Annotated in this window: 108 protein-coding genes (1 of these 108 cut by a window edge); 53 read left to right on the plus strand and 55 right to left on the minus strand. The window is 57.0% G+C overall.

Annotated features, from left to right (window positions below; translation table 11 throughout):
* Positions 1-138 precede the first annotated feature (138 nt).
* The gene (locus GFB49_RS17755) at positions 139-645 is read left to right on the plus strand and encodes an Lrp/AsnC family transcriptional regulator (protein WP_153217286.1); all 507 of its coding nucleotides are present in this window, start codon (positions 139-141) and stop codon (positions 643-645) included.
* Here the strand turns inward: GFB49_RS17755 and GFB49_RS17760 are convergent.
* The 8 genes from GFB49_RS17760 to argE all read right to left on the minus strand — a co-directional run bounded on the left by GFB49_RS17760 (position 642) and on the right by argE (position 10,468).
* Positions 642-2,303, minus strand: a complete 1,662-nt coding sequence (locus GFB49_RS17760; protein WP_153217287.1) for an ABC transporter ATP-binding protein — start codon at positions 2,301-2,303, stop codon at positions 642-644. The genes GFB49_RS17755 and GFB49_RS17760 overlap by 4 nt on opposite strands.
* On the minus strand, positions 2,303-3,163 hold the full coding sequence (locus GFB49_RS17765) for an ABC transporter permease (RefSeq protein ID WP_153217288.1): 861 nt from the start codon (positions 3,161-3,163) through the stop codon (positions 2,303-2,305). The genes GFB49_RS17760 and GFB49_RS17765 overlap by 1 nt, the downstream gene beginning before the upstream one ends.
* A complete protein-coding gene (locus tag GFB49_RS17770; RefSeq protein WP_153217289.1) occupies positions 3,160-4,119 on the minus strand; it encodes an ABC transporter permease in 960 nt (319 codons plus the stop codon). Before GFB49_RS17770 ends, GFB49_RS17765 begins: the two co-directional genes overlap by 4 nt.
* A gap of 84 nt (positions 4,120-4,203) precedes the next feature.
* Positions 4,204-5,814, minus strand: coding sequence for an ABC transporter substrate-binding protein (locus tag GFB49_RS17775; RefSeq protein ID WP_153217290.1), 1,611 nt, complete (start codon positions 5,812-5,814; stop codon positions 4,204-4,206).
* Between the two features lie 291 nt (positions 5,815-6,105).
* Positions 6,106-7,017 carry a 2-hydroxyacid dehydrogenase gene (locus GFB49_RS17780; RefSeq protein WP_153217291.1) on the minus strand — a complete coding sequence of 304 codons (912 nt, stop codon included), beginning with the start codon at positions 7,015-7,017 and terminating at the stop codon, positions 6,106-6,108.
* Positions 7,014-8,402, minus strand: a complete 1,389-nt coding sequence (locus GFB49_RS17785) for an aspartate aminotransferase family protein (RefSeq protein WP_153217292.1) — start codon at positions 8,400-8,402, stop codon at positions 7,014-7,016. Before GFB49_RS17785 ends, GFB49_RS17780 begins: the two co-directional genes overlap by 4 nt.
* A 3-nt stretch (positions 8,403-8,405) precedes the next feature.
* Positions 8,406-9,224 (minus strand): GNAT family N-acetyltransferase, encoded by an 819-nt coding sequence (locus tag GFB49_RS17790; protein ID WP_153217293.1) that lies wholly within the window; start codon positions 9,222-9,224, stop codon positions 8,406-8,408.
* A 128-nt stretch (positions 9,225-9,352) separates the two neighbouring features.
* Entirely contained in the window at positions 9,353-10,468 is a 1,116-nt protein-coding gene (gene argE, locus GFB49_RS17795) for an acetylornithine deacetylase (protein ID WP_246149782.1), read from the minus strand.
* 207 nt (positions 10,469-10,675) lie between these two features.
* Between argE and GFB49_RS17800 the strand changes: the two genes are divergently transcribed.
* Together GFB49_RS17800 and GFB49_RS17805 are read left to right on the plus strand one after the other, a co-directional pair.
* The gene (locus GFB49_RS17800) at positions 10,676-11,341 is read left to right on the plus strand and encodes a haloacid dehalogenase type II (protein WP_153217294.1); all 666 of its coding nucleotides are present in this window, start codon (positions 10,676-10,678) and stop codon (positions 11,339-11,341) included.
* On the plus strand, positions 11,341-12,630 hold the full coding sequence (locus GFB49_RS17805; protein ID WP_153217295.1) for an NAD(P)/FAD-dependent oxidoreductase: 1,290 nt from the start codon (positions 11,341-11,343) through the stop codon (positions 12,628-12,630). The genes GFB49_RS17800 and GFB49_RS17805 overlap by 1 nt, the downstream gene beginning before the upstream one ends.
* Positions 12,631-12,642: 12 nt before the next feature.
* Here the strand turns inward: GFB49_RS17805 and GFB49_RS17810 are convergent, their stop codons facing one another.
* Entirely contained in the window at positions 12,643-13,590 is a 948-nt protein-coding gene (locus GFB49_RS17810) for a GNAT family N-acetyltransferase (protein WP_153217296.1), read from the minus strand.
* A 377-nt stretch (positions 13,591-13,967) separates the two neighbouring features.
* Positions 13,968-15,824, minus strand: coding sequence for a sigma-54-dependent Fis family transcriptional regulator (locus tag GFB49_RS17815; RefSeq protein ID WP_153217297.1), 1,857 nt, complete (start codon positions 15,822-15,824; stop codon positions 13,968-13,970).
* A gap of 285 nt (positions 15,825-16,109) precedes the next feature.
* On the opposite strand from GFB49_RS17815, the gene GFB49_RS17820 reads away from it, so the two are divergent.
* The 5 genes from GFB49_RS17820 to fabI all read left to right on the plus strand — a co-directional run bounded on the left by GFB49_RS17820 (position 16,110) and on the right by fabI (position 21,150).
* Complete coding sequence (locus GFB49_RS17820; protein WP_153217298.1) at positions 16,110-17,534, plus strand: ABC transporter substrate-binding protein; 1,425 nt, start codon at positions 16,110-16,112, stop codon at positions 17,532-17,534.
* A 76-nt stretch (positions 17,535-17,610) separates the two neighbouring features.
* Positions 17,611-18,612 (plus strand): nitrate ABC transporter permease, encoded by a 1,002-nt coding sequence (gene ntrB / locus GFB49_RS17825; RefSeq protein WP_246149783.1) that lies wholly within the window; start codon positions 17,611-17,613, stop codon positions 18,610-18,612.
* A gap of 11 nt (positions 18,613-18,623) precedes the next feature.
* On the plus strand, positions 18,624-19,532 hold the full coding sequence (locus GFB49_RS17830) for an ABC transporter ATP-binding protein (protein WP_153217299.1): 909 nt from the start codon (positions 18,624-18,626) through the stop codon (positions 19,530-19,532).
* 75 nt (positions 19,533-19,607) lie between these two features.
* Positions 19,608-20,078 carry a cyanase gene (cynS, locus tag GFB49_RS17835; RefSeq protein WP_246149784.1) on the plus strand — a complete coding sequence of 157 codons (471 nt, stop codon included), beginning with the start codon at positions 19,608-19,610 and terminating at the stop codon, positions 20,076-20,078.
* 316 nt (positions 20,079-20,394) lie between these two features.
* Complete coding sequence (fabI, locus tag GFB49_RS17840) at positions 20,395-21,150, plus strand: enoyl-ACP reductase FabI (RefSeq protein WP_153217300.1); 756 nt, start codon at positions 20,395-20,397, stop codon at positions 21,148-21,150.
* Between the two features lie 4 nt (positions 21,151-21,154).
* Here the strand turns inward: fabI and GFB49_RS17845 are convergent, their stop codons facing one another.
* The gene (locus GFB49_RS17845) at positions 21,155-21,898 is read right to left on the minus strand and encodes a class I SAM-dependent methyltransferase (RefSeq protein ID WP_153217301.1); all 744 of its coding nucleotides are present in this window, start codon (positions 21,896-21,898) and stop codon (positions 21,155-21,157) included.
* Between the two features lie 201 nt (positions 21,899-22,099).
* Between GFB49_RS17845 and GFB49_RS17850 the strand changes: the two genes are divergently transcribed.
* Positions 22,100-23,017 carry a LysR substrate-binding domain-containing protein gene (locus tag GFB49_RS17850; RefSeq protein WP_194269391.1) on the plus strand — a complete coding sequence of 306 codons (918 nt, stop codon included), beginning with the start codon at positions 22,100-22,102 and terminating at the stop codon, positions 23,015-23,017.
* 45 nt (positions 23,018-23,062) lie between these two features.
* Here GFB49_RS17850 and GFB49_RS17855 read toward each other — a convergent pair whose 3' ends face one another.
* Positions 23,063-24,325 carry an MFS transporter gene (locus GFB49_RS17855; protein ID WP_153217303.1) on the minus strand — a complete coding sequence of 421 codons (1,263 nt, stop codon included), beginning with the start codon at positions 24,323-24,325 and terminating at the stop codon, positions 23,063-23,065.
* Positions 24,326-24,518: 193 nt separating this feature from the next.
* Between GFB49_RS17855 and cyoA the strand changes: the two genes are divergently transcribed.
* The 6 genes from cyoA to GFB49_RS17885 all read left to right on the plus strand — a co-directional run bounded on the left by cyoA (position 24,519) and on the right by GFB49_RS17885 (position 30,206).
* Positions 24,519-25,580 (plus strand): ubiquinol oxidase subunit II, encoded by a 1,062-nt coding sequence (gene cyoA, locus GFB49_RS17860; protein WP_153217304.1) that lies wholly within the window; start codon positions 24,519-24,521, stop codon positions 25,578-25,580.
* 23 nt (positions 25,581-25,603) lie between these two features.
* Positions 25,604-27,634 carry a cytochrome o ubiquinol oxidase subunit I gene (gene cyoB / locus GFB49_RS17865; protein WP_153217305.1) on the plus strand — a complete coding sequence of 677 codons (2,031 nt, stop codon included), beginning with the start codon at positions 25,604-25,606 and terminating at the stop codon, positions 27,632-27,634.
* The gene (gene cyoC / locus GFB49_RS17870) at positions 27,634-28,278 is read left to right on the plus strand and encodes a cytochrome o ubiquinol oxidase subunit III (protein ID WP_153217306.1); all 645 of its coding nucleotides are present in this window, start codon (positions 27,634-27,636) and stop codon (positions 28,276-28,278) included. The genes cyoB and cyoC overlap by 1 nt, the downstream gene beginning before the upstream one ends.
* Entirely contained in the window at positions 28,275-28,631 is a 357-nt protein-coding gene (gene cyoD, locus GFB49_RS17875; RefSeq protein ID WP_343032626.1) for a cytochrome o ubiquinol oxidase subunit IV, read from the plus strand. Before cyoC ends, cyoD begins: the two co-directional genes overlap by 4 nt.
* Positions 28,628-29,338 carry an SURF1 family protein gene (locus GFB49_RS17880; protein ID WP_153217307.1) on the plus strand — a complete coding sequence of 237 codons (711 nt, stop codon included), beginning with the start codon at positions 28,628-28,630 and terminating at the stop codon, positions 29,336-29,338. Before cyoD ends, GFB49_RS17880 begins: the two co-directional genes overlap by 4 nt.
* A 178-nt stretch (positions 29,339-29,516) precedes the next feature.
* Complete coding sequence (locus tag GFB49_RS17885; RefSeq protein WP_153217308.1) at positions 29,517-30,206, plus strand: MOSC domain-containing protein; 690 nt, start codon at positions 29,517-29,519, stop codon at positions 30,204-30,206.
* An 18-nt stretch (positions 30,207-30,224) separates the two neighbouring features.
* On the opposite strand, the gene GFB49_RS17890 is transcribed toward GFB49_RS17885, so the two are convergent.
* Positions 30,225-30,827 (minus strand): TetR/AcrR family transcriptional regulator, encoded by a 603-nt coding sequence (locus tag GFB49_RS17890; protein WP_153217309.1) that lies wholly within the window; start codon positions 30,825-30,827, stop codon positions 30,225-30,227.
* A 143-nt stretch (positions 30,828-30,970) separates the two neighbouring features.
* Here GFB49_RS17890 and GFB49_RS17895 point away from each other — a divergent pair, with 143 nt between their 5' ends.
* A complete protein-coding gene (locus GFB49_RS17895; RefSeq protein ID WP_153217310.1) occupies positions 30,971-31,435 on the plus strand; it encodes a (2Fe-2S)-binding protein in 465 nt (154 codons plus the stop codon).
* Positions 31,436-31,438: 3 nt separating this feature from the next.
* On the plus strand, positions 31,439-33,619 hold the full coding sequence (locus GFB49_RS17900) for a xanthine dehydrogenase family protein molybdopterin-binding subunit (protein WP_153217311.1): 2,181 nt from the start codon (positions 31,439-31,441) through the stop codon (positions 33,617-33,619).
* Positions 33,620-33,697: 78 nt separating this feature from the next.
* Here GFB49_RS17900 and purU read toward each other — a convergent pair whose 3' ends face one another.
* Entirely contained in the window at positions 33,698-34,582 is an 885-nt protein-coding gene (purU, locus tag GFB49_RS17905; protein WP_153217312.1) for a formyltetrahydrofolate deformylase, read from the minus strand.
* Between the two features lie 459 nt (positions 34,583-35,041).
* Here purU and GFB49_RS17910 point away from each other — a divergent pair, with 459 nt between their 5' ends.
* The 3 genes from GFB49_RS17910 to GFB49_RS21440 all read left to right on the plus strand — a co-directional run bounded on the left by GFB49_RS17910 (position 35,042) and on the right by GFB49_RS21440 (position 37,231).
* A complete protein-coding gene (locus GFB49_RS17910; protein ID WP_153217313.1) occupies positions 35,042-36,439 on the plus strand; it encodes an aminotransferase family protein in 1,398 nt (465 codons plus the stop codon).
* A gap of 96 nt (positions 36,440-36,535) precedes the next feature.
* Positions 36,536-36,832 (plus strand): GNAT family N-acetyltransferase, encoded by a 297-nt coding sequence (locus GFB49_RS21435; RefSeq protein ID WP_343032627.1) that lies wholly within the window; start codon positions 36,536-36,538, stop codon positions 36,830-36,832.
* A 111-nt stretch (positions 36,833-36,943) separates the two neighbouring features.
* Positions 36,944-37,231, plus strand: a complete 288-nt coding sequence (locus tag GFB49_RS21440) for a hypothetical protein (protein ID WP_343032628.1) — start codon at positions 36,944-36,946, stop codon at positions 37,229-37,231.
* Between the two features lie 54 nt (positions 37,232-37,285).
* Here the strand turns inward: GFB49_RS21440 and GFB49_RS17920 are convergent, their stop codons facing one another.
* The 5 genes from GFB49_RS17920 to GFB49_RS17940 all read right to left on the minus strand — a co-directional run bounded on the left by GFB49_RS17920 (position 37,286) and on the right by GFB49_RS17940 (position 42,127).
* Positions 37,286-38,317, minus strand: coding sequence for a permease (locus GFB49_RS17920; protein ID WP_153217314.1), 1,032 nt, complete (start codon positions 38,315-38,317; stop codon positions 37,286-37,288).
* The gene (locus GFB49_RS17925) at positions 38,314-38,637 is read right to left on the minus strand and encodes an ArsR/SmtB family transcription factor (protein WP_153217315.1); all 324 of its coding nucleotides are present in this window, start codon (positions 38,635-38,637) and stop codon (positions 38,314-38,316) included. Before GFB49_RS17925 ends, GFB49_RS17920 begins: the two co-directional genes overlap by 4 nt.
* Positions 38,638-38,815: 178 nt before the next feature.
* Entirely contained in the window at positions 38,816-39,658 is an 843-nt protein-coding gene (locus GFB49_RS17930) for a fumarylacetoacetate hydrolase family protein (protein WP_153217316.1), read from the minus strand.
* A gap of 1 nt (position 39,659) precedes the next feature.
* Positions 39,660-41,306 (minus strand): acyl-CoA synthetase, encoded by a 1,647-nt coding sequence (locus GFB49_RS17935; protein WP_153217317.1) that lies wholly within the window; start codon positions 41,304-41,306, stop codon positions 39,660-39,662.
* A gap of 5 nt (positions 41,307-41,311) precedes the next feature.
* Positions 41,312-42,127, minus strand: a complete 816-nt coding sequence (locus tag GFB49_RS17940) for an enoyl-CoA hydratase (RefSeq protein ID WP_153217318.1) — start codon at positions 42,125-42,127, stop codon at positions 41,312-41,314.
* Positions 42,128-42,351: 224 nt separating this feature from the next.
* Between GFB49_RS17940 and pdxR the strand changes: the two genes are divergently transcribed.
* The 6 genes from pdxR to GFB49_RS17970 all read left to right on the plus strand — a co-directional run bounded on the left by pdxR (position 42,352) and on the right by GFB49_RS17970 (position 49,996).
* A complete protein-coding gene (gene pdxR, locus GFB49_RS17945) occupies positions 42,352-43,821 on the plus strand; it encodes a MocR-like pyridoxine biosynthesis transcription factor PdxR (RefSeq protein WP_153217319.1) in 1,470 nt (489 codons plus the stop codon).
* 153 nt (positions 43,822-43,974) lie between these two features.
* On the plus strand, positions 43,975-46,779 hold the full coding sequence (locus GFB49_RS17950; protein ID WP_153217320.1) for a molybdopterin oxidoreductase family protein: 2,805 nt from the start codon (positions 43,975-43,977) through the stop codon (positions 46,777-46,779).
* Positions 46,780-46,909: 130 nt separating this feature from the next.
* On the plus strand, positions 46,910-47,665 hold the full coding sequence (locus tag GFB49_RS17955; protein WP_153217321.1) for a 4Fe-4S dicluster domain-containing protein: 756 nt from the start codon (positions 46,910-46,912) through the stop codon (positions 47,663-47,665).
* Positions 47,665-48,552: a dimethyl sulfoxide reductase anchor subunit family protein gene (locus GFB49_RS17960; protein ID WP_153217322.1), complete on the plus strand. Its 888-nt coding sequence runs from the start codon at positions 47,665-47,667 to the stop codon at positions 48,550-48,552. The genes GFB49_RS17955 and GFB49_RS17960 overlap by 1 nt, the downstream gene beginning before the upstream one ends.
* A gap of 83 nt (positions 48,553-48,635) precedes the next feature.
* A complete protein-coding gene (locus GFB49_RS17965) occupies positions 48,636-49,088 on the plus strand; it encodes a carboxymuconolactone decarboxylase family protein (RefSeq protein ID WP_153217323.1) in 453 nt (150 codons plus the stop codon).
* Positions 49,089-49,099: 11 nt separating this feature from the next.
* The gene (locus GFB49_RS17970; RefSeq protein WP_153217324.1) at positions 49,100-49,996 is read left to right on the plus strand and encodes a sigma-70 family RNA polymerase sigma factor; all 897 of its coding nucleotides are present in this window, start codon (positions 49,100-49,102) and stop codon (positions 49,994-49,996) included.
* 102 nt (positions 49,997-50,098) lie between these two features.
* Here GFB49_RS17970 and dapA read toward each other — a convergent pair whose 3' ends face one another.
* Positions 50,099-50,971, minus strand: coding sequence for a 4-hydroxy-tetrahydrodipicolinate synthase (gene dapA / locus GFB49_RS17975; protein ID WP_153217325.1), 873 nt, complete (start codon positions 50,969-50,971; stop codon positions 50,099-50,101).
* Between the two features lie 152 nt (positions 50,972-51,123).
* Here dapA and GFB49_RS17980 point away from each other — a divergent pair, with 152 nt between their 5' ends.
* A complete protein-coding gene (locus tag GFB49_RS17980; RefSeq protein ID WP_153217326.1) occupies positions 51,124-53,103 on the plus strand; it encodes a lytic transglycosylase domain-containing protein in 1,980 nt (659 codons plus the stop codon).
* On the opposite strand, the gene GFB49_RS17985 is transcribed toward GFB49_RS17980, so the two are convergent.
* Complete coding sequence (locus GFB49_RS17985; RefSeq protein WP_153217327.1) at positions 53,077-53,943, minus strand: DMT family transporter; 867 nt, start codon at positions 53,941-53,943, stop codon at positions 53,077-53,079. The genes GFB49_RS17980 and GFB49_RS17985 overlap by 27 nt on opposite strands.
* A 17-nt stretch (positions 53,944-53,960) precedes the next feature.
* Positions 53,961-54,653 carry a tRNA (5-methylaminomethyl-2-thiouridine)(34)-methyltransferase MnmC2 gene (gene mnmC2 / locus GFB49_RS17990; RefSeq protein WP_153217328.1) on the minus strand — a complete coding sequence of 231 codons (693 nt, stop codon included), beginning with the start codon at positions 54,651-54,653 and terminating at the stop codon, positions 53,961-53,963.
* A 60-nt stretch (positions 54,654-54,713) separates the two neighbouring features.
* Between mnmC2 and GFB49_RS17995 the strand changes: the two genes are divergently transcribed.
* A complete protein-coding gene (locus GFB49_RS17995) occupies positions 54,714-55,754 on the plus strand; it encodes an NAD(P)/FAD-dependent oxidoreductase (protein ID WP_153217329.1) in 1,041 nt (346 codons plus the stop codon).
* 100 nt (positions 55,755-55,854) lie between these two features.
* Here GFB49_RS17995 and GFB49_RS18000 read toward each other — a convergent pair whose 3' ends face one another.
* From GFB49_RS18000 to GFB49_RS18010, 3 genes are all read right to left on the minus strand, one after another.
* Complete coding sequence (locus tag GFB49_RS18000) at positions 55,855-56,397, minus strand: NADPH-dependent FMN reductase (protein WP_153217330.1); 543 nt, start codon at positions 56,395-56,397, stop codon at positions 55,855-55,857.
* Between the two features lie 171 nt (positions 56,398-56,568).
* Positions 56,569-57,234, minus strand: coding sequence for a YiaD family glycine zipper/OmpA-like lipoprotein (locus tag GFB49_RS18005; RefSeq protein WP_153217331.1), 666 nt, complete (start codon positions 57,232-57,234; stop codon positions 56,569-56,571).
* 150 nt (positions 57,235-57,384) lie between these two features.
* Positions 57,385-58,233, minus strand: coding sequence for a methylated-DNA--[protein]-cysteine S-methyltransferase (locus GFB49_RS18010; RefSeq protein WP_153217332.1), 849 nt, complete (start codon positions 58,231-58,233; stop codon positions 57,385-57,387).
* Between the two features lie 161 nt (positions 58,234-58,394).
* Here GFB49_RS18010 and nth point away from each other — a divergent pair, with 161 nt between their 5' ends.
* Together nth and GFB49_RS18020 are read left to right on the plus strand one after the other, a co-directional pair.
* Positions 58,395-59,039: an endonuclease III gene (gene nth / locus GFB49_RS18015; protein WP_153217333.1), complete on the plus strand. Its 645-nt coding sequence runs from the start codon at positions 58,395-58,397 to the stop codon at positions 59,037-59,039.
* On the plus strand, positions 59,036-60,025 hold the full coding sequence (locus GFB49_RS18020) for an adenosine kinase (protein WP_153217334.1): 990 nt from the start codon (positions 59,036-59,038) through the stop codon (positions 60,023-60,025). Before nth ends, GFB49_RS18020 begins: the two co-directional genes overlap by 4 nt.
* Positions 60,026-60,081: 56 nt before the next feature.
* Here the strand turns inward: GFB49_RS18020 and GFB49_RS18025 are convergent, their stop codons facing one another.
* The gene (locus tag GFB49_RS18025; protein ID WP_153217335.1) at positions 60,082-60,564 is read right to left on the minus strand and encodes an RNA pyrophosphohydrolase; all 483 of its coding nucleotides are present in this window, start codon (positions 60,562-60,564) and stop codon (positions 60,082-60,084) included.
* A gap of 138 nt (positions 60,565-60,702) precedes the next feature.
* Here GFB49_RS18025 and GFB49_RS18030 point away from each other — a divergent pair, with 138 nt between their 5' ends.
* Together GFB49_RS18030 and GFB49_RS18035 are read left to right on the plus strand one after the other, a co-directional pair.
* Positions 60,703-62,736 (plus strand): NADPH-dependent 2,4-dienoyl-CoA reductase, encoded by a 2,034-nt coding sequence (locus GFB49_RS18030; RefSeq protein WP_153217336.1) that lies wholly within the window; start codon positions 60,703-60,705, stop codon positions 62,734-62,736.
* 343 nt (positions 62,737-63,079) lie between these two features.
* Entirely contained in the window at positions 63,080-63,985 is a 906-nt protein-coding gene (locus tag GFB49_RS18035) for a LysR family transcriptional regulator (protein ID WP_153217337.1), read from the plus strand.
* Positions 63,986-63,996: 11 nt separating this feature from the next.
* Here the strand turns inward: GFB49_RS18035 and GFB49_RS18040 are convergent, their stop codons facing one another.
* Genes GFB49_RS18040 through GFB49_RS18050 form a run of 3 tightly spaced genes read right to left on the minus strand, consistent with a single transcriptional unit; the run spans position 63,997 to position 66,430 of the window.
* Positions 63,997-64,962 carry an OmpA family protein gene (locus GFB49_RS18040; RefSeq protein ID WP_343032630.1) on the minus strand — a complete coding sequence of 322 codons (966 nt, stop codon included), beginning with the start codon at positions 64,960-64,962 and terminating at the stop codon, positions 63,997-63,999.
* 8 nt (positions 64,963-64,970) lie between these two features.
* Positions 64,971-65,711 carry a GNAT family N-acetyltransferase gene (locus GFB49_RS18045; protein WP_153217339.1) on the minus strand — a complete coding sequence of 247 codons (741 nt, stop codon included), beginning with the start codon at positions 65,709-65,711 and terminating at the stop codon, positions 64,971-64,973.
* Positions 65,708-66,430 (minus strand): competence/damage-inducible protein A, encoded by a 723-nt coding sequence (locus GFB49_RS18050; RefSeq protein WP_153217340.1) that lies wholly within the window; start codon positions 66,428-66,430, stop codon positions 65,708-65,710. Before GFB49_RS18050 ends, GFB49_RS18045 begins: the two co-directional genes overlap by 4 nt.
* 163 nt (positions 66,431-66,593) lie before the next feature.
* Here GFB49_RS18050 and sfsA point away from each other — a divergent pair, with 163 nt between their 5' ends.
* Positions 66,594-67,295 carry a DNA/RNA nuclease SfsA gene (gene sfsA, locus GFB49_RS18055; protein ID WP_153217341.1) on the plus strand — a complete coding sequence of 234 codons (702 nt, stop codon included), beginning with the start codon at positions 66,594-66,596 and terminating at the stop codon, positions 67,293-67,295.
* 81 nt (positions 67,296-67,376) lie between these two features.
* Positions 67,377-68,186, plus strand: coding sequence for a type I methionyl aminopeptidase (gene map, locus GFB49_RS18060; RefSeq protein WP_153217342.1), 810 nt, complete (start codon positions 67,377-67,379; stop codon positions 68,184-68,186).
* An 86-nt stretch (positions 68,187-68,272) separates the two neighbouring features.
* Here map and GFB49_RS18065 read toward each other — a convergent pair whose 3' ends face one another.
* The 3 genes from GFB49_RS18065 to GFB49_RS18075 all read right to left on the minus strand — a co-directional run bounded on the left by GFB49_RS18065 (position 68,273) and on the right by GFB49_RS18075 (position 70,765).
* Complete coding sequence (locus GFB49_RS18065; protein ID WP_153217343.1) at positions 68,273-68,941, minus strand: HAD family hydrolase; 669 nt, start codon at positions 68,939-68,941, stop codon at positions 68,273-68,275.
* Positions 68,942-69,002: 61 nt separating this feature from the next.
* A complete protein-coding gene (gene rsmD, locus GFB49_RS18070) occupies positions 69,003-69,557 on the minus strand; it encodes a 16S rRNA (guanine(966)-N(2))-methyltransferase RsmD (protein ID WP_153217344.1) in 555 nt (184 codons plus the stop codon).
* Positions 69,554-70,765, minus strand: coding sequence for an NAD(P)/FAD-dependent oxidoreductase (locus tag GFB49_RS18075; protein WP_153217345.1), 1,212 nt, complete (start codon positions 70,763-70,765; stop codon positions 69,554-69,556). Before GFB49_RS18075 ends, rsmD begins: the two co-directional genes overlap by 4 nt.
* Positions 70,766-70,860: 95 nt before the next feature.
* On the opposite strand from GFB49_RS18075, the gene GFB49_RS18080 reads away from it, so the two are divergent.
* Positions 70,861-71,349 (plus strand): peroxiredoxin, encoded by a 489-nt coding sequence (locus GFB49_RS18080; protein ID WP_153217346.1) that lies wholly within the window; start codon positions 70,861-70,863, stop codon positions 71,347-71,349.
* A 45-nt stretch (positions 71,350-71,394) separates the two neighbouring features.
* On the opposite strand, the gene GFB49_RS18085 is transcribed toward GFB49_RS18080, so the two are convergent.
* The 5 genes from GFB49_RS18085 to GFB49_RS18105 form a co-directional block, all read right to left on the minus strand.
* Positions 71,395-71,688, minus strand: a complete 294-nt coding sequence (locus GFB49_RS18085) for a 4a-hydroxytetrahydrobiopterin dehydratase (RefSeq protein ID WP_153217347.1) — start codon at positions 71,686-71,688, stop codon at positions 71,395-71,397.
* Entirely contained in the window at positions 71,685-72,872 is a 1,188-nt protein-coding gene (locus GFB49_RS18090) for a GNAT family N-acetyltransferase (protein WP_153217348.1), read from the minus strand. Before GFB49_RS18090 ends, GFB49_RS18085 begins: the two co-directional genes overlap by 4 nt.
* Positions 72,873-73,034: 162 nt before the next feature.
* Positions 73,035-73,493 carry a RidA family protein gene (locus GFB49_RS18095; protein ID WP_153217349.1) on the minus strand — a complete coding sequence of 153 codons (459 nt, stop codon included), beginning with the start codon at positions 73,491-73,493 and terminating at the stop codon, positions 73,035-73,037.
* Positions 73,494-73,609: 116 nt separating this feature from the next.
* Positions 73,610-74,914: an HlyD family type I secretion periplasmic adaptor subunit gene (locus tag GFB49_RS18100; protein ID WP_153217350.1), complete on the minus strand. Its 1,305-nt coding sequence runs from the start codon at positions 74,912-74,914 to the stop codon at positions 73,610-73,612.
* Entirely contained in the window at positions 74,911-76,671 is a 1,761-nt protein-coding gene (locus tag GFB49_RS18105) for a type I secretion system permease/ATPase (RefSeq protein WP_153217351.1), read from the minus strand. The genes GFB49_RS18100 and GFB49_RS18105 overlap by 4 nt, the downstream gene beginning before the upstream one ends.
* 203 nt (positions 76,672-76,874) lie before the next feature.
* Between GFB49_RS18105 and GFB49_RS18110 the strand changes: the two genes are divergently transcribed.
* Together GFB49_RS18110 and GFB49_RS18115 are read left to right on the plus strand one after the other, a co-directional pair.
* Positions 76,875-77,636 carry an MlaA family lipoprotein gene (locus GFB49_RS18110; RefSeq protein WP_153217352.1) on the plus strand — a complete coding sequence of 254 codons (762 nt, stop codon included), beginning with the start codon at positions 76,875-76,877 and terminating at the stop codon, positions 77,634-77,636.
* 3 nt (positions 77,637-77,639) lie between these two features.
* A complete protein-coding gene (locus GFB49_RS18115; RefSeq protein ID WP_153217353.1) occupies positions 77,640-78,227 on the plus strand; it encodes an MlaC/ttg2D family ABC transporter substrate-binding protein in 588 nt (195 codons plus the stop codon).
* A gap of 53 nt (positions 78,228-78,280) precedes the next feature.
* Here the strand turns inward: GFB49_RS18115 and GFB49_RS18120 are convergent, their stop codons facing one another.
* Positions 78,281-78,697, minus strand: a complete 417-nt coding sequence (locus GFB49_RS18120) for a VOC family protein (RefSeq protein WP_153217354.1) — start codon at positions 78,695-78,697, stop codon at positions 78,281-78,283.
* Between the two features lie 54 nt (positions 78,698-78,751).
* On the minus strand, positions 78,752-80,950 hold the full coding sequence (locus GFB49_RS18125) for a transglycosylase domain-containing protein (RefSeq protein ID WP_153217355.1): 2,199 nt from the start codon (positions 80,948-80,950) through the stop codon (positions 78,752-78,754).
* Positions 80,951-81,204: 254 nt separating this feature from the next.
* Here GFB49_RS18125 and GFB49_RS18130 point away from each other — a divergent pair, with 254 nt between their 5' ends.
* Entirely contained in the window at positions 81,205-81,543 is a 339-nt protein-coding gene (locus GFB49_RS18130; RefSeq protein WP_153217356.1) for a P-II family nitrogen regulator, read from the plus strand.
* Positions 81,544-81,571: 28 nt separating this feature from the next.
* Positions 81,572-82,903, plus strand: coding sequence for an ammonium transporter (locus tag GFB49_RS18135; protein ID WP_153217357.1), 1,332 nt, complete (start codon positions 81,572-81,574; stop codon positions 82,901-82,903).
* A gap of 130 nt (positions 82,904-83,033) precedes the next feature.
* On the opposite strand, the gene GFB49_RS18140 is transcribed toward GFB49_RS18135, so the two are convergent.
* The 4 genes from GFB49_RS18140 to GFB49_RS18155 form a co-directional block, all read right to left on the minus strand.
* Positions 83,034-84,218 carry an amino acid aminotransferase gene (locus tag GFB49_RS18140; protein WP_153217358.1) on the minus strand — a complete coding sequence of 395 codons (1,185 nt, stop codon included), beginning with the start codon at positions 84,216-84,218 and terminating at the stop codon, positions 83,034-83,036.
* Positions 84,218-85,084, minus strand: coding sequence for a 3-mercaptopyruvate sulfurtransferase (gene sseA / locus GFB49_RS18145; RefSeq protein ID WP_153217359.1), 867 nt, complete (start codon positions 85,082-85,084; stop codon positions 84,218-84,220). Before sseA ends, GFB49_RS18140 begins: the two co-directional genes overlap by 1 nt.
* A gap of 102 nt (positions 85,085-85,186) precedes the next feature.
* A complete protein-coding gene (smpB, locus tag GFB49_RS18150) occupies positions 85,187-85,669 on the minus strand; it encodes an SsrA-binding protein SmpB (RefSeq protein ID WP_153217360.1) in 483 nt (160 codons plus the stop codon).
* 148 nt (positions 85,670-85,817) lie between these two features.
* Positions 85,818-86,351 (minus strand): helix-turn-helix domain-containing protein, encoded by a 534-nt coding sequence (locus GFB49_RS18155; RefSeq protein WP_153217361.1) that lies wholly within the window; start codon positions 86,349-86,351, stop codon positions 85,818-85,820.
* 76 nt (positions 86,352-86,427) lie between these two features.
* Between GFB49_RS18155 and GFB49_RS18160 the strand changes: the two genes are divergently transcribed.
* Positions 86,428-87,660 (plus strand): benzoate/H(+) symporter BenE family transporter, encoded by a 1,233-nt coding sequence (locus GFB49_RS18160; protein ID WP_153217362.1) that lies wholly within the window; start codon positions 86,428-86,430, stop codon positions 87,658-87,660.
* A gap of 76 nt (positions 87,661-87,736) precedes the next feature.
* The gene (gene ilvD / locus GFB49_RS18165) at positions 87,737-89,569 is read left to right on the plus strand and encodes a dihydroxy-acid dehydratase (RefSeq protein WP_153217363.1); all 1,833 of its coding nucleotides are present in this window, start codon (positions 87,737-87,739) and stop codon (positions 89,567-89,569) included.
* A gap of 273 nt (positions 89,570-89,842) precedes the next feature.
* On the opposite strand, the gene GFB49_RS18170 is transcribed toward ilvD, so the two are convergent.
* A complete protein-coding gene (locus GFB49_RS18170; protein ID WP_153217364.1) occupies positions 89,843-90,661 on the minus strand; it encodes a sulfotransferase family protein in 819 nt (272 codons plus the stop codon).
* Positions 90,662-90,814: 153 nt separating this feature from the next.
* On the opposite strand from GFB49_RS18170, the gene GFB49_RS18175 reads away from it, so the two are divergent.
* A complete protein-coding gene (locus tag GFB49_RS18175) occupies positions 90,815-92,392 on the plus strand; it encodes a DUF5928 domain-containing protein (RefSeq protein WP_153217365.1) in 1,578 nt (525 codons plus the stop codon).
* Positions 92,393-92,400: 8 nt separating this feature from the next.
* On the opposite strand, the gene GFB49_RS18180 is transcribed toward GFB49_RS18175, so the two are convergent.
* The 3 genes from GFB49_RS18180 to GFB49_RS18190 form a co-directional block, all read right to left on the minus strand.
* Entirely contained in the window at positions 92,401-92,676 is a 276-nt protein-coding gene (locus tag GFB49_RS18180) for a DUF1330 domain-containing protein (RefSeq protein ID WP_194269393.1), read from the minus strand.
* Between the two features lie 140 nt (positions 92,677-92,816).
* Complete coding sequence (locus GFB49_RS18185) at positions 92,817-93,452, minus strand: DUF1523 family protein (RefSeq protein WP_153217367.1); 636 nt, start codon at positions 93,450-93,452, stop codon at positions 92,817-92,819.
* A 147-nt stretch (positions 93,453-93,599) separates the two neighbouring features.
* Entirely contained in the window at positions 93,600-94,808 is a 1,209-nt protein-coding gene (locus GFB49_RS18190) for an aminopeptidase P family protein (RefSeq protein WP_153217368.1), read from the minus strand.
* A gap of 62 nt (positions 94,809-94,870) precedes the next feature.
* Here GFB49_RS18190 and GFB49_RS18195 point away from each other — a divergent pair, with 62 nt between their 5' ends.
* The 3 genes from GFB49_RS18195 to GFB49_RS18205 all read left to right on the plus strand — a co-directional run bounded on the left by GFB49_RS18195 (position 94,871) and on the right by GFB49_RS18205 (position 98,934).
* Positions 94,871-95,020, plus strand: coding sequence for a hypothetical protein (locus GFB49_RS18195; RefSeq protein ID WP_153217369.1), 150 nt, complete (start codon positions 94,871-94,873; stop codon positions 95,018-95,020).
* Positions 95,021-95,133: 113 nt separating this feature from the next.
* Complete coding sequence (locus tag GFB49_RS18200; RefSeq protein WP_153217370.1) at positions 95,134-96,609, plus strand: NAD-dependent succinate-semialdehyde dehydrogenase; 1,476 nt, start codon at positions 95,134-95,136, stop codon at positions 96,607-96,609.
* A 147-nt stretch (positions 96,610-96,756) separates the two neighbouring features.
* Positions 96,757-98,934: an esterase-like activity of phytase family protein gene (locus tag GFB49_RS18205; protein WP_153217371.1), complete on the plus strand. Its 2,178-nt coding sequence runs from the start codon at positions 96,757-96,759 to the stop codon at positions 98,932-98,934.
* A gap of 99 nt (positions 98,935-99,033) precedes the next feature.
* Here GFB49_RS18205 and GFB49_RS18210 read toward each other — a convergent pair whose 3' ends face one another.
* The 6 genes from GFB49_RS18210 to GFB49_RS18235 all read right to left on the minus strand — a co-directional run bounded on the left by GFB49_RS18210 (position 99,034) and on the right by GFB49_RS18235 (position 105,335).
* On the minus strand, positions 99,034-99,498 hold the full coding sequence (locus tag GFB49_RS18210; protein WP_153217372.1) for an Hsp20 family protein: 465 nt from the start codon (positions 99,496-99,498) through the stop codon (positions 99,034-99,036).
* A gap of 125 nt (positions 99,499-99,623) precedes the next feature.
* Positions 99,624-100,379, minus strand: a complete 756-nt coding sequence (locus GFB49_RS18215) for a trypsin-like serine peptidase (RefSeq protein WP_246149786.1) — start codon at positions 100,377-100,379, stop codon at positions 99,624-99,626.
* Between the two features lie 56 nt (positions 100,380-100,435).
* Positions 100,436-101,257, minus strand: a complete 822-nt coding sequence (locus GFB49_RS18220) for a trypsin-like serine peptidase (RefSeq protein ID WP_343032631.1) — start codon at positions 101,255-101,257, stop codon at positions 100,436-100,438.
* 127 nt (positions 101,258-101,384) lie between these two features.
* A complete protein-coding gene (glcF, locus tag GFB49_RS18225) occupies positions 101,385-102,704 on the minus strand; it encodes a glycolate oxidase subunit GlcF (protein ID WP_153217375.1) in 1,320 nt (439 codons plus the stop codon).
* 3 nt (positions 102,705-102,707) lie between these two features.
* Positions 102,708-103,823 carry an FAD-binding protein gene (locus tag GFB49_RS18230; protein WP_153217376.1) on the minus strand — a complete coding sequence of 372 codons (1,116 nt, stop codon included), beginning with the start codon at positions 103,821-103,823 and terminating at the stop codon, positions 102,708-102,710.
* A 75-nt stretch (positions 103,824-103,898) separates the two neighbouring features.
* A complete protein-coding gene (locus GFB49_RS18235) occupies positions 103,899-105,335 on the minus strand; it encodes an FAD-linked oxidase C-terminal domain-containing protein (protein ID WP_153217377.1) in 1,437 nt (478 codons plus the stop codon).
* A 98-nt stretch (positions 105,336-105,433) separates the two neighbouring features.
* On the opposite strand from GFB49_RS18235, the gene GFB49_RS18240 reads away from it, so the two are divergent.
* Positions 105,434-106,195, plus strand: a complete 762-nt coding sequence (locus tag GFB49_RS18240; RefSeq protein WP_153217378.1) for a DUF599 domain-containing protein — start codon at positions 105,434-105,436, stop codon at positions 106,193-106,195.
* Entirely contained in the window at positions 106,192-106,551 is a 360-nt protein-coding gene (locus tag GFB49_RS18245) for a hypothetical protein (RefSeq protein ID WP_153217379.1), read from the plus strand. The genes GFB49_RS18240 and GFB49_RS18245 overlap by 4 nt, the downstream gene beginning before the upstream one ends.
* Positions 106,552-106,557: 6 nt before the next feature.
* Here the strand turns inward: GFB49_RS18245 and rlmH are convergent, their stop codons facing one another.
* Together rlmH and rsfS are read right to left on the minus strand one after the other, a co-directional pair.
* Positions 106,558-107,028 (minus strand): 23S rRNA (pseudouridine(1915)-N(3))-methyltransferase RlmH, encoded by a 471-nt coding sequence (rlmH, locus tag GFB49_RS18250; RefSeq protein WP_153217380.1) that lies wholly within the window; start codon positions 107,026-107,028, stop codon positions 106,558-106,560.
* Positions 107,029-107,099: 71 nt separating this feature from the next.
* Positions 107,100-107,483: a ribosome silencing factor gene (gene rsfS, locus GFB49_RS18255; RefSeq protein WP_153217392.1), complete on the minus strand. Its 384-nt coding sequence runs from the start codon at positions 107,481-107,483 to the stop codon at positions 107,100-107,102.
* A 530-nt stretch (positions 107,484-108,013) separates the two neighbouring features.
* Between rsfS and leuC the strand changes: the two genes are divergently transcribed.
* The 6 genes from leuC to leuB all read left to right on the plus strand — a co-directional run.
* Positions 108,014-109,423, plus strand: a complete 1,410-nt coding sequence (leuC, locus tag GFB49_RS18265; RefSeq protein ID WP_153217381.1) for a 3-isopropylmalate dehydratase large subunit — start codon at positions 108,014-108,016, stop codon at positions 109,421-109,423.
* 16 nt (positions 109,424-109,439) lie between these two features.
* Positions 109,440-110,267 carry a glycosyltransferase family 32 protein gene (locus GFB49_RS18270; RefSeq protein WP_153217382.1) on the plus strand — a complete coding sequence of 276 codons (828 nt, stop codon included), beginning with the start codon at positions 109,440-109,442 and terminating at the stop codon, positions 110,265-110,267.
* Entirely contained in the window at positions 110,267-110,872 is a 606-nt protein-coding gene (gene leuD / locus GFB49_RS18275) for a 3-isopropylmalate dehydratase small subunit (RefSeq protein ID WP_153217383.1), read from the plus strand. The genes GFB49_RS18270 and leuD overlap by 1 nt, the downstream gene beginning before the upstream one ends.
* Before the next feature lie 370 nt (positions 110,873-111,242).
* Complete coding sequence (locus GFB49_RS18280) at positions 111,243-112,076, plus strand: hypothetical protein (protein ID WP_343032632.1); 834 nt, start codon at positions 111,243-111,245, stop codon at positions 112,074-112,076.
* Positions 112,073-113,110 carry an endonuclease/exonuclease/phosphatase family protein gene (locus GFB49_RS18285; protein WP_153217384.1) on the plus strand — a complete coding sequence of 346 codons (1,038 nt, stop codon included), beginning with the start codon at positions 112,073-112,075 and terminating at the stop codon, positions 113,108-113,110. Before GFB49_RS18280 ends, GFB49_RS18285 begins: the two co-directional genes overlap by 4 nt.
* Before the next feature lie 91 nt (positions 113,111-113,201).
* Positions 113,202-114,049, plus strand: the 5' portion of a protein-coding gene (leuB, locus tag GFB49_RS18290; RefSeq protein WP_153217385.1) for a 3-isopropylmalate dehydrogenase. Its footprint extends 256 nt past the window's final position; 848 of the gene's 1,104 nt are visible here — the first part of the coding sequence; the start codon lies at positions 113,202-113,204; its stop codon lies beyond the right edge, outside the window.

Genomic DNA, 114,049 nt, shown 5'->3' on the forward strand with positions numbered 1-114,049 from the left:
CTCTCATAAGCAGATTTTGACACCTGCACTATGGCGCATTGCGACGCCGGTTGAAGCAGGAGCCATCCACCCCATCAATTTTGTCGTTGGACAATATGATCTTATGAAGAGCGCCCAGCCATTCTCATGGAAACTTGCATGACCAATACCTACAAACTCGACCGCATAGACGTGAACATCTTGGCTGCGTTGCAACAAAATGGCCGCATCACCAATGTTGAGCTTTCGGATATTGTGAATTTGTCGCCTTCACCTTGCCTGATGCGCGTAAAGAAGCTGCAGAAAGCCGGTTACATTTCCGGCTACACGGCCTTGATCGACGTCACCAAACTGGGCGAGACCTTAACCGTGTTCACAGAGTTCACCCTCAAGAACCACCGGCAAATCGACTTTGCCCGTTTTCAGGAAACGCTTGAGAAGATCGATAGCTGCGTTGAATGCCACTTGGTGTCCGGAGGGTATGATTACCTCGCCAAATTTGTGACGGCAGGTATTTCCGACTATCAAAATATCGTCGAAGCCCTGATCGACAAGGACATCGGTATAGACAAGTACTTTAGCTTTGTCGTGATGAAGACGCCCTTTGTGAAAAATCATCTTCCACTAGGGCGCTTGTTTGGAGATCGTTTACAGGAACAGGACTAACGACCCATCATCGCTTTTGCGAGCTCCGGGTCGTGTTCAAGATTTGCCAACCAGTCCGGATCAAGTTTGGGCACCGAGGAAATCAACAGACGCGAGTAGGGATGCTGAGCGCTTTGGCTCATATGGGCTGCCGGCAAGGCCTCAACCAAGTTTCCTTTCAGCATGACCAGAACATCGTCGCAAATAGCTTCCACCGTTGACAGATCATGGCTGATGAACATGTAGCTAAGGCCCAGGTCCTTTTGCAGATCCTTCAACAAATCCAGCATTGCAGCCGCCACAACCGTGTCCAAGGCAGACGTAATTTCATCACAAAGGATCAAGTCCGGTTCCGCAGCCAGCGCCCGTGCAAAGTTCACGCGTTGTTTTTGCCCGCCTGACAATTCGCCCGGCAGCCTGTGCCGCATGGCAGCAGGCAGTTGCACCATGTCCAACAGTTCAATCACACGCTTTTCCCGCGCCGCGCCTGTCATACCATGGTAAAATTTCAATGGTCTCGAGAGGATAGATTCAATCGGTTGGGAGGGATTTAATGCGGTGTCTGCCAATTGAAACACGATCTGAGTCCGTCTCAATTGATCCTTGGACCGATCTTTCAGGTCAGGTGAAAGCGCCTCTCCTTGTGAGAAAACATCGCCCCTGTAACGCGGCAAAATACCAGCTACTGCGCGGGCCAGTGTGGACTTGCCAGATCCGCTTTCCCCGATCACACCAAGGTTCGTGCCCTTTTCCATTTTGAAGCTGATGTTATCCAGAACTTTGAATTCTGCTTCGCCGGACCGCACCGGCCCATAGCCCGCAGACAAGCCTGTCACTTCCAGAATGGGTGGCACCGCTTTTGCCTCGGCCGTTTTCACCGACGCAAACGGAACCGGGTCAAAGGCCGACAACAGGTCTTTGGTATAGCTGTGTTGCGGTTTTTCCAGAATCTCCCGCGTCGGCCCAACCTCTTGTATCTGGCCGGCCTTCAACACAATAATACGATCCGCAATTTGCGCCACAACGGCGAGATCATGGCTGACATAAACACCAGCCATACCGCTGGCTTTCATCACCGACCGGAAGGCTCGTAGCACTTCAATCTGTGTGGTCACATCAAGCGCAGTAGTAGGCTCATCAAAGATCACCAGTTGCGGATCACCGATAAGGGCCATGGCCGCCGACAGCCGCTGCAACTGCCCGCCTGACACCTGGTGCGGGTACCGTCGCCCAATAGTTTCAGGCTCTGGCAAAGCCAGCGCCCGAAAAAGCTCCACCGCCTTAACCTCGGCCTCAGCACGTGGCATTAAGTTGTGGATATGCGTAACTTCAATCACCTGGTCCATGATGCGTTGGGACGGATTAAACGCGGCAGCTGCGGATTGTGGGATGTATGCAACCTCGGTGCCGCGCAAACTGGCCCGTTTTGCCTCATTCATTTTGGTGACATCATGATCGGCCAAGCGAATGGACCCGCCGTTGATCGAACACCCTGGCCGACAATGCCCCATCAGCGACAGGGCAATTGTGGTTTTACCGGAGCCGCTTTCACCAATCAGCGCAACAATCTCACCTGGCTGAATGTCGAAATCAACCTTTCGAATGATATCAACCTTTCGGCCAGAATCCGTCACCGCTCCGATCACAAGATCCCTTACAGACACTAGGGGCTGGGTCATCAATGGCTCCTGTCGCGGATTTTTTGAGGGAGGTTATCGATGAACATGTTCACCGAAATTGTCAGGGAAGCGATGGCGATGCAGGGAAAGATAACTGCGGGCGCGCCGAGGCTGAGGCCTTCGATGTTTTCACGAACCAGCCCGCCCCAATCCGCATGCGGAGGCTGTACGCCAATGCCGAGGAAGGACAGACCAGACAAAACGAGCACAATGAAGACAAATCGAAGCCCAAGGTCAGCAAGCACCGGACCCAGAATATTCGGCAGGATTTCTGTGCGAATAAGATAGGTGGTTTTCTCACCGCGGGCCCGCGCGACAGTCACAAAATCCATAGTATTCACATTGACCGCCAGCGCGCGGGCAAACCGATAGCTGCCAGGCAGGTAAATGGCAGCCAGCGTCAGGATCAACACAGGAATAGAAGAACCAACCGCCGCAACAACCACCAAACCAAACAACAGCGACGGAATACCATTAAACGCATCTAGCAAGCGCGATAGGATAGTATCAAACCAGCCCCCGATTACCGCTGCGATCATGCCAAGAACGACGCCGCCCATACAGGCCAAGGTCACGCCAGCCAGCGAAATGCCAACAGTATATCGTGCACCCATCAAAACGCGGCTCAAAATGTCGCGCCCCAGATAGTCTGTACCCATCCAGTAGCTTTCGCTGATCGGACCAAAATAGTCCCAATCAACGATCTTTCCTGGGGGGTAAGGTGTGATGAAAGGCGCAATCACTGCGATTACGGCCCAAAACAGGATCACGGCCAGACCGATTTTCCCTGTTGTATTAAATGCATATCCAAGACGTTCAGTGGAAAACTTGCGCGGGGTGGATTGGGTGTTCTGCATCATTTGCGCAATCTCGGGTTGGAAAGGGTCGCGACCACATCGGCTAGGGTGATCAAAGAAAGGTAGCTTACGCAAAACACCATTGCACAGGACTGGATGAGCGGGAGATCACGCGTCGCCACAGCATCAACCATCAGCTTGGCCACACCTGGGTAATTAAAAACGGTTTCAACGATGATCACACCGCCGACAAGGTATGACAGTGACAGCGCAACCGCATTTGCAATAGGTCCCAAAGCATTGGGCAAAGCGTGGCGCAAAACCATCCGCCGCCGACTGGCCCCTTTCAAAAGCGCCATTTCGACATACGGCGTGTTTATCGTTTCGATCACCGCAGCGCGCGTCATGCGGATCATTTGCGCAGAGACCACACAGGTTAGAGTGATGACTGGCATGGCATAGGCTTTTAACAACGCACCAAAGTTGCTGGCATCCGCTCCGTAGCTCAAAGCTGGCAACCAAGAGAGCCACACCGCAAAGACCAAAACGGCCAAAGTGGCGACCATAAACTCAGGAATGGAAATCACCGAAATGGTCAGGATCGATACAAGCCGGTCCAAAATGGATCCCTTCCACATAGCAGCAGCGATCCCACAGGTGAGCGCAAAAGGCACGCAAATCACGGTAACAACCACTGCAAGGCGCAAAGAGTTGGACAACCGGCGGCCGAGGAGATCAGCGACTTCGATGTCATTGACATAAGACCGCCCCATATCTCCGGTGGCCAGACCGCTGAGCCAAGACAAAAACCTGGAAATCGCCGGTTCATTCAGGCCCATAGCCTCACGCAATCCTGCCACGGCCTCGGGCGTGGCGGCTTGACCCAACAAAATCTCGGCAACATCACCTGGCAAAAGTTCAGTGGCAAAAAAGACCGCGAAAGACACGATAACCAATGTAATTAAAGCAACTCCAAGTCGCTGCGCGACAAGGAGCCAGGTTTGTAACGATCTATGCAACGCGGGCTCTCCGGGTAGGGCTCTGTAAATTATTTACGCCCTGCGCAGGGAAAACCTGCACAGGGAGAGTTTGATCAGGCTGAATTACGCGTCAAGCCACACATATTCGGCAAAAGCGTAGCCCATCTGGCCACCCAAGGGGTTAGGCCGCAAGCCTTTCACAGACTTGGACAGCGCGTCGACATTCGACAGATAGGCAGGAATGACCGTACCCGCATTGTTTGCGATCATTTCTTGCATGTCCCAGTAGATTTCCTTGCGAAGATCTTCATTCAATGCGCCACGTGCTTCGATCAGCATCTTGTCGAACTTCTCAGACTTGAACTGGCTCTCATTCCACTTTGCATCTGAAGAGTAGAGCAGCGAGAAGAGAATATCAGGTGTCGGGCGTGGGTTGATGTTACCGAAATGCACAGGCGCCTTCAGCCAGTATTTGGACCAATAGCCATCAGACGGCACGCGCTGGACATCAAAGTTCATGCCAATTTCTGAACCCGCTTGCTGTACCACGGTCGCCATGTCAACTGAGGCCGTCGCCGCATCCGACGCCACAATTGGAACCGTTTCACCCAGCAGACCAGACTTGGCAAACATCGCTTTTGCCTTCTCTGGATCAAAGGCCTTCGGGGCCAATTCCGAATTGTGATAACGGTTAGCAGCCGAAACCGGTTGGTCGTTGCCGACGGTTGCCATGCCGCGCAGAACCGACTTTTCAATCGCTTCACGATTGATCAGGTGCTTCATACCCTCAATAAAGCCTTCTTTGGCGCCGGGCTCCATGTCCAGTCGAATATTCAGGTTCGTATAGTTGCCCGAGCTTGTGACCGAAGACCATACGTGGTCTTGACCCTCCAGCATCCGACGCGACCGGCCCTTGATCGATGCGCCCATGTGAATATCACCAGACAGAACCGCATTGACACGCGCATTGTTGTCGGTGATCGCAAAATACTCAAAACTGTCCAGATAAGGACCATCTTTGAAGTAGTTCGGGTTCTTCACAGCGATCGATTTTACGCCCGGCTCAAAGGTCTCCATCATAAAGGCACCCGTACCGTTGCCTTTGGAGAAATCCGTGGTGCCGTCTGCGACAATCATAAAGTGGTGCAGTGACAGAATGGTCGGAAGATCCGCATTGGATTCTTCCAACACGATTTCAACCGTCAGATCATCCACCGCCTTAATTTCGGTCATCTGCTTGGCAATGGAATTCACCTTGGACCCAACAGCAGGGTCAAGATGACGGTTCATGGAGAACACAACATCCGCCGAGGTAAATGGTTTGCCGTCATGGAAAGACACACCTGATTTCAGCTTCACGGTCCATGTCTTTGCATCCGCAGATTCAATGCTGTCCGCCAGCTCCATTTGCACTTGGCCGAACTCGTCCAAGAACGTCAGACGGTTGTAGATGGCGCAGCAGCGGACATAATCGGTGGACAACGATGCCTTGGCCGGATCAAGCGTATCTGCGGTGGAGGATGACCACCCCGCCGCTTTTAGATGTCCGCCAAATACTGGCGTCTCTGCCACAGCACGTGTGGCGCTCATCATCAGGGACGAGCCCGCGCCGACAGCAACACCAGACGCTGCCAGAAGTTTCAACAAGTCCCGTCGCGTCGCACCGCGCCGGATTGCATTTTCGACCATCGCATCGTCACGACCGGTCCAATTTGTTGGCTTTTTATTGGTCATATTCAACCCCTGTTGGTAGTTGGGCGCACGCATGTGCACTGGCAAGAAGCTCTTTTGACTGACGGCACCGTTTGCTCATTCAACAACATTGCATGTCGCAAAATGGAGATAGCTTTGCCCTTCGTTATTTTTAGACAAGGTGTCAAAGCCCGCTGCCACAGCACTTCCTAAACTCATCATCCGCTAGAAAACGCCCGCATATTGTTTGATATCCGGGTGTCCTGCGGCAGAATCTTTCAAGTTGCCGAGATGCGCAGAACATCTGGTTGTGCGCATGCTCAAATGTTTCATTTAATAACCGTTGGCTTGGTTCACCAAACCCGGCGGAATTTCCCCCAGCTTTAACGCGCGAACCACATTCAAAGCATGCTGCGCGCCTTCATGTGCATCGGTTTGCGCGGCAACATGTGGCGTGACGATCAACTTTGGATGCGACCAGCCCCAATGGTGTTTCGGGAGCGGCTCAGGATTGGTGACATCCAAAATGGCCGAACTCAGGTGCTCCGTGTCCAAGGCGGCTTTTAGATCATCCATGTTTAAGTGCGGACCACGCCCGGCATGAACCAAATGCGCTCCTTTTGGCAGCGCGGCAAAGGTCCGCGCGTGCAAAATTCCCTTTGTTTCCGGTGTTAAAGGCAACAGGCAGACCAAGATGTCTGACTGTGCCAACACCGTTGGCAGCCCTTCGGCGCCGTAGGTTTTAACACCATCCACGGGGCGACCAGACCGCGACCACCCCACAACAGGGAAGCCCAAAGCGGTCAAGTTTTGCGCCACAAGCGTACCGATGCGCCCCATGCCAAGCACCCCAATCCGGCGGTCAGCATTTGCCGTGATCTTGAGACTGTTCCAAGTGTCCGACTTTGCCTGGTGCAAATAGGATGGGATGTCGCGATGCGCCATCAAACACGCCATGATCACCCAGTCGCGGACCTGGGTTTCTATGCCCGGCGCCAAAGATCGGCACAGCATAAGATGCTGCGGAAGTTCTCGCATGTGGTCGACGCCTGCCCCAACCGACAATACCAGCTTGAGGTTTGGATAAACCGTCAGATCTTCCGGTAGATCCCAACAGGCCAAAGCGGTGACCGCTTTGGTATCTGTCACCAATGACGGGTCAGCAAAAAACGGCTCTTCGGCATCTGCAAAGACCTCAGACCAGATCTTTGCGCGGGCGGGAAAGCTTTTGAGAAGCAACGTCATCCGCGCAAAACAGCTCTGATCTCTGGATCTTCCAGCGTCAGGTCCAGAACTTGCTTGGTTCGATCCACAATGGCGTCGATTTCATCAGCAGTGCAGCAAAGCGGCGGTGCAAACCCCAAAACACCATGTGGGAAGGATCGGATGATCAGACCTTTTTCCCAAGCACGATCAAACAGCCGTGTCGCAGCTTGAAGCTCAGCGGGGACAGGTGTCTTCTTTTCCTTGTCCGTGACCATTTCAATCGCGGCCAGCATCCCCCGGCCCCGCACGTCCCCAACCAAGGGGTGATCAGACAAGCCAGCAAGACCTGCTTGCAAACGCTCACCCATCTTGCGACCGTTTTCAAACAAACCGCCTTCGTACAGCTTTAGGACCTCCAGCGCGACGGCGGCGCTCACAGGGTGTGCCGAGTAGGTAAACCCATGCCCAACCGCCTTGGGCCCAGCCCCTTCTGCGATGGTCTCATAGACATGATCAGACAGGAAAACAGCGCCCATCGGTGCATAGCCGGATGTCAGGCCTTTCGCCGTGGTCATCATGTCAGGCACAATGCCCTCTTCTTCGCAGGCAAACATCGGTCCTGTGCGGCCAAAACCTGTGATGACCTCATCTGCGACAAACAGTATATCCAATTCCCGGCAGGTGTCCCGCATCGCTTTGATCCACCCTTTGGGCGGCACCAAAACACCGGATGACCCTTGAATAGGCTCAACATAAAATGCGGCAACACGATCCTGTCCGATCGCCTCGACCTTGGCCTTCAATGCGGCGACGGATGCAGCAATCACTGTTGCGGCATCTTGCCCAACCGGATTGCGATACAGGTAATGCGACGGAATTTTATGCTGCCAGTTGAACGGCACGCCGAACCCGTCATGAAACGCTGGCAAGGCGGTCAGCCCAGCCCCTGCAGAAGTGGACCCATGGTAGCCTTGTTCAACCGAGATATACTGGTCCTTGTTCGGTTGCCCCTTTGAATGCCAATAATAGCGCACAAACCGAATAGTGCTGTCGACCGCATCTGAGCCGCCCAATGTAAAGAAAACATGGTTCAGATCGCCTGGTGACCGCTCCGCCAGTTCTGCCGCCAATCGGATTGGCGCTTCGGAGCCAAGGTCAAAGTAACCGGTGGCATAGGGCAGTCGGCGCATTTGCTCGGCCGCGGCTTCGACGACGTTTTCATGCCCGTAGCCTGCGTTGACACACCAAAGCCCAGCAAAACCGTCCAATAGCTCACGCCCGTCACTGTCGGTAACCGTCGCCCCTTTGGCGCTCTTCAGGATACGAACACCACGGGCCTCATGCCCTTGCCACGAGGACACTGGATGGACAAAATGCTGGCGGTCCAGCTCATGTAGCGCGTTTGAAATTATTTGATCGTTCATCGTTTACCCCAAAGCCTGAGACACCAGACCGAAGGTCTGAAAAGTTGTGTCGCGTTCTACATCACGCGGGTTGAGCTCCATGCAGGTACCGCCGCCAGCAGGCTCTAGCCCAAGGCTCTGCGCAAATGCGCCGAGTTCTGGCACTGGCGTATCTATGCGTAGAAAGGATCCATCCTGGGCCTGCGCTGCCGTTGCCAACAGGGCGCGAGCCGTCTCCAGATTTTCTGCAACAATCGGACCCAAAACAGTGCCGCGCCCAAACTCGCGCAGAATGGCAAAGCCGTGGTCTGCGGTCAGAACCTGCCCGTGCTCAGCAATCCGTGCCAACAAATCGCCGCGTTCCAGGCCAGAGGCCGCCGCATCCATCGCAACCATCCGTTCCAAATCATAGCAACCCATTTTGACCGTCTGATCAGAGCGCGAGGACCGTGCGATACCTTGGAACTGTTCAACCTTGCCAGTTCGCACAAACCCCAATTTTTCATACAATGGCAATCCGTCTTGGGTGGCGATCAGGCGCATCTCACGCGTGCCTGCTTGTTCGATCACCGCATCCATCAAGCGCCGCCCAAGCCGACGACCACGCAGGCGCTCATCCACGATGATCATATTCAGCGTAGCCACATCACCGAACTTTGAAGCAAGCGCAGTTCCCACGACCTCACCTTCATGGCTCGCCGCAACCCCGGTGGATTGCGTAAGCGTCAGCGCCCAGTCTTCTTTGCGATGTGGCCAGGCAGCTTGTTGGCTAAGGCGCACAGCACCGGGCAAATGCTCTGTGGTGAAGTCCACCAATTGGATTGTGTCCAAAGTTGTCGTCATTCATTCAAATCCATGATTTCTTGAGACCAAGCCTAATGGCTTTGCTCCAAGCGTTTCACTGCGTTCGACATAAGTGGTGCATCAAAGCAGCTGCAATCGTTGGGTTCACGGCATAAAATGCTTCGGCCTCAGCTTGCGAGGCTCTGACCAAGGTTTAGAATCATATTCCGCGCTGCGCTCAGTTCCGCACGTGTCAAATATTCCTCTGGCTTATGCGCCCGCGAAATGTCACCGGGGCCGCAGATAATCGACGGAATGCCTGCTTGCTGAAACAAACCCGCTTCGGTGCCAAAACTCACAGCGCCAATGGCCGCAACTCCTGTGAGCGTGGTCATCAATTGCGCCAGACCTGAATCAGCAGGCAAGGCAAGGGCCGGGTAAGTTGAAATCAACTCAGCCTTAACATTCGGACCCCCACTTTCCACAAGCGGCTCCAGCAACACCTGCGGGTCAACGCCAGGAATACCCCGCACTTCGATCAGGGCTTGCGCGTGGTCTGGAATGATATTGACCGCTTGCCCTCCCTGAACCACGCCAATTTGCAAGGTCGAATAAGGCGGGGCAAATCGATCATCTTGGCCGTCAGATTTCAGCGTGTCCGCTTGATGCGCCGCCGCATTCAGTACGGGAAGGAGCGCGTGTATGGCATTTTCGCCCTGGTCCGGCCGTGAACTATGACCAGAAACACCGCGCGCCCACAATTTCATTGCCGCCTTGCCCTTATGAGCCAGAACGGGCCGCAGTCCGGTTGGTTCTCCAACAATGCACCCCAGCGGAGCCGCACATAGTTTTGGAAGCGCCGCGATCATATGCGGCACGCCCTTGCACCCGATTTCTTCATCATATGACAGCGCAATATGAATGGGTGCCGACAGCGCCATCGTTGCAAGGTCTGGAACTGCAGACAGGACCGCCGCGTCAAAACCTTTCATGTCACAGGTGCCACGCCCAATCAGCCGATCCTCATCGTGGCGCATTTCAAACGGATCGTCTTTCCATTCCGGCTCTCCCGCCGGCACCACATCCACATGCCCCGACAAAATGAATCCAGGCACCGAAGGATCACCAATGGTGGCAAATAGATTGGCACGGTCCCCTTCTGGCCCAGTCATGAGATGCACCTGCGCCCCGAATTGTTCGAGGTAGTCAGCAATGAACTGCATCAAGGCGAGGTTGGACGTACCTGCAACTGTCGGGTAACTCACCAACCTTGCTAACAATTCTTCCGCATTCAATCGTTGCATATACTGACCCACCTTTTGACGTTCCTGTTCATTCGCAAGTGTGCACTGGTTTAGGAAGACTCATTGTTCATGCCCGTCGTTCACATGGCAGGCTCTGCTGTAGTTCAAATCGATTTCAGAATTTCCTGCCTTGGTTTTGGCAAACCCGGCACGCAACGATGAAGGGAAAGGGACAAACTGGTCGTAACAACGAACTGGAGATCCCGGATGACCTTTCGCCCCAAGTACATCACCTTTGACTGCCACGGCACTATGATCAATTTTGACATGGCTGGTGCAGCGACGGACCACTACAGCCAAACTCTGTCCCCTGAGGCATTGAAGAAATTTATCAAAGACTTCTCAGCCTATCGCTTGGATGAAGTTCTCTGGGATTGGAAACCTTATGCTGAGGTCGTACACAACGCCCTTGAACGCACGTGCAAACGCAACGGGATTGCCTTTGACACTGCGATCGCACAGGACATTTATAATCGTGTCCCAACCTGGGGTCCGCATGCGGATGTGACTGCAGGTCTGGCCAAAGTGGCTTCAGACATCCCATTGGTTGCACTGACAAACTCGATGAATTCGCAAATTCCACACAATATCGAAAAATTGGGAGTCCCAATTGCACATGTCTTCACCGCCGAAGATGCGCAGGCCTATAAGCCCAGAATGCGTGCGTTCGAATATATGTTTGACCAACTCGGTTGCGGGCCAGAGGATGTGCTGCATGTTTCCTCCTCTTTCCGCTACGACCTGATGACGGCCTATGACATGGGGATCACAAACAAAGTCTGGGTGAACCGTGGTCATGAACCGGCCAACCCATTTTATGGCTACTCCGAAATTTCCGATATGTCCGGCTTGGCGAAAGTGGTTGGTTTGTAATGGAATTCGCCTCTTATTGGCACAAAACGGCCCCCTCATTTGCACTGGGATGCCCTGACCCAGTGCATGGCCATTTTGACGTCGCCATTATCGGGGCAGGATTTACGGGCCTAAGCGCGGCCCGCAGCCTCGCCAAGGCCGGTGTATCTGTCGCAGTTCTAGAGGCAGATCACGTCGGCGCTGGTGCATCTGGTCGCAATGGCGGGCATTTGAACAACGGCCTGGCCCATGGCTATGCCTCTGCCAAAGCTCAGTTGGGTGAGACACGTGCACATGCGTTATATAAGGCCTACGATCATTCCATTGATGTGATCGAAGACATTGTAAAGACAGAGGGAATCCAGTGTGACTTTCGGCGCGCCGGGAAGTTGAAGCTTGCATCCAAAGCATCACATGTTGAGGGTATGAAAGCAAACTTCGAACTGTTGCACAAAGAGGTCGACCCAGAGACCCGCTGGCTCAACCGGTCTGACTTAACAAGCCAGGTGGGAAGCGATGGTTTTCATGGTGCCATCCTTTTTGAAAAGTCAGCTATGATTCACATGGGGCGGTATGTCACTGGGTTGGCCACTGCCGCGCAACGGCATGGGGCAAAAATCTGGGAGCGAGCCCCGGTAACCGCGCGGGTCAAAACACAGACCGGCTGGCGCCTTGCGACCTCGCGCGGTGATTTGACCGCAGATCGCATTATTGCGGCCACGGGTGCCTATTCTGGCCAGGTTAAAACAGCGCCTTTGGGGTACTTCCGCAAACGCATCATTCCGGTTGGCTCATTCATCATCGCCACACGGCCCCTTTCTGACGCCGAAACCGAAATGGCCATGCCAGGAAACCGCACCTGTGTCACATCGCTGAACATCGGGAATTATTTCCGACTGTCTCCGGACAACCGTCTGATCTTTGGCGGGCGCGCCCGTTTTTCCGCCGACAGCAATCAACAGTCTGACGCAAAATCAGGTGCCATTCTGCGGCAGTCCTTGGCTCAGATTTTTCCGCAGCTCTCTAAAATCGACATTGATTATTGCTGGGGAGGGCTTGTCGGCATGTCCAAAGACCGTTTCCCACGCGCTGGCGAGGCCGACGGCATGCTCTATGGCATGGGGTATTCTGGACATGGCGCGCAGTTTGCAACGCTACTTGGACAGATGTTGGCCAACAAAGCATTGGGCATACAAGAAGAGACACCATTGGATGGGCTAACTTGGCCGACAGTTCCGGCCCTTTCGGGGCGGCCATGGTTCCTGCCCCTTGTGGGTCTTTGGTTTGGACTTAAGGATCGGCTTTCATAACTGGCAGTAACATCACCCCAAAGAGTGCGCGGCCAGCCCATACATCACAGCTCCCGAGGTCGCGCGCCTTTGTTTGCCTTTGTACATTTCCGTGACGGTATCAAACAAACCTAGTCCTGCCGCCGACAGAAAAGCTGTCAATTGGCCGTCTTCCACCGGGGTGTCAATACGAAGGAATTTGCCCGTTCTCGTTTGAATGAGCGGCGCAATCAACTGCATCGCGAGTTCATCGCAATCGGCCACAACAGGCCCAATCACCTGACCACGCCCAAAATTGCGGATCATCGCGTAACCTACTATTTTCCCCGCTTTTTCCGCAACAATGCATTCTGATTTAACCTTCAGAGCTTGAATAACGGTCTCACGGCCAACACCATAGGCGCCGGTATCAAGTTCAATCAATGTCGCCCAATCCGCCTCTTCAAGCGCACGAACCTCAGTATCAGGCACGGGTTCCGGCAAATAAATTTCGCGCGCGATCCCCTGTTGTTGGCGGATCGTTGCAACGGGCTGAAACCCTGCGGTCTCGTACAAACGATACCCGGCCCGCGTAGCGCTCAGCCGCAGATCCCGATTTCCGCAGGCACCCATAATCTGCTGCAACAACCAACGCCCGGTACCCAACGTTTGCAAACGCGGCGCCGTGATCATCATCCCCAACATTGCAAAGTCAGGTCCCATTTGAAACTTCATTGCTGAGCTCAAGGGACGACCGATTTCATCCAGTGCCAAATATCCTTGACCTAACTGTATAAGGAGTTCGAGATCCCGGTCGCGATGAGGCCAAAAAACACCAACCGTCAACTCCTGCAACAAAGGCAGATCCGTGAGAGAGATTTCATGCGTCGCGGCCTCAAACACATCCACTTTCAGATGAAGGTCTGTTTTTTTTCGTTGTGGCATCGCCCCCTCCACCTCTGGAAGCGTTTCGTTCTTATCGCCAAGATCCTTGGACGTCATACTTACCTCTTTTACCCTCAGAGCATGGGCCAACGCATGGGTTCATCCTTGACTTTACCAAGATTGCAAAGCGGAATCTGTTGAAGTCACGGGGTTCACGACATAAAATTTCACTACTTCTGAGCACTAGCCGAACGGTGTTTCAAAATGAGCTTGCGACAATTTCCGCTTCCGGCATTGGTGGCAAAGGACGTAATGCAAGCATTCTTTGCGAAATCAGATCGCCAATCCGCCTTGGGGTCTGCCATAAAACCCGGCAGCGACACGTGGTGTGGCGTTCCCTAAACCGTTAAAGTCTTTCTCTTTTCACGCGTGACCCGTTTCCGAGGCTTGCCCCGCATGGTAAGTTTCAGTGCTTGGTTCGTTCAGTAATCTGTTCATTCCCAATCCGCACTGGTGATCCCAAAGGATTTAATGCGGGAATAGACCGTGGTTGGACGCATGTCCAAAAGGGCCGCTGCGCCTGTTGCGCCTGACACCTTGCCCTTGGTCGCCCGCAACGCCGAAATCAGATTGGCCCGCACAATCGCCTGCAGCTCGGCTTCGGTTTTAATATTGTCCAAGCTTGGGCCACTGTCTGACACGCTGCCTGACAGTTCGATCTGCAACTTGCTGCCCGTCGACAAGATTGCCGCGCGTTCGATGACATTGCGCAGCTCCCGCACGTTACCGGGCCAGGAATAGTTCTGCAGTTGATACATGACCCGCTCTGTAATCTTGGGGACCGGGCGGTTCAGCTGCTGGCAGGCCAGTTTAAGCAAATGCAGCGCCAATTGCGGGATATCATCAGGCCGATCACGCAACGGCAGGCAGGTGATCGGAAAGACGTTGAGATGCATAAAAAGGGACTCGCGCAGTTTGTCTGCAGCGGACGCGCGCCCCTGTGACAGGGTCGTCGCCGAGATCACACGGATGTCCAGCGGTCGCTCACGCGTGTCCCCCAGACGTGTCACCGTATTGGTCTGCAGCGCATACAGGAGCTTGCCCTGAATATCATGTGGCAGCTCTTCGACTTCGTCCAGAAACAGGGTACCACCATGGGCCAGTTCCAGCTTGCCGGGCTTGTCTTCTTTGGCGGCCTGTGGCCCCCCGCGCAGCTGCCCGAACAATTCCGCCTCGACCGCTTCGGGGACAACAGAGCTGCAGTTGAACTGGATCAGGGGGCGGCGACGACGCGGACTGCCTTGGTGGATCTCTTTCGCGACCAAGGATTTGCCGGTGCCCGGCTCGCCTGAGATCATGACAGTCACATCGGTTTCCGCAACCAGATCCACACGTGCCAGAACCTGTTTGGTAGCGGTCGAGCTTCCAATAATCGCGTGGTGAGCTCGTTCCGAATTGATCTCTTCCTGCAGATACGCGTTTTCCTGTTCCAACCGATCCCTAAGATCGGCCACCTGTTGCAGCGCGTTTTTCAGCTTCTTTTCGTTTTCTTTGCGGTCCGTGATGTCGCGAAAGATCACCACAGCCCCAGCCAGGATCTGGTGGTCATAAATCGGCGTCGAGATGTATTCGACCCGGATCGGCTTGCCGTCTTTGCGCCAGAACACCTCATCCTCGATGCGGTGGACCTGTTCGAACCGAAAGGACTTATAGATCGGGCAATCCTGATGGAAATAGGGCTCGCCGGACAAATGATGGTGGTGGATGATCGAGTGAATGTCCTTGCCCAACAAATCTTCGGTGGTCCAACCCAGCATTTCTTGGGCGGCGCGGTTAACGAATGTTGTTTTACCTTCGGCGTTTAATCCATAGATCCCTTCGCCGGCGGCATTGAGGATCAATTGGTTGCGCCGCTCCAGCTCGGAAAAAAAGCTTTCGGCCCGCTTCCATTCATCAAGGCCCGCACGCTGAAGCTCGGCCACTTCGGCCACATGCGCGCGGCGATCCATGGCGTCCAGATCAATAATCAACAACAGAACTTCGCCCGGCCGGTCGGCGACCTTGCGGCCGCGCAATTCACAGCGCACCCAAGCGCCGTTTGGACGTTGCAGATCTACGCGGCGTGTCCAGGCCTCTCCGCGGGTGTCGACCTCATCCATAAACACCATAAACGCGCCGATCTGGCGCCCCAGGAAACGCACGAACGGCGGCAATCGTTCGCGGACCAGGTCCAACAAGCGACAGGCGTGATCGTTGATCTCTAGGATCTGGTCCGTCTGGGTACACAAAACCAGCGCGGCTTCGGGTAAGGCCGCGGCAATTGAGTCGGAAGGAAATGCAGTATCAGGCATGGCGAAACGGTACGCCCTGCCCTGAGCGACACGTAGCGAAATTTCGTAATTTGCGAAATTTCGTAATTCTAAAAACCCCGTAAACACCCATTAACAATTGATTTCAAATAACTTTTTCAAAGTGAGCGAATTTTAGGCGGGCGCTTTTTTTACCTCCTGCTGTCCCGCATGCTTTTGCCAGTGCGGTTCGACCATTGTGTTTTGGGTGTTTGAGCCGCTGCAACAACCAGCCTGGGGCACAACGCCTTGGGGGACACTCATAAAACACAGAGACAGGGGTATTTTATGACGCACTTTAAAGACCCGTTTAACCCAAACATCGACGTTTGGAACGAATGTGGCGAGGCTTCTGGTGAGCCTGCGGATCCGTATGCGGGCCTGACGGCCGAAGATGCAGAGCTTCTGACACGCCGCGCAAAGCAATCCTTGAATCCTGAGGTTGGCATGACCCGCACGCTGGAAAGCGCGGTGATGCAGGGCCTCTTTAAAACCGACGTTTCGCGCCGTGCCTTCCTGAAGAGCGCAGGCGTCACCGGCGCGTTGGCGGCGGTGGCCACGGTCTTCCCGCTGTCCTCGCTACAGCTGATGGCCGAAGAAGCGATCAAGAATCTGGAAAAAACCAAACTGACGCTTGGCTTTGTTCCGATCACATGCGCCACTCCAATCATTGGCGGCCACGCTTTGGGCTTTTATGAGCGCTATGGTCTGGACGTGGACATTGTAAAGACCGCCGGTTGGGCGGTATCGCGCGACAAATGCCTGAACGGCGAATATGACGGCTCCCACCTGCTGTTCCCGATGCCGATGGCAATGTCTCTGGGATTGGGCTCCACTGCACAGCCGTGGAAAGTGGTGTCCAACGTGAACACCAACGGTCAGGCGATCGTTCTGGCCAACCAGCATATCGATAACCAGGATCCCAAAAACTGGAAAGGTTTCAAATTCGGCGTGCCGTTCGAGTACTCGATGCACAACCTGCTGCTGCGGAACTATGTGGCGGATGCGGGACTGGACCCGGATCGCGATATCCAGATCCGCGTGGTTCCACCGCCAGAAATGGTTGCAAACCTGCGTGCAGGCAACGTCGACGGCTATCTTGCACCGGACCCATTCTGTCAGCGTGCGGTCTATGATCAAGTTGGCTTCATTCACAAATTGACCCTGGATCTGTGGAAACAGCACCCTTGCTGCGTCTTTGGCCTGTCCGAGAAATTCATCTCGGAAAACCCGAACACCACCATTGCGCTGACCACCTCTATCCTTGAGGCGACAGCGGCTGCGGAAACCTCTTCGGGGCGTGTGGCCTTTGCGGAATCCATGGCACCGGCCAATTATCTGAACCAGCCTGTTGAGATCCTGAAACAGATCCTGACCGGCGTATTCCCCGATGGCCAAGGCAACATCAAGAACGTTCCTGACCGGATCTCGTTCATGCCACTGCCGACCCAGACCATGGGCACCTGGGTTCTGGCGCAGCTGCGTCGCTGGAACTACATCGACGATGACACCAACTATGCAACTCTGGCCGAAGATCTGGTTCTGACAACCACCACCCGTGAGCACATGCGCACGATGATGATTGCCGATCAGAACCTGAGTTTCGCTGACGCTGAACAGGACGTTTATGCACCGGTGGATATTCAGGGCCAGACTTTCGACCCTGCAGCGGCGCAAGACTTCATCGACAGCCAGCCGTTCACCCACAGTTAAGGCACGGATGAACACACCATTGTGCGGGGCAATCCGTTGCCCCGCTCCCCCTTTTTGATGCCCCAGGAGTGACGGAATGATCCGAAACCTCGATATGCGTAGCTCTTTGTTATCTTTGGTTATTCTAATTGCTGGCCTGTTCATCTGGCAGGTCACGACCTATGTGCCGGATACAGGTCCAATTGGCGTGGAGCTGTCACAGGCCGAAGAAGACGCATTGCTGGCCAACAACATGTTGCCCGAAGATATTGAGTTTTATGCAAGCCAGGGCGTTGAGTTTGCCCAGCTGGAACAGATCGCCTCATTGAACCTCTCGCGCGATATGATCGAGGCGGCGGGCGGCATACGTGCGCTTGGCATCAGCGTACCGGACCAGGATTCAGCGCCTGCGCCCGGATCGCTGTTCCCCTCGCCTACCTTGGTGGGCAAAGAGCTGTGGGCCACCGTCACCGACCCGTTTTATGTCAACGGGACCAATGACATGGGATACGGCATCCAGATGGGGTATTCGCTGTTACGTGTTGTGATCGGCTATGCGCTGGCGGCATTGGTTGCGATCCCCTTGGGTTTCTTGATCGGCATGTCGCCGATGGTCTACAAGGCGTTGGACCCCTTTATCCAAGTTCTGAAACCAATTTCACCGCTGGCATGGATGCCAATTGCGCTGTTCACCATTGGCGACAGCGAGCTGTCGTCGCTGTTTGTGATTTTCATCTGCTCGTTGTGGCCGATGCTAACCAATACGGCCTTTGGCGTGGCAAACGTGCGCGCCGATTGGGTAAATGTTGCCCGCACCCATGAGCTGAGCGCGCTGCGCACTGCGGTCACCGTGATCCTGCCAGCTGCGGCCCCCACCATTATCACCGGCATGCGGATTTCCATTGGCATCGCCTGGCTGGTCATTGTGGCGGCTGAAATGCTCGTTGGCGGCACTGGCATTGGCTACGTCGTCTGGAACGAATGGAACGGCTTGCGGCTGGACCGAATGATCGTTGCCATCCTGTTGATCGGCGTTGTGGGCATGTTGCTGGACGCAGCCTTTGCCCGTCTGCAACGCGCCGTCGAATACGCGGAATAAGGAGCGCTGTCATGGCAAAACCATTTCTTTCCATTGAACGTCTGACCCAACAATTCCCCGACGGCGCGGGCGGCACGTTGACCGTGTTTGAAAACAGCACCTTTGGCGTGGAAAAGGGCGAATTCGTCTGCATCCTGGGCCATTCGGGCTGTGGCAAATCCACCATTATGAACATTCTTGCCGGTCTTGCTGAACCCACGTCTGGCGTGGTCAAGATGGACGGCAAACATGTCTCGGGCCCGTCATTGGACCGGGGTGTGGTGTTTCAGAACTATTCCCTGTTGCCCTGGCTGTCGGCGTTGAAGAACGTGACCTTTGGCGTCAAAGCGCGCTATCCGGGTTGGAGCAAGGACAAGGTCGAGGCCCATGCCAAAGAGTATCTGGCGATGGTGGGGCTGGACGGCGAGGTGATCAACCGCAAGCCAAGCCAACTGTCAGGCGGCATGCGCCAACGGGTGTCGATTGCGCGGGCCTTTGCCAATCAGCCCAAACTGCTTTTGCTGGATGAACCCTTTGGCGCGTTGGATGCGTTGACCCGAGGCACCATTCAGGATGAGCTGATCAAAGTCTGGAGCCAGACCGAGCAGACCGTGTTCATGATCACCCATGACATTGATGAGGCGATCTTGCTGGCGGACCGGATCTTATTGATGACCAACGGCCCCTTTGCCCGTGTGGCAGAGTCGGTAGAGATCACCATCCCGCGCCCGCGCAATCGGACCGAGATTGTGGAACATCCCAATTACTATGCGATCCGCAACCATCTGGTTCAGTTCCTCGGCCAGCGTTCAAAAGAGCTGGCAGGACAGCAGTCCCATGGCGACGATCAATCGCCGGAATCCGTAGTGATCGACAAAACGGCAACCCCGCCCGAGGCTCAATCTGAACCCGCGACGCTGCGTGCGGTTAGCAACGAATAAACCCACGCCGTTTTCATCCATTTTCACAGGGCCAGACAAGGATTTGCGCCCAACCATCCAAGAGGAGGATACCCCATGAAAGACGCATTTGAGGTGCCGACCATGATGACAAAAGAAGACGTAACCATGATGATCCTGTCTGCCAAAAAGCAGGCCGGTCTGACCTGGGAAGGCATCGCCGAGCAGATCGACATGTCTCCTGTGTGGACCCATTCGGCCTGTATGGGCATGAACGGCTTCCCCGAAGAGAAGGCCGAGGCTCTGGTGGCTGCACTGGCCCTGCCACAGGAAGCCGCAAGCGTTCTGGCCGAGCCGCCCACCAAGGTTTGGGAACAGGCGGTTCCAACGGATCCGTGCATTTATCGCTTTTATGAGATCGTTGGCGTTTATGGCCCGACCCTGAAAGCGCTGATCGAAGAGAAATTCGGAACCGGCATCATGTCCGCGATTGATTTTGACATGTCCGTGACCAAGGTTCCCCACGAGAAGGGCGACCGGGTCAAGGTGGAAATGTCTGGCAAATTCCTGTCCTACAATTCCTGGTAAGACACACCCAATCACCGGCCGTCGCATGTCTCACATGAAACACTGCGGCGGCCGTTTTCTTAGACACCCTGCGGACCTGCACCTCTGCCTTCTTCATGATGGGAAAGACCACTGCAGGCGATGAACCAGCGGACGCCACGACGTGCCAAAGTTTAGCATTTGGTTGGAAACCGCTAGCGATTATTTGAATGATCAGGGGCTGGGTTACTTCACAAATGTAACTGCGATCTTCGCGCGCTTGCCGAGGGCATCACAGCCATGTCACAGCGGCCTCATATGCTGCAGTGCAGAAATTCAATGTGATAGGTGAGGTCGAATGTCCCAAAAGCGTGCATTGATTGTTGGCGTGGCCAACGCGGAGTCCATCGCCTATGGCTGTGCAAAAGCCTTAAAAGACAGCGGGCATGCGCTGGCGATCACCTATTTGAACGCCAAGGCGGAACGGTTTGTACGTCCGCTTGCCGAAGACTTGGGTGCGGAGATTATTGCGCCGCTTGATGTCTCGGTCCCTGGCGAATTGGACACGGTCTTTGGTCAGATCCACGCGCAATGGGGCGGGTTGGACACGCTCTTGCATTCGATTGCCTTCTGCCCCAAAGAGGACCTGCACGGTCGGGTCATCGACTGCTCCGCCCAAGGGTTCACACAAGCGATGGATGTGTCCGTGCACTCCTTTTTGCGGATGATCCAGCAGGCTGAACCTTTGATGGCACAAGGTGGCACCTGTATGAGCGTGTCTTTTTATGGCTCGGAAAAAGTGGTGGAGCATTACAACGTCATGGGCCCTGTCAAAGCGGCGCTGGAAAGCGCCACCCGTTATGCTGCGGCTGAGCTGGGCGGCCAAGGCATCCGGGTCCACTGTCTGTCACCGGGTCCATTGCAAACGCGTGCGGCCTCAGGAATTGCGCATTTTGATGACATGCTGGCGGAGGCGGCCGAACGCGCGCCGACCCACCACCTTGCAACCATTGACGATGTTGGCGCCTATGCCGCTTTTTTGGCCAGCGACGGTGCGCGCAATGTCACGGGCGGCGTCCATATGATCGACGGCGGATTTTCAATTGTCGGGTGATGGATCAGGCCTCTGGCGCTGACATCCATTCCCGTCGGCGGGGCGATTGACGTTTGACCACGGCAACGGATTTGCGGGTGACAAATATGGCGTCGATCCAGGACGCTATACGGTTTTCCTCGATGCTCAACGTGGGGCCGTGGCGTTGTGCACAGACCACGGCGGATTGTAGCCTGTTGAAGTAAGACCAGAAGCTCTCTGAATAATCAGCGTATTGCGAGCCTTCTGTCTGGGCCAGAAAACTGGTGTGGACATCTTCAACGATATAGACGCCGCCGGGCGGCAACATCGGGAACAATGTCTGGAACCCGATGATCTGATGCGACCAGAAATGCGATGCGTCGTCCAAGATGATCGAGGGCTGATAGCTGCGAAACACCCGTTTCAAAAACCGCGGGCGTGCGGCATTGCCGATCTCGATATGGATGCGGTCTTCTTCAAAGTCGCGCGCGCCCGGTCGGATATCGACGCCGATGATCCGCGCTTTGGGAAAGTAAGCTTTCCAGGTGCGCAAGGACGGGGCACGACGGCTTGGCAAGCCGACACCCAGTTCCAGGAATGAGAATTCTTGATTGCGATACGGGGCCAGCAGATGCTCGTAAAACCGCATGTAATCGTGCCGTTTCGAGCTCTTGTCGGTTTCTGTGTCCTGCGCCAGCTGGTCCAGCTCTCCTGCGGGCAGCAGGTTCACGACCGCTCCGACCTCATTTGGGGTCTCATCCGTGTCTTTGGGCGACAAATCTTGCATTTCGACCTCTCCTTCAAACGAGATTGGAGCCGTGGCATAGCAGCTTTGAAGTATTTTAGAAAACGAATATTGTGCTGACCATCCATAGTGTTAACGGATGGCAGACCGCGACAATTGTGCCGCAGTCCCTGGACACAACAGGTACGTGACCCCAGCGGCATACCCCTGCTAGAGTGTTCAAAATCAGCATGTGGGGGTTTTGTGCAGCTGGATTGGGATGACATCCGGGTCTTTTTAGAGATCGAACGAACCGGTCGGCTGAGCCAGGCCGGAAAACGCTTGGGCGTCAGCCACACAACTGTTGCGCGGCGTTTGCGTCAGCTTGAAGATGAAGCCGGATGCACCCTGTTCGAACCTTCACAAGACGGTTTGGTGCTGACAGAGGCCGGGGCGCTGATCCTGGAAAAGGCTCAGGACATGGAAAACGCCGCCAGTGCTGTGGCAGATATGCTGGGACGTTACAACAACAGTCATACTGGCCGCGTCCGTGTGGGTGCGCCCGATGGGTTTGGCAATGCAGTCTTGTCCCATGTTCTGCCAGAGCTGATCCGCAGCGCACCGGGATATGAGGTCGAGCTGGTGCCGGTCCCCGCGCATCACAAGCTGTGGCGCCGGGATGTGGACATTGCCGTCAGCCTGGACCGCCCGCAAACCGGGCGCGTGGTGATGCGCAAACTCATCGATTATGATCTGCGCCTTTATGCCCACCCCGATCTGTTGCCAGATCAACCGCTTGGGCGCGGGGATCTGATTGATTTCCCCTTTGTAGGCTACATCGATGCGCTGCTTTACACTGCCGAACTGGATTTCAACCGCCACATCTCGGACGAGCTGCGGGTGGTCTACAAAGGGGCGACGGTCAAGGCGCAACTGGATGCAGTGCGGGCGGGCATCGGCATGGGGGTCTTGCCCTGCTTTATCGCCCGCAACCATGGGTTGGTTCCAGTGCTGCCGGATGAGATCACCTTTTGCCGCAGCTACTGGCTGCTCTACCCCGAGGATTACAAACACTTGGAGCGGATCCGCACGGTCAGTGGTTTTATCTATGACCAGACGCAGAAGATAGCGGATCTGTTTCGGTTCTCACCAGATGGCGAAGCAACGGCTGCCAAAAAATAAGGCGCGGACACCGCCCGCGCCTTCCACTGCTTGATGACCCTAAAGTCAGGTTGCTGCTTCGCTGTTGGAGAGAATGCGCAGCGCGACAAAGGTCACCACAGCCCCAGACAGCAAATAGATCGCCGCAGCCCAGAGGCCGAAGCCCGCAACCAGTGCCAAACCAACCAGCGGCGCAAAGGCTGCGCCCAGGATCCAGCTGAGATTGGTTGCCAAGGCCGTGCCGGAATAGCGGTACTTGCGCTCAAACCGGCGTGGCACAATGGCGCTGGCCTGCCCATAGGTCAGACCCAGAACGACAAAGCCAAAGACAATGAACACCGCAGGATTGGTGACCAAAGTGCCGATCAGCAGGCACAGCACCAGGATCAATACCGTTGACACTCCCAGCACATAGCGACGTCCAAAACGATCTGCCAAAACACCGGTTGCAATAACTGCGAACACCGCCAGTGTGCCACCGATCAGCTGCAGAAACAGAATGTCCGACACGTCCCGGCCCGTGAACAAATTGGTAATGCCCAAGGGGAACACCGTCACCATGTGGAACAACGCATAGCTGGCCAGCGGCAAAAAGGCCGACAGCAGAATCGGACGCCATTGGTTGGTGATCAGCTCGCGCATCGGGGCCGAGGTCACCAGCTCTTCCTCTACGCCCCAATCCGCGTTTAACAGGCGCAGGCGGGCAAACAGCGACACCACATTCACGGCCAGCACGGCAAAGAAGGTGAAGCGCCAGCCAAAGGTGAAAAACTCTTCTTCGGTCAGGAACCCTGTCAGCACATAAAACAGCGAAGCCGCGACAACGAATCCAATCGGGCCACCCAGTTGGGGCACCATTGCATAAAATCCTTGGCGATTTTCTGGCGCACTGTGTTGCAGCTGCAACGTCAGACCATCCCAGGCGCCTCCTAGCCCAAGACCCTGACAAATGCGCAGAACCGCCAGCAGGACCGGTGCCCACCAGCCGATGCTGTCATAGCCCGGCAACATGCCGATCGCCATTGTCGCAGTGCCTAAAATCACCAGCGCCAACGTCACCTTGCCCGCGCGGCCGATCTTGCGCTGGATCACACGTCCCGACATCGAGGCCACAGGGCGGGCCAAAAACGCCAGGGAAAAGATCGCAAACGACAAAAGCGTGCCGGTTACGGGGTCAAATGTTGGAAAAAACAATCTGGGAAAGACCAGAGCCGATGCAATTGCGTAGACAAAAAATCCGAAGAAATCTGTGACGCGGGCCATGACGACGGTGATCACGATCTCGTCGATCGTAGCCTCATGCATGTGCGTATGGTTCACGCTGTTCATTTAATACTCCTCTTCTCCATAAGAGGATCATGCATGCCCACCTGCTAGGCATCAAGCAAAAGCCCATCCACGAGACATCATTTGTCGCATTGCAACTGGCAAAAAGTTGGCGCAAAAGGGCGCCGCTGGCCGCCTGAGACTGACGTGCAAGCTTCCTCCTCCTCCCTCAGTCTCACTTCGTGAGAAAGACTAAATGAAACGCGCACTTATTGCATCGACACTTTTGTCGACCTTCCTCCTATCTGGGTGCAATCTGGTTGTTATGAATCCTTCGGGCGACGTTGCTGTCCAACAGGCGAACCTGATTGTCTACTCCACCATATTGATGTTGATTGTCATCGTTCCTGTTCTGGCGCTGACCGTCTTCTTTGCTTATCGCTACCGCGCCTCCAACAAAAACGCGGCTTACGAGCCCGATTGGCACCATTCCACCACGCTTGAGATCATTATCTGGTCCGTACCGCTGGCGATCATCATCTGCCTTGCCGGTCTCACCTATGTGGCGACTCACCGTTTGGATCCCTATAAACCGCTGTCGCGCATCTCGGCGGACCAGGCCATCGACGAATCTGTCGAGCCCATGGTCATCCAGGTTGCCGCGATGGACTGGAAATGGCTGTTTATCTATCCGGAACTGGGCATTGCCTCGGTGAACGAAGTGGCGGCCATTGTTGATCGCCCGATCGAGTTCCAACTGACCTCGACCACGGTGATGAACTCTTTCTATGTTCCGGCGCTGGCGGGTCAGATCTATGCCATGTCCGGCATGCAGACCGAACTGAATGCGGTGATCAACGAACCTGGCATCTACAAAGGGTTCTCGGCCAACTATTCGGGCGAGGGTTTCTCGCAGATGCGGTTCAAGTTCCACGGTCTGAATGAGGCTGACTTTGATGCTTGGGTCGAAAAGGTCCGTGGCGATGACAAAGTGCTGGATACTGACACACTGGAAGCCCTGAACCAAAAGAGCATCGCGCATCCGGTGACCTACTACGGTCGTCTGGATGACAGCCTTTGGGAACGTATCGTCAACACCTGTGTCAACGGCGAAGATCTGTGCCGTCATGACATGATGATGGTGGATGCCCTTGGCGGCGGCGGCCTGGAAGGTCTGTGGAACCGCGATATGTTCCGCGGCATCTGCTCGGCTGACGATCCTGGCGCTCTGATGGCTCTGATCCGTCCTGAACTGCGTATCAAAAAGGATGACCTGGTAACAGCGATGACGCTGACCGCTCCTTTGAACGCAAACTGAAACGAACAAAGATAGAGACCGTTATGGCTTCTTCAGCTCATCATGGCACGAGTGCTTCGGCACTTGACGTGCATCCCTTTTGGGGAAAGCTGTCCTGGGACGCATTCCCTTTTCACGAACCAATCGTTCTGGTGACCTTCATTGGCGTTATCCTGGGCGGGCTCGCCCTGGTTGGCGCGCTGACCTACTTCCGCCTGTGGGGCTACCTCTGGAAGAACTGGTTCACCTCAATTGACCACAAGAAAATCGGGATCATGTATATGATCCTTGGCCTTGTCATGCTGCTGCGCGGTTTTGCCGACGCACTGCTGATGCGGGGCCATCAGGCTCTCGCGGCTTCGGGCGGGGAAGGTTACCTGAACGCCCACCACTACGATCAGATCTTTACCGCACATGGTGTGATCATGATCTTCTTTGTCGCGATGCCCTTCGTCACCGGTTTCATGAACTATGTGATGCCGCTGCAAATCGGCGCGCGCGACGTGGCCTTCCCCTTCCTCAACAACTTCAGCTTCTGGCTGACAGTGTCCGGCGCCATCCTGATCATGATCTCGCTCTTTGTGGGTGAGTTCTCAACTGCGGGCTGGCTGGCCTATGCGCCGTTCTCCGGTCTGGATTACAGCCCCTCTGTCGGGATGGACTATTACCTTTGGGCGCTGAACATTGCCGGGATCGGGACAACCCTGTCCGGTATCAACCTGGTGGTTACCATCGTCAAGATGCGCGCACCGGGCATGGATTACATGAAGATGCCGGTCTTTGTCTGGACCACGCTGTGTACCAACGTTCTAATTGTGGCGACCTTCCCGGTACTGGCCGCAACTCTGGCGCTGTTGACTGCGGACCGTTATCTGGGCACCCATTTCTTCACCAATGATCTGGGCGGTAGCCCGATGATGTATGTGAACCTGATCTGGATCTGGGGTCACCCAGAAGTTTACATTCTGGTTCTGCCAGTCTTTGGTATCTTTTCCGAGATCGTGCCGACCTTCACCGGCAAACGCCTGTTTGGTTACACCTCGATGGTTTATGCGACCTGCGTGATCATGGTTCTGTCTTACATCGTTTGGCTACACCACTTCTTCACCATGGGGGCCGGTGCCAATGTGAACGCCTTCTTTGGCATCACAACCATGATCATCTCGATCCCAACTGGGGCCAAGCTGTTTAACTGGCTGTTCACCATGTACAAGGGTCGCGTGCGGTTTGACGTGCCGATGCTGTGGGTCATGGGCTTTATGATCACCTTTGTGATCGGTGGCATGACCGGTGTTCTGCTGGCGGTTCCGCCTGCGGACTATGTTCTGCACAACTCGCTGTTCCTGATCGCGCACTTCCACAATGTGATCATCGGTGGCGTGGTCTTCGGGATCTTTGCCGGTATCGTCTACTGGTGGCCCAAGGCGTTTGGTTTCAGCCTGGATCCGTTCTGGGGCAAGGTCAGCTTCTGGTGCTGGATCATCGGCTTCTACCTCGCGTTTATGCCGCTTTATGTGCTGGGCCTGATGGGTGTGACACGCCGTCTGAGCCAGTTTGAGGACACGTTCTACTCGGTCTACTTCATCGTAGCTCTGGTCGGGGCGTTGTTCATCGCAGCAGGCATCGGTGCCTTTGTCCTGCAGATCATCGTTTCCATCATGCGCCGCAAAGAGCTGGCGGATGAGACCGGCGATCCCTGGAATGGCCGTACGCTGGAGTGGGCGACCTCTTCACCGCCGCCCTACTATAACTTTGCCTTCACTCCGAAAGTGCATGAAATCGACGCCTTCACCCATATGAAGCGCGAAGGTTACGAGCGCCCGACCGATGGCTTCATGCCGATCCACATGCCCCATTACACCGCAACCGGTGTTGTGCTGGCGGGTCTGCTGACCGTTATGGGATTTGCTCTGATCTGGCACATCTGGTGGCTTGCAGCCGCAAGCTTTGTCATGGCCGTGGTTTACGGCATTGGGCACACCTTCAACTACAACCGCGACTATTACATCCCAGCCGCGGAAGTGCGTGAGATCGAAAATCAGCGTACTCAGCAGCTGGCAAAGGCGGCGGACTAATGACTGACACAACTGTAAAAGAACCCGTTCAGTTTTTCGTCACGGAAGATCCCCATCATCACGATGGGGACCACGGCGAACACCATCATGAAACCGGCACCATGCTGGGTTTCTGGATCTACCTCATGAGCGATTGCCTGATCTTTGGCATCCTCTTTGCGGTCTACGCTGTGTTGGGCGGCAATTATGCGGCTGGCCCGGCTCCGGTGGACCTGTTTGAACTGGACATGATCCTGGTTTCGACCTTCATGCTCCTGTTCTCCTCGATCACATATGGCTTTGCCGTGCTGCGGATGGATCGCAATGATCTGAAGGGCACATTGCTGTGGCTGGTGATCACCGGCGGTTTTGGCGTGGCCTTCCTGTATCTGGAAGTCCTTGAGTTCAGCCACCTGATCCACCTGGGCGCAACCCCGCAGGCCAGTGCCTTCCTGTCGTCCTTCTTCTTCCTGGTCGGCACCCACGGGATGCACGTCCTGGGCGGCAGCATCTGGTTGGTGGTTCTGCTGATCCAGCTGTCCCAGCGGGGCCTCACCCATGAGAACAAGCGCCGGGTCATGTGCCTCAGCCTGTTCTGGCACTTCCTCGATCTGATCTGGATCGGCGTCTTTTCACTGGTTTACCTGACAGGAGTTCTGCTGTGAGCGATCATGCAAAGGGCGGCCACGGGTCGCTGAAATCCTATCTTATCGGTTTTGTTCTGTCCGTCATCCTGACCGTGATCCCGTTCTGGGTAGTCATGGGTGAACCCTTGGACAACAAAGGTGTTGCAGTGGCCATCATCTTCATTCTGGGCGGTGCTCAGATGCTGGTGCATATCCACTACTTCCTGCATGTGACCATCAAGGCCGAACAAGGCTGGCAGGCCATGTCCATGGGTCTGACCATTCTGTTGCTGGTTATTGTCCTGTCGGGCTCGATCTGGGTCATGTTCAACCTGGAAGAAAACATGATGCCAGCCCATGAACAGATCGAACGGGTCCGCAACCTGCCATGACCCAAAAAGGCCACGACCGTCGCCCCGGATGGGGAACAGCCCTGTTGGTGCTGATCTCCGCTGTGATGGTCGTGACCTTTGTGCTTTTGGGCAATTGGCAGATGCGCCGATTGGCCTGGAAGCTGGATCTGATTGAAACTGTCGAAGCGCGCGCCTTTGGAGAGGCTGAGGCCTTGCCTGCGCGCTTTGACGCTGAGGCGCATCCCTATTTGCGGGTGGGTTTCACTGGAACGCCCATGCCCCAGCATATCCTGGTCAAAGCGGTGACCGAGCTTGGCCCCGGATATTGGGTGATGCAGCCTTATGAGGTTGAAATTGGCCTGATCTGGGTGAACCGCGGCTTTGTCCCCAATGACAAGAAATCATCGGATCAATGGGTGCCCGCACCAGCGGAGATTACAGGCTTGATCCGCCCCAGTGAGCCCAAAGGCACCTTGCTGGAGACCAATGACCCTGCAAGCAACCGCTGGGTTGCGCGGGACACGATGCAGATGTCGGCGGCCCTGAACCTGCCTGAAGCGCTGCCGTATTTCGTAGACGCCGATTACCTGTCACCTGCTGGCACTGCACCGCGCGGTGGGCTGACCATTGTGCGTTTCCGAAACTCACATTTGTCCTATGCGCTGACGTGGTACGCGATGGCCGTGTTGTTTCTGGCCGCCCTCATCTGGGTCGCGTTGCGGTATCGCAAACTGTTGGACAGCTGACACAGGCCTGATCGCCTGTGACAATCGTACCCGTTTGGGCAGGGTGGGACCTATGGTAGGGTCACCGTGGACGCGCCCCTGGACTTTGCAATTGTAACCTGCCGAACCTTTCCCCTTGGACCGCGAAACGGCTTGGCACTCACAGCAAACGCATGCTGCACCCAGAGGGGGAAATGACATGATCCAAGCAACAACAATCGACGCCATCTACATCGGCAGTGTCAAAGCTTTGTGGCCCGGCCGCCCAGCCTCTGCCATCGACAAGAAAGAAACCCTGGCCCGGTTGACCCTGTCTCACACTGGTTTTGATCGCGACCGGCAGGCGGATATGGGCGTACATGGCGGCGCAGACAAAGCCGTCCATCACTATGCCGCAGACCATTACGCAGATTGGCAACAGAAGCTGGACCGCCCGGATTTGGTTCCCGGTTCTTTTGGCGAGAATATCTCGACCAAAGGTCTGGTGGAGACCGAGGTCTGTATCGGCGATATCTTTCGCCTGGGTGAGGCGCTGGTTCAAATCAGCCAGGGGCGGCAACCCTGCTGGAAGCTGAACGCCCATACAAATGAACCACGCATGGCCTTTTCTTTTCAAAAGACCGGCCGCACCGGATGGTATTATCGCGTGCTGGAAAACGGCGAGGTGCAGGCCGGTGATGAGATCCATTTGGTCGACCGCCCCTGCCCCAACTGGACCGTTGCTGACGTGACACGCGCCCGGCTGACCCGCAAGGTTTCCGCGGTCGATGCCAAAACCCTGGCCTCATTGGAACAGCTGTCCGAGGATTGGCGGGCGGCCTTTGCCCAGATGGCCGTTGGAGCATTGGATGAGGATACCTCAGCCCGGCTGGAAGGCAGCTCTGTCTGATCTGCCCGATGGGGTCGCTCAGGGCGCGTAACGGCTCATGATCATATCGACGGTATGCTGCACCAGGTCTGACATTTGGTCCTCAGTCAGCATCGGGCCGCCCAGAATAACGGGCCAGAAGGCTTTGGCCTTGATCAGGGCAATGAATTCATTTGCTGCACGGTCCGGGTCATCAATCACCAGATGGCCCGCCGCGTCCGCATCCCGCATCATGTGGAAAAACACGCTGTGCGAATCGACCCTGTCCTGTACCAGCGCGCCGAGCTCCGGTGACAACAGCACCTGACTGATCACCATGCGGGCCATTGCCATCACATCCGCGGAGATCAGCAATCGGCCTTCGGCCCAGGCCAGTTCCGTAAGCTGTTCGCGAATATCCCTGTCTGGATTAAATTTTTGCGTCAGCGCATCAGCAAAGCGGTCCGCCATCAAACCCACGATGGATTGGAACAGGTTATCCTTGCTTTCGAAGTACTTATAGAGCGTGCGCTTGGACACTTCGGCCTCGGCGCAGATACGGTCCATGCTGGTCGCGGCGAACCCCCGATCCTGGAATTCCGCCACGGCCGCTCTAATTATCTGGTCGTACTTCGACCTGTTTACTGCTCCGCCTGCCTTCATATCCACAGCTATAGTGCCTTTCACGCGATGGGGCAAATGACCTGAAGTACACTCCAGAGTTTACAAGCGCCGTGATCTGAGCCTACAGTAAACGAGCCAGTTTACCAAATCCTTTGGATGCAAGCGCGAATGGGAGATTTCCAATGACTCTGAAGTTGACGTTGAACGGCACCACACATGACGTGGTGGCCGAACCGGGCACGCCGCTTTTGTGGGTGATCCGGGATGAGTTGAAATTGACGGGTACAAAATTTGGCTGCGGTGTGGCGTCCTGCGGGGCGTGCACGGTTCATGTGGATGGGGAACCGGTTCGCTCCTGCCAGACCTATGTGGAAGACGTCGAAGGCGCCGAGATCACTACCATTGAAGCCATGAGCGAGAACAAGATCGGCGCTGCGGTTCAGCAAGCCTGGGTCGAATTGGACGTCGTACAATGCGGCTATTGCCAATCCGGGCAGATCATGTCCGCAGTTGGCCTGCTGAGCGAAAACCCCAAACCAACCGCCGAAGAAATCGACGATTACATGAGCGGCAATGCCTGCCGATGCGCCACCTATCAGCGCATCCGCAAGGGCATTCAACGCGCATCCGAAATCCTGGAGGCCTGATCCATGACACTTACCACTTCTCGCCGGGGCTTTTTGAAAACTGCGGCAGCGGCATCCGCCGTTCTTCTGATCGGTGCACGCGACGATGGTGTTCTGGCAGCGGGTTCTGAAGGCAGCAGCCCGTTCAACCCGTTTGTAAAAATCGACGCTGACGGCACCGTGACAGCCATCGTCAAACACTTTGAAAAGGGACAAGGCCCGGCAACCGGCCTGCCCACATTGATTGCCGAAGAAATCGGGCTCAGGATGGATCAGATCGAATATGAATTCGCTCCTTCTGACCCCAAGCTTTACAACAACCTCGCCTTTGGCCCGTTTCAGGGCACCGGCGGGTCAACGGCAATGGCGAACTCCTGGGCGCAGTATCGCCAGGCGGGTGCTGCTGCACGCGAGATGCTGATTGCGGCGGCGGCAGAAACCTGGGGTGTGTCGGCAGAAGTTATCAGCATTGAAGAGGGCATTGTAAAAGGGGGCGAACGGGAAGCGCCTCTTGCTGAGTTTGTCGCCCTCGCCGCAACACTGGAGGCGCCTGCAGAACCGCGCCTGAAAGATCCCGCTGAATTCAAGCTGATCGGCAACCCCCATGTGCGGCGCAAGGATTCCCCGATCAAGACCAACGGGCATGCACAATATGCAATGGACATGCATCTGCCCAACCAGATGGTTGTTCTGATTGCCCGCCCCGAAGCCCGCGGGGGCATTGCCACCGCCTTTGATGACAGCGCATCCCGTGATGTCAAAGGGTTTGTCAACGCGGCCATTCTGCCAAACAAGGCCGGAGTCGCGGTCTATGCTGAAAACACCTGGGCCGCAATTCAGGCGCGGGATGCATTGGATGTGACCTGGGATATGTCAAACGCGGAAACGCGCAGCTCTGACCAGATCGAAGCTGAGATCCGCGCCGCGCTTGAGACGTCCCCGCAGTATAACGCCAACGACGGCGATGCTGCCGCTGCGGCGCAGGCCATCGACGGGGCCGCAACGGTGGTGGAAAAAACCTTCTACTTCCCGCTTTTGGCCCATGCGCCCATGGAGCCGCTGAACTGTACCATCGAACAGACCGCAGATGGCGACATCGTCCTGCATGATGGAATACAGATCCCAACGGGACCGCATATGGCCTATCAGCAGATCTTTGACCTTCCGGCTGAGAAGATCCATATCAAGACGATGCTGGCCGGTGGCTCCTTTGGTCGACGCGCGACACCAGACGCCGATTACCAGGTGGAGGCAGCACTGGCCTTTGTCATGACGGACCGCAGCAGACCTGTGAAACTGGTCTGGACGCGCGAAGATGACATTCGCGGCGGATATTATCGTCCCGCCTTTGGTCACAAGGTGCGCGTGGGCCTGGATGCTGATGGTAACATTGTCGGCTGGCACCACCAGATCGCCGGGCAACCCGTTGTCAAAGGCACCGCCTTTGAACCCATGCTGGTCCATGATGGCGTTGACCATACCTCTATTGAAGGGGTGGCTGACAGCCCCTATCAGATCCCTGGAATGGCGGTGGGCCTCACCGATACGCCCAAAGCAACCTCGGTTCTGTGGTGGCGTTCGGTCGGGCATACCCACACGGCCTATGTGATGGAGACCATGATGGATCTGGTTGCACAGGCCGCTGGTCGTGATCCGCTTGAATTCCGTCTGGCGCATCTGACAGGCAGCAAAGATGCCGATCGCAACGCGGGTGTTCTGAAACTGGTTGCCGAAAAAGCAGGTTGGGGTCAGGCACCGTCCGGTCGCACACAGGGGCTGGCGGTTCACAAATCCTTTGGCTCCTATGTGGCGGAAGTTGTCGAAATCTCAGGGGATGTGGACAGCGGCATTGTGGTTGAGAAAGTCACATGTGCCGTCGATTGCGGGATTGCCGTGAACCCGGATGTGGTGGTCGCGCAGATGGAAGGCGGCATCGGCTATGGTATCGGCCACGCGATGCGCGATCACATTACGCTGACCGACGGCGCAGTGGATCAGTCCAATTTCCCGGACTATGAGCCGCTGCGGATCGGCGATATCAAGGCGATCGAAGTTCACATAATGCCGTCTGCCGAAGCGCCGACAGGGGTTGGCGAACCCGGTGTTCCCCCTGCTGCACCCGCTTTGGCAAATGCAATTGCTGCGGCTGCCGGACCTTTGGTGACGGCGCTTCCGATGGAGATGAATGGAGTTTCCTTCGCCTGATCCGCGGTGATATGAAAAACAAAGCGCCCCGCTCACATCTGTGACGGGGCGCTTTTTCGTTTCGACCTTTCAGGCGGCTTAGCCCATGCGTTCTGACGCATAGCTGCCGGGCGACGCCGGGAACACAACGGTCTTGTTTCCGTTCAGGAACGCACGGTGGTTGGCATGCGCATGGATCGCGCGCGCCAGCGCTTGGCTTTCGACGTCACGGCCCAGGGACACGTAATCCGATGCGGATTGCGCATGGGTGATGCGTACGATGTCCTGTTCGATGATTGGTCCTTCGTCCAGATCCGCAGTCACATAATGCGAGGTCGCGCCAATCAGCTTTACGCCCTTCTCAAACGCTTGCTTGTAAGGGTTGGCCCCTTTGAAGGACGGCAGGAATGAGTGGTGAATATTGATGATCCGACCAGACATTTTGGTGCACATCTCATCCGACAGCACCTGCATGTAACGGGCCAAGACCACCAGCTCTGCACCGGTTTCCTCAATCACACGCATCTGCGCGGCTTCGGCCTCGGGCTTATTCTCTTTGGTCACCTTGATGTAGTGGAACGGAATATCCGCATTCACCACGACCTTTTGGTAGTCCATGTGGTTCGAGATCACGCCAACAATTTCAATCGGCAGCGCGCCAATGCGCGAACGATAAAGAAGATCGTTCAGGCAGTGACCAAAGCGGCTGACCATAATCAGCACTTTCATTTTGGTGCCTTGCGCATGAAAGCCAAACTGCATGTCAAAGGGCGCGGCCACGGGAGCAAAGTTTTCGTTGAACCCTTCAAGGGTTTCGCTCTCAGGTGCTTCAAAGGCCAGACGCGCAAAAAAGCGACCCGTTTCCTTGTCGTCGAATTGTGCCGCATCGGTGATATTGCAGCCCCGATCGGACAAGAAGGTGGACACCGCAGCCACCAATCCACGCTGCGACGTACATTGAACAGTAAGGACAAAATTCGACATAGCTCTGTCTTTCTTTGGAGTGGAACAGCGGCAGAGCCGCCCGGCCTCGACCGAATTGGCCAAGCATTTATCAACACCCGGTCCTTAGCACGCGCAAAATCCGGCGCTGTGGCCGATAACGTCAAATTGCAGATCACCAGCGTCACCGCAGGGTTCAGTTCCACGCCCGAATGTCCACAATACCGGACGATGTTGCCGATAGAGATCAAAGTTTCCGGAATCACATTTGGCCGCCCAAGATTGAAAACCGGACCCATCCTGCGGCACAGTGATTAAAAAATAGGCGCCCCGCTTGGATCACACAAAGGTTGGGGCAAGAAAGCCGTTTCAAACCGGTCTGGATATAAACAGGTCCAGAAACTGGCCCTGTCAAAGGCGGAAAAGATCGGTCACTGGATGGAAAACACCCCCCAAATCGCAGGGGGACATCGAGAAACTCCGCTGGAAAGGAACAATAATATGCAAGGCGCGTTTTCTGAGAATGACCTCAGCCATGTTGTCGAAGCCGACAAAGCCCATCTGTGGCATCATCTTTTGCAGCATAAACCTTTGGAAACCACAGATCCGCGCGTGATCGTCGAAGGCAAAGGCATGCGCGTCTGGGACCAAAACGGCAAAGAGTTTCTGGATGCAGTGTCCGGCGGCGTTTGGACCGTGAACGTGGGCTATGGCCGCGAATCCATCGCCAAGGCGGTCTATGACCAGATGATGAAAGTCTGCTATTTCGCCAATTCCGCAGGCTCTATCCCAGGTTCTCTTTATGCCGAGAAGCTGATCAGCAAGATGCCAGGCATGAGCCGCGTTTATTATGTGAACTCCGGTTCTGAGGCGAATGAGAAAGCCTTTAAAATGGTGCGTCAGATCGCGCACAAGAAATATGGCGGCAAGAAAACCAAGATCCTGTACCGTGACCGCGACTACCACGGCTCGACCCTGGCAGCGATGTCCGCAGGTGGTCAGGACGAGCGCAACGTGCAATACGGCCCCTTTGCGCCGGATTTTGTCAAAGTCCCACATTGCATGGAATACCGTAAGCATGAGCTGGGACTGGAGCATCTGTCCGGCGAAGAATTTGGCATTGCCGCCGCTAATCAGATCGAAGAGGTGATCCTGCGGGAAGGCCCCGAAACCGTCGGTGCCCTGTGTCTGGAGCCGGTGACCGCAGGTGGCGGTGTGATTGAACCTCCCGTTGGCTACTGGCCGCGCGTGCAGGAAATCTGCAAGAAATATGACGTGCTTTTGCACATTGACGAAGTGGTCTGCGGCATTGGCCGCACCGGCACCTGGTTTGGCTATCAGCACTACGGCATCAAACCGGATTTTGTGACCATGGCCAAAGGTGTTGCTTCGGGCTATGCGGCGATTGCCTGCATGGTCACAACCGAGGAAGTCTTTGAAATGTTCAAAGACGATTCTTCTGATCCGCTGAACTACTTCCGCGATATCTCCACCTTTGGAGGCTGCACCGCAGGCCCGGCGGCTGCGCTGGAGAACATGCGCATCATCGAGGACGAGGACCTTTTGGACAATTGCGCCAAAATGGGTGACCTGATGCGCGCCAAACTGGAAGGGCTGATGGAGAAGCACAGCGTCATTGGCGACGTGCGCGGCAAAGGCCTGTTCCTGGGTGCCGAGCTGGTTGCAGATCGGGACAGCAAAACCCCGGTGGATGAGAAACTGGCCCAACAAGTGGTCGGTGAGATGGGTGCACAAGGCGTGCTGATCGGTGTGACCAACCGCTCGATCCCGGGCAAGAACAACACCCTGTGTTTCAGCCCTGCTCTGATTATTACCGAAGATGACGTCAACAAAATCATCGATACCTTGGATGCGGCACTGAGCAAAGTCTTCGCCTAACTCAAATTGGCCTGACTAAATCATCAGAAAGCGGCCCTTTTGCGGGGGCCGCTTTTCTTTCATTGATACGCTCTGTCAAAAAGAAGAGAGCGTAACATGTGGCTTGAACCCATCGAATTGAAACGTCAGACCGTGACGCTGGTGCCCCTGCACAAGGATCATGCATCTGACCTGGCCGCAGCCGTTGCAGACGGGGACCTGCACAAACTGTGGTACACAAATGTGCCAGAGCCAGAAGGCGTCCCAGCGGAAATCAATCGCCGTCTGACGCTGTTGGCCAAGGGCAGCATGGTGCCTTTTGCGGTGGTAGACGGTTCTGGAACGACCGTGGGCATGACCACGTTTGTAAACATTGACGCAGCCCATCAGCGGGTTGAGAGCGGCTCAACCTGATTTCGGAAATCGACGCAGCGCACTGGTCTTAACACGCTTTGCAAGGCGTTGATGCTGAAACATGTGTTTGAGGACAAAGGCGCGATTGCAGTTTAGTTTCGGACCCATGTGATGAACCGGCAAAGTCGCCAAGCGATTGAACGGCTGGGGGCGAAACTGGATGGCGTGTTGCGGTCGCATATGGTGATGGCAAATGGGACACGGCGGTTTATTCCATTGTCGCCGCCGAATGGCCCGCTGTGCGCGCCAACTTGGAACATTTTCTTCACACGTAAACGGGTCGGGGCCCTCCCGTGCCCGCAGACGCCTTGGCTGCGCCAAAGCGCCTTCTGTGCGGCCTTGGGCCTGGCACCGCGCGCAGCGCGGTGCCAGGCCCAAGGGGCGAGGGTCATTCTGTGAATGGCCAGAGCTGCGCGGGAGCCGCCCCTTGTTGCCTAAGGTGTCGTCCAGACATCAAACGAGCTGGAACAGGAGTCCTGCCAAGATCGCGCCGCTGACGCCAAGGCCAAGGTAGGCTGCAAACACCTGTGGTTTGACCAGGGACCAGACCGCCGCCATGGCTGGAATGGAGCTCACGGCACCTGCGACCATGAAGGCCATCGCGCTGCCTGCGCTCATACCTTGGGTCATCAAGCCCGCCAACAGCGGCGGCGCGACATATGAGTTCAGGTAAGCCGGCATGCCAACCAAAGCGGCCGTTGCGATTGGCAGAATACCTTCGCCGCCCACCAGGGTGGCGATTGTCTCAGCCTTGACGTAGTGGACCAGCAGCGCTTCCAGAACATAGGCCAAAGCCAGCCATTTCAGCAGGAAGATCCCGTTGGACACCGCTTCCTTGCGGAACGTCTGCACGCGCTCTTGTTCGGTCCAGAATTTCCACACCGGTTTTGCATCCATTTTGGGTGTGCCACATCCACAGCACCCGGTTGCCTGTTTTTGTTTCAGCGGGCTGGCAAAGACACCCCAGTTGCGGGCCATTTTGATTGCAAACCCACCAAACAGTCCCAAGCCGACAGCGGCCAAGGCTTTGCCCACAGCAAATGGCCAGCCAAGTGCCGCAGCCGTGATCAACAGGGTTGGCGGATCAATCAACGGTGACGACAGCCAGAAGGCCATGACAGCCGACAAAGGCGCGCCCAGCGCCAGAAGGCCTGCGATAAACGGAATCACTTCGCAGGAGCAAAACGGCGCGAGCCCACCAAACATTGCGGCCAGAAAGATCATCCGCACTTCACGCCCTTCAAACGCGCGGGCGACCATGGTTTCTGCGCCGGTTGCCTTGAGATAGGCCAGCAAGAGCACCGCAAAAACCACATAGCGCAGCGTATGCAGCAGCGCATTGAGCGCAAATTCAAATACCGAGCCGAATTGGGCAACATCCAGCATCGCAACGGCCAACAGCAAGCCCGCACTTACGGCCCAGGGCGTTGCCAGCCATTTCCATTGAGGGCGCGGCCAGACCGGCCCCTGGGTTAGATCCGTCATTGTTCTACCTCGTTCTCAATCTGGTTCAAAAAGACCTGATCCGCACAGCATTCGCTGAGGATAAAGGCCGCTAAGCTTTCCAATTTGTCAAAACAGGCGCGATTGATGGTCGTCCGACCTTGCCGCTCTTGGGCGACAACACCAGCGCCTGCCAGAAATTTCATGTGATGGGCCAAGGTCGACGGTGCGATCTCGGTTCGGTCCTGAAGATCACCGATTGTCAGCCCCGCACCACCCGCGCGGATGAGCGCGCGCAACACCTGTAACCGCGCCTCTGAACCCATCGCAGCAAAGCCTTGAGCCGCTTCTTCCCATTGCATCGTCCACTCTCCATCGATTCGATATAACTAGTTTTATAGTTTTATTTGCGTCGATCAAGCCCTATTCTTTAACCCCTCACTGGGATAGCTTTCCTAGACACAAAAAAGGGCCGTACTGCTTTGCACGGCCCCTTTCAGGGTCTCATCCGTTGTGTAAACACATTTATGCAGGGTAATCTCAGCCGTCCGTCACGACCGTCTGTATCTGGGTGCCCAAGCCCGCAATCGTCGTCTCGACCACATCGCCCGGCCGCAAAAACACCTTAGGGTCCATGCCAAAGCCGACACCTGCAGGCGTGCCCGTTGTGATGATATCGCCGGGTTCCAAAGTCATAAACTCGGACAGATGCACGATCACCGTCGCGAGATCAAAGATGAAATCCGCTGTGCTACCTGACTGCATTGTTGTCCCATTGACTTTGAGGCTCAGATCGAAGGCATTGATGTCGTGAACTTGATCGGCAGGCACCAAATAAGGGCCGATGGGCGCAAAACCGTCATGGCTCTTGGCTTTTGCCCATTGGCCTCCGCGGTTAAACTGCCAGTTCCGTTCAGAGACATCATTGAGCACCGTAAAGCCTGCAATCGCCTGCAACGCATTTGCTTGTGTGGCGCGTTTGGTTCGTTTGCCGATTACAAACGCCAGCTCCACCTCCCAGTCCAGCATGGTAGCGCCTTTGGGAAAGGGGATCGGATCATTAGCGCCCGACAGACTGGATGGCGCTTTGAAGAAGACCACCGGCTCTTGCGGGATCGCCATTCCCGCTTCTTTGGCATGGTCATGGTAATTCAGACCGATACACAGAAGCTTGGACGGTTTTGTCACACAAGGGGCAAAGCCATCATGTTCGACAACCACCGGCAGACCTGTAATATCCACGCCCGTCAAACAGTCCAGACCCCCGGCTGCAAAGAATTCCGCATCAAAATCGCCGATCTTGGACGACAAATCATAAAAGGCGTCGTTCACAACAGCACAAGGCAGGACAGAAGTTCCCTGGCGTAGGCGGCACAGTTTCATTCTAATCTCCTAGGTTTTCCAAATCCGGAGCCTCGGCCTTTGCCAGATCCCGCAGCAGATGTTTCAGGATTTTACCGGTCGATGTCTTGGGTAACATGCCCTGCACCACCAGTTTAGGCCGCATATAGCCCGCCAGTTTGCTGCGACAGTGTTCAATCACATCATCCTGGGTCAGTTCTGCACCTGGTTTCAGCTCGACAAAGGCACAGGGCACCTCGCCCCATTTATCATCAGGACGCGCCACAACGGCCGCAAAGGCCACAGCCTCCATTTCAACAATCACGTTTTCCACCTCAATCGACGAGATATTCTCACCGCCTGAAATAATGATATCCTTGGCCCTGTCCCTGATTTCCACATAGCCATCTGGATGCTGCACCGCGAGGTCGCCAGACCAGAACCAGCCGTCCTTGAACGCTTTTGCCGTCTGTTCAGGCGATTTCAGATATCCTTTCATGATGATATTACCGCGAAAGACGATTTCTCCTTGGGTCTGGCCATCCCGCGGCACCGCCTTTCCGGTTTCCGGATCTAACACCTGCACGTCTTCCTGCAACTCATAGGGCACGCCTTGGCGGGCTTTTTTACGAGCGCGGTCCGCAACCGGCAACGCATCCCACTCCGGTTTCCAAGCGCAGACAACGGCCGGCCCATAGACCTCAGTCAGCCCATAGACATGGGTGATGTGAAACCCTTTGCCCTCAATCCCCGCGATCACGCTGGCCGGCGGCGGCGCTGCTGCTGTCATGAATTCGACAGTATGGTCGAAGGCGCGCGTCTCTTCTGACGTGGCGTCGGAAATCAACGACATAATGATCGGCGCGCCGCACATATGGGTGACTTTATGGTCCGCGATTGCGTCAAAAATCGGCTTGGCCCTTGGCGCTCGCAGGAACACATGGGTTCCGGCCAACAGGGTGATCGTCCAAGGGAAACACCAGCCGTTGCAGTGAAACATCGGCAGAGTCCACAAATAGACCGGAAAATGCGGCATCGCCCAGGTGATCGTATTATTGACCGCATTGATATAGGCACCGCGATGGGAATAAACGACGCCTTTGGGTCGGCCTGTGGTGCCGGAGGTATAGTTCAGCGACAGCGTGTCCCATTCGTCCTGCGGCGGGGAAAATTCAAACTGTGGATCCCCCTCTGCCAGCAGGTCTTCATATTCGACCGATCCAATTCGTTCGCCCGGCGTGGTTGGGTCACAAATGTCGATGACCAAGGGAGGGCTGTCAAGCTGAGCCACGGCATCCTTGGCAATGCCGGACAATTCGGTATCAACCAGCAGCGCCTTGGCGTCACCATGCTCCAAGATGTAAGCAATGGTGCCTGCATCCAGACGCGTGTTATTAGCATTCAGAACGGCACCGATCATTGGCACGCCCAAGGCACATTCCAATGCTTCTGGGATGTTCGGCGCCAGAAGCGCGACAGTATCTCCTTTGCCGATCCCACGTTGCGCTAAAGCTGAAGCCAACCGACGGCATCGCGCGTCGACTTCTCCCCATGTGCGACGCAGCTCTCCATAGATTACCGCCGTGCGCTCTGGATGCACCAATGCCGTACGGCTGAGGGTGGAAACCGGCGACAGCGCCACATGGTTGGCGGCGTTTTTTGCCAACTCTGAACCTTCGTAAATCGACATAACCCTTACTCCCCTTTCCAGCCCGGCATTGGCTGTTTGCTGACAAAGGCCCCTATTCCGGCCTCTGCATCCTGCGCCATCATGTTTTCCGCCATTGTCTGACCGGCAAACGCATAGGCGGCCGCCAGCTCCATTTCTGCCTGCGCATAAAACGCACGCTTCCCCAGCTTCACGGCAACCGGGGATTTGCCCACAATGGCCGCAGCCATCTCCTGGGCAGAGACCGCCACCTGATCCTGCGGCACAACCCGGTTCACCAATCCCATAGACAGTGCACGATCTGCAGAGATGAACTCCCCCAAAAGAAGCATTTCCATTGCCGCCTTTCGCGACACCACACGGCTCAGCGCAACCATTGGGGTCGAGCAGAACAGACCGATATTGACGCCTGAGGTGGCAAATTTTGCGTTATCGGCCGCTACTGCCAGATCACAAGTGGCCACCAGCTGGCAGCCCGCAGCAGTAGCAATGCCCGTGACCTCAGCAATCACCGGCTGTGGCAAATTCACCATCGACATCATCATCTTGGAACAGGTCGCAAACAGCGTGTTAAAGTACTGATGCCCGCCGTCCGGATCCTGACGCCGCGCTGTCATCTCTTTCAGATTGTGACCAGCACAGAAGTGATCGCCTGCCCCCCGCAGGATCACCGCTTTGACATCTCGGTTTTCAGCCAAGGCATCCCACGTCCCTTGAAGCGCGTCCAACATATCCTCAGACAGGGCATTAATCGTTTTGGGGCGGTTCAAAGTAACTGTCGCCACACCATTGTGAACCTCCAGCAAGACCGGCGGATCCTGCTGCATGTCAGCGTCTTTCATTGATTTTCCTCCAGTGGGTCTCCCAGCCCGCGCCCAGTTAAGAACAACCGAAACGAGATTTCAATTTGGAAGACGCCAGCCGGTAGTTCTACTGCGCGTTTTCAGTATATGGCCAATACACTCCGGTTAAATCTGCCACTTGCCAGTTTCCACGGACCACACTTATATCCAGATCTCAAGGAAATAAGTCCAAAATCCTCAACCGAACCCCACAAAGGCCTGCCATGGCAATCGCGCTTGATACATTCTTTCTGAAACCCGATGCGACCGGATCCTTGCAAGCGCAGGTTCAGGAACTGGTGGCCGAAGGCATCTTATCGGGACGGTTCAAACAGGGTGAAAAACTGCCCTCGTCGCGCAAACTGGCACAGCACCTTGGAGTGAGCCGTATCACCGTGACGCTGGCTTTCACCGAATTGGTCGCCAACGACTATTTGTCTTCGCGGGGGCGGTCTGGGTATTTCGTCTCGGACTCTGCGCCGGTGCCGCCGGCCTATACGCCGCGGCCAACCCGCGGACCGGTCAAGGATTGGGGCCAGGCCATTGCACGGGACTTTACCGGCGGAGACACGCCCCGCCGCCCGCAGAACTGGCGTGAGTATCAATATACTTTTATCTACGGGCAGGCCGATCCCTCGCTGTTTGATCACACCAATTGGCGTCAATGTGCGCTGCGCGCGCTGGGGGCGCGGGATTTTGCGGCGCTGGCCAATGATCAATATGACAATGACGATCCGCTGTTAGTGGAATACATTGCCCGCCATTCTTTGCCACGCCGTGGAGTAATCGCCCGTCCCGAGGAGATCCTGATCACCATGGGCGCACAGAACGCCTTGTGGCTGACGGCGCAGGTACTCTTGTCATCCGGCCGCAAGGCAACCGTGGAAGACCCGACCTATTACACCCTGCGCGATCAGCTGATGCGCACCGGCTGCGACCTGAATATGGTCCCGATTGACCAAGACGGGCTGCCCCCCGATCGCATCTCAGCCAACACAGATGTGATCTTTGTCACTCCAAGCCACCACAGCCCCACAACGGTCAACATGCCCCACGGGCGTCGTCAGGCATTGTTGGAGCGTGCGGAGCAGATCGATGCCGTCGTGGTCGAAGATGACTATGAGTTTGAGATGTCCTTTTTGCGCGCACCGGCCCCTGCGCTCAAATCCTTGGACAGCGAAGGGCGTGTGATCTATGTGGGCTCGTTTTCCAAATCTCTGTTTCCCGGTCTGCGGCTTGGGTATCTAGTTGGACCGGAACCCTTTATCCGCCAGGCCCGTGCCCTGCGCGCCAGTGTCTTGCGCCACCCGCCCGGTCATATTCAACGCACTGTCGCTTACTTCCTGTCCCTTGGCCATTATGACGCCCAGATCCGCCGCATTGCCCAAGTGCTGCATGACAGACGCACAGAGCTGGATGCGGCCATCGCCACAAATGGTCTGACGATCGCAGGCGGCGGACTATATGGCGGATCTGCCTTGTGGATGCAGGCCCCGGAACAGGTGGACATGGCCCAGGTTGCAGCAGATTTGCTTCCCAAAAGCGTTTTGATCGAACCGGGCGCGCCGTTCTTTGCACCTGAAAACCGGCGCCACAATTTCTATCGGATCGGCTATTCCTCGATTGAATCCAATCGGATTGGCCCCGGAATGGCCTTGCTGGCCGAGGTCCTGAACCAGCGCGCGCAGCAATAATACCTGTCCTTGGTGTCGCTTGCGAACAACAAATGTCGCTTTTGGCCAATGATTTCGCGACATGTTCCCACTAACCTCACTTAAGTTGGAAAAAATTTCCGGACCCGGGCGAAATTCCAAAACCGGAGTGTGAACAACAGCGGGATCAGCCAGATGACATCGAGCCAACCCTTTGTGGATCTCTCTCCCAAAGTCTCGGACGAAATCCGCAAGACCACCTGTTACATGTGCGCCTGCCGCTGTGGCATCAACGTGCATATGAAAGACGGCAAGGTCGCCTATATCGAGGGCAATCGCGATCATCCGGTGAACAAGGGTATTCTGTGCGCCAAAGGGTCAGCTGGCATTATGCAGCACAATGCGCCCTCACGCTTGCGGGCTCCCCTGAAACGGGTTGGGCCACGTGGCTCGGGCGAGTTTGAGGAAATCTCCTGGGACGAAGCACTGGAGATGGCCGCCGGATGGCTGGAGCCAATCCGTAAATCCGCACCTGAAAAGCTCGTGTTTTTCACCGGGCGTGACCAGTCGCAAAGTTTCACCAGCTTTTGGGCACAATCCTTTGGCACGCCAAATTATGCCGCCCACGGTGGTTTCTGCTCGGTCAATATGGCGGCTGCCGGGATCTATACCATGGGCGGGGCCTTCTGGGAGTTTGGCCAGCCCGATTGGGACCATACCAAGCTGTTTATGTTGTTTGGCGTGGCCGAAGATCATGACAGTAACCCAATCAAAGCAGGTCTCGGCAAAATCAAATCCCGCGGCGCCCATGTCATCGCCGTCAATCCAATCCGCACTGGCTACAACGCTGTTGCGGATGATTGGATTGGTATCACACCCGGCACAGACGGGCTGTTCATCCTGTCCCTGATCCATGTGCTGATGGCGGCGGGCAAAATTGATCTGGACTACCTTGCCCGCTATACCAACGCGCCGTTTCTGGTGAACCAATCCGAAGGCACCGATCAATCCGGTCTGTTTCTGCGTGACCCCGAAGGACGCCCTTTGGTGGTGGACCGGCGCACCGGCAAGCTTGCCCCCTTTGACGAACCCGGTGTGGAACCCGATCTGGCGGCCAGCTTTGACTGGGAAGGCGTGACCCACCGCCCCGTGTTTCATTTGATGGCAGACCGGTATCTGGACCCCGCTTACGCGCCAGAGACGGTCGCGAACCACTGCGGCATTCCCGCCACGCGCATTCGCGCCATTGCGGCCGAAATTGCCCGCGTGGCCTTTGACGAAGCCATTGAGATCAAACAAGAGTGGACAGATTTCCGCGGCGTCCAGCACAAGACCATGACGGGGCGACCGGTGTCCTTTCACGCGATGCGCGGCATTTCGGCCCATGCCAACGGCTTTCAGACCTGTCGCGCCCTCCATGTTTTGCAGATCCTTTTGGGCACGGTTGAAACCCCCGGCGGTTTTCGCTTCAAACCACCCTACCCAAAACCGCTGGAGGCGCATCCCACCCCGCATTGCAAATCCAAGGCGGACTGCCCCTTGGACGGGCCGCATCTGGGCTTTGTCCACAGCCCTGATGATCTGGCCCTCAAGGACGACGGCAGCCCCGCGCGCATAGACAAGGCCTTTACCTGGGAAAACCCAATGTCGGCCCATGGGCTGATGCATATGGTGATCTCAAACGCCCATGCAGGTGATCCGTATAAGATCGACACGCTGTTTCTCTATATGGCGAATATGGCCTGGAACTCGTCGATGAACACCCAATCGGTGATGGAGATGCTGACGGATCAGGACGCCGCAGGCAATTACGTGATCCCGCATATTATCTACTCGGACGCCTATTCCTCGGAAATGGTGGCCTATGCGGATCTGATCCTGCCCGACACCACCTATCTGGAACGTCACGATTGCATCTCTTTGTTGGATCGCCCCATCTGCGAAGCCGACGCCGCCGCCGATGCTATCCGCTGGCCGGTGGTGGAACCGGACCGCGATGTGCGCGGTTTTCAAACCGTTCTAGTACAATTGGCCAACAGGCTGAAACTGCCCGGCTTTTTGGATAACACAGGCGCGCCAAAGTATCAGGATTATGCGGACTATATTGTGAACCACGAACGCCGCCTGGGTATCGGCCCCCTGTCAGGCTTTCGCGGACCACAGGGCAACCAAACCGGACGTGGCACGCCAAACTCGGACCAGCTGAACCGCTATATCGAAAACGGTGGTTTCCACATCTCTCATATCCCGCAAGAGGCACTGTATTACAAACCGTGGAACCGCGCCTATCAGGACTGGGCTGTGGACATGGGGCTGTTTGACAAACCCGCGCCATATGTCTTCCAACTTTATGTCGAGCCGATGCGCCGGTTCCAACTGGCCGCCGAAGGCTTTGGCACACCTCAACCACCCAACCACCTGCGCGCGCAGCTGAAAACCGCAATGGACCCGCTGCCGGTTTGCCATGCGCCCGCCCCTGACAGATACCCGATCCATGCGCTGACCCAACGCCCGATGGCCATGTATCATTCCTGGGGCACCCAGAACGCCTGGCTGCGTCAGATCCACGGGCACAACCCGCTTTATGTTCCGACCAAACTGATGCGCACGCATGAATTATGCGACGGCGACTGGGTGCGCGTCACATCCCACAGCGGCAGCATTACGATCCCGGTTCTGGAAATGGCCGCGCTGAATGAACACACCGTCTGGACCTGGAATGCTATCGGCAAACGCCAGGGGGCCTGGGCCCTCACCCCAGACGCGCCCGAGGCCACCCGGGGGGTCCTTCTGAACCATCTGATCCACGAACTCTTGCCGCCAAAAGGTGACGGACTCAGGTGGAGCAACTCTGATCCGGTGACCGGCCAGGCGGCCTGGTTTGACCTGAAAGTGCGCATTGAAAAGGTGGACCCACCAGAGCGCAGCACACCCGAATTCCCGCCCCTCATCTCCCCCGTAGGCCAGGGCCCCAAAGCGCTCAAATGGAAAATTGGTTAATGATCCAGCCTGAGCTTTCATCTTTTCCCAAATACTCCTGGGGTGAATTGAGCCGCAGGCTCAAGCGGGGGCTGGCCCCCGTCTCTCCACATGCCTGCACCACCGCCCCGATAAAAGGTGCACAAACCCCATGACCACACTCCCAGCCAAATCCCAGAAAAAGCTCGGTCTGGTCATCGACCTCGACATCTGCGTCGGATGCCATGCCTGTGTGATTGCCTGCAAGGGCTGGAATACCGAAAACTATGGGGCGCCACTTTCCGACCAAGATCCCTATGGCGCGGATCCATCCGGCACTTTTCTAAACCGGGTCCATTCCTATGAGATCCAGCCAGATCAAGGCGACGCGCAGCTGGTTCATTTCCCCAAGTCCTGCCTCCACTGCGAAGACGCGCCCTGTGTCACTGTCTGCCCAACCGGTGCCAGCTACAAGCGGGACAAAGATGGCATTGTTCTGGTCAACGAAGACCACTGCATCGGCTGCGGCCTCTGTGCCTGGTCCTGCCCTTACGGCGCCCGTGAACTTGATCTGGCCGCAGGGGTGATGAAGAAATGTACCTTATGTGTCGATCGGATCTACAATGAAAATCTTCCGCAGGAAGATCAAATACCTGCCTGCGTCAGAACCTGCCCCGCTGGCGCACGTCATTTTGGTGACCTGGGCGATGCAACATCCGACGTCTCGCAATTGGTGGCGGACCGGGGCGGCGTAGATTTGATGCCCGAGATGGGCACAAAACCCGTCAACAAATACCTGCCACCTCGACCCAAGGACCAAACCACAACAGCGCCATCCCCTGCGCTTGATCAACCCCATACCACGCCCCAGGGGTTTATGGCCTGGCTGGACCGAGCGCTTGATCAATTGCCAGGGGGAGCCAAGTAATGCATCCCGCCCCTTCTGTCATTGTATTCACCACTTTGTCCGGTCTTGGCTTTGGCCTGTTGGCGTTTCTTGGCCTTGGCCTGCCAGCGGTCACTGGCTGGGTGGCCTTTGTGTTCTATGGCCTGGCCTTTGGCCTGGCGGTTGGTGGTCTTGTCGCCTCAACCTTTCACCTGGGCCAACCCAAACGCGCCTGGCGCGCCTTTAGCCAGTGGCGCAGCAGTTGGCTCAGCTGTGAAGGCTGCGCGGCGGTGGCAGCGCTGAGTGTTATGGGGATCTTTGCCATTGGCGCGGTGTTTTTTCGCAGCCATTGGCAGGTCTTGGGCGCATTGGGGGCGGCGTTGTCACTGGCAACTGTTTTCACCACCTCGATGATTTACACCCAGCTGAAAACCGTGCCGCGCTGGCACGCGCCGCTGACGCCTGCGCTGTTCCTCAGCTATTGTGCAACCGGCGGTGCGCTGTTGGCGGGGCAGATCACCGTGGCGCAGATCCTGCTGCCTCTGGCCGCTTTGATCCAGCTTTTCAGTTGGCTGCAGGGGGATCAGGCCTTTGCCTCCTCTGGCACTACGCTGGCCACGGCAACACGTCTGGGTGGCAACGGGCATGTGCGCGCGTTTGAACCGCCACATACCGGCAGCAACTACCTGCTGCGTGAGTTTGTCTTTGTCGTGGGCCGCAAACACGCGCTGAAGCTGCGCGTGATCGGCTTTGCACTGGCTTTTGTGCTGCCTTTTGCGTTGATTGTTGTGCCCGTGGACAGCACCGTGCTTAAACATCTGTTTGCGGGGCTTGCGGTCCTTGTGCACGCGGCAGGTGTGGTCACCACCCGGTGGCTGTTCTTTGCCGAGGCAGAGCATGTGGTCGGGCTTTATTACGGGAAACGATAATTTTAAAAAAAACGTAGGGGCGATGTCACAAACTGGCAGGCTGTCTCGTCTTTGTTCCAGACACACCAAAAAAGGAGACTGTTATGTCCCAACGTCTGGATCACTTTGCCATCGCACCGGAACTTTTTGGCCCGATGCTGTCACAGGAAGATGTGCTGAAAACCGCAGGTCTGGAACACAGCCTAGTGGAATTGGTGAAACTGCGCGCCTCACAAATCAATGGTTGTGCGTTTTGCATCCACATGCACACTCATGACGCCCGCGCTCATGGTGAGACCGAAGACCGGATGCATCTGCTGAACGCCTGGCGTGAATCCTCGCTTTATTCCCCACGTGAACGCGCCGCATTGGGCTGGACCGAGGCCTTGACCCGCCTGGCAGATACAGGCGCGCCGGATGCGGATTATGCCGCCATTGCAGAAGAGTTTACCGAGCGCGAACAAATCGCCTTGAGCCTGCTGATCGCCGCGATCAACAGTTGGAACCGCATTGCAGTTGGCTTCCGCACGCCCCATCCTGTGGCCAGCAGCAGCTGATCGAGGCCAAAATGACATCGCCCCAGTCCAGCGACAACGTCACGGACCAAACAACGGACGCGTTTGTAACAGCGCGTCCCCAATTGTTTGCCATCGCCTATCGCATGCTTGGCAGTGTCAGCGATGCCGAAGACATCTTGCAAGATGTCTTTGAACGTTGGCTTGGCGTTGAACAGGGCGACGTTAAAGCCCCAACCGGATACCTTGTACGGATCACCACACGCGCCTGCCTTGATGAGCTGAAGTCGGCCCGACGCCGACGCGAGACCTATCCGGGCGAATGGCTGCCCGAACCAATCTGGATGGAGGATCCGGTTGGCGCGGACCACAGCGTCTCGGTTGCGCTGTTATGCGCGATGGAGCGCCTGTCGCCATTGGAACGCGCGGCGTTTTTGCTGCATGATGTGTTTGACGCCGATTATGAAGAGATCGCCACAGCCTTGAACCGTAGCCCCGAGGCCTGTCGCCAGCTGGCTTCGCGTGGGCGCAAACATATTCAATCCAACCGTCCAAGGTTTGCCGCCCCGGATGCAGAAGCCCAAGCGCTAACCGAAGCGTTTTTTGTAGCCTCCAAATCAGGTGATACCGAAGCTCTGACAAAGCTGTTGGCGCAAGAGGCCGTCTTGGTCTCGGACGGCGGTGGGAAGGCGGCGGCGGCAATCAACCCGATATTGGGCCAAGACCGGGTGATCCGCCTGTGCACCGGCCTGGCACGCAAGGCCAATTACACCATCCCGCACACCTGGCGATATGGCGTGTTAAACGGCCAGCCAGGGATCCTGAGCCTGGAACGGGACGGGATACTGCAAGCGACGTTGCTGACGGTTCAAGACGGCCAGATCACCCGGATCGACGTGGTCAGAAACCCAGAAAAGACCCGCCATTTGGAATGCCATCTGCCGATGTAGTTTTTCGACGGGGTCTCTAGTCCCCCATCGATGATCCCCGCATAAAAAAGCCCCACCGGTTGCCACGGTGGGGCCTTTTCAAATTCAAATTGCGTGACGCGATTACAGCAGACCCGCATGTGCCATTGCGGCGTCAATGGCGGCTTTGGTGCTGTCTTCCAGACCAGTCAGCGGTGAGCGGACTTCCTCGGAACACAGGCCCAACTTCGCGAGCGCATATTTTGCCCCCACCAGACCCGGCTCGATAAAGATCGCTTCGTGCAGCGGCATCAGGCGGTCCTGATAGTCCAGCGCGGTTTTGTAATCGCCTGCCAAAGTTGCCGCCTGGAACTCGGCACACAGTTTTGGTGCGACATTCGCAGTGACCGAGATGCAGCCAACCCCGCCGTGGGCGTTAAAGCCCAGCGCAGTTGCGTCTTCACCTGACAGCTGAACAAAGTCCGGCCCGCAGGTTCCACGCTGTTGGCTAACACGTGCCAGATCGCCAGTTGCGTCCTTGACCCCAACAATGCGCGGCAGTTTGGCCAGCTCACCCATGGTCTCAGGTGTCATATCCACGACCGAGCGTCCCGGAATATTGTAGATCACAATCGGAATATCCGCACAGTCGTGCAGCGCTGTGAAATGCGCGACCATCCCACGTTGGGTCGGCTTGTTGTAATAGGGCGTCACAACCAGTGCGGCATCGGCACCAACCTTGGCAGAGAACTCAACAAAGCGGATGGCTTCAACGGTGTTGTTGGACCCAGCGCCCGCAATGACCGGAACGCGGCCTGCGGCAGCCTTGACCACTTCGGCCACAACAGTTTCGTGTTCTTCGTGGCTCAGCGTTGGGCTTTCACCGGTGGTGCCAACGGGAACCAAACCGGTTGACCCTTCGCCGATCTGCCATTCGACCAAGTGTTTGAGCGCGTCCAGATCCAATTCACCGTTGCGAAACGGGGTGACGAGGGCTGGCATAGAGCCTTTGAACATGGTGCACGCTCCCTTACTTGCGAGTGTATCTTAATTTAGTCGGCGAGAATTCGCCCTGATGTCGTCCGAATGCTTCTGTTTCGCACGGATTTGATTTGATACCTGCGACCCAGAAACTATCGTCACAGGCTCTATCCCCGAGTCGCTGGAAAATGCAAGTGAAGACACACACACTCCGCCGGATCGCAGCCATTTCGGCCCTCGTTTTTGGTCTGACACTGCCACAGTCTGGGTTTGCCAAAGGGCTGGGTGATGCCATGGCCGCCGCCCAGTCCCAGGATTGGGACACCGCCCGGCGCGAGGCCGGTCGCCAGGATCCGCTGGCGCAGGATTTGGTGGAATGGCACCGCCTGCGCGCGGGCGAAGGGAGCGCGTCCGAGGTGATGCGCTTTTTGGAACGGCGCAGCGATTGGCCGGGGCTGGCGCTGTTGCGTCGTCGCAGTGAAGCGCAGATTGCCGCCTCTAACACACGCGCCATCTTGCAATTCTTTGGCCAAGCCGACCCGCAGACGGGTGCAGGTGCCCTGGCTTATGGCAATGCTTTGCGTGCCAGCGGGCGCCAAGGCGAAGGCAAAGCTGTCCTTTTGAAAGCCTGGCAAACCATGGCCATGCCCGAATCGGTGCATCAGGCCTTTTTGAGCCAGCACAAGACCCTGCTCAAAGATCACCATGCAGCGCGCACTGATGCGTTGTTGTGGGAGGGGCATACCCAAAGCGCAGGCCGTATGTTGCCCTTGCTGAGCGATGCGCAGCGCGCCTTGGCCACAGCGCGGATTGCCTTGCAAGAGGTCGAACCGGGTGTTGATGCCAAGATTGAGGCGGTGCCCGAACGGCTGCGCGCATCACCGGGTCTGTCTTATGACCGATTTGCCTGGCGCGATGGCAAACGCCGCCAAGCGGATGCCATTGATCTGATGCTCACCCAAAGCACCAGCGCCAAGGCATTGGGAGAACCCGCAAAATGGCTGCGCAGACGGCGTGACTTTGCGCGCCAAGAGATGCGGGACAAGAATTATGAACGTGCCTACCAACTGGCGGCCTTCCATTTCAGCACGCCCGAGGATGGGTATGGCTATGCCGATTGTGAATGGATTGCGGGCTATGTCGCGCTGCGGTTCCTCAAGGATCCGGAACTGGCCGCCTTCCACTTTGAGCGTTTTATGGAAGCGGTCGAAACCCCCATTTCCATCGGCCGCGGCGGCTATTGGCTGGGACGGGCTTACACGGCTTTGGGTGAAGCTGAGAAAGCCCATGCCGCCTTTGACCAAGGCGCGCAGTTCCAGACGTCGTTCTATGGGCTTCTGGCCGCCGAAGCCTTGGGCCGTCCCTTTGATCCAGATCTGGCCAAGCCACAGGTCACGGGATCCTGGCGTGACGCAGCCTTTATGCAATCGTCTGTCGCGCAAGCAGGGATTGCCCTGTTGGAAGCCGGTGAATTGACCCTGGCCGAACGGTTTTTGACACATCTGGTGGAGAGCCTGCCGGCAGATCAGGCCGCCTTGGTCGGGCAGATGGCCGTGGACCTAAAGGAGCCGCATCTGGCAGTCATGGTTTCAAAACGCGCCGCGCGCCAGGGTATCGAGCTGAAGAACGCCTATTTCCCCCTGCACCCGGTGGCCGGACGCGATCTGCCGATGGCGGAAGAGATGACATTGGCAATCTCACGCCGCGAAAGCGAATTTGACCCATCCGTCATCAGCCACGCAGGCGCGCGCGGGTTGATGCAGCTGATGCCTGCAACCGCCAATCTGGTGGCCGGTGAGCTGGGCATCCAGGACAAACACCGCACCGCCCGCCTGACCCAGGAATGGCGCTATAACGCTCAGCTTGGTGCGCAATATCTGGTCGGGCTTGCGGATGAGTTTAACGGCAATGTCATCATGATGGCCGCAGGTTACAACGCAGGCCCTCACCGCCCACAGGCCTGGATGGAACGCTATGGCGATCCCCGTGACGGTAATCCCGATATTGTTGACTGGATCGAGCATATTCCGTTTAACGAGACCCGCAATTACGTGATGCGGGTCACCGAAAGCCTGCCGGTCTATCGCGCGCGTCTGGGCAAGCCCCCCTTGCCCATCGCGTTTTCCAAAGAGCTTGCGGGTTCAACCCTTGAGGCGTTCGCGCCATAGGGTAAACAGCCCCGCACCCACGACAATCGCTGTGCCGATCATCACATTGGTGCGCAGTGTTTCCTCAAACACAAACACACCGATGATCGCCGCAAACACCAGCTGTAAATAGGCAAAGGGCTGCACTGTGCTGGCCTCTGCCGCCTCATAGCATTTGATCAGACACCAATGACCGCAGCCGCCAAACACGGTCAACAACGCCATCCAAACGTAATCCGTGCGGGTCATGATTTCCCAGTTCCACAGGCCAAAGGGGGTCATAAACAACATCCCCATCACGCCCACATAAAAGAACGAGGTATCCGGGCTGTCATATCGCGCCACATATCGCGTCAAAAGGCCGTACAAGGCGAACATCAATGCGCCGACGACAGCCACCAGCGCCGCCGGTTGGAACACACCAAATCCGGGCTCCAAGATAACAATCACCCCCAGAAACCCAATACCAATAGCGCTCCATCGCCGCCAGCCGACGCTCTCTCCCAAGATCGGCCCCGACAGCGCGGCAATCAGCAGCGGATAACAGGCAAAGACCGCATGGCTTTCGAGCAGCCCCAACAGCGTGAACGCATAGACAAAGACGCAGATCTCTGTCGCCAGCAGCAGGCCGCGAAAGATTTGCAGCCCCAAACGCTGGCTTTGCATCGTTTTCCGGACACCGCCCGACTTGCGCGCCGCCAGTGTCAGGACAAAGACCGCCAGAAACCAATAGCGGATCGTTACAACCATCCAGACGTTATATTCCGACGCCAAATGGCGGGAAATCCCATCCTGAACCGCAAAAATCGCGGTGGTCAAAATCATTAAGGTAATACCACGGCGTGGGTCATTCTGGGCCATTTCTTATCCTTTGACCATTATTCTTTTCGAGCACGCGTCATATGACGTTTGCGCCCATATCCAGGGCAGCGTTCAACCGTAAACCCTGCATTTTCCAATCCCCGGCGCACAAAACCAGCAGCGGTGTAGGTGGCGGCGGTCCCCTGATCCAACGTGTGCTCCGCCACATCACGCATCAGATCGCTCTGCCACAGTTCAGGGTTTTTCGCGGGAGAGAACCCGTCCAGAAACCAGGCATCGGCTTGCCCTTCCCAACGCGGCAGTTCTTCGCGTGCATCGCCTATAACAACGTCCAGGTGCAATGTCTCCAGCTTCACGACACCACCGCCGGTCCAATTCTCCAGAAACCGCGTGGCCCAAGGCGCAACCTCGGGAAAGGCCTCAAGCGCCCGTGCCATTTCATCGGGTGCCATCGGAAAGGCTTCAAAACTGGTAAAGTGCAACGGTGTCGTGTGCCCGGCGGTCTCCCAGGCGCGCCAGGCCGCCAGCATGTTCAACCCGGTGCCAAAACCCAGTTCCGCGATATGAAACCCAGGGCCAAAGCGTGCGGGCAGGTCATTGCCGGTCAGAAACACATGTTCCGTCTCTGCCAATCCGTTATGGATCGAGAAATAGGGGTCATCGAATTGTTCAGACACCGGGATGACATCGTCCCGCCAGCTCAGACGTGCACCCGGTGCTTTTGGATCAGTCGCCTTCTGGTCTGACATGGAATTCTCCCTTAAAGGACATGCAGTGGAACGGCGCGACACTGACGAAAGGGACCAAAAATGGCAATGGCAGATGTAACTGTGCGCGGCGCAGGGATCTTTGGCCTCTCGATCGCCTGGCGGTGCGTGCAAATCGGCGCGCGGGTGCAGATCATCGACCCTTTTGGTGCGGGCGCAGGTTCAAGCGGCGGATTGGTTGGTGCCTTGGCGCCCCATGTGCCGGAAAACTGGAACCCGAAAAAAGCCTTCCAGCTCGACAGCCTTCTGATGGCCGAACGGTTCTGGCATGAGGTCGAGGCGGTGGGCGGCACATCGGCCGGATATGGGCGCACCGGACGTCTGCAACCCATTCAGGACGCACGCACATTGGAGCTGGCCCACGCCCGCGCCACAAGTGCCAAGGCGCTGTGGCAAGATCATGCGACCTGGTCCGTCATTCCAGTTACAGAGGTCGGCGACTGGGCCCCGCCCAGCGCCACAGGATATCTCATCCACGACACCCTCAGCGCGCGTATGTTCCCCCGCCGCGCCGGTGCAGCCCTGGTGGCCGCTTTGGCCGCCAAAGGGGTCGCGGTGTCCCCGGACGGAGACGACCAGGGCAATGTGGTCCACGCAACCGGCTACCTCGGTCTACAGGCGCTGTCGGAAGATCTGGAAAAACCGGTTGGCAATGGCGTCAAAGGTCAGTCGTTGCTGCTGGACTTTGACGCCCATGACAAGCCACAGCTATATGCCGACAGCCTGCACATCATTCCGCACGCCGATGGGACCACCGCGATTGGCTCCACCAGCGAACGCGCGTTTGATGATCCCGCCAGCACAGACGCGCAGCTTGACGACATCCACGCCCGCGCCATTGCTGCCATGCCCCAATTGGCCACAGCGCGGGTTCTGGAACGCTGGGCCGGGGTGCGGCCACGGGCCAAAACGCGCGCGCCGATGATTGGCCCCTGGCCCGATCGCGCCGGTCATTTTGTTGCCAACGGCGGCTTCAAAATTGGCTTTGGCATGGCGCCAAAGATCGCAGATGTCATGGCCGATCTGATCCTGAATTCCCACGACACGATTCCACAAGGGTTCCGAGTGACGGATAACCTTTGACCAGGACGCGCCCGCGCCGTGCTCCGCACGGCGCTTGGCCCAAGGCCGTTTGGATGCCCGGTAGGGCGATCCACGGGCGCGGGAGCGCTTGCCTTTTGGCTCAGCGGTCGATCTCGGTCCGCAGCTTGTCCATCAATTGACCCAGCGTCTCGCTGTAGCGTTCGCTTTTCAACTGACCTGCGTCATCAAACTCTTGGTAGGAGGCCGCCAAATGGATCGCAGGACCCGCCAGAACGCGTGGGCCAAAAGGTTGCAAATAGCCACGCAGGATGGATTGCGCCACTTCACCACCCGCACGTCCAGCCGCCGCCGACAGGACAGCAACCGGCTTATCTGCCCAGGGTGCGCCCTCTACCCGGCTCACCCAGTCCAAGGCGTTTTTCAAAACACCCGACGGCGCTTTGTTGTACTCCGGGGTCGAGATCACAATCGCATCCGCCGCTGCAATCTGCGCTGCAAGCGTCTTTACCACATCCGGGATTCCCGCGCTTTCTTCCAGGTCCCCATCATAAAGCGGCATTTGCAGGTCACCTTCGACAACCTCGGCCGGACCAAACAGGCGGGCTGCCTCTGCCAGCAACAAACGGTTCGTAGAAGCTTTGCGCAGCGCGCCCGAAATCAACAGTAAATTTGGTTGGGTCATTGTTACTCTCACAGGTTTGGGTTTCGTTGACCCCAATCTAACATAGCAGCTCACGAACAAAACACGTGTTGAAGCGCAGCTTTTGTGCAAAATCACACAAGTTTTCGCGGTTAAAAAAAGACCGCCCGAACACCATCGGACGGTCTTTTGCGTTCAGTCCAGACCCAGCGGTTATGCCGCGTTTGGAATCACCACAATCTCAACCCGGCGGTTACGCTGCTTGCCTTCCGGCGTCAGGTTGCTGGCCACAGGTTGCTCTTCACCGCGCCCAGTGGTGATGATCCGGTTATAGGGCACGCCACCCGCCTGGATCAGATCCGCAACCGCATTGGCGCGGCGCACGGACAGGCCGTGGTTATAGGCCGCATCACCATCGCTGTCCGTATGACCAATCACCTGGACCGAGCTATTAGGATACCGCACAAGACTGTCCGCCACTTTCAGCAGATCAGCGCGCACTGCGTTTGACACTTGTGAACTGTCAGTGGCAAAGGTCAAATCGTTTGGCAGCGAGACAATCAACCGGTCACCGGTGTTCACGATAGAGATATCATTGGAGAGGGTCTGGCGCAGCTCGGCCTCTTGCTTATCCAGCTCATGACCGATGACACCACCCACCAATGCGCCTGCGGCACCAGACAGGACAGCGGTTTCCAGCTTGTCATCATCCGATGTCAACGCACCAACGGTTGCCCCCACCAGGCCACCAATAATGGCGCCGCGCTGGGTTTTGTTGGCCTGCCCATTTTCGTCCTGGAAAGTCACCGGATCGGTACAGGCCGATACTGCAACTGCGCCCAGAAGCCCAGCGGCCAAAGTCAATTTCGAGCGGTTCATATCAACGTCCTTTACTGCTCAAGTCGGCCCTAATTTGCTGGGCCTTACGCCTATTGTTTCCTCTCTTATATCATGTGCGTTGATGAAAGGCTCAAGTGAACGGGGGGAATTCTCGGCGAAATACCGCCACAAAAGCAAAGATACCGCTGGTTATGGCCCTGCCTCTCCACATTGTGCAGCTTCATATGCCAGCATGGCGCGTTTGACGGGCAACCCCCAATGATAACCGCCCAAAGCCCCGGATTTACGCAACGCGCGGTGGCAGGGGATCAACCAGCTGATGGGGTTGCGCCCTACCGCAGTGCCCACCGCCCGTACGGCCTTGGGCGCGCCAACGGCCAGGGCAAGTTCAGAATAAGTGGTCACATGACCTGATGGGATCCGCAACAAGGCCTCCCAGACTTTGATCTGCAAAGGTGCGCCAATCAGATAAAGCTGCGTCTCCCCCTTTTGTGCAAAGGCCGCCTCTACCCAGCCCCGCAGGCGCATTGGAGCTTCCGTAAACTGCGCCTTTGGCCAGCGTGCGCGCATATCTGCCATGGCCGTTTCGGCCCCGGTTTCCGCCGCAAAAGCCAAACCACAGAGGCCGCGCTCTGTGCCCATCGCCAACGTCAGGCCAAATGGGCTGTCAAACCATCCCCAGAAAATCTCTAACCCCGCACCGTGGCGCGCATAATCACCGGGGCTCATGGCTTCCCAGCGCAGAAACAGATCGTGCAGCCGCCCGGACCCTGTGAGCCCCACGGCCAAGGCCGTATCCAGCGTTGTAAACCGCTCTCGCAACAGAGACTTGGCATGGCCCAGGCGCAGATACTGCTGATACCGTTTTGGCGAGACCCCAACCCAGGCTGAAAAAACCCGCTGAAAATGAGCCGGGCTCATGCCCAGCTGGGACGCCAGATCCTCGAGCGACAGGGAGGCGTCTGCCGCATCAATAATCTCCATCGCGCGCCGCATCACGCCATAATGATAGGCCCGTTCCGGGTCTGTCTCACTCATCAACTCCACACCTGCCATTGTCATTGGTTCTCCCCTGTCGCGGCCCAGTTTACCGGGGTTTGCCCATGCTGCGACCCGAAACCTGCGGGAAGCGTAAGAACCGCACCGCTCCCCGCCTTTGCCGTTGCCAGCGCCCGCCCAACAGGTCATTAAAGGCCGCGATGGCAAAGCAACTCGATTATCATACGCTCCGCGCAATTTTCACCCGGTTTCAGGACGCCGAACCTGAGCCCAAGGGCGAATTGGACCACGTCAACGTCTATACGTTGGTGGTGGCCGTTGCCCTGTCGGCACAAGCAACCGATGCGGGCGTCAACCGCGCGACCAAAGAGCTGTTTAAGATCGCCGACACGCCCCAAAAGATGCTAGATCTGGGCGAAGAGGGATTGATCGAACATATCAAGACCATCGGCCTTTATCGCAACAAGGCCAAAAACGTTATCAAACTGTCGCGGATCCTCGTTGAGGATTACGGCGGTGAGGTTCCAAATTCGCGCGCTGCCCTGCAGTCGTTGCCGGGTGTTGGACGCAAGACCGCCAATGTTGTGCTCAATATGTGGTGGCGCCAGCCAGCACAGGCGGTGGACACCCATATCTTTCGCGTTGGCAACCGGTCTGGCATTGCGCCGGGCAAGGATGTGGATGCAGTCGAACGCGCGATCGAAGACCATATTCCCGCGGATTTTCAGCTCCATGCTCATCATTGGTTAATTCTGCATGGGCGATACCATTGCAAAGCCCGCAAACCCATGTGTGGCACCTGCATCATCCGCGATCTCTGTAAATTCGAGGACAAGAACCTATGAAGACCTATCAGCTTGTTGGCATCGGCAACGCCGTTGTGGACGTGATCAGCCAATGTGACGACAGCTTTCTGGAGCATATGGGCATTGAAAAAGGCATCATGCAGCTGATCGAACGCGATCGCGGCGAAGTGCTTTATGCTGCAATGAATGACCGGGTGCAGACTCCCGGTGGCTCGGTTGCCAACACGATTGCAGGCGCCGGTGCGCTGGGTCTGGACGCGGCCTTTATCGGTCGTGTGCACGATGACGCGCTGGGGCAGTTTTATGCCAAGGCGATGCAGGACGATGGCGTTGATTTTGTGAACCCGCCAGTTGCCGGTGGTGAGCTGCCGACCTCACGCTCGATGATCTTTGTGTCGCCCGATGGTGAGCGATCGATGAACACCTATCTTGGTATCTCGTCCGAGGTCAGCTCGGCCGACGTTCCTGCTGGCGTTGCGGAAAATGCGCAGATCGTCTTCCTCGAAGGCTATCTCTTTGACAAGGACAAAGGGAAATCCGCCTTTCGCGAGGCGGCACGCGCGGCCAAAGCCGGCGGCGGCAAAGCAGGCATCGCCATTTCGGACCCCTTCTGTGTGGAGCGTCACCGGGACGATTTCCTGTCGCTGATCGAACATGATCTGGATTATGTGATCGGCAATGAGGATGAGATCAAATCCCTGTTTGAGAGCGACGATCTGGAAGCCGCGCTGACCAAAACCGCAGCGATTTGCCCGCTGGTGGTCTGCAACCGTTCGGGTGACGGTGTCATCGTATTGAGCGAAGGTGCACGGGTTGAGGTTCCGGTTGAAAAGATCACACCGGTGGATGCCACCGGCGCGGGTGATCAGTTTGCCGCTGGTTTCCTGTTCGGCATGGCCACAGGTCGCGATCTGGAAACATCTGCCCGCATCGGCTGCATCTGCGCAGGCGAAGTGATCCGCCACATCGGCCCGCGCCCGCAGACAAATGTGCGCGACCTGCTCACCGCCGCTGGCCTGCTGTAATCCAGCCCGCCATCTGACAATTTGAAAGCCCCCGTGTGATGCGGGGGCTTTTTTGATTACAAATGGCCCTCGAACTCAGCCAGAACCCGTACATAGACCTCGCGCTTGAACGGCACAATATTGTCAACCAGCTGATCCACCGGCAACCACTGCCAGGCGGAGAACTCGGGATGTTCGGTGTCGATTTTCACCTGCGTGTCCTCGCCCAGAAACCGCATCAGATACCATTTCTGCTCCTGACCGCGGTATTTGCCACCCCAGAAGTGCGGCACCACATCGTGTGGCAGATCATAAGGAAGCCAGCCGTCGCTTTCAGCAATGATTTCCACCAATTCCGGCAAAACGCCGGTTTCCTCCTCCAGCTCGCGCAAAGCGGCTGTTTTGGGATCTTCGCCCGCGTCAATCCCCCCCTGGGGCATCTGCCAGGCATCCTTGTGGCGATCCATGCGTTGGCCCACAAAGACTGCGCCGTCTGCATTGATCAGCATTACGCCAACATTCGGCCGATACGGCAGGTTCTTGATCTCTTCCGGTGTCATAATCCGTAGCCCCTTTTATACTGACGCAAGGTTAGACCCGCTGCCGCCACGACACGCAAGGGGGTGACGCCGCGTCGCCCCGTGACAGCGCAAGGTGACGCGCGCAGAACATAGGTCAACGCCAGGAAGGACCACGCCATGACCCCCTACCCGCATCTTTTGAAACCGCTGGACCTTGGGTTTACCACCCTCAAAAACCGGGTGCTGATGGGGTCCATGCACACCGGACTGGAAGAGACCAAGGACTGGAACCGGGTGGCCGAGTTTTATGCGGCCCGTGCCCGGGGGGGAGTGGCCTTGATGGTGACCGGAGGCATTGGCCCCAATCTGGAAGGCTCGGTTCTGCCGGGCGCTGCCATGATGACCACGGATGCGGATGTTGCCAACCATAAGGTGGTGACCCAAAGGGTTCACGACGCAGGCGGCAAGATCGCCATGCAGATTCTGCATGCCGGACGCTATGCCTATGGGCCGCAATGCGTGGCTCCCAGCGCGATCAAGTCCCCGATTTCACCCTTTGCCCCGACCGCGTTGGATGAAGAGGGGATCGAGAAACAGATCAGCGATATCGTCAATGCCGCCCGTCTGGCTCAACAGGCGGGGTATGACGGGGTCGAGATCATGGCCAGCGAAGGATATTTTCTGAACCAGTTTCTGGTCACCCACACCAACAAACGCACCGACCGCTGGGGCGGGTCTTATGAAAACCGCATGCGCCTGCCGCTGGAAGTGGTGCGCCGTGTACGGGCGGCTGTGGGTGAGGCCTTTATCCTCATCTTCCGCTTGTCGATGATCGACCTGATCCCCAATGGCTCCAGCTTTGACGAGGTGCGCCAGCTGGCCCAGGCCGTTGAGAAAGCCGGCGCCACCATGATCAACACCGGCATTGGGTGGCACGAAGCGCGCATTCCCACCATTGCCACATCGGTACCGCGCGCGGCCTTTACCTGGGTCACGCAAAAACTGATGGGAGAGGTTTCGATCCCGCTGATCACATCAAACCGGATCAACACGCCAGGGGTCGCGGAACAGGTTCTGGTCGATGGCGCAGCCGATATGGTGTCCATGGCGCGCCCGATGCTGGCCGATCCTGAGTTTGTGACCAAAGCGGCACAGGGTCAGGCCGAGAGGATCGCGCCCTGTATCGCCTGCAATCAAGCCTGTTTGGATCATACGTTTAGCGGGCGGCTGACCTCCTGTCTGGTGAACCCCCGTGCCTGTCATGAAACGGAACTGGTGATTACAGCTGCGCACCAAGTGAAATCCATCGCGGTTGTCGGCGCAGGTCCCGCAGGCCTGGCCGCAGCGCTCACAGCGGCTGAGCGTGGGCATCAAGTGACGCTGTTTGAGAAAAGCAGCGCGATTGGCGGACAGCTCAATATGGCCCGTATGGTGCCCGGCAAAGAAGAATTTCACGGGCTGGTCGATTGGTTCCAGTCCTGCCTGGATGCATCTTCGGTGGAGGTAAGGTTGAACACTGCCGCCACTGTCGCGGATCTGAACCCATTTGACGAGGTGATCCTGGCCACCGGCGTCATGCCACGCGATCCCCAAATCCCGGGCCAGGATCTGCCCCATGTTGTCTCATACATTGACGTGTTGCGCCACGCTGTGCCTGTTGGTGATCGCGTGGCCATTGTGGGCGCTGGCGGGATCGGCTTTGATGTGGCTGAGTTCCTGTTGCACAGTCCTTCTGAGGCGGCGAGCAACGACATGGAAACCCTGCGCGATTGGCGTCGGGAATGGGGTGTCGGCGATACCGAGGTCTTTCGAGCAGGTCTAACCGAGGATGGGCCACAGCCAGACGCGCCCAACCGCCAAATCACACTCTTGCAACGCAAAGCCGAACCTTTGGGCAAACGCCTGGGCAAGACAACCGGCTGGATCCACCGCACGCGACTGAAGCGCCATGGCGTCACCTTTGTGCAAGGCGCACAATATCAAGAGATCACCGACAAAGGCATCGTTATTGCCGATGCGACATCCGGCACAACGCTTGTTCCAGCTGATACGGTGGTGCTCTCTGCGGGACAGATCAGCGAGACCGCGCTTGTCGCGGACTTGAAAGGTGCAGGCTTAACGCTCCATGTGATTGGTGGCGCAGATCTGGCCGCAGAACTTGACGCCAAACGCGCCATTGATCAGGGCACGCGCGTTGCGGCGAAACTGTAAACCGTTGGACCCAAAACACCCTGACATCAAGCTGGAGCGCTCCCGCGCCCGCAGGTGCACGCCTCTTTGAGGCGCACCCCTTGGCGGCCTTGGGCGTGGCACCGCGCATGCGCGGTGCCACGCCCAACGGGCGAGGATGCTTTTTTCAAAGCATCCAAGACGGGCGGGAGCTCCCCCTTAAGGCGCATCTCACACCTAACCAGTTGACACACTTATTGTTTCTCTGTTTCCAGAGATTCAACGATAACCAAGAAACCCTGCAATTATCCCACAGAGGCCGTGAAGTTGCCGCAATCTCCATGCACTTATGGCTCAACGCATAGGACGGATTGAGGAGACTAAGATGGATCGGCTGACCGAAATGGAAGCCTTTGCCAATGTTGTGGACCAGGGTGGGTTTACGGATGCGGCCAAGAAAATGGGCATCTCAAAATCTGCTGTGTCCAAACATGTCTCCAGCCTTGAGGCGCGGCTTGGGGCGCGGCTTTTGAACCGCACAACGCGCCGGGTTTCACCAACCGAGATTGGACTGGCCTATTATGACCGCGCCCGGCGGGTGCTGAATGATGCAGGTGAAGCCGATGCGTTGGTCACCTCTATGCAATCCGCGCCATCTGGTCTGTTGCGGATTTCGGTTGCCACCGATTTTGGCGTGAACCACCTGTCTCCTGTGCTCTCGGACTTCCTGCGCGACTTCCCCGATATCACCGTCAATATGGTGCTCAACAACCGCTATGTGGAACTCATCTCGGAAGGGTTTGACATGGCCGTGCGTATCGGCGAACTGGAAGACAGTTCGCTGCGGGCGCGCAAATTGGCGGAAACCTCCAAACGTATGATCGCCTCCCGGGCCTATCTTGAAGAATACGGACGTCCGCAGAAAATCGATGATCTGAACAACCACAAGCTTCTGCATTATTCGAACCAATCCAGCGGCAGCGTCTGGCGTTTGACCGCTCCGTCCGGTGAAAAACGTCAGGTCCGCACCAGCGGATGGCTGTCTGTTAACGACGGGCAATCCCTGCTGACCGCAGCCATCTCGGGCCTCGGCATCGCCTATCTGCCCAGCTACCTTTATGCGGACGCCATGTCCGAAGGGCTGGTCGAAGACGTTATGCCAAGCCTGCCGATGGAGACCCAAGGGATCTATGCGGTTTATCCGCCCGGCAAATTTACCCAGCCCAAGGTCCGCGCATTTATTGATTTCTTGGCGCATGCGTTTGCGAACAAGGATCCCTCGGTCTGGTGATCCGCCTTCCCTCATTTGGGCGGTAGCAAGACCACCTCGACGCGGCGGTTGATCTCTCGACCCGCCGCGTCTTCATTTGAGGTGAGCGGCGACAAATATCCTGCGCCTGCCGCTTCGAGCCGCGAATTTTCTATGCCATAGATATCCTGCAGCTGCCGCCGCACAGAGTCAGCCCGCGCTTTGGACAGGGCGATATTGCCGCTGAGACCGCCAACCGTATCCGTGTGCCCCACCAACAGCACACGTTGATCGGTGTCTTCCGTCAAAAACGCCGCGAGCTTTTCCAGGCTATCATAGCCTGATCCGGCCAGATTTGGGGAACCGGACTGAAAATCCAACCCCGACAATACAACATGGCCATCGCGTTTCAGCTGACTGACAAGATCGATCGGATCGGCCTCCCTCTCGACCGCCACTTGCGGAACCGCAGCCAGGGGAGCGGCCGCATCGGCTGGGGCATCTGGCACAGCCACGTCCATCTCGGTTCCGACTTCAACCAGTTGCACAAAGTTAGTCCGCCCAAAGCGTGAGACCAGCAAGGTTACATATTCCCCTTCCTGCCGCTGCGCTGACAAGAAAAGGAAATCGCCAAAATCCACCGCCATATCCGGCGCGGGCACCACGTCGATGGCAAAGCGGAAGTCAAACCCGCCGCATTCCGCATCATGACATTGATAGAGGATCTGAAACCCCCGCTCCTCAATCTGTGCACGTAATGGAGCAAAGACCTGTAGCGTCGTCTGTGAGCTGTTGACCCGCCAAGTCCGGCGCAGGATGCGACCTTCGGTAAGGCGCATGGGCACCGCACCTTTTGCCCAGGGACCGATTGGGACGCGGTATGGGGCAAAGGGCATGTCGCGATTGGCCAGGGGCTGCGCCGCTGCAGGTAAGGACAGGTCTTGCGCCGTCACGATTTGCGCAACCATCACAGCCGCGCAGGCGCTTGTCAGACCGGCGTACAATCTTGCGCTAAACACCCGCTGCCTCATGCCGTGGGTTCCAACACGCGGTAGTGGTACTGTCCACAGGGTTTCATTCCCAATGAACGATACAGCGCGTTTGCTCCTGTATTTGCGCGTGTCACCAATATGGCCAACTGTGTTGCCCCGTGATGCTCGGCCCATTTGGCCGCATGACACATCATCCACCGCGCCAGACCTTTGCGGCGATGCGCCGTGCGGACCTCCAGCGCATGAAGCATGGCGACACCGTCTTTGATCGCGACAAAGGCGGTCGCCGCCGGTTGGTCATCGACCCGTCCCAATATTGCGGTCTTGTTCCCTTTGACCCGCGCCATAACCGCAAGGCGAGGCGCATTGATGCCACCTTCTGCCCAGATGTCAGTCTGGATGGCCAAGGGCGGCCAGATGTCAAAGGTGGTCACCGGCGGTACGGTTTCCCGTGCCAGCGCTCTGGTGGGTGCGATTTGAAAGATCACGGGATCTTTGACGACGAACCCCATCTGTTCCAGGGCCTGATCCAAAACCTCTTGCCCGTCGCGCACCATAAAAAGCGGTGTCTGACCCATGGCCCGCATGGCATGGATGGCCTTTGTGAGGTCCGCGGGTTCAAATCCGTCATCAACCGTTGCCGCCGACACGCGGCTGCCGCCACCCTGTCCGTCACGCAAACTCACCGGCCCGTTCTGATGTAGCGCGGCTGTGGGCCAGGTTGCCTCCACCAGATCATAAAGCCAGGCAGGCGTGCTGAGGTCAGCGCTTGTCATTCTTTGAATGCCGCAACCAAGGCGTTCATGGCCGCCTCGATCCGGGCGCCATCGGTGCCGCGCAAGACGATATTGGCCCCAAAGGCCCCGTTTTGCTGAAACGGATAGCAGCCAATCGAAAGATCCGTGTAGGTCTCGGCCACTTGGCTGAGCGTTTCAGCAATATCTCCTTCGCCACGGTCCACCCGCAGCGTTTGGGATAACAACGGCGCGCCACCCGTCAGCGTAGACAGAACACTGGCGACCATGGCCTGAAACACCGAAGGCACACCCGCCATCACATGCACATTGCGCAAGGTAAACCCCGGCGCGGCAGAAACGGGGTTTTCAATCAACGTCGCCCCTTCGGGAATGCGCGCCATCCGCAGACGGGCGGCGTTCAGCTCTTTGCCCGACGCGCGGTAGTGTTCGGCAAGAATGGCCCGTGCATCGTCGCGCACATCCAGATGCGCATCAAAGGCCCGCGCGATGCAATCCGCGGTAATGTCATCATGGGTTGGCCCGATGCCGCCACTGGTGAAAACCTGATCATACTGTCCCGACAGCGCGGTGACGGCCGTTACAATGGCTTGGGCGTCATCGCTGACCACACGCACTTCCTTGAGGTCGATGCCGTGATTGGCCAGTTCTCCGGCCAGATAAAACATATTTGCATCGCGGGTTCGGCCAGACAGGATTTCGTCTCCGATCACAAGCATTGCCGCAGTTGGATTGGCCATTGGAGATCTCCTGTAAACGCTTTGTAGCCCCTAGGATAAACCGGCCAGCGGCGGGTTCAACCGCTATGGTGAAGAAGATTGCGCAAGTTTTCCGCAGACAGGGTGTCAGAGTATCCGAAATCGACCCCTTGGCGATTTGGAACGGCTCTGACATGGATATGCCATGCAGTTCCAAACACCCCTGATCCCCGCCACATTGATCAAACGTTACAAACGCTTTCTGGCCGATTGTCGACTGGAGGACGGGCGCGAAGTAACGGCCCATTGTGCAAACCCCGGCTCGATGATGGGGTTGGCAGATCCCGGTATGCGCATCTGGCTTGAGCCCAATGATGACCCAAAGAAAAAGCTGAAATACGGCTGGCGACTGGTGGAACATGCCAGCGGCGATTTCACCGGGGTTGATACATCCGTTCCCAACCGTGCCCTGCGCGCTGCGTTGGAAGCGCGCGATATCCCCGAACTGGCTCAATACACCAGCGTCCGACCCGAGGTGAAATACGGTGAAAAAAGCCGGATCGATTTTTTGTTGACCGCGCCGGGGCTTGCGGATTGCTATGTCGAGGTCAAAAGCGTCACCCTGTCCCGCACCGCTGGGCTGGCGGAATTCCCGGACAGTGTCACAGCCCGTGGCACCAAACATTTGAGCGAACTGGCACATATGGTGTCCCAAGGCCATCGCGCGGTGATGTTTTATCTGGTGCAGCGCACAGATTGCACACAGTTCCAGCTGGCAGCCGACATTGATCCGACCTATGCGGCGGCTTTTGCGGAAGCGAAATCCGCAGGGGTGGAACATTTGGTCTACAATACCCAGATAACGCCCAAGCAGGTTGTTTTGGGCGGTCCCCTTGCATCCGTCTGAGGTACGCGACGTCGCGCCCTCTGGCCCTTTGGCTGAAAACCCCTTAGAAACCGGCCTAACAGGCAAGTATTGGAGCCCTTGATGAGATCAAAAGACGGCCGCACGACCAAAGATGGCATTCGCATCTACCAGGAGGCGGATTTTGCAGGGATGCATGCTGCGGGACAACTGGCGGCACAGATCTTGGATGACATCGCACCGCATGTCTTTCCCGGTCAGACCACCGGAGAGATTGACCGGCTGATCACCGAGATGATCGAGGCTTCGCCGTCTACATCAGCCACAATTGGCTACAAAGGGTATCAACACGCCAGCTGCATCAGCGTGAACCACGTCGTCTGTCACGGCATTCCCGGCGACAAGAAGCTGAAAGACGGCGATATCATGAATATCGACGTCACGGTCATTCTGGACGGTTGGTTTGGCGACACCAGCCGGATGTATGTGGCAGGCAAGCTGCCCCGCAAGGCAGAGCGGCTGATCCAGGTCACCCATGATGCGTTGATGAAGGGGATCGAGGTTGTCAAACCCGGCGCAACCTTTGGAGACATCGGCCACGCCATTCAGGTTTACGCCGAAAGCCACCGGATGAGCGTGGTGCGCGATTTCTGCGGCCATGGTTTGGGGCAGGTTTTCCACGCGCCGCCAAATGTGCTGCACTATGGCCGCCCGGGCACCGGCGCGGTGCTCGAAGAGGGCATGTTCTTTACCATTGAACCGATGATTAATCTGGGCCGCCCTGAAACCAAGGTTCTGGCGGATGAGTGGACAGCTGTGACGCGGGACAAATCCCTGTCGGCGCAGTTTGAACATTCCATTGGTGTGACTGCGGATGGGTTTGAGATTTTCACCCTGTCCCCCGGCGGAAAATTTCATCCGACTTACGCGTGAGGCCCAAGCGGTGGGAGGGGCTCTGCCCCTCTTGACCTGATGGCCAATTCACCCCGAAGTATTTGTGAAAAGATGAAAGCCTGCGGTCAGGTATCAAGCCCCATCAGGGCCGGGACCTGGGCCATATCGGTGAAAAGCTCGGCGTTGTGTTTGGCCAGACGTGCGCCTGTGCCATGTGGCGCAAAACCGAGGCATCGCATACCGGCGCGGGCGGCGGCCAAAGCTCCGCTTTCGCTGTCCTCGACCACCAGACAATCCCGTGCCTGCACGTCAAAATGGCTGGCGGCAGCCAGAAACAATCCGGGGTCGGGCTTTGCCGCGCCCAAGGAATAAGCAGAGAACATTGCGTGTGGGTGAAAGGTGTTCCAAAGATCATTCTGGCCTAGGGTAATTTTCATCTTGGCCTCGCTGCCGTTGGACGCGACGCAAAACGGGATGGCTTCGGCAGCAAGCCGCTCCAACAGATTTGGAATGCCCGGCACCAGATTTACGCCCTGCTCTAGCCGCGCGTACATCTCAGCGTAGACTTCATCAATCCAAGTGTCCGGCAGATCAGCGCCCATGGCACGTGATTTACTCATAACACTGGCCATTGTGCCGCCGACGAAATGATCCATGGATTGTTCAACCGTCATTGAAAGCCCGTAACGCTTTAGGCTGGCGACCATCGCCTCATTTGTGACCAGCTCACTGTCGACCAGCACACCGTCGCAGTCGAAAATTACCAGTTTAGGCGTGGGATAAGTAATAGGCATGGGGAAGCTCCTTGGGCTACGAGCGTCTCGTGCTAGTGGGTCAAGGTGACAAACGGGTGACTTAGGGCTCATACCACAGGAGCGTTATATGCGTGTCGCCATATTTGCGGCTGCTCTCAACCGTAAAGTCAGCCGGAGCCTGCATTGGGGCGTTTTCTTCCCAGACAATCAGCGCGTCTTGGGCGATCCAGCCTTGCGCAACCGCGTTTGCAAGCGCCTTTTGACCCAGCGATTTGCCATAAGGGGGATCCAGGAAGATCAGATCAAACGGCGCATCCGGGTTGTCGCCCAGTTTTAGCACATCGCGGCGGATCAGGCGTGTGGTCTCAGCTGCCCGACAGATCTCGATATTTTTGCGGATGAGGCTGTTTGATACGCGCCCATCGTCCACAAAGGTGACGTGTTCCGCCCCGCGCGACAAAGCCTCAAGTCCCAGCGCACCCGTGCCCGCAAACAGGTCGAGCACACGCGCGCCTGCAATGGCTCCGGTATGGGTAAGAACGCTAAAGAGGCTTTCACGTACGCGGTCGGTTGTTGGGCGCAAATGCGCGCCCGCGTCCCCTTTGCCCACGGCGGCCAGCGCGCGTCCGCGGAAATCGCCTGCGATGATCCTCATGCTTTCAACAGTGGTTTAAGATCGGCGTCCGGATCGGCAACCACCGCAGGATCGGCGGTTTTACCTGCATCAATCAGGCGTTTGCCCACCATATAGGCGCGCGGATCATTCATGGCGTCAACCGCCAGCAGCTGCGCGTCCTTGAAATACCAGAAAGACGCCTGCCGCCCCTGCCCCTGGCGGGTCACCACCCGGTCATACCCGGTGTTCAGCCCCGCGATTTGCAGTTTGACGTCATATTGATCTGACCAGAACCAGGGCTGGGCGGTATAATCCTTGTTTGCCCCCAACATGTTCTGCGCCACCACTTCCGCCTGGTCGATGGCATTGGGGACGCTTTCCAACCGGATGCGCTGCCCTTGGAATGGGAAAGAGGCGCAATCCCCCGCGGCCCAGATCGCAGGATCAGAGGTCCGCCCCTGGGCATCGGTTTGAATACCATTTTCAAGCGAAAGACCTGCGGCTTTGGCCAGTTCTGTGGCAGGGGAAATGCCAACACCAACCACAACAAAATCAACTGCCAAATTGCTGCCATCGCTCAGCACAGCGCCGGTGACGCGACCGGCTTCTGCGATCAGACGATCCAGACCCACGCTTTCGCGAAGGTCGACCCCATGGGATCCATGAAGCGCGCGGAAGTAATTGGATGTCTCGGGTGCGGCCACTCGCTGCAGAATCCGATCCGCCATTTCCACCAAGACGACAGAAACACCCCGTTTTGCGCAGACGGCTGCGGCTTCAAGCCCGATGTAGCCGCCGCCCACAATCAGCGCGCGTTTGCCGCTGGTGACCTCTGGTGCCATCGCGTCCACATCTGCAAGCCCACGCACAACATGCACGCCGTCCAGATCCCCGCCAATGGCTGCAGGCAGGTGGCGCGGATGGGACCCCGTGGTCAGCGCCAATTGGTCATAGGTCAGCACCTCTGTGCCACAGGTGACGGTTTTTGCGGTGGGGTCAATCGCTGTAACCGTCTCTCCCAAACGTAAGGAGATGTTGTTTTCCGCATAAAAGCTTTCGGGCCTGAGGTAGAGGCGCTCTTTCTCCATCTCTCCCAGCAAATAGGCTTTGGACAGCGGCGGGCGCTGATAAGGCAACGCGTCTTCGGCCCCGATCAAGGTGATATCGCCGTCAAATCCATCCTTGCGCAGCTTGGCCACCAAAGACGCACCAGCCTGCCCCGCCCCGATCACTATGAAATGGCCCATAACTTGCTTGCCTCCTGCATCACTTCTGGTCACGGTCTTGGGGGACCCTATAGTCCTGCTGGCAGTAAACGCAAATGCAAGAAGAGGAACGCGCGATGATTTCCGTTGGAGACCCGTTACCCGACGCACAACTGACCCGTATGGGGGCCGAAGGCCCCGAACAGGTTGCAATCAGCTCTCTCACTCAGGGGCGCAAGGTGGTTATTTTTGCCGTCCCCGGTGCCTTTACCCCGACCTGCCATTCGGCCCATGTGCCAAGCTTTATCCGGACCAAGGATGCGCTGGCGGCCAAAGGTGTAGATGAGATCATCTGTGTCTCGGCCAATGATCCCTTTGTGATGCAGGCCTGGGGCGAAGCAACAGGTGCGACGGCTGCGGGCATCACCATGCTTGGCGACAGTGAAAGCGCCTTTACCGAAGCTTTGGGCATGCGCTTTGACGCGCCGCCTGCCGGGCTGATCGGCCGTTCGAAACGTTATGCCATGCTGGTCGAAGACGGTGCGGTAAAAGTTTTGAACCTCGAAGAGAACCCCGGCCAATGCGAAACCTCGGCCGGTGAAGGTCTACTGGACGCAATGGGGTGAAACACCTGGCACTGGGGCGCGCAGCGCGCGCGCCCCGGATCCGGATCAGGCCAGTTTATCCATCTTGCGCGCCAATTTGGCATCCAGCGCGCTCAGCCCGTTTACGTCATGGGTGGTCAACAGCACATCAACGCGGTTGTAGACGTTGGACCATTCTGGATGGTGGTTCCATTTCTCGGCCCAGATGGCGACTTTGGTCATCCAGCCAAAAGCGTCGACAAAGCTGGTGAATGAAAACGTCTTGGCTATGGCGTCGCGCCCCTCCACCAGAGCCCAGCCGGATTGAAACAGCGGGTCCAGCAACGGGCCACGGGTGGCCTCGGACAGCTTTTCGGTCATTCTTGTTCCTCCACATTGGCTTTGCGGAAGGGACCATAATCGGTAAGCACTTCGATCTCTTCTTCGATAGCGGCGCGTTCCGCCACCAGATATCGCTCTACAGCATCCGAGAACCCAGGATCACGCAGCCAATGCAGGCTATGCGTCATCGTTGGCAGATAGCCTCGCGCCAGTTTGTGATCCCCCTGCGCGCCGGCCTCGACCCGTTGCATCCCTTCGGCAATCGCCAGATCAATGGCCTGATAGTAACACAATTCGAAATGCAGGCACGGGTGGTGTTCGGTGCAGCCCCAATACCGGCCAAACAACGTCTCGCGTCCCATGAAATTCAACGCACCCGCCACATAACGCCCTTCGCGTTCGGCCAGAACCAACGTCATGTCATCTGCCATGGTCTGATGCGCCAAATCAAAGAAGGCCCGTGTCAGATAGGGAGAGCCCCATTTGCGTGCGCCTGTGTCCTGGTAGAACGTCCAGAAGGCATCCCAATGTTCAGGCCGCAGATCCGCGCCGGAAAAGGCATGGATGGTGCCGCCAAACCCCTGCGCCTGGGCGCGTTCTTTGCGAATGTTCTTGCGCTTGCGCGACGACAATGAAGTCAGAAAGGCGTCAAAATCCGCGTAGTCATCATTCAGCCAATGGTATTGCTGGCCATTGCGCACCAGCAGCTGCATTTCTTCGCCGATGGCGCGCTCACTCTCGGTGCAGAAGGTAATGTGGAGCGAGGACAGCTGGTTCTGTTCTGCCACTTGCACGGCCCCTTGGACCAACGCGGAATGGCCGAGGCCCTCGTAACCGGGACGCACCAGAAACCGGCGACCCGTTGCCGGCGTAAAGGGCACCGCGACCTGCAGTTTAGGATAATACCGCCCGCCCGCGCTTTCATAGGCATGGGCCCAGTTGTGGTCAAAAACGTATTCGCCCTGGCTGTGCCCTTTGGCATAAAGCGGTGCACAGGCGATCAGCACGCCATCCTGATAAGCGGCAAGATACTGCGGTTGCCAGCCTGTTCCCGGCCCGACCGAGCCGCTTTGTTCCAGCGCGCGTAAAAAGCGATGGGTCGTAAAAGGATCAAAAGGGCGGCCACCATCGGCCGTTTCCGGACAGGCGCAGGCGTCCCAATCCGCAGCGGTCATCTGGTTGATGCTGGCCAAGACCTGGATTTCAACTGCGGATCCGTCCATTGCCATCCCCTGCGCTGATGCAAAACACACTTAGTATCTGGGAAGCTCCGCCCTCGGTTCAACCTTTGATAAAGGGTCGCGGGGGCCGACCGGTCACAATCCCGGCACCCATGGGGTCACGCGCCCAAACAGCGGGCGCGCATTTTCGTTTGAGGCCACAGATTACTTGATCTGGAACACAGCGTCGATTTCCACCGCAACGCCCATCGGCAAAGAAGGCGAGGATACCGCCGAACGCGCGTGACGGCCTGCGTCACCCAACAGTTCAACAATCAGATCCGAGGCACCGTTCACCACCTGCGGTTGTTCGGTGAATTCCGCAGTCGAGTTAACAAAGGCACCCAGTTTGACCACGCGCACCAAACGCGACAGATCCCCGCCACAGGCTGCTTTGAGCTGTGCGATCAGCGACAGGGCACAGCGGCGCGCGGCGGCCTGACCCGCAGCCACATCCAAATCGTCGCCCAGGGTGCCGGTGATCAGCCCGTTTTCATCTGCAGAGATCTGACCAGAGACATAGACCATGTCGCCTGCGATCACATAAGGCACATAGTTCGCCGCAGGAGCGGGCGCTTCCGGAAGGGTCAGGCCCAGTTCTGCCAGTTTTGCATCAATGCTCATGTTCAAGCTGTCCTTTTTGAGAGTATTTGGCGCAAAGCTACCGCGCGATTTTCGCAAACAAAAGCCGAAAAGGGGCCCCTTTGAACCCCTTCTGCGACATGTAATGGACAGGACGATCAGGTCTCGCGGAAGGCGCGGACAAAGTAATCTGCCAGCGGTTTTACCAGATATGTCATGGGTGAGCGATCCTCGGTCCGGATGTAGCTTTCGACCGGCATGCCGGGGATCAACACAGCCTTTTCGGGCAAGCGATCCTGTTCCCCTTCATCCAGACGAATTTCTGCCCGGTAATAGGACACACGCGAGGCTTCGTCCTCAAACGCATCGGCTGAAACCTGCGTAACCGTCCCAAACAATTCAGGCGTTTCGCGCTGATCGAGCGCCGAGAAACGCAAAGTCACGGTCTGGCCGACAAAGATCTGATCCACATCCGTCGGCGCAACCTGTGCGGCAATAACCAGCGGCCGATCCTGCGGCACCAAATACAACACCGGTTCCGCCGGGCGAATAACCGACCGCGGCGTGTGCACTTCAAGCCCGTACACGATCCCGGATACAGGAGCCGTGATGTGCAGCCGCTCCAGCCGTTCCAACAACGAGCGCCGGTTTTCGGCCAGCTCCACCTCTTGGAACCGCAGATCGCGCAGGCGGGTGATCGCCTCTTCGCGTTGCTGGGTGCCAAGTTTCAGGATCTCGATATCCAGTTCAGTAATCCGCCCGCGCGCCTGTGCTTCCGATGCAACCAGCTCACCCAGGCGCCCCTCAAGGTCGGCTTGCGTACGTTGCAGGTTCAAAACGGTCCCGGCCTGTGCCAATCCGCGCTGAAGCAGTGATTGCTGGTTGGTCAGTTCCTGATCGATCAGCTCCAACTGAACACGCATGGATTTTTGCTGGGCCTGAACACCAATGATCTGTTCGTCGATCTGATTGCGGCGTTTTTCAAGCTGGTCGATTTCCCGCGCAACGCTGTCTTTGCGCGCCATAAACAGGCGACGTTGCCCCAGCAAGAAATCAATCACATCCGGATTGTCATCCGCCATTTCAATCAGCAGCGGATCAAATGTGATCGCTTCAGCCTCGTCGCGCTCAGCCTCAAGCCGTCCGCGACGTGCCATCACCTCAAACAATTGGCCTTCGGTGATCGCAAGTTGTGAGCTCAGCTCAGAGGCATCCAGTTTGATCAACGTGTCACCCTGGATGACCGTATCCCCTTCGTCGACCAGAATTTCCGAAACGATGCCACCATCAAGATGCTGAACCACCTGACGGTTGCGGTCGACCTCGATCCGGCCCGAGGCGATAATTGCACCAGCCAATGTCGATTTTACAGCCCAGGTGCCAAAGCCACCCACCAGAACCAAAAGTCCCAGAAACCCAATTGTCAGCGGGGTTCGGGCGGACCATTTTTGTACATCGCTCATGCTACGTTTCCAGTCTTAGCGCCGCCTTTGGGCGCCTTTTGTGCGGCCGCGGCCTGAATGTTCTTGTGGTTCGCAACCATCTCAGACAGCACCTTATCCTTGGGTCCAAAGGCAGACTGCGTGCCGTTTTCGATGACCAACAGCATGTCACATTCCTGGATCGCCGCCGGACGGTGCGCCATGATCAAGACCGAGCGACCCTCTTTCTTCATCTGGCGAATGGCCGTATTCAGCGCCATCGACCCTTCGTTGTCCAGATTTGAGTTCGGCTCATCCAAGATCACAATCGCCGGGTTTCCATACAAAGCTCGCGCCAAACCAACCCGTTGCATCTGACCGCCGGACAAACGCCCGCCGCCACTATGCACGGGCGTATCATAGCCCGACGGCAGTTTCAGGATCATCTCATGCGCGGCGGCTTTTTTCGCAGAATCCACTACTTTTTGAGCGTCAGGCTGTTGCGCCAGACGAGCGATGTTCTGACTGACGCTGCCTTCAAACAATTGCACCCGTTGGGGCAAATATCCGATGTGTTGACCCAAGACATCTGGTGCATATTGATCCAGCGACGCGCCGTCCAAACGTACGGTCCCGGCTGCCGGTCGCCATGTTCCGGTCAAAGCACGCGCCAAAGTTGATTTACCCGAACCTGACGGGCCGATCACGCCGATCGCCTGCCCTGGCTCCACTTTGAAGGTAACATTGCGCAATGTGGGGCGGTTTTCCCCAGGTGCGACAACCGCCAAACCTTTGACGTCAAGCCGCGCTTTGGGTTTTGGCAATTCCGTGCGTTCGCGTTCTTCTGGCACTTTGCCCAGCAGCTCACCAAGGTTCGCCCAGCCTTTGAAGGCGCGTTGCACCATGGCCCATTGACCCAGTCCCATCTCGATCGGTGCCAACGCACGCCCCATCAAGATCGATCCCGCGATCATCGCGCCGGGCGTCATATCGCCCTGCAGCACAAGATACGCCCCAAGGCCCAGCATAGCCGACTGCAAAAACAGACGCAGGGTTTTGGTCAGAACCGTGAACCCGCCGCTGGTGTCGCTGGCGACAACCGTATCCCCCAAGGCAGAATCACGTGCCACTTTCCAACGTTTGAAGGCCGCGGTGCGCATGCCCATCGACTGGATCATTTCAGATTCTTTGCGAATCTCTTCGGACAGAAGGTTCGCTTTGTGCCCCGAGTTACTGGCCTGCGCCTGCGGCTTCTTTGAGAACACCTGGTTCAAAACCGCGATGGAGACCAAAATCAGACCTCCGCCCAAAGCAAGAAGACCCAACCATGGGTGGAACAGCGCAATCCCCGCCAAGAAGATCGGTGTCCACGGCAAGTCAAAGGCCGCCCCAAGCACGGGGGACGACATCAGGCGCTGTATCCCTTCCAGATCCTGCAGACCTGTTTGAGCAACCGGATCATTATCAATCGCCGATTTGCGCACCATGGCGTCAAACACACGTCGATCGAGTGCGGCCTGAAACCGTGCACCAACGCGGGCAAGAATCCGCCCACGTGCATAATCCAACAGCCCCATCATCCCGTACAGGAAGACCACGAGGATTGATAAGGCCACCAAAGTGGCCTCGGACCGGCTGCCAAGCACCCGATCATAGACCTGCATCATATAAAGCGGTCCCGTTAGCATAAGTAAGTTCACGAAAAAGCTGAACAAACCAACGGTCCAATAGAGATGCCTGCTTTGTCTACGCACAGAGCGCAGCTCGTTAATTCCGTCTTGTGTCGTATTTTTTTGCATGTTCGCAGTGCTGAAACTAATTTTGGGACATATATGGGCCTAGAACCGCCATACGTACAGGGTTTCTTTTGCCCTGTTCCATAAGTGGCACAAAATGATAAACAGCGACTTTAGCCCCCTGGACCGCCAGGAAAACAACTGTATGTGAACGAAGTATATTACAAGCGCCGGTGTTTGCGGCGCTGCAATGAGAAATCGGTAACATGAAAATGAAGATGCGCGCGACCCTCCCTGCACTGATGCTGATCGCAGCAACGCTGGTTTCAGCCTGCGCGAAACCGACAAGCGAACAGCTTTCGGAAGGGACAATTGCGGACCCCAACGAGCAGCGAAACCGCGCTGTGCATGAGTTTAACCGTGGTGTCGACCGCTTTGCGTTCCGCCCGGCCGCCAAAGGCTATGTCGCGATTGTACCCCCGGACATGGTCACAAGCTTTGGATTGTTTGCCGAAAACCTTTCGATGCCGGGTCAGGCGGTGAATTCCGTTCTGCAAGGCAACTTCAAACAAGCAGGCATCGCATTGTCGCGCTTTGCCATCAACACTGTGTTTGGGATCGGCGGTTTGGGCGATCCTGCGTCGGATTTTAATGTGCCGCGTGTTGATACCGATTTTGGCGAAACCCTACATGTCTGGGGAGTGGGCGAAGGTTCATATGTGGAACTGCCCTTCTTTGGCCCTTCAACGGCGCGTGACACCACGGGTCTGGTTGTCGACTTCTTCACCAACCCGCTTGGATACGCCAAGAACACGCCGGTTGACGACATTGATATCTATGCCGAGGTTGTGCGCCGCCTGGGCGATCGTGGCACCTATTCCGATACGGTGGACTCGATCCTATATGAAAGCGCAGATAGTTATGCACAGGCCCGTCTGATCTATTTGCAGAACCGCCGGTTCGATCTGGGTCAGACATCCGAGAATTCGGAAATCGATCCGTTTGAGCTAAGCACGGAAGGATTTTAAATCATGAACCGTCGAAATTTTCTGTTGTCCCTCTCTGCTGGACTGGCGCTTGCACCGGCTGCGGGCTGGGCGTTGGACAATGCAGGCGCAAGCCGTCTGATCGACACGCTGGTCAAAGACATCAACGGCGTTATCGAATCCGGCAAAGGTGAAACCGCCATGTTCCGCGAGTTTGAGCGGATCTTTGCGCGCTACAGCGACACTTCCTACATCGCAGCCTATGCGATGGGCGTTGAAGCCCGGCGCGCGTCCAACAGCCAGAAAAAAGCGTTCTCCAAAGCGTTCCAGGGCTATATCTCGCGTAAATATGGTCGTCGCTTCCGCGAATTCATCGGCGGTCGCCTTGAAGTCACTGGCGTCAAGAAGGTCAAGAAATGGTATGAGGTCGACACCGTCGCCTATTTGCAAGGACAAGCACCGTTCAAGGTTACATTCCTTGTCTCGGACCGGTCGGGACAGGACCGTTTCTTCAACATGTATATCGAAGGCGTGAATCTTTTGTTGACGGAGCGCACCGAAATCGGCGCGATCATCGACCGCAACAAAGGCGACATCGACAAGACGATCGCGCAGCTGAAAACCCTCGGCTGATCGGCAGCCTGATTAAAAACGACAAAGGCCCCCATCGCGGGGCCTTTTGTGATTTAGGCCCCCCGCTCGGGATCATTGGGATCACTGGAAAACAGCGCGATTTTATTGCCTTGTGGATCGCGCAAATAACCCACGAAGAAGTCAGGGCCATAGGCATCGCGAAATCCAGGCTTGCCTTCATCCGTTCCACCGGCCGCAAGGGCCGCAGTATGAAGCCTTTGCACCTGTTCTTGGTTCAGTGCTTCAAAAGCCACCATAGCGCCGTTTCCGGCTGATGCAGGCCCTCCGTCAAAAGTCGGTTTGACATAGAAATCCGGACACACTGGTTTTTCTCCGGATGGGACCGGCAGGGCGAAACTTAATCCGTCCGGCCCCTGTTTCAGATTATATCCAAGTGCAGGCAGGAAGGCTTTGTAAAACCGCAGAGCGCTTTCGATGTCATCCGCTCCAACCGTCACATAAGCAATCATCTTGCGTGTCCTAACTGTCTCGTTGACTCTGGTCAGTCCATTATACCTTGGCGTTTAGTTCCCAAATATCCCGCGTAAGACGTTGTCGATGGCGTTGCCCAACCCTTGGCCCTGCCCCTGACCACGCGGAGCAGTCTGGGGTTCGTGGCGGACCTCTGGCACCTGAAGCGGCGCAGGCGCGCGCATGGGAAGCGGTTTGGGAGGCAGCCCTTCATGAACCCGCAGCATCGTCTCGCGCCAGATTTCGGCAGGTAAGCCGCCGCCGGTCACGCCGGTCAAAGGCGTGTTGTCATCATAGCCCATCCAGACACCAGCCACATAATCGGCCGTAAAGCCGATGAACCACGCATCCCGCGCAGCCTGGGTGGTGCCGGACTTGCCTGCGGCCTGCCAGCCCGGCAATTGCGCGCGGGTGCCTGTGCCATTGGTGATCACCTTCTCCATCATCCAGATCAGCTGCTGCGACGCCTCTGTTCGGATCACACGTTCGCCAATGCCGCTGCCATTTTCAAACAGCGGCGCATTGTCCTGCGCCAGCTGCAACGTCGTCAGACCGTAGGGCGCCACAGAGGAGCCACCGTTCAAAATACCAGCATAAGCCCCGGTCATCTCCAACAGGCTGCTCTCAGACGCACCAAGGGCCAGCGCAGGGCCATCAGCCAGATTGCTTTCGATACCAAAGTCATCGGCCACCCGGCGCACCAGATCGCGGCCCACGGATTCCGAGATTTTAACCGCTGGGATATTCAGCGAGTCTTTGAGGGCGCGCGTCAATGTCACCTCTCCGTAGAAACGATGCGTATAGTTCTTGGGACACCATTGGCCCGAGCCGGGTATGTTCAGGCAGTATTCAGCATCCAGAACCACATCATAAGGCGAATACCCAAGTTCCAGCGCCGTGGCATAGACAAAGGGTTTAAAGGCGGATCCAGTCTGCCGCTTGGCTTGGGTTGCGCGATTAAACACGCCTGACACGCGGGTCTGCCGACCGCCAACCATGGCACGCACTGCGCCATCCGCGCTCATGACCACAACTGCGGCCTGCGCCTTGGATCCTTCGCGCACTTTATTGGTAAAGACATAGTCCACCGCTTCCTCAGCCGCCTGCTGCAGCCGCTGGTCCAATGTTGTCTGCAAAACCACATCTTCGGTTGTGTCCTGCCCCAGAAAATCCGGGATCGTCTCCATCACCCAATCGGCGAAATAGCCACCTGCGCGTGCCTGTGCGGCCTTGGATAGCGTCGCCGGGTTCTCTTGACCCGCGCGGGCCTCGGCTGCGGTCAGGTACCCTTGCTCTTGCATCAGACGCAGCACGGTTGCGGCGCGATCTTGGGAGCGTTGCAGATTGTTGGTCGGTGCCAGCGTGCTGGGCGCGGTCAAAAGCCCAGCCAGCATCGCGGCTTCTGCGGCGTTCACCTGGCTGGCCGATTTGCCAAAATACCGCTGCGCCGCGGCTTCGGCCCCATAGGCACCACCGCCCAGATAAGCCCGGTTCATATAGATCGAGAGAATCTCATCCTTGCTGTACTTCGCCTCCATCGCCAGAGCAAACAGCGCTTCTTTGGCTTTGCGCCCCAAGGAGCTGCGGCGACAATCGGCTTCATAGGCAGCTTCGCTTTTCCACGCTTGCGGATCATAAGCGACGCCAAGGCACAACAACTTTGCGGTCTGCTGGGTGATGGTTGAGCCACCGTGACCGGACAAAGGTCCCCGCCCTTCACGCAGGTTGATCCGAATGGCCGAGGCGACACCGCGCGGGCTGAGGCCAAAATGGCGGTAGAACCGTTTATCCTCGGTCGCAACAAAGGCGTTCTTCAACGCAGGCGAGACGGTTTCAGTTGTGACTACACCGCCGAATTGGTCACCGCGCCAGGCAAAAACATCACCGTTGCGGTCCAGCATGGTGACCGACCCCTGTGCGCGCCCGTCAACCAAAGCTCGGAAGTCCGGCAAGGTAACATAGATATTGGCCACGGCGATCCCTAACAGGATCCCAGCCGCCAAGCCAATACGCCAGCCGACGCCCCAGATCATTGCAAGAATGCGACCGATCCCCCAGCGGATCCACCCGAACAGGCCGCGCTTGCGCCGCACCGCCGGTTTGGCACGGGATTTGCGCTGACCGCCCCAAAGGGCGCGGAACAGAGATTTCTTGCCGCCTTTTGTCTTACGCGGTTTGGTGGATGGTTTCTTGCGCGCCGTCCTGTGGCGATTGTCCGCCACCAGCGGCTTGCGTCCAGTTTTTCGTACCATGCCTATATCCTGCCCGGTTTGCCCGTTTTACCAACAGTATGGAGCCAAGTTTGCATTGCAGAGCAGCAGTTTGTTAGGATTTGACCTTTGTTTTTTGCTGTTTTTTTAGGCAATGCGCAGTTTTTAAGCAAAATTTTTCAGCGCGGCTGCCTGATGAGCGCCTGATTGCCGCCCCCTCCGTTTCATCGACTCGTCACAATGGCTTTCCTGCCAGTGCGAATGAACGGGCGCAATGCCCGAGAAAGGGTGTTGAGATGAAAATGATCATAGCAGCCATCAAGCCCTTCAAGCTGGAAGAGGTCCGCGAAGCGCTGACCCAGATCGGCGTGTCGGGACTGATGGTGACAGAAATTAAGGGTTTTGGTGCGCAAGCAGGGCACACTGAAATCTATCGTGGAGCTGAATACGAGGTGAACTTTGTTCCCAAAGTAAAGCTCGAAATCGTGGTTCCAGAGGCGCAAGCGGACCAAGTGGTGGAGACAATCACCCAAACCGCGCGCACAGGTAAAATCGGCGATGGCAAGATCTTTGTGCTGGATGTGGCACAAGCCGTACGCGTGCGTACCGGCGAAACCAACCACGAGGCGCTCTAAAGCGTCCACAGGGAAGGAAATTACGGACATGAAAAAATTCACTCTCCCGCTGGCTGCGGCGGCACTTGTTGCCCTGCCCGGTCTGGCATTGGCCGACGATCCGGTTCCGGGTGTTAACCCGTCGACGGATTCGGTCTTCATCCTCAACTCGCTGCTGTTCCTGATCGGCGGCTTCCTGGTATTCTGGATGGCCGCGGGCTTTGCGATGCTCGAAGCAGGTTTGGTACGCGCCAAGAACGTCACCATGCAGCTGACCAAGAACATGGCGCTGTTCTCGCTGGCCGCGATCTTCTACTGGCTGATCGGCTATAACCTGATGTACCCGCTGGACAATTGGTCCATCGAAGGCGTTCTGTCTGGCGTATGGGGCCCAGGCGTTCTGGAAGCTGTGGGCGTAACTGCTGCTGAAGCTGACGCTTACGACTATGCGGCAACCGGCTCTGACTTCTTCTTCCAGCTGATGTTCTGTGCAGCAACCGCATCGATCGTATCCGGCACCCTGGCCGAGCGTATCAAACTGTGGCCTTTCCTGCTCTTCACCATCGTTTTGACCTCCGTGATCTACCCGCTGCAAGCGTCGTGGAAATGGGGCGGCGGCTTCCTGGATGCGATGGGCTTCCAAGACTTTGCTGGCTCCACCGTTGTACACTCTGTTGGTGGCTGGGCGGCTTTGACCGGCGCAATCATCCTGGGTCCGCGTATCGGCAAGTACAAAGACGGCAAAACCGTTCCGATGCCTGGTTCCAATCTGGCTCTGGCGACCCTGGGCACATTCATCCTGTGGATGGGTTGGTTCGGCTTTAACGGCGGTTCGCAGCTGGCCATGGGTTCTGTTGGCGACGTTGCTGACATCTCCCGCATCTTCTCCAACACCAACGCAGCCGCTGCAGGTGGCGCAGTTGCAGCGCTGGTTCTGACCCAGGTCATGTTCAAGAAACCTGACCTGACCATGATCCTAAACGGCGCGCTTGCTGGCCTGGTTTCCATCACCGCCGAACCGCTGGCACCGTCACTTGGTCTGGCGACCTTGATCGGTATGGTCGGTGGTGTCATCGTTGTCTTCGCAGTCCCGTTCCTGGACAAACTGAAAATCGACGACGTTGTTGGTGCAATCCCGGTTCACCTGATTGCCGGTATCTTCGGCACTCTGATTGTACCGCTGTCAAATGGTGACGCGACCTTCGGTGTTCAGCTTTACTCCATCGTTGTTGTCGGCATCTTCACCGTTGTCACCTCCGGTGTGATGTGGCTGATCCTCAAAGCAGTGTTCGGCATCCGCGTCAGCGAAGAAGACGAAGTCAACGGCCTGGACATGGCAGAGCTGGGCATGGAAGCCTATCCTGAATTCCAAGCCAGCTAAGCGCTGAGTGCAAAACAATCCTCAAAGCCCCGGGTTTTCACCCGGGGCTTTTTTGTTGGCATGACCAAGACACAAAAAACCGCCGTGCTGTTTGGCACGGCGGCTTCCTCGGTCTTGTAGAAACTGTGGTTTAGACGCCCGCGTCTACGATGGCCTGGGCCAGAATTGGCACGGTCTGCGCGTTGAGACCGGCAATGTTCATGCGGCTGTCGCCGACCATATAGATCCCATTATCCACGCGCATCTTCTCAACCAGCTCAGGTGTTGTGCCCAGCAAAGAGAACATACCCCGGTGCTGCGCGATAAAGCCAAAGCGGTCCGATCCGGTCAGGCGCTGCAGCTCATCCGCCAGCTGCTGACGCAGACCCAGCATGCCAAGGCGCACGTCTTCCAGTTCAGCGGCCCAATCGCTGCGCAAGGCATCATCGTTCAGGATCGTCGATACAATCCGCGCACCGTGATCCGGTGGGAAGGAATAGTTCTGGCGGTTCAAAAACGCCAGCGTCTGTTGGTTCAGCGCCTGCGCATTGGTGTCTTGTGCAACCGCCATCAACAGGCCGGTGCGTTCACGGTAGATCCCAAAGTTCTTGGAGCAGCTGGCCGCAATCAGCGTCTCTGGCACGGATGAGGTCACCAGACGCACGCCTTGCGCGTCTTCTTCCAGACCATCGCCAAAGCCCTGATAGGCAATGTCGATCATCGGGATCAGAGCTTTTTCCAACAGCACATCCACAACCGCCTGCCATTGGGTCAGGTTCAGGTTGGCACCTGTTGGGTTGTGACAGCACCCATGCAACAGCACCACATCGCCTGGCTTGGCCTCTTTCAAGTCCGCGATCATCCCATCGAAATCCACGCCGCGGGTTTCGCGGTCGAAATACCGATAGGTCACGGTTTCGATATTCAGATAGTTCAGGATCGAGATATGGTTCGGCCAGGTCGGATCCGAGACAAAGACCCGCGCATCCGGGTTGGCGGATTGGATCAGTTCAAACGCCTGACGCACCGCTCCAGTCCCGCCCGGCGTTGCAGCTGCGGCTACCTTGTCGCGGGCAACCGTATCACCCAGGATCAGATTGATCATCACATCGGAATAGGCCGGATCCCCAGCCAGACCGACGTAAGATTTACTCTCTTGAGTTTCCCAGATCTTCTGCTCAGCCGCTTTGACCGCGCGCATCACCGGGGTCACACCTTCGGCGTTTTTGTAAACACCAACGCCCAGATCAACTTTAGCGCTGCGCGGATCCTCACGGAATTGCGCCATCAGCGCCAGGATCTTGTCCGCCGGCTGTGCTTTTAGGTTCTCAAACATCACTCTTCTCCTGTCGCGATCGGCAATGTTGGAAAGGCACCCCATTCCACCCAAGAGCCGTCATAAAGCGAATAATCCGTCTTGCCGAGGCGCTCCATCGCCAGACATAGGATCGCAGCGGTCACCCCTGATCCGCAGGTGGTGATGGCCGGTTTGCCAAGGTCCACCCCTGCGCTATCGAAAGTTGCACGCAAATTCTCTGCGTCTTTCATCGTACCATCGGCATTCAGCAAATCGCCAAAAGGCACGTTCTTTGATCCCGGGATATGCCCCGAACGCAGCCCCTCGCGCGGCTCGGCAACCTCTCCACGAAACCGGGCGGCGGCGCGGGCATCGATGATCTCATGGTCGCGCAGCTTTGATGCGGACGACACTTGGGTCGCGTCCCGTACCAGGTGGTTTTGTACGCGAACAGTCATGTGGCGGTCGCGGATCACGGGCGGCATGTCTTCCAGCGCGCGCCCCTCGGCTTTCCATTTCGGCAAGCCCCCGTCCAGCACCGCCACATTGGTTTGCCCCATCAGTCGGAACAACCACCAAACCCGCGCCGCAGAAAACAATCCCTGCCAGTCATAGATCACCACCTGATGTCCATCGCCCACACCCATCGCCCGCAGGCGGGACATGAATTTTTCCACCGAAGGTGCCATATGCGGCAGGTCGGACCGATGGTCCGATACATCATCAATGTCAAAGAAACGCGCGCCAGGAATATGCTCTTGGTCAAAGGCCGCTTTGGCCGTTCCCTGTGCCTCTGGACCGCTGCCCACGGGCGGCATCGAAGCGTCCAAAATCCGCAGATCTGGGTCTTTGAGATGTGCCTCCAACCAATCGGTCGAAACAAGGGTCTTTGGATCGTCCTGCATACTTGCCTCCCGGAAAAACCTGCAAGCATGGGTACAGCTCCACCTGCGCCGGTGCAAGACAGGCCAGGGTGCCATTTGGCATAAATTTACGAAGGCTTCGGACTAGCTGTGATCTTTCAGCAGGCGCTGCTTCTGCCGGGACCAGTCTCGCTTGGCCTCCGTCGCGCGCTTGTCGTGGTTTTTCTTACCCTTGGCGATGCCGATCTTAATCTTTGCACGGCCTTTGTGGTTAAAATACAGAACCAAAGGCACCAGGGTCATGCCTTTGCGCTGAGTTGCGGACCACAAATCCGCCAGCTCTTTGCGCGACACCAACAGCTTGCGGCGGCGGCGTTCCACATGTTTGAACACTTTGGCCTGTTCATATGGTGGTATATAGGCATTCACCAGAAACAGTTCACCATTTTCCACAGCCGCATAGGAATCGGCAATGTTGACCCCATTGCCCCGCATCGCCTTGACCTCAGAGCCTTCCAGCACGATCCCGCACTCCAGATCGCTTTCGATTGCGTAATCGAAACGCGCGCGACGGTTCTCTGCGACAACTTTGTAATTTGGGTCGGTGGTTTGCTTCTTCTTTGCCATGGAGGGCAGATGTAAGCGGGAGCGGCGACAGGCGCAAGAGAGCGTATGCGCAACAGAGGCCCCAAACACAGCGCGTGCCCCCCGCGCGCGGGCCTTTGGCTGGCCCCTTGTCGCAACAGCCGACGCGCGCGCCTGTTTTAATTCCCTTTTAAATCCCTGCTCGAACGTAATGGTGGATGTTCAAAAACACAGCCCCCTGGCTACACCCGCGATAGACATGGGGCTGGTCCGCAGCAAAGCGAAAACCGGCCCCTGCCTCCAACGCATGTCGCGTTCCATCCACGTCCACCTCCATGGAGCCCGAAACCACAATCACATCTTCAATCAACCCCGCTTCATGTGCTTCGGACTGGTGCACCTGATCTGGCTTCAATGTGATCTCAAAGGTCTCCTCCCCCAGGTTTGCATCAAAAGGAAACACAATCCGCACCTCGATACTGCCGGGAAAGCGCACGGTTTCTCCTCCCAACGGGCAAGAGCGCTCTAGCAGCAACGCCGACAGGGGCAGGTGAAACCCTTGAGAAATTTTCCAAAGCGTCGCGATGGTGGGGCTGGATTCCTGCCGCTCGATCTGGCCCAGCATCGCCTTGCTCACGCCCGTCATCTCGGCCGCTTTGCTCAGACTCACCCCGGCCTCATTCCGTATCCGGCGCAGGTTCTGCGCGATGGTGTCCTCTTTCATATCCGCCCAACTCTTTGATCCCCCGTCCGTTTTTGCGGGGCTATCTTTTCGCTTGTGCGTTATAGCGTCCAAACCTATGTTGGCCGCTATAACGCACACAACACTTACCCTTGTCACCGCGGAAAGAAAAGAGCCCTCCATGCCACTAAAGCTTTCCCATATCGCCGCTGGCGCAATTGCCGTTTTGGTTGGCTATACCAGTTCGGTTGCAATCATTTTCCAAGCGATCGATGCGGTCGGTGCAACGCCTGCACAAGCCGCAAGCTGGATGATGGCCCTGGGGGTCGGCATGGGCGTAACCTGCCTTATTCTGTCGCTGCGATTCAAAATGCCGATCCTCACCGCTTGGTCGACACCTGGTGCTGCCCTGATCGCGGTGGGCATGGACGGGCTCACAATGAATGAGGCCATTGGCGCATTTATCGTCAGCGCCGTGTTGATCACCCTGACCGGCGTCACCGGATGGTTCGAAAAATTTGCCAAGTTGATCCCGGATACGCTTGCCAATGCATTGCTTGCTGGGATCCTGTTTGACTTTGGTCTTGCCGCATTTACATCACTTGGCGCGGACACGGCGTTGGTCTGTGTCATGGGCGCATGTTTCATCGCGGGGCGTCTGTATTTTCCACGCTACACTGTGCCAGCAAGCTTTGCGGTTGGCTGTCTCTTTGCCGGGCTCACTGGCAGTTTTGGCGCTTATGCCGACCTTGATCTGTCGCTGGCCACTCCACAATTTGTCAGCCCGACGTTCTCTGTTCAGGCCATCATTGGCCTTGGACTGCCGCTGTATATTGTGACCATGTGTTCGCAAAATATGCCCGGCGTGGTCACTCTGCGCAGCGCAGGTTACCCGCCCCCCGTCTCGGCCAGTTTGACGGTCACCGGTTTCGCATCGCTTGTTCTGGCGCCTTTTGGCGGGTTTGCCCTCAACTTTGCGGCCATCACCGCCGCCATCTGTGCAGGCCCCGAAGCAGATGATGATCCCGAAACACGCTACCTCGCGTCCGTCATGGCTGGTATCTTCTATTGCCTGGTCGGGCTGGGCGGTGCGGCTGTGATCAGCCTGTTCCTGATTGCCCCACCGGCCCTGGTTGCAACCATCGCCGGGCTTGCGCTGTTGTCGACCATTGGCAACAGCCTGTCCCATGCGCTGCAGGACGCCAAAGCCCGCGAGCCTGCTTTGATCACCTTTATGATCACAGTCTCAGGCATCAGTTTCTGGGGCATCGGAGCCGCCTTTTGGGCGCTGGTGATCGGTGTGGCCGTGAGCCACATCCTCAATCGCCCCAATCAGACCCAACAAAAGTAACCGAATTCGCCCCCAGATATTGCTATTATTGCGCAAATAGTGTCCCTGAGGGCCAAGACAGAAGGGAAACAGCAAAATGCCGATGTACCGATCAAGAACTTCGACCCACGGCCGCAATATGGCCGGTGCCCGTGGCCTGTGGCGCGCCACCGGCATGACCGATGGCGATTTTGGCAAACCGATTATTGCAATCGTCAACTCTTTTACCCAATTTGTGCCGGGTCACGTCCACCTCAAGGATCTGGGCCAGATGGTCGCCCGCGAGGTTGAGGCTGCAGGCGGTGTGGCCAAGGAGTTCAACACCATCGCAGTAGACGACGGCATCGCCATGGGCCACGACGGAATGCTCTATTCCTTGCCGTCGCGCGAAGTGATTGCCGACAGCGTGGAATATATGGTCAACGCCCATTGCGCCGACGCGATGGTCTGTATTTCCAACTGTGACAAGATCACGCCCGGCATGATGATGGCGGCCATGCGCCTGAATATCCCCGTCATCTTTGTCTCAGGCGGCCCGATGGAAGCGGGCAAGATCGATATCGCCGATCTCGACATGACCAAGATCGACCTGGTCGACGCCATGGTGGCCGCAGCCAACGAAGACTTCACCGACGAACAGGTGCAGCATATCGAAGAGAACGCCTGCCCAACCTGCGGGTCGTGTTCGGGCATGTTCACCGCGAACTCAATGAACTGCCTGGCCGAGGCGCTGGGTCTGGCGCTGCCGGGCAATGGCTCGACGCTGGCGACCCACGCAGATCGCAAGAACCTGTTCCTCGAAGCAGGCCGCAAGATTGTTGAGATCACCAAGCGCCACTACGAGCAGGAGGAAAAAGGCCTGCTCCCGCGCGAAATCGCAACCTTCGAAGCGTTTGAGAATGCGATGAGCCTGGATATCGCGATGGGCGGGTCGACAAACACGGTTCTGCACCTTCTGGCGATTGCCCATGAGGGGGCGGTGGATTTCACCATGACCGATATGGACCGCCTCAGCCGCGAGGTGCCTTGTCTGTGCAAAGTTGCGCCAAACATCCATAACGTCCACATGGAAGACGTACACCGCGCAGGTGGCATCTTTTCTATCCTGGGTGAGCTGAGCCGCGCGGGCCTGTTGCACAATGATGTGGCCACTGTGCACTCCAGCACCATGGGCGAAGCCATTGCCAAATGGGACATCGCGGTTGCCAACAATCCCGAAGCCGAAGCCCTGTTCAAAGCGGCCCCCGGCGGCGTGCGCACAACCCAGGCGTTCAGCCAGGCGAACCGCTACAAGGAGCTGGATGTGGACCGCAAAGGCGGCGTAATCCGGTCCAAAGAACATGCCTTCAGCCAGGACGGTGGTCTGGCGGTTTTGTTCGGCAATATTGCGTTGGATGGCTGCATCGTGAAAACGGCGGGCGTCGACGCGTCCAACCTGACGTTCACTGGCTCAGCCTATGTCTGTGAAAGCCAGGACCAGGCGGTGAATGACATTCTGACCGGTAAGGTTACAGAAGGCGATGTGGTGGTGATCCGCTACGAAGGCCCACGCGGTGGTCCGGGCATGCAAGAGATGCTGTATCCAACCTCCTATCTCAAATCCAAAGGTCTCGGCAAAGCATGTGCGTTGCTGACAGACGGCCGTTTTTCGGGCGGGACATCCGGCCTGTCCATCGGCCACGTCTCTCCAGAGGCGGCAGAAGGCGGCACCATTGGTCTGGTCGAACAGGGCGACAAGATCGAGATCGACATTCCAAACCGCTCGATCCATCTGGCGGTCTCGGATGAGGTTCTGGCAGAACGCCGCAAGATCCAAGATGAAAAGGGCTGGGAACCGGCAGAGCCGCGGAAACGCAAAGTGTCCACCGCGCTCAAGGCCTACGCGAAACTAGCGACATCCGCCGCAAAAGGTGCCGTCCGCCAGGTCTGAGCCACGGCCCCCAAAGATATTCAACCATACCCCAAACGGCCCGCTCCCTGCGGGCTGTTTTTATTATCCCAAGCCCTCCCGCGTCTTCTGGGCCTCTCGGCTACGCCGAGCCGCCCGCCTGACTTGGGCCGAGCGCCGCTCACGCGGCGTGCGTTTGCCGCAACGGTTCGGCACAAAACAACCGCGCCGCGCATCAGCGCGGCGCTTGGCCCAACGGGGGAGGAGGCTTTTTTTAAAGCCTCCGAGACGGGCGGGAGCCCTTGCCCTTAGGGGTCAACCCCCAAGCTTGGCATGGACCTCATCCAGATCGATCTCGCCGATGGGCATCTTGTTGCCTGGGTTTTCAAAGTCATATTTGAAAACTTCGAAATCGCGTTTGTAGATTTCATAGATCAGATGCATCGACAGATCGTCAAAATAGTCCTCGACGGGATGCGCACGTTTGGGACCATGGCCTTCGCTTTCGTTGAACCGCGGAACCGCTGCCAGATCCACGACATGCGGCGTCTCGATCGCATCGATCACATCCTGCATGCCTTCGTTGAACTTCTCGGTCCAGATGATCTTGTCGTAGCGTCCGCCGTTACAAATAAACGTCGACACATGGCCCGAGGTTGACGACCAGTGAATATCTGGATCCATTGGCCGACGAAAGCGAATGGTGTCGCGCACAAACAGCAGGAACCGGCGAAAGCTTTTGATCTGATCGAACTCTTGCTTGCCGTCCTCGCCGCCAACTTCGATCCCGTATTCATAGGTCAGCTTGGGCACCAAATTGCCGCGATAGCGGCGGCCGTTGCGCTGGATGCCGCAGATCTTGTCAAAAAACGAGCTCAGTACCCGCGTATAGGGGTTGCGCACACAGGTGAACGCATAGGCTTTGTGGCCCGTCACCGTGTCCAGGATTGGCGCTTGGCTGTGGTCCAGGGCCCATTTGTGCAGGCCATCTTTTGCGTCATGGATATCACCGTCGAAAAACCGCCCGTGATCCGAGTAGTGCATGATCTGGCCGATGGTTGAACAGGCGCATTTGGGCACAACCCGATACACAACACTTTGACTTTCGGTCATCCAGGTTCCAGGAAACCCCATTTACGCTCCTTGATCGTATCCATGCGAAATATATCGCAGTTTCTGGGCAATCATAAGACTTGATATAAAATACAGAACATTAAGGTTTATTCACTTTGCGATCCCGCTTATCAAGGGAAACAATTCTCGGTACCCGGACATTTCGTTTTTTGTATGGCCAAAATCGCCTATATCCTTCTTTGCCACAAAGACCCCGAGGCCGTGATCCAGCAGGCGTCGCAGTTGACGACCGTTGGCGATTACATTTCTATCCATTTTGACGCTCGGGCCCCGAAATCTGACTATGACCAGATCCGCCAAGCGCTTGCTGAGAATCCAAATGTCGCCTTTGCCCGCAAGCGCATAAAATGCGGCTGGGGTGAATGGTCATTGGTGCAGGCCACCCTTCACGCGCTGGAAACAGCCGTCACCGCTTTTCCCCGCGCCACCCATTTCTATATGGTCTCTGGCGACTGCATGGCCATTAAAACTGCAGAATATGCGCATCAGTTCCTGGATCAGCGCGACCAGGATTTCATCGAAAGCTTCGACTTCTTTGACAGCAACTGGATCAAAACCGGCATGAAGGAAGACCGGCTGATCTATCGACATTTCTTTAACGAGCGCAAACACAAGGCGCTGTTTTATGCCAGCGCAGATTTGCAACGGAAACTGGGCCTAAAACGCAAGATCCCCGCAGATCTTCAGGTGCAGATTGGCAGCCAATGGTGGTGTCTGCGCCGTCGGACAGTGGAGCGGTTGCTTGCGTTTTTGAAAACACGCAAGGATGTCATTCGCTTTTTCCGCACCACTTGGATCCCAGATGAGACGTTCTTTCAAACCCTTGTGCGGCATTTGGTGCCCGAGCATGAGATTGAGACCCGCACACTGACGTTTTTGATGTTCAGCGACTATGGGATGCCGATCACGTTCTACAATGATCATTACGATCTGTTGCTGCGCCAGGACTTTCTGTTTGCGCGGAAAATCAGTCCCGAAGCGCAGGAATTGAAACTGCGGCTTGGCAAACTCTATGCCGCAAAGGATGTGTCCTTCTCCATTTCAAACGAAGGGCGCAATCTGCAAAAGTTCCTGACAGAACGTGGCCGGGTTGGACGCCGGTTTTCGCCGCGGTTTTGGGAAACCGAAAGCACCCTTGGCCGGGAGCGGGAGCTGATGATCATAACATGCAAAAAATGGCATGTTGCAAAACGTCTGCTGGAATCCGTGCGTCAGGTCACCAATCTGCCTTGTCTTGAATATCTTTTTAACGAGGAAGGCACCCCCCTGCCCGATCTTGGCGGTATTCAGGCTTCCTTGGGCAAACGCACCCGCCACCGGCGTGCACTGATGCGGATGCTGTTTGAATACTATGACAGCGACCGGATGGTTGTCTGTATGGATCCAGCGTCCCTGGATCTGATCCAGGATTTTTATTCTGACCGTTCACGCACCCGCCTGTTGCAGGTGGAGTGCATATTCTCGGACAGTTATCTGGCTGGCCATGCCCGCCGTGTCGGGCTTGCGGGTGAGGCCACATCACAACAGTCTTTGGACCGGCTGTTGCCTACGATCCGAAATGACATTCTGTTTGAATCTGACCGTCTGCGGGACGCCAATCTGGATCACCATATGATCCTGCGTCAGACCAATGAGCCTGCCGTAAACCTGGAAAAACTACAAAACTTCCTGTCGATCTCGCCAGAGCAGGCCGATCGCATATTGCAGACCGACCATCTGTTTGCCGACTGACGGGGCAGCTATTCGACAATACTGACTTGGTAATTGCAAAAAGCCTGTTCGCGAATAGGCCGGATGGCGGCATATTCCGAACTGTTGAACAGCCGATCGACCACGTCTTGGCTTGGGTATTCGATCAAGGTCACGGTCTGCGCTTGATCCCCTCCTTCAAGAGAGTGCTTGACTGTGTAACTGCGCACCACGCGACCGCCAGCTTGATGTATCAAAGGGGTTGTCAGGTACAAGTAAGTCGAGAGCGCTTCGGGGTTTTCCTCATTTACGGATGTAACTGCCATGACCGTTACCGGCATTTCCCCACCTTTGCCTATACCTTCACATGTTCACCTTAGGTCAATCGCAAGCTGGACGTCACGCAGATTGCCGAATTTATTCGGATAGGCGTGCTGTATAAACAACCATTGCTCTATACTTTAGCCTATTTCTTCTTGAACCACCGCATCAGGCTGGCTTTGCGTTCGGACACCGCATCGCCAACGGCAAACAAATTGTCTTCGACATCTTCCACCAGCGGATCCACGCGGCGCGCTTTGAACCGGCGCCAGCGCACGTAGATCGCCCAGAACAATGCCGCCAGCACAATCAGGATGATGATGCTGTGCCAGTTGGTGACTTTGACATCCGGACCTGCCACGGGTTTCAAAGACACTGCATTGGGAAAGATCGACAAGAATTGATTGCGCCACCCGTAATGGCGGACCGCGACCCATTCGGGCGTGTCTTTGGTGGAAATGGCGTCATTGGCCTCGGTATAGAGGTTCGCCGTGTCGAATTTGAAATAGGGCGGCCAGCTCCAGCCTGTGTCTTCGTTACGATAGACAATCGCATCGCCATTGGGGCGCACGGCCTGAATGAACTGCACATCGCGGTTGGTCAGGTTCTGCGTCTGCGCATCCGGGCGCGACCAGAACAGGCGTGTCCAGTCATTCAGCTCTTGGCGCTCTTCATAGGTGTTCACAATGCGCACAATATCGTTCTGCGGCAGCGTGTAATGCAAAAAGGCAGCGATCAGCCCCCAAAACACAAGGGTGAGACCCCAACGCACATAACCCATAAAACGCCTCCACGAATGTGACGCGTTGCCCGCGCCGTGATGCCTATGTGGGGCATGCAAAGCAAAAGCCCAAGCGTCAAGTGCTGCAATTGTGACAATTTGCCTGTGATGCAGGAAAACGCCGCCACCAAAGCGGCGGCGCAGCTTTCACCCTATGACGTTAAACGCGGGACCATAGGGGTATTTGGTGATGTTGTCATTCCCCTCATCGGTGATGATCAGGATGTCGTGTTCGCGATATCCGCCTGCACCGGCTTCGCCGTTGGCAATGGTCAACATCGGCTCCATTGAGATTACCATGCCCGGTTCCAGAACTGTGTTGATATCCTCGCGCAGTTCCAGCCCTGCTTCACGGCCATAATAATGCGACAGAACGCCAAACGAATGCCCGTACCCAAAGGTCCGATATTGCAGCAGATCCCGTTCCGTAAAAAATCCGTTGATCTGCTCGGTCACCTCAGAACAGCGCGCGCCGGGTTTCAGAAGAGACATGCCATATTCATGGGCCGCCACATTGGCCTGCCAAACCTCAAGGCTCGCCTCATCCACCTCACCCACAAACATCGTCCGTTCAAGCGCGGTGTAATAGGCCGAAATCATGGGGAATGTGTTCAGCGACAGAATATCGCCACGCTCTAGCTTGCGGGCGGTTACCGGATTATGCGCGCCGTCTGTGTTGATACCGGACTGAAACCAGACCCAGGTGTCGCGGTATTCTGCATCCGGAAACCGCTTGGCGATCTCCAACTCCATTGCGTCCCGACCGGCCATGGCGACGTCAATTTCACGCACGCCTTCTTTGACGGCATCCCGGATCGCAAAGCCCCCCACATCCGCCACGGCGGCACCTGCGCGGATCAGCTCGATCTCTGCCGGGGACTTGCGCATACGCTGCTGCATGGTTGCCTCAAACAGATCCACCGTTTCAGAGGGTTTCAAAAAGCTTTTGAGCTTTTCCAGCTGAAGCAAGGTCAGGTGGTCGCTTTCATAGCCAATACTGATGCCTTCTCCGGCGACCGAGACGATGGCGCGCCAGAAGTTGTCGCGCTGCCAATCCGTATAGGTGATATTGTCGCAAAACGACCGCCGCCACGGCTGGCCTGCGTCAATGCCGGCGCTGATTGTGACCGCCGCATCTGCGGTCACCACCAGCCCATATGGGCGGCCAAAAGCGCAATAGGTAAAGCCAGAGTAATACGAGATATTGTGCATCGAGGTGAAGACCGCCGCCTTTACCCCCTTGCTCGCCATCAATTGGCGTAGGGTGTGAATGCGCGCTTCATACTCTGTGACTGAAAACTGCAACGGCGCTTTTTCACCGTTGTGATACCGATACATATCAGGACGTGCAGCCATGCTGGATCCTTCCTTTCGACAAAGAAAGCTCCCGGCGTTCAGGAATACTGTGGAACCGGTCCATGACGACAAGGATCCCCCTGCCCTGTCATGTGGCGACGCCATCGCCGGACCGTGCCCCTATTGAGGCGATGATCGCCCAAAAACTCAAGGAAGAATTTGAACACACGTTCCCTTGTGCTGCGAAAGAACAGGCAATTGCACATTTCTAGCGCGAAACAACTGGCTTTACGGGCCCACACAAACTGGAGTTAGTATCGCTTGTAGACATTGCCTAACATCTTTGGTCTCGATGCGCCAAACCGTATACAAGGACATCCTCCTCATGACCCAAACCGCGACCGATCTGAAATCTCTGCTTGCAGACCCCACCTTGCTGGAATCCCGTGCCTATGTCGGCGGTCAGTTTGTCGACGGCGATCTTCCCGCCTTTGACGTTGTGAACCCCGCGCGCGGCGATGTGGTGGCACAGATGACCGATCTGTCCCGCGCGCAAGTAGCGGGTGCCATTGCACAGGCAGAAGCCGCACAAAAAGACTGGGCGAAATGGACGGGCAAGGAACGCGCCGCGATCTTGCGCAAATGGTTTGATCTGATGATGGAGAACCAGGAAGATCTGGCCATCATTTTGACAGCGGAAATGGGCAAACCGCTGGCCGAGGCGCGCGGAGAGATCGCCTATGGCGCTTCATTCATTGAATTCTTTGCCGAAGAGGCCAAGCGGATCTATGGGGAGACAATCCCAGGTCATCAACGCGACAAGCGCATCACCGTTATGAAACAACCCATCGGTGTTGCCGCGTCGATTACCCCCTGGAACTTCCCGAACGCAATGATCACCCGCAAGGCAGGCCCGGCACTGGCGGCAGGCTGCGCCTTTGTCGCGCGCCCGTCTGAGGAAACGCCATTGTCGGCAACCGCGCTTGCCGTGCTGGCAGATCGCGCAGGCATTCCGGCAGGTGTGTTTAATGTGGTCCCCAGCCTCAACGCGTCCGAAATCGGCAAAGAGTTCTGTGAAAATGATGCAGTGCGCAAGCTCACCTTTACCGGGTCGACCAATGTGGGTCGGATCCTGCTGCGTCAGGCCGCTGACAGCGTGATGAAATGTTCGATGGAGCTGGGCGGCAACGCGCCGTTTATCGTGTTTGACGACGCCGATCTCGATGCGGCCGTCGAGGGCGCGATTATGTGCAAGTTCCGCAACAACGGGCAGACCTGTGTCTGCGCAAATCGGATCTATGTGCAGGCCGGTGTATATGATGAATTCGCCGAGAAACTGCGCGCCAAAGTGGCCGAGATGAAAGTCGGCGACGGCTTTGAAGGTGACACAGCCTTTGGCCCGCTGATCAACGCCAAAGCGGTGACAAAGGTCGAAGAACATATCGCCGACGCCACCGCCAAAGGAGGCACCGTTATTCTGGGCGGCAACCGGTCTGACCTGGGAGGAACCTTCTTTGAGCCGACCATCATCACCGGTGCCACAACGGATATGGTCTTTGCCACCGATGAAACCTTTGGCCCGATGGCACCGTTGTTCAAGTTCGAGGACGAGGACGCGGTGATCGCCATGGCTAATGACACGATCTTTGGTCTGGCCTCTTATTTCTATGCCAAGGATCTGAGCCGCGTCTACAAAGTGGCCGAAGCGCTGGAGTATGGAATCGTGGGCGTCAACACCGGCATTATCTCAACCGAGATGGCCCCGTTTGGCGGCGTCAAACAATCCGGCCTTGGACGCGAAGGTAGTCACCACGGGATTGAGGACTACCTAGAGATGAAATACATCTGCATGTCCGTATAATACCCTGGTGTTGTTACAATAACTTCACCATTAAAGGCCGCGGTTTTTCAACCACCGCGGTCTTTCATATAAGTGAAACAATTCTTTCGCACAGCTGTTACAATTCAGGCGTCATCTCCCTCCCGTATTCAACTTGGGAGACACCGGATGTCCGCGCGCTTTATCTGCCTGACATCGGCCCTGGCCCTGACTGCTGTTCAGGCCTCGGCTGAAATGAATTTCAACCGCATCGCTTCTTTCCCGGTCATCAAGAACATGGCCGAAGGTGAAGACACCAAACGCGAAAGCTCGCCCGAGATCATCGACGCGACTGCGGATGGCATGACCCTCGTCTACACCGACAGCCCGCTGGGCGCTCTGGGCATGATCGACATCACCGACCCGGCAAATCCGGCCCCAAAGGGCAACATCGATCTGGGTGGTGAGCCTACATCTGTTGCGATTGTTGGCACCACAGCCTACGTCGGTGTGAACACCTCTGAAAGCTACACGCAGCCCTCTGGCTTCCTGAAAGCCATCGACACCAACACCGGTGCCGAAGTTGCGGCCTGTGACTTGGGTGGCCAGCCCGACAGCGTTGCCAAAGCAAAGGACGGCTCGTTCATCTCTGTTGCGATCGAGAACGAGCGTGACGAAGACCTGAACGACGGTGTCATCCCACAGCTGCCTGCAGGCAACCTGGTGATGATCAACACCACCGAGGGCGGCCTGGACTGTTCCTCCATGAAAATGGTTGACCTGACTGGTCTGGCGGACATCGCAGGTTCCGACCCCGAGCCCGAGTATGTCTCGATCAACGGTCTGGGCGAAACCGTCATCACCCTGCAGGAAAACAACCACATGGTTGTTGTGTCCAAAGACGGCGAAGTTCTGAACCACTTCTCGGCCGGTGCTGTTGATCTGAAAGACATCGACGCCACCGACGAGCGCGGCGCGCTGATCTTCACCGAGAGCCAAGACGGCCGCCTGCGCGAGCCGGATGCGGTCACCTGGATCGATGACACCCATTTTGCGATTGCAAACGAAGGTGACTACAACGGTGGTTCGCGTGGCTGGACCATCTTCAACAAAGATGGCACCGTTGTTTACGAAAGCGGCACCGACTTTGAAAAAGCCATCATCCAAATCGGCCACTACCCGGACAAACGCTCTGACTCCAAAGGGGTTGAGCCTGAATCCGTGACCTTTGGCGAATTTGGCGGCACACCTTACGTATTTGTTGGTGCTGAGCGCGCCTCTGTTGTTGGCGTTTACGACGTGACAGACCCAGCAAACCCGGTTCTGAAGCAGCTGCTGTCCTCGGGTGTTGGCCCAGAAGGTTATGTCACCATTCCTGAGCGTAACCTGCTGGTCTCCGCAAACGAAAAAGACCTGATCGAAGACGGCGGCGCACGGGCTCACGTGATGCTGTTTGAATATCAGGACGCACCGGCACAGTACCCGCACCTGACTTCCGAAGGCGCAGATGAGCTGATCGGTTGGGGCGCGATCTCTGGCATGGTTGCCGACGAAGACGGCATGATCTACGCGGTGAACGACAGCTTCTACAGCTTCCAGCCGTCGATTTTCAAGATCGATCCGTCCCAGACCCCGGCGCGCATTGTGGACGTGATCCGCGTGCACCGTGCCAACGGTCAGCCCGCCCAGAAACTGGACCTGGAAGGCATCACCCTGGACGGCAAAGGTGGCTTCTGGCTGGCATCTGAAGGCCGCACCGACCGCGCGATCCCGCACGCGCTGTATCACGTGACTGCAGAGGGTCTGATCAAAGGCCACAAGCAAGAGTTCGGCCTGCCCGCAGAGCTGATGGCTGTTGAGAAGCGCTTTGGCTTTGAAGGCATCACCAAAATCGGCGACACCCTGTGGATGGCCGTTCAGCGTGAATGGAAAGACGACCCCAAAAACCACGTGAAACTGGTGGCCTACAACACCGAGACCAAAGAATGGGGTGCTGTGCACTATCCCAAAGCGGAGCCTGCAAAAGGCTGGACTGGCCTGTCCGAGATCGTCGCACACGGTGACTATGTTTACGTCATCGAGCGTGACAACCAGCATGACGATCGCGCCGTGACCAAGAAGGTTTACCGCATCCCTGCCGCCGAAATGGTTCCGGCTGCACTGGGTGGTGAGCTGCCAGTGGTTTCAAAAGAGCTGGTGCGCGACCTGCTGCCCGACCTGAAGTCGACCGGCGGTTATGTTCTGGACAAGGTCGAAGGCCTGGCGATCCTGAAAGACGGCACAGCGTTTGTCTCCACCGACAACGACGGTGTGGACGACAGCTCGGGTGAGACCATGTTCTGGACCATCGGCAACGTCGCAAACTAATTCAACGTGATGCGGGGCTGAAACCGGCCCCGCACCATTGGTTTAGACACAACAAAAAAGCCCGCCAATCGGCGGGCTTTGTCGTGCTATGCGCCGCGATCAGTTGACCGCTTTGGCCTCGATCTCTGCCGTCTCGGGCAGCTGGCCATTGATGGCAATCCGGCGGGGTTTCAGCGCTTCGGGCACTTCGCGCTGCAGTTCGATGTGCAACATGCCATCCGCATGGCTGGCACCGGTCACCCGGATGTGGTCCGCCAGCGTAAAGCGGCGTTCAAAGGCACGGGTGGCGATCCCACGATGCAAATAACTGCGCTCACCATCTTGTTCGGCCTTTCTGGCGGCAATGATCAGCGCGTTTTCCTTGACCTCAACGCTCAGCTCAGCTTCCGAGAAGCCAGCAACGGCAATTGAGATCCGATAAGCATCTGCAGCGGTTTTTTCAATGTTATAAGGAGGGTAGCTTGGCTGGGACCCGTCGGCAGTCAAGGCCCGGTCCATCAGATCCGCGATTTGGTCAAAACCAATGGTCGCGCGGTGAAGCGGCGCGAAATCAAACGTACGCATGTCGTTTTATCCTCTTTCAAGAGCGATATATGTCAGTGCCTTCCCCAGGGGACAGGCGGTTTAAACATCCAGGCCCCACCTTGGGCGACCCGAACACAACCGACATAAGCGCATTCAAAGAGGTTTCAACCGCCGGGACGGACAAATTTCGCGCTGCTGCGCGCGCCGCCGGTTTGCCGCACAGCAGTTGCGGGACCAACAGGTGCTGTGACACGGTTGCGGCGCATCTGCGCTTTGAGCTCAGCAACCCGTTCAGGTAGTGCCATTCCATAGGGTATCCTGCGCCCGTTCGAAATGCGATGACCAGAGATGATGGACACAATACGCCCGCGGCCGCCTACCTTGGAAAACACTGGTGAACCCGAGGAGCCAGGGGCCGTAGAGCAATCAAAGTCATACAGATCTCGATAACGGTCGACAATTGCGCAGTGTTTCTGCCGTGACGGCGCACCAGAGCGACCACGGCCATAGGATGTAATCGAGATATCATCTCCGAAATCCTTGCCCGAGTGCAGAATAAACGGATCCGCGATTGTTGTACTGATCGGATCGCGCAAGCGGATCAGCGCAACATCATGGCGCACCCTGTCCCAGCTTCTTTTCCCGTTCGCGAGATATTTCGGATGGGCTTCGACCTGCAGCGCCTGACGTTCGGCGAGTGCTACACCGTCACTGAGCCCTGCGCGAAACGTAATCTTGTCCGCCGGGAGCAGCTTACCGTCTTTCCCGTAAACGCAATGCGCCGCGGTGAGCACCAAATCAGTTTCGATCAGCGTCGCGGTGCAATAGCCCAGACCGGAAAGATCAAGCCGCCCGACGGCTTCCCACCCCAATAGATCACCGCGTTGGGTCAACCGGCGCAACCCACTGGTTTCGGCCATGCTGGACTGCACAAGGCAAAACAAGCCAAGCACCGCCCATATTACCACGCGCCACATCATGGCTTTACGAACTTGGCACCGGTTTCGGCAGGCGCATCGCCGACGCGCACACGCCGCACGCCGACTGGCGCCTGAAACCGGCCCCCCTGCGGCGCGGCCAGATTGGCGCGCAACAGGTCCAGATCCTCCGCAAGCGAGGCCCCAAGTGACACGCGCTCCCCTTTGACTTCTGCCTTGGCAGAAATCACCGAGACGATGCGCGGCGTGTCAGTTTCAAACGAAAAGACCGGCGCACCTGATGAGCCAAAATCCACATCACAAGACATCACCAACACCCCGCTTTGGCGGGCCATCACACCGCAGACTTCCTGCAGCGACGGCACCTCGGCCCTGTCATGGGCATATGAGACCACACCGATCTTGTCCCCTTTGCGCGGGCGTGCGTCGGTCTCGAACGGTTTGACCGTGGTGTTTCGGATCGGGCGTTGCAGTTGCAACAGGGCAATGTCATTGCGCACCCGGTCCGATGAAACCTCGTCATCATAGACATAAGATGGGTGCACCGTGGCACGTTCCACCGACCGATAGGCCGATGCGCGCCCATTGCGCCATCCGGCCAGGAATTCAATGGTTGTGGGGTCCAAGGCGGTGCGCGTGTCGGGATTGTACAAACAATGCGCCGCAGTCAAAACCAGATCCGGCGCGATCAATGCACCGGTGCACAGACCTTGGCCGTTCAGATCAAGACGCCCAACCGCGTCCCAGGCCCGTCCCGCATCCAATGTCTCCAACCGCTGCAAATGGCTGTCCTGCGCCACACTGGTCGTGGCCAACCCACCCAGCAGCAACGCTGCAATAGCTTGCTTAAATGCACGCACCCTTTGCGCTCCCAATAGTCCACTTACTTAAATCACCTTGCAACTTTTGCGGGCGAGTGGGGCGAAAATGGGGCAAGTCACAGGTTTTAAAAAGCTGTTAACACGCCTGTGACTGTATTTAAGCGCTTTATCGCAACATTGGCACCGGATTTGCCGGATTGCCTTTGGTCAGGGCACGGGGCTTTGGCCCGCCTGTGGCCCAATCCAGCAGCTCAACCGTATGCACAACCGGCACCTTTGTTGCTGATCCGATCTGCATCATGCAACCAATGTTTCCCGCCGCGATCACATCCGGATTGCGCGCTTCCAACGTCTTGACCTTGCGGTCCTTCAACTTGGCTGAAATCTCAGGCTGCAACAGGTTATACGTCCCTGCTGAGCCGCAGCACAGATGGGGATCCTTTGGCTCCACCACCTGAAACCCGGCCCGCTTCAACAGATCCTTGGGCGCGGTTTTCACCTGTTGCCCATGCTGCAAAGAGCAGGCCGAATGATAGGCAACCATGAGATCTTGGCCTGTGCCCTCGGGCATCTCCAACCGCTGCAACAGCTCGCTCACATCAACCGTCAGGTCCGCCACCTTCTGGGCCGCCTCAGCCAGATCTGTGCCTTTGAACATATGGCCATAATCTTTTACAGTTGTGCCACAGCCCGAGGTATTGATGACAATCGCATCCAGCCCGCCTTTTGCGATCTCAGCTGTCCACGCGCGAATATTCTTGGCCGCCGTTGCATGGCTTTCGGCCTCACGTCCCATATGATGGGTCAGCGCGCCACAGCAGCCTGCACCTTCGGCCACAACCACCTCACAGCCCAGCCTGCGTAACAAGCGGATAGTGGCATCATTGATATCGGTGTTCAGCGCTTTTTGCGCACAACCTGTCATCAGAGCCACACGCATTTTCTGTGTCCCCTGCGGCGCAAAGCTCTGCGGATCGTCATTGCGCGACACAGGCGGTATGGTTTTGGGTGCCATCTCCAACATGGCGCGCAAACGTGGGTCAGGCATCAGATGCCGCAGTGGGCGACCAAGCTTGGCCCCCAAAAGCGCAAGCCGAAACCGCCCCGGATAGGGCAGGATCCGCGACAGAATCCAACGCAGCGCCCGGTCCGAGAACGGCCGCCGATAGCGTTCCTCGATATAAGCCCGCGCCTGATCCACCAGATGCATATAATGAACGCCTGACGGGCAGGTGGACATACAGGCCAGACATCCCAGGCAGCGATCAATATGTTTGACCGTTTTGGCATCTGGGTCACGCTCGTTTTCCAGCATATCCTTGATCAAATAGATCCGGCCCCGCGGGCTGTCGAGCTCATCGCCGAGCACCTGATAGGTCGGACAGGTGGCGGTGCAAAAGCCGCAATGCACGCAGGACCGCAGGATCTCATTGGCGCGCTGGATCTTTGGATCACGCAGCTGCGCATCGGTAAAATTCGTTTGCATCGACTACCCCATCAGCCCTGGGTTCAAAATTCCACGCGGATCAAACTGCGCCCGCAACCCTGCAGCCAAAGCTGCAAGCGGCGCAGGCTGTGGCTCAAACCGGGGTACATCATCCTGCCCAGCGCCAGGGCGCACCAGGGTGCTATGGCCTCCAACGCTGGCAAGCGCGGCGCGCAGGTCCACTGCGGGATCGACCATGCTCCAGATCAACCCACCGGCCCAATCCAGAAGGTGTTCGCCGGAGACCTGATCCACGACACGCAGCATATCGCTTGGCTTGACCGAACTGCGCCAGACAGCGCCAGCTTTATCGTGAAACGGCGCTACGTCCCGCACTGCTTTCCACAGGGCGTCACTCTCTCCCGCATCCGTCACCAGTTTATCAACCGGTGTCGCTGGCATGCGCGATTGCAACTGCCCCAAACGATACAGAACCGAAGTCTCAAAACCTTCCAAGCGCACCAGCGTCTTGGATGTTCCGTTCGCGCCGGGCAGACGCGCAGCGCCTGTTACGTCAAACGGCGAATTCATAGCACCTTGAAACACAGACAGGCTCTCTGCCCAATCCAAGTCATTCCATACTAGCGTGCCGGTAAACTCCGCTCGCGGCAGAACTTTGAACGATACTTCGCTCATCACACCCAGCGTGCCATGGGCGCCGGCCATCAGCTTGACCAGATCATAACCGGTGACATTCTTCATGACCCGGCCGCCGTTTTTCAAAATCTCACCGCGCCCATCCACAAAACGCACCCCCAACAGGAAATCACGCGCAGCCCCCGCCTGGACCCGGCGTGGACCGGAGCTGTTGGTGGCAAAGGCACCGCCAATGGTCGGCGCTCCACCGCGCCCCAGCAAACCGCGAAGATCTGCGGGTTCAAATGCCAGCTGCTGGCGCTCTGTCTCCAACATCGCCGTAATCTCAGCCACAGGTGTGCCCGCAGCCGCGACCATGGTCAGCGCACCGGGCTCATAAAGGGAGACACCAGAGAGCCCCGCTACGCTCAACTGCGCTCCGGTTCCGGTCAAACCGCGGCTGTCACCACCGCTAATCCTTAGGGGTCCCTGGGCCTCTGCAACCGCAGTTGCCAGTTCACTCTCATCCTTGGGCGTGATCATTTCATCTTTTCCAAAATACTTTGGGGGGTGTTGAGCCCCTTTGGGGCGAAACGAGGGGGGCAAAGCCCCCCTCTCTCAAAAGGGCTGACGCCGCGCAGCGGTGACCGACAAGGGAAAGACTTTGGCAGGGTTCAAAAGCCATTTGGGGTCAAAAACATCCTTCACCCTCAGCTGTGCTTCCAGATCCTGCGCTGAATATTGATGCAGCATCAAATCCCGCTTCTCAATCCCGACGCCGTGTTCTCCAGTCAGGCAACCGCCCACCTCAACACAAAGCTTCAAGATCTCCGCGCCCAGCGCTTCGCAGGTCTCCAGTTGGCCCTCCTGATTGGCGTTAAACAGGATCAGCGGATGCATATTGCCATCACCGGCATGGAACACATTGGCCACTTCCAGCCCGTATTCCTTGGACAAATCCCCGATACGGCGCAAAACCTCAGGCAGGGTCGATACAGGAATTGTCCCATCCAGACACATATAGTCGTTGATCTGACCCATCGCGCCAAAGGCGGACTTACGGCCCAACCAAATCCGTCCGGCTTGATCCGCATCGCGTGCCTCACGCAGCTCAACCGGGTTGTGCGCCTTGGCAATGGCAATAATCCGCGACAGCTGGTCGTCAATTTCTGCGGCACTTCCTTCGACCTCAACAATCAACAGGGCTTCGCAATCGGGATAGCCTGCTTTGGCAAAGGCTTCGCAGGCGCGGATACAGGGGCGGTCCATAAATTCAATTGCCACCGGCAAGATGCCTGATTTGATAATGTCCGACACGCAGGCGCCCGCCACTTCATTGCTGTCAAAGCCGATCAAAACCGGGCGCGCGCCTTCGGGTTTGTGCAGGATCCGCAACGTCGCCTCTGTCACAACACCCAACTGCCCTTCCGAGCCGCAGATCACCCCCAACAGATCCAGGCCACCCGAATCCAGATGCGCACCGCCGATCTCAACCACGCGGCCATCCATCATCACCATAGTGACGCCCAGCAGGTTATTGGTGGTCACGCCATATTTCAGACAATGCGCCCCGCCTGAATTCATCGCGATATTGCCGGCGATGGCACAGGCCAATTGGCTGGAGGGATCCGGCGCATAAAAGAACCCTTCGTCCTCAACCGCGCCGGTCACGCTCAGATTGGTGCGGCCGGTCTGAACCCGGATGATGCGGTTGTCGTAATCCGTCTCCAACACGTCATTCATCCGCGCCACGCCGAGGATCACACAATCCGCCGTGGGCAAGGCCCCGCCCGCCAGCGAAGTGCCCGCACCACGCGGAACCACGGGAACGCCCTGGGCATGGCAGATGCGCAGAACATCTGAAACTTCTTCCGTTGAGCTTGGCAGAACCGCCAACATCGGCGGGCAGCGATAGGCCGTCAGCGCATCACACTCATAGGCGCGCGTCTCCATCGGATCGGAAATGACAGCATCCTGCGGCAGCACCTCATGCAGGGCGGCAATCAAGGACGCTTTCTTTGCAATCACCTGCTGATCGGGCTGGGGCATCTCCATGGCTGTCGCTCTCCTCTGGCGGCGGCTTCAAACTGGTAAAATTATATTACCAATTTTTCCACCTGACAAGCCCCCTCTATCGACACTAAGCTGCGCACATGACTTGGTTGAACCGTATCTCTATGTTTTCTCCGCTAGATTTCGCGGGCCTTGCCTTTGTTTTGGTGGCATGGGTCTGGATCGGTTGGCGTATTGAACACCCCTCGCCGACCCGCCCGTCAGTGTCGATTCTGATGGCAGACTTCCGCCGCGACTGGATGACAGTCATGGTCACGCGCGAGCCTCGGATCTTTGACGCACAGCTGGTCAGCAACCTGCGCCAGGGCACCGCTTTCTTTGCCTCTGCCTCGATGCTGGCCATCGGCGGTGGTCTCGCCCTGATGGGCCAAGCCGACCAGTTGGCAGGCATTGCTGGCGACTTCATCCAGGCCGAAGCGCCGATCTTTGTCTGGGAAGCCAAGATCATCGCCGTATTGCTGCTGCTGTGTAATGCGTTTTTGAAATTTGTCTGGTCGCACCGGCTGTTTGGCTATGGTTCAGTCTTAATGGCGGCGGTTCCCAATGATCCCGCCGATCCGCTGGTTCACAAGCGCGCAGCGCAGGCAGCGGAATTGAACATCGCCGCCGCCCGCAGTTTTAACCGTGGAATGCGCGCCACCTACTTCTCCCTATCGACATGTGCATGGCTGGCGGGATCTGCGCCTTTGATCTTTGCCACCTGCGTGACGCTGGCCGTGCTGTATCGGCGCGAGTTTGCATCGCGCTCACGCGAGGTTTTGCTCAACACGCCAGCCAACCACGCGCTTGCACGCAATCGTGAGGAGCAAAGCAATCAAAGCGCCGATAAGCTGGTGACATGAAACAGATTGCCGTTTTACTGATTGCCCTCATCGCTCCTGCCTCCGCAGCTCTGGCAGACGCGCCCGAAATTGTTGCAGCCCAGGCCAGTCAACGCGGGGACAGCTGGTCCTTTGACGTGACCATTAAACATCCGGACACCGGTTGGGATCACTATGCAGATGGTTGGCGGGTGCTGGATGCTGATGGGGCCGAACTGGGTCTGCGCACCCTGTTTCACCCACATGAGCACGAGCAACCCTTTACCCGATCGCTCAGCGGTGTGGCGATCCCCAAGGGCACAACACAGGTGTTTATTCAGGCGCGGGATAATGTGACCGGCTGGGCCGAACCGCTGTATGCTGTGCCGTTGAAATAGCCCAAATCAGCTGCGGTGATAGGGCGTACCCGCCTCGATCGTGGCAGCACGATAGATCTGCTCTGCCAACATCAGCCGCACCATCATATGCGGCCAGACCATCTTACCAAATGAGATCGAAAAATCCGCCTCAGCCCGCAGGCTGGGATCAATTCCGTCAGCCCCCCCGATGACAAAGGCCAGATCCTGCCGCCCGCCATCACGCCAACCGGCCAGTTTTTGGGAAAACTCGGGCGACGTCAGCAGTTTGCCACGTTCATCCAATGTACACAGCATGGCCCCTTTGGGCAAAGCCTTGCGCAGCAATGCGGCTTCGGCTGCCATCCCTGCGTTTTTCTTATCCTCAACCTCGATCACCCGCGCAGGCCCAAGCCCAAGCGCCCGCCCAGTGCGATCAAACCGTGTGAGGTAGTCGTCAATAAGTGCCTTTTCTTCCCCGGAGCGCAGCCGCCCGACGGCACAGATGTGAATGCGCATCTGGAAAAAGCCTTTGCTGTCGGTCGCGTCTTAGGCGACCGCCTCAAATCTCAACAATCGGCGTCCCGGCGTTAAACGGTAATCGGGGCCACAGACGAATCCGCTCCGGCGGGCTGCCACATCTTTTCGATCTGGTAGAACTCGCGCACTTCGGGACGGAACAGATGCACAATCACATCTCCGGAATCGATCAAAACCCAGTCGCCGGCATCCTTGCCTTCGACTTTGCATCCGATGCCATACTCTTGCTTTAACCGGTCCATCAGCTTTTCGGACATGGCCGCAACCTGACGGGTCGACCGACCTGAGGCCACAACCATATAATCGCCAATGGATGATTTGCCCCGCAGATCAATCTGCACGACATCTTCGGCTTTATCATCATCAAGAGAAGAAAGAATACGCGCCAGCAGCGCTTCGCTGGTGGGCTGTTGAGGGGCGGGTTTGACCGCCAGAGTGTGGCCGCCTTTGCTCGCCACGTCAGCTTGGGGTGACAGGACAGTGTCCTCCTTTAAAAGCGCCGCACATCCCGGCGCAGGGTGGTTTAACCATAGCAAAAGCACCCCAGTTTTTCAACGCGAGCTGAAAGACGAAGGGCGAATCGAAGCGTCTATGTGCACGAATTCGCTCAAATGCGAAAGGCGAAACCGGATCTTTGGCGGAAACATTTGGAATGCAACCTGTGATGTTTCTCCATTTTCGTCAGCGCGGGACACCCCCGACACAGCGGCCCCCGCAAACTTTGCCCCCGCAACGTCCCATTGTCCCCTGCTCCCTTGCTAGTCCGAGGCGAGTTCTGTAAAGGACGACCATGGAACGTATCTTTGATATCTCCGACAGGGCTTGGTTGCCTTGGCGATTTCACGGCGCGATGCGCTCGGTGCTCGCACGACTGTGAATTCGGCCGACCGTTTGGCTTGCGCATTTGCGTCGGCTCTAAACGCTGATGACTCCACAATTCCATGACCATCCACGGGAGAGCGAAATGACCGCCCCGAAGACACTCTATGATAAAATCTGGGATGCGCATGTCGCGCATGAGGCCGAAGACGGCACCTGCCTGCTGTATATCGACCGCCATCTGGTTCACGAAGTGACCAGCCCGCAGGCGTTTGAAGGCCTGCGCATGGCCGGACGCAAAGTCCACGCGCCGGACAAAACCATCGCGGTACCAGATCACAACGTGCCAACCACATTGGACCGCGCCGACCCGGCCACCATGACCGAGGAAAGCCGCATTCAGGTCGAAGCACTGGACAAGAACGCCAAGGAATTTGGCGTGCATTACTATCCGGTCTCTGACGTGCGTCAGGGCATTGTGCACATCGTCGGCCCCGAGCAGGGCTGGACCCTGCCCGGCATGACCGTTGTCTGTGGTGACAGCCACACCGCAACACACGGTGCGTTTGGCGCGCTGGCGCACGGCATCGGCACGTCCGAGGTTGAGCATGTTCTGGCCACACAGACGCTGATCCAGAAGAAGTCCAAAAACATGAAGGTGGAGATCACCGGCAAGCTTAAGCCGGGCGTCACCGCCAAGGACATTACCTTGGCCGTAATCGGCGAAACCGGCACCGGCGGCGGCACTGGTTATGTGATTGAATACTGTGGCGAGGCGATCCGCGATCTCTCCATGGAAGGGCGCATGACCGTCTGTAACATGGCCATCGAAGGCGGCGCGCGCGCAGGCCTGATTGCACCGGATGAAACCACCTACAACTATGTCAAAGGTCGTCCCCACGCCCCCAAAGGCGCACAGTTCGAGGCCGCTCTGAACTGGTGGAAGACACTTTACACCGACGAAGGCGCACATTTCGACAAGGTCGTCACCCTGCGCGGCGAAGACATCGAACCGGTTGTGACCTGGGGCACCTCTCCTGAGGACGTTCTGCCGATCACCGGCGTGGTTCCCTCCCCCGAGGACTTTGAAGGCGGCAAAGTGGAAGCCGCAAAACGCGCGATCGAATACATGGGCCTGACGCCCGGTCAGAAGCTGACAGATATTGAGATCGACACCGTCTTTATCGGCTCCTGCACCAATGGCCGCATCGAAGACCTGCGTGCTGTTGCGGATGTGGTCAAAGGCAAGAAGATCAAGGATGGCATGCGCGCCATGATCGTTCCGGGCTCGGGCCTGGTGCGGGCGCAGGCCGAGGAAGAAGGCCTGGCCGAGATCTTTGAAGCTGCGGGTTTTGAATGGCGCATGGCCGGTTGTTCCATGTGTCTGGCGATGAACCCCGACCAGCTGAGCGAAGGCGAGCGTTGTGCAGCAACGTCGAACCGGAACTTTGAGGGTCGTCAGGGTTACAAAGGACGCACGCATCTGGTGTCACCAGCCATGGCTGCTGCAGCTGCGCTGACCGGCAAGCTGACTGACGTTCGCGAGCTGATCTGAGTCTGAGGGGGCACCAATGGCGTCCAGCACCTCCCTTCCAACGGTTGCCAGCCTGTGGGTCGGTGACAGCCTCAACTGGTTGCACGAATTGTCTTTGGCCAGTTTCGTGCAGCGCGGCCACGAGGTTGTTCTGTTTCACACCGGCGCCGTAGCTCCGTCCGTTCCGACCGGTGTGCGCACCTGTCCCGCGGCAGAGATCTGGAACCCTGTCACGGCAGGGCATGGGGAGGCCCCGGCCTCGATGCTGTCAGACCTGTTCCGCCTGCACCTCTTGAAGCAGACGGATATGATCTGGATCGACACCGATATGCTCTGCATCCGGCCCCTGCCGGATGTGGACTATCACGTCGGGTACGAGCCAACGCGTTCAATCAACGGCGCGGTGCTGCGATTGCCACAAGGGTCTGAAACGCTGAACACTCTGCTAGAGTGGTTTGAAGACCCCGAATTTGTGCCGCCCTGGCTGAACAAGAAGCTCCGATCAGAGGTCACCGCAGCCCAACCGGGCAAACGCCTGTTGACGGCATTTGAATTGCTTCGTCCATCGCTCGGCCCACGTGCGCTGGATTATACGCTGAATAAAACCGGCGAAGTGGCTCATGTGCGGGAACCAGAGGTGTTTTACCCGATCCGCGGCGTCCTCACGGATGTTTTGTTCAGCGGCAATTGTCAGGAGGATGGCTGGCTGACCCAAGATACGCTGGCGGTCCATCTCTATGCCTCAATGGTGCGACGCTATCACAAGACGCACCGCCCCGAAAAATACAGCTTCATCGCCCGCATGGCGGACGAGATCCGCTTTGATCTCAGCGATTTGAAGCATCAGAAACAAGGAAACGATTAATGGACAAGTTTGAAACCTTCACCGGTATCGCCGCTCCGATGCCGCTGGTGAATATCGACACCGACATGATCATCCCCAAAGTGTTCCTGAAATCCATTCAGCGCACCGGCTTTGGCAAAAACCTGTTTGATGAAATGCGGTACAACCGTGACGGCACCGAAATCGAAGATTTTGTGCTGAACAAACCGCAATATCGCCAATCGCAGATTTTGATTGCCGGCGACAACTTTGGCTGTGGCTCCTCGCGCGAGCACGCCCCATGGGCGCTGGAAGATTTTGGCATCAAAGTGATCGTCTCGACCTCATTTGCCGACATCTTCTTCAACAACTGCTTCAAGAACGGCATGCTGCCGGTGGTTCTACCCCAAGAGCAAGTCGACATCCTGATGAAAGACGCGGAAAAAGGCGAAAACGCTCGCATGACCGTGGATCTGGACGCGCAGGAAATCACCACCTCCGAAGGAGAGGTGATCAAGTTTGAAGTCGACGCGTTCAAGAAACACTGCTTGATGAACGGTCTGGATGACATCGGCCTGACGCTGGAAAAAGCAGACAGCATCAAGACCTTTGAAGACCAAGCCGCACAGGCTCGTCCCTGGGTCTGATCTGCCGCCGATCAAAGATTACAACGCAAAGGCCGCTCCTGTTTTGGGGCGGCCTTTTTTGGGCCAAACCACCAGGCGGCCACAAATTAGCCTTAATTCAAATGCGCGCGATTTGCGGCCTTGCGTTGACTTTTCCCCGAATGGTTAACGCAAGGCGCTGATTTTCCACGTGAAAGATGATGCATTCCAGCACCACCTGGCAAATCTGCGTATTAAAACCGCACAAATTCCACCTCTGTGCTTGAGCCAATTAAGGCAATCGTGATGAAATAGGGGCAAAAATGAGGCAGAGCACCCCAACGCACTCTGGGGCGCTTCAAAGTGTGACGACGAGCGTGAAAATGCGCCGGTCCAGTTTGAGGAAGAAGACGTGATAGCTCGGATTGCAGCAGCAGCCGTGCGCTCGGTTTTGATGGTATTGTTGATTGCAATGCCGTCGCTGATCTTGGCGCAAGGTGTTAATGAAACCCCCGAAGGGGTGGTGTTTCTGGCCCTTTTGGCCGGCGCATTGGTGTTTGCCGAATACAATGCCCGCGCGCCGAGTTTTGTAGAGTTTCGAAACGCGCCGCCGCTGAACCGGATCAAATTTGGCGCTTTGCTCCTTATGCTGTGTGGCCTGGCTTTGATGCTGCGGCACGACCGGGACGTCAGCGGTTTGACAACGCTGTTCCACGGGCTTGGCATGGTGTTTGGTCACTGGCTCGACTTCCCCCTTTCCCCGGTTCAGCTGATGACCTTGATCCTACCCAGCGATGCGGACCCGGCCTCTCTTGATCTGCTGCGGGCCGCTGCGGGATTTGCCTGTTTTGTGGCGCTGGCGGCAACTGGCCTTGTGGCGCTGGCCATTCGGGTGGCAGGCTGGCCTGTCGCGTCCGGATCCTTCAACGTCTGGACCAACCTGCCCCTGTTTGACCCGACCACCGGCGGGGATGTGGTACACCGCATGACCCGCGACGGGCGGTTGAATGTGATCTTGGGCGTGCTTCTCCCATTTGCGATTCCGGGCTTGATCAAGGCCATCGGTCACTTCTTGGAACTCTCATCCTTGGGTCACGAGATGATGCTGACCTGGGGGATTGCACTTTGGGCCTTTGTGCCCGCTTCCATGGTCATGCGCGGCATCGCCATGCTGCGAGTCGCGGATCTGATTGCAGCCCAACGGCGGCGCACTTATGCGGCGTCGGATCAATTGCAGATCATATGAAGGGCTGGATCTCAGCGCTGATCCTCTTCCTCCTCCCCATTTCACTGCGGGCCGAGCCGCTGCGGATTGCCACATTCTCTACCGAGCTGTCTCAAAAGGGGCCGGGCCTGCTGCTGCGCGAGATTACAAACGCCCGCTCCTCCCACGTGGCGTCGGCCCTTGCCGTTATTGCTGCAAACGACCCAGATATACTGGTGCTACAGGGGATTGATTGGGATTTTAACGAACGCACCGCGCGTGCCCTGCAAATGCGTCTGTCTGACCAGGGGCTTAGTTATCCGTTCTGGTTTACCGCTCGCCCCAACAGTGGATTGGCCACTGGATTGGACATGGACGGGGATAGGCGCACCGGCGGGCCGCGTGACGCCCAAGGGTACGGAGACTTCACCGGCGCGCATGGCATGTTGGTTCTGTCACGCTATCCGCTGATCACAGAGGCGCTGCGGGATTTTACCGACATACTCTGGGCAGATCTGCCCTGGGCCGATTTACCGACCTACCCCGATGGCACCCCGTTCCCAAGCCAAGTCGCGCAAACCCAGCAACGCCTGTCGTCAACCAATCACTGGATCTTGCCCGTCATCGGTCCAAATGACCGGCGGTTGGATCTGATGATCTTTTCGGCCACCCCGCCTGTTTTTGATGGCGCAGAAGACCGAAATGGCAAACGCAATCATGATGAGATCGCGCTGTGGCAGCATGTTTTGGACGGCCAGTTTGGTCCCCAACCTAAGGCACCGGTTGTGGTCATTGGCAACGCGAACCTTGACCCGGCCAAGGGCGACGGTCGACACGTTGCGATCCAGGCGCTGCGGTCTCACCCCCGCCTGCAGGACCCTGCCCCCTCAAGCCCCCAAGCTGGCACCGCCACCGTGGATTGGGAGCAGACCGGCCCGATGCGTGTGGACTATATCCTGCCCGATGCCCAGCTGACCGTCACCAGATCCGGCGTGCATTGGCCACAATCACAAGACGACCCCGCAGCTTACGCCAGCCGCCACAGGCTGGTTTGGGTGGATCTGGACCTCCCGTAACCCCACCGACACCCCTTTATTTCGGCGCTCTTATTGACCCTGCGGACCGGGGACGTTACCCCCGGAGCGACGGATTTCAAGGAGACTGAGGATGTCTAACCCATCGATTCTGATTTTGCCTGGTGACGGCATTGGCCCCGAAGTTATGGCCGAAGTGCGCAAGGTCATTACCTGGTTTGGCGACAAGCGCGACATTCAGTTCGATGTGAGCGAAGACCTGGTTGGTGGCGCGGCCTATGACGCCCACGGCACGCCGCTGCATGATGACACAATGGCCAAAGCCCAAGCGGTCGACGCCGTTCTGCTGGGTGCCGTTGGCGGCCCGAAATACGACGTTCTGGATTTCTCAGTCAAACCTGAGCGCGGCCTGTTGCGCCTGCGCAAGGAAATGGACCTATTTTCCAACCTGCGCCCGGCCCAGTGTTTTGACGCGCTGGCGGATTTCTCCTCGCTGAAGAAAGACGTGGTTGCGGGCCTCGACATCATGATCGTGCGCGAACTGACCTCGGGCATCTATTTTGGTGAGCCGCGCGGCATCATCGAAGAGGGCAACGAACGTGTGGGCATCAACACCCAACGTTACACCGAGTCCGAAATTGAGCGCGTCGCCCGCTCTGCCTTTGAACTAGCAATGCGCCGTGACAAGAAGCTCTGCTCGATGGAGAAAGCCAACGTCATGGAATCCGGCATCCTGTGGCGCGAAGTTGTGACCGAAGTCTCCAAAGACTACCCGGAGGTTGAGCTGTCCCACATGTACGCTGACGCGGGCGCAATGCAGCTGTGCCGCTGGCCCAAACAGTTCGACGTCATTGTGACCGACAACCTGTTTGGCGACCTGTTGTCGGACGCCGCAGCCATGCTGACCGGCAGCTTGGGCATGTTGCCATCTGCATCGCTGGGTGCGCCGATGGACAATGGCCGCCCCAAGGCCATGTACGA

Source organism: Tritonibacter litoralis (assembly GCF_009496005.1).
Taxonomy (GTDB): Bacteria; Pseudomonadota; Alphaproteobacteria; order Rhodobacterales; family Rhodobacteraceae; genus Epibacterium; species Epibacterium litoralis.

Bases quoted from the DNA above. Each gene is read 5' to 3' on its own strand.
- GFB49_RS17755 (WP_153217286.1), top strand. From the start codon at position 139: ATGACCAATACCTACAAACTCGACCGCATAGACGTGAACATCTTGGCT.
- GFB49_RS17760 (WP_153217287.1), bottom strand. From the start codon at position 2,303: ATGACCCAGCCCCTAGTGTCTGTAAGGGATCTTGTGATCGGAGCGGTG.
- GFB49_RS17765 (WP_153217288.1), bottom strand. From the start codon at position 3,163: ATGATGCAGAACACCCAATCCACCCCGCGCAAGTTTTCCACTGAACGT.
- GFB49_RS17775 (WP_153217290.1), bottom strand. From the start codon at position 5,814: ATGACCAATAAAAAGCCAACAAATTGGACCGGTCGTGACGATGCGATG.
- GFB49_RS17780 (WP_153217291.1), bottom strand. From the start codon at position 7,017: ATGACGTTGCTTCTCAAAAGCTTTCCCGCCCGCGCAAAGATCTGGTCT.
- GFB49_RS17785 (WP_153217292.1), bottom strand. From the start codon at position 8,402: ATGAACGATCAAATAATTTCAAACGCGCTACATGAGCTGGACCGCCAG.
- GFB49_RS17790 (WP_153217293.1), bottom strand. From the start codon at position 9,224: ATGACGACAACTTTGGACACAATCCAATTGGTGGACTTCACCACAGAG.
- argE (WP_246149782.1), bottom strand. From the start codon at position 10,468: ATGCAACGATTGAATGCGGAAGAATTGTTAGCAAGGTTGGTGAGTTAC.
- GFB49_RS17800 (WP_153217294.1), top strand. From the start codon at position 10,676: ATGACCTTTCGCCCCAAGTACATCACCTTTGACTGCCACGGCACTATG.
- GFB49_RS17805 (WP_153217295.1), top strand. From the start codon at position 11,341: ATGGAATTCGCCTCTTATTGGCACAAAACGGCCCCCTCATTTGCACTG.
- GFB49_RS17810 (WP_153217296.1), bottom strand. From the start codon at position 13,590: ATGACGTCCAAGGATCTTGGCGATAAGAACGAAACGCTTCCAGAGGTG.
- GFB49_RS17815 (WP_153217297.1), bottom strand. From the start codon at position 15,824: ATGCCTGATACTGCATTTCCTTCCGACTCAATTGCCGCGGCCTTACCC.
- GFB49_RS17820 (WP_153217298.1), top strand. From the start codon at position 16,110: ATGACGCACTTTAAAGACCCGTTTAACCCAAACATCGACGTTTGGAAC.
- ntrB (WP_246149783.1), top strand. From the start codon at position 17,611: ATGATCCGAAACCTCGATATGCGTAGCTCTTTGTTATCTTTGGTTATT.
- GFB49_RS17830 (WP_153217299.1), top strand. From the start codon at position 18,624: ATGGCAAAACCATTTCTTTCCATTGAACGTCTGACCCAACAATTCCCC.
- cynS (WP_246149784.1), top strand. From the start codon at position 19,608: ATGAAAGACGCATTTGAGGTGCCGACCATGATGACAAAAGAAGACGTA.
- fabI (WP_153217300.1), top strand. From the start codon at position 20,395: ATGTCCCAAAAGCGTGCATTGATTGTTGGCGTGGCCAACGCGGAGTCC.
- GFB49_RS17845 (WP_153217301.1), bottom strand. From the start codon at position 21,898: ATGCAAGATTTGTCGCCCAAAGACACGGATGAGACCCCAAATGAGGTC.
- GFB49_RS17855 (WP_153217303.1), bottom strand. From the start codon at position 24,325: ATGAACAGCGTGAACCATACGCACATGCATGAGGCTACGATCGACGAG.
- cyoA (WP_153217304.1), top strand. From the start codon at position 24,519: ATGAAACGCGCACTTATTGCATCGACACTTTTGTCGACCTTCCTCCTA.
- cyoB (WP_153217305.1), top strand. From the start codon at position 25,604: ATGGCTTCTTCAGCTCATCATGGCACGAGTGCTTCGGCACTTGACGTG.
- cyoC (WP_153217306.1), top strand. From the start codon at position 27,634: ATGACTGACACAACTGTAAAAGAACCCGTTCAGTTTTTCGTCACGGAA.
- GFB49_RS17880 (WP_153217307.1), top strand. From the start codon at position 28,628: ATGACCCAAAAAGGCCACGACCGTCGCCCCGGATGGGGAACAGCCCTG.
- GFB49_RS17885 (WP_153217308.1), top strand. From the start codon at position 29,517: ATGATCCAAGCAACAACAATCGACGCCATCTACATCGGCAGTGTCAAA.
- GFB49_RS17890 (WP_153217309.1), bottom strand. From the start codon at position 30,827: ATGAAGGCAGGCGGAGCAGTAAACAGGTCGAAGTACGACCAGATAATT.
- GFB49_RS17895 (WP_153217310.1), top strand. From the start codon at position 30,971: ATGACTCTGAAGTTGACGTTGAACGGCACCACACATGACGTGGTGGCC.
- GFB49_RS17900 (WP_153217311.1), top strand. From the start codon at position 31,439: ATGACACTTACCACTTCTCGCCGGGGCTTTTTGAAAACTGCGGCAGCG.
- purU (WP_153217312.1), bottom strand. From the start codon at position 34,582: ATGTCGAATTTTGTCCTTACTGTTCAATGTACGTCGCAGCGTGGATTG.
- GFB49_RS17910 (WP_153217313.1), top strand. From the start codon at position 35,042: ATGCAAGGCGCGTTTTCTGAGAATGACCTCAGCCATGTTGTCGAAGCC.
- GFB49_RS21435 (WP_343032627.1), top strand. From the start codon at position 36,536: ATGTGGCTTGAACCCATCGAATTGAAACGTCAGACCGTGACGCTGGTG.
- GFB49_RS21440 (WP_343032628.1), top strand. From the start codon at position 36,944: ATGAACCGGCAAAGTCGCCAAGCGATTGAACGGCTGGGGGCGAAACTG.
- GFB49_RS17920 (WP_153217314.1), bottom strand. From the start codon at position 38,317: ATGACGGATCTAACCCAGGGGCCGGTCTGGCCGCGCCCTCAATGGAAA.
- GFB49_RS17925 (WP_153217315.1), bottom strand. From the start codon at position 38,637: ATGCAATGGGAAGAAGCGGCTCAAGGCTTTGCTGCGATGGGTTCAGAG.
- GFB49_RS17930 (WP_153217316.1), bottom strand. From the start codon at position 39,658: ATGAAACTGTGCCGCCTACGCCAGGGAACTTCTGTCCTGCCTTGTGCT.
- GFB49_RS17935 (WP_153217317.1), bottom strand. From the start codon at position 41,306: ATGTCGATTTACGAAGGTTCAGAGTTGGCAAAAAACGCCGCCAACCAT.
- GFB49_RS17940 (WP_153217318.1), bottom strand. From the start codon at position 42,127: ATGAAAGACGCTGACATGCAGCAGGATCCGCCGGTCTTGCTGGAGGTT.
- pdxR (WP_153217319.1), top strand. From the start codon at position 42,352: ATGGCAATCGCGCTTGATACATTCTTTCTGAAACCCGATGCGACCGGA.
- GFB49_RS17950 (WP_153217320.1), top strand. From the start codon at position 43,975: ATGACATCGAGCCAACCCTTTGTGGATCTCTCTCCCAAAGTCTCGGAC.
- GFB49_RS17955 (WP_153217321.1), top strand. From the start codon at position 46,910: ATGACCACACTCCCAGCCAAATCCCAGAAAAAGCTCGGTCTGGTCATC.
- GFB49_RS17960 (WP_153217322.1), top strand. From the start codon at position 47,665: ATGCATCCCGCCCCTTCTGTCATTGTATTCACCACTTTGTCCGGTCTT.
- GFB49_RS17965 (WP_153217323.1), top strand. From the start codon at position 48,636: ATGTCCCAACGTCTGGATCACTTTGCCATCGCACCGGAACTTTTTGGC.
- GFB49_RS17970 (WP_153217324.1), top strand. From the start codon at position 49,100: ATGACATCGCCCCAGTCCAGCGACAACGTCACGGACCAAACAACGGAC.
- dapA (WP_153217325.1), bottom strand. From the start codon at position 50,971: ATGTTCAAAGGCTCTATGCCAGCCCTCGTCACCCCGTTTCGCAACGGT.
- GFB49_RS17980 (WP_153217326.1), top strand. From the start codon at position 51,124: ATGCAAGTGAAGACACACACACTCCGCCGGATCGCAGCCATTTCGGCC.
- GFB49_RS17985 (WP_153217327.1), bottom strand. From the start codon at position 53,943: ATGGCCCAGAATGACCCACGCCGTGGTATTACCTTAATGATTTTGACC.
- mnmC2 (WP_153217328.1), bottom strand. From the start codon at position 54,653: ATGTCAGACCAGAAGGCGACTGATCCAAAAGCACCGGGTGCACGTCTG.
- GFB49_RS17995 (WP_153217329.1), top strand. From the start codon at position 54,714: ATGGCAATGGCAGATGTAACTGTGCGCGGCGCAGGGATCTTTGGCCTC.
- GFB49_RS18000 (WP_153217330.1), bottom strand. From the start codon at position 56,397: ATGACCCAACCAAATTTACTGTTGATTTCGGGCGCGCTGCGCAAAGCT.
- GFB49_RS18005 (WP_153217331.1), bottom strand. From the start codon at position 57,234: ATGAACCGCTCGAAATTGACTTTGGCCGCTGGGCTTCTGGGCGCAGTT.
- GFB49_RS18010 (WP_153217332.1), bottom strand. From the start codon at position 58,233: ATGAGTGAGACAGACCCGGAACGGGCCTATCATTATGGCGTGATGCGG.
- nth (WP_153217333.1), top strand. From the start codon at position 58,395: ATGGCAAAGCAACTCGATTATCATACGCTCCGCGCAATTTTCACCCGG.
- GFB49_RS18020 (WP_153217334.1), top strand. From the start codon at position 59,036: ATGAAGACCTATCAGCTTGTTGGCATCGGCAACGCCGTTGTGGACGTG.
- GFB49_RS18025 (WP_153217335.1), bottom strand. From the start codon at position 60,564: ATGACACCGGAAGAGATCAAGAACCTGCCGTATCGGCCGAATGTTGGC.
- GFB49_RS18030 (WP_153217336.1), top strand. From the start codon at position 60,703: ATGACCCCCTACCCGCATCTTTTGAAACCGCTGGACCTTGGGTTTACC.
- GFB49_RS18035 (WP_153217337.1), top strand. From the start codon at position 63,080: ATGGATCGGCTGACCGAAATGGAAGCCTTTGCCAATGTTGTGGACCAG.
- GFB49_RS18045 (WP_153217339.1), bottom strand. From the start codon at position 65,711: ATGACAAGCGCTGACCTCAGCACGCCTGCCTGGCTTTATGATCTGGTG.
- GFB49_RS18050 (WP_153217340.1), bottom strand. From the start codon at position 66,430: ATGGCCAATCCAACTGCGGCAATGCTTGTGATCGGAGACGAAATCCTG.
- sfsA (WP_153217341.1), top strand. From the start codon at position 66,594: ATGCAGTTCCAAACACCCCTGATCCCCGCCACATTGATCAAACGTTAC.
- map (WP_153217342.1), top strand. From the start codon at position 67,377: ATGAGATCAAAAGACGGCCGCACGACCAAAGATGGCATTCGCATCTAC.
- GFB49_RS18065 (WP_153217343.1), bottom strand. From the start codon at position 68,941: ATGCCTATTACTTATCCCACGCCTAAACTGGTAATTTTCGACTGCGAC.
- rsmD (WP_153217344.1), bottom strand. From the start codon at position 69,557: ATGAGGATCATCGCAGGCGATTTCCGCGGACGCGCGCTGGCCGCCGTG.
- GFB49_RS18075 (WP_153217345.1), bottom strand. From the start codon at position 70,765: ATGGGCCATTTCATAGTGATCGGGGCGGGGCAGGCTGGTGCGTCTTTG.
- GFB49_RS18080 (WP_153217346.1), top strand. From the start codon at position 70,861: ATGATTTCCGTTGGAGACCCGTTACCCGACGCACAACTGACCCGTATG.
- GFB49_RS18085 (WP_153217347.1), bottom strand. From the start codon at position 71,688: ATGACCGAAAAGCTGTCCGAGGCCACCCGTGGCCCGTTGCTGGACCCG.
- GFB49_RS18090 (WP_153217348.1), bottom strand. From the start codon at position 72,872: ATGGACGGATCCGCAGTTGAAATCCAGGTCTTGGCCAGCATCAACCAG.
- GFB49_RS18095 (WP_153217349.1), bottom strand. From the start codon at position 73,493: ATGAGCATTGATGCAAAACTGGCAGAACTGGGCCTGACCCTTCCGGAA.
- GFB49_RS18100 (WP_153217350.1), bottom strand. From the start codon at position 74,914: ATGAGCGATGTACAAAAATGGTCCGCCCGAACCCCGCTGACAATTGGG.
- GFB49_RS18105 (WP_153217351.1), bottom strand. From the start codon at position 76,671: ATGCAAAAAAATACGACACAAGACGGAATTAACGAGCTGCGCTCTGTG.
- GFB49_RS18110 (WP_153217352.1), top strand. From the start codon at position 76,875: ATGAAAATGAAGATGCGCGCGACCCTCCCTGCACTGATGCTGATCGCA.
- GFB49_RS18115 (WP_153217353.1), top strand. From the start codon at position 77,640: ATGAACCGTCGAAATTTTCTGTTGTCCCTCTCTGCTGGACTGGCGCTT.
- GFB49_RS18120 (WP_153217354.1), bottom strand. From the start codon at position 78,697: ATGATTGCTTATGTGACGGTTGGAGCGGATGACATCGAAAGCGCTCTG.
- GFB49_RS18125 (WP_153217355.1), bottom strand. From the start codon at position 80,950: ATGGTACGAAAAACTGGACGCAAGCCGCTGGTGGCGGACAATCGCCAC.
- GFB49_RS18130 (WP_153217356.1), top strand. From the start codon at position 81,205: ATGAAAATGATCATAGCAGCCATCAAGCCCTTCAAGCTGGAAGAGGTC.
- GFB49_RS18135 (WP_153217357.1), top strand. From the start codon at position 81,572: ATGAAAAAATTCACTCTCCCGCTGGCTGCGGCGGCACTTGTTGCCCTG.
- GFB49_RS18140 (WP_153217358.1), bottom strand. From the start codon at position 84,218: ATGTTTGAGAACCTAAAAGCACAGCCGGCGGACAAGATCCTGGCGCTG.
- sseA (WP_153217359.1), bottom strand. From the start codon at position 85,084: ATGCAGGACGATCCAAAGACCCTTGTTTCGACCGATTGGTTGGAGGCA.
- smpB (WP_153217360.1), bottom strand. From the start codon at position 85,669: ATGGCAAAGAAGAAGCAAACCACCGACCCAAATTACAAAGTTGTCGCA.
- GFB49_RS18155 (WP_153217361.1), bottom strand. From the start codon at position 86,351: ATGAAAGAGGACACCATCGCGCAGAACCTGCGCCGGATACGGAATGAG.
- GFB49_RS18160 (WP_153217362.1), top strand. From the start codon at position 86,428: ATGTTGGCCGCTATAACGCACACAACACTTACCCTTGTCACCGCGGAA.
- ilvD (WP_153217363.1), top strand. From the start codon at position 87,737: ATGCCGATGTACCGATCAAGAACTTCGACCCACGGCCGCAATATGGCC.
- GFB49_RS18170 (WP_153217364.1), bottom strand. From the start codon at position 90,661: ATGGGGTTTCCTGGAACCTGGATGACCGAAAGTCAAAGTGTTGTGTAT.
- GFB49_RS18175 (WP_153217365.1), top strand. From the start codon at position 90,815: ATGGCCAAAATCGCCTATATCCTTCTTTGCCACAAAGACCCCGAGGCC.
- GFB49_RS18180 (WP_194269393.1), bottom strand. From the start codon at position 92,676: ATGGCAGTTACATCCGTAAATGAGGAAAACCCCGAAGCGCTCTCGACT.
- GFB49_RS18185 (WP_153217367.1), bottom strand. From the start codon at position 93,452: ATGGGTTATGTGCGTTGGGGTCTCACCCTTGTGTTTTGGGGGCTGATC.
- GFB49_RS18190 (WP_153217368.1), bottom strand. From the start codon at position 94,808: ATGGCTGCACGTCCTGATATGTATCGGTATCACAACGGTGAAAAAGCG.
- GFB49_RS18195 (WP_153217369.1), top strand. From the start codon at position 94,871: ATGACGACAAGGATCCCCCTGCCCTGTCATGTGGCGACGCCATCGCCG.
- GFB49_RS18200 (WP_153217370.1), top strand. From the start codon at position 95,134: ATGACCCAAACCGCGACCGATCTGAAATCTCTGCTTGCAGACCCCACC.
- GFB49_RS18205 (WP_153217371.1), top strand. From the start codon at position 96,757: ATGTCCGCGCGCTTTATCTGCCTGACATCGGCCCTGGCCCTGACTGCT.
- GFB49_RS18210 (WP_153217372.1), bottom strand. From the start codon at position 99,498: ATGCGTACGTTTGATTTCGCGCCGCTTCACCGCGCGACCATTGGTTTT.
- GFB49_RS18215 (WP_246149786.1), bottom strand. From the start codon at position 100,379: ATGGCCGAAACCAGTGGGTTGCGCCGGTTGACCCAACGCGGTGATCTA.
- glcF (WP_153217375.1), bottom strand. From the start codon at position 102,704: ATGCAAACGAATTTTACCGATGCGCAGCTGCGTGATCCAAAGATCCAG.
- GFB49_RS18230 (WP_153217376.1), bottom strand. From the start codon at position 103,823: ATGATCACGCCCAAGGATGAGAGTGAACTGGCAACTGCGGTTGCAGAG.
- GFB49_RS18235 (WP_153217377.1), bottom strand. From the start codon at position 105,335: ATGGAGATGCCCCAGCCCGATCAGCAGGTGATTGCAAAGAAAGCGTCC.
- GFB49_RS18240 (WP_153217378.1), top strand. From the start codon at position 105,434: ATGACTTGGTTGAACCGTATCTCTATGTTTTCTCCGCTAGATTTCGCG.
- GFB49_RS18245 (WP_153217379.1), top strand. From the start codon at position 106,192: ATGAAACAGATTGCCGTTTTACTGATTGCCCTCATCGCTCCTGCCTCC.
- rlmH (WP_153217380.1), bottom strand. From the start codon at position 107,028: ATGCGCATTCACATCTGTGCCGTCGGGCGGCTGCGCTCCGGGGAAGAA.
- leuC (WP_153217381.1), top strand. From the start codon at position 108,014: ATGACCGCCCCGAAGACACTCTATGATAAAATCTGGGATGCGCATGTC.
- GFB49_RS18270 (WP_153217382.1), top strand. From the start codon at position 109,440: ATGGCGTCCAGCACCTCCCTTCCAACGGTTGCCAGCCTGTGGGTCGGT.
- leuD (WP_153217383.1), top strand. From the start codon at position 110,267: ATGGACAAGTTTGAAACCTTCACCGGTATCGCCGCTCCGATGCCGCTG.
- GFB49_RS18285 (WP_153217384.1), top strand. From the start codon at position 112,073: ATGAAGGGCTGGATCTCAGCGCTGATCCTCTTCCTCCTCCCCATTTCA.